At 37.5% G+C, this 93,184-nt stretch carries 88 protein-coding genes (1 of these 88 only partly in view); 61 read left to right on the top strand and 27 right to left on the bottom strand.

Features of this window, described 5'->3' with window-relative positions:
• From A6E03_RS01380 to rfaD, 8 genes are all read right to left on the bottom strand, one after another.
• Positions 1–65: the beginning of a polysaccharide pyruvyl transferase family protein gene (locus A6E03_RS01380; RefSeq protein WP_065600016.1), read on the bottom strand. Its footprint begins 961 nt before the window's first position; 65 of the gene's 1,026 nt are visible here — the first part of the coding sequence; the start codon lies at positions 63–65; the stop codon falls past the left edge of the window.
• Between the two features lie 65 nt (positions 66–130).
• Positions 131–1,402 carry a PIG-L family deacetylase gene (locus A6E03_RS01385; RefSeq protein ID WP_065600017.1) on the bottom strand — a complete coding sequence of 424 codons (1,272 nt, stop codon included), beginning with the start codon at positions 1,400–1,402 and terminating at the stop codon, positions 131–133.
• An 8-nt stretch (positions 1,403–1,410) separates the two neighbouring features.
• The gene (gene waaA, locus A6E03_RS01390) at positions 1,411–2,679 is read right to left on the bottom strand and encodes a lipid IV(A) 3-deoxy-D-manno-octulosonic acid transferase (RefSeq protein WP_065600018.1); all 1,269 of its coding nucleotides are present in this window, start codon (positions 2,677–2,679) and stop codon (positions 1,411–1,413) included.
• Positions 2,679–3,845 (bottom strand): glycosyltransferase, encoded by a 1,167-nt coding sequence (locus A6E03_RS01395; protein ID WP_065600019.1) that lies wholly within the window; start codon positions 3,843–3,845, stop codon positions 2,679–2,681. The genes waaA and A6E03_RS01395 overlap by 1 nt, the downstream gene beginning before the upstream one ends.
• Positions 3,842–5,014 (bottom strand): O-antigen ligase, encoded by a 1,173-nt coding sequence (locus tag A6E03_RS01400; RefSeq protein ID WP_065600020.1) that lies wholly within the window; start codon positions 5,012–5,014, stop codon positions 3,842–3,844. The genes A6E03_RS01395 and A6E03_RS01400 overlap by 4 nt, the downstream gene beginning before the upstream one ends.
• Complete coding sequence (locus tag A6E03_RS01405) at positions 5,011–5,958, bottom strand: stealth family protein (RefSeq protein ID WP_065600021.1); 948 nt, start codon at positions 5,956–5,958, stop codon at positions 5,011–5,013. The genes A6E03_RS01400 and A6E03_RS01405 overlap by 4 nt, the downstream gene beginning before the upstream one ends.
• Positions 5,959–5,969: 11 nt before the next feature.
• Positions 5,970–6,998, bottom strand: coding sequence for a lipopolysaccharide heptosyltransferase II (gene waaF, locus A6E03_RS01410; protein WP_065600022.1), 1,029 nt, complete (start codon positions 6,996–6,998; stop codon positions 5,970–5,972).
• 127 nt (positions 6,999–7,125) lie between these two features.
• A complete protein-coding gene (gene rfaD / locus A6E03_RS01415) occupies positions 7,126–8,067 on the bottom strand; it encodes an ADP-glyceromanno-heptose 6-epimerase (protein ID WP_065600023.1) in 942 nt (313 codons plus the stop codon).
• Positions 8,068–8,447: 380 nt separating this feature from the next.
• On the opposite strand from rfaD, the gene A6E03_RS01420 reads away from it, so the two are divergent.
• From A6E03_RS01420 to A6E03_RS01430, 3 genes are all read left to right on the top strand, one after another.
• Positions 8,448–9,875 (top strand): MBL fold metallo-hydrolase RNA specificity domain-containing protein, encoded by a 1,428-nt coding sequence (locus A6E03_RS01420; protein WP_065600024.1) that lies wholly within the window; start codon positions 8,448–8,450, stop codon positions 9,873–9,875.
• A 79-nt stretch (positions 9,876–9,954) separates the two neighbouring features.
• Complete coding sequence (locus tag A6E03_RS01425) at positions 9,955–10,602, top strand: TetR/AcrR family transcriptional regulator (RefSeq protein WP_065600025.1); 648 nt, start codon at positions 9,955–9,957, stop codon at positions 10,600–10,602.
• A 71-nt stretch (positions 10,603–10,673) separates the two neighbouring features.
• Positions 10,674–11,798: an LPS O-antigen chain length determinant protein WzzB gene (locus tag A6E03_RS01430; RefSeq protein WP_065600026.1), complete on the top strand. Its 1,125-nt coding sequence runs from the start codon at positions 10,674–10,676 to the stop codon at positions 11,796–11,798.
• Between the two features lie 57 nt (positions 11,799–11,855).
• Here the strand turns inward: A6E03_RS01430 and A6E03_RS01435 are convergent, their stop codons facing one another.
• The 4 genes from A6E03_RS01435 to A6E03_RS01450 form a co-directional block, all read right to left on the bottom strand.
• Entirely contained in the window at positions 11,856–14,045 is a 2,190-nt protein-coding gene (locus A6E03_RS01435; protein WP_065600027.1) for a YjbH domain-containing protein, read from the bottom strand.
• A 2-nt stretch (positions 14,046–14,047) separates the two neighbouring features.
• Complete coding sequence (locus A6E03_RS01440) at positions 14,048–14,830, bottom strand: capsule biosynthesis GfcC D2 domain-containing protein (protein WP_065600028.1); 783 nt, start codon at positions 14,828–14,830, stop codon at positions 14,048–14,050.
• Between the two features lie 40 nt (positions 14,831–14,870).
• The gene (locus tag A6E03_RS01445) at positions 14,871–15,572 is read right to left on the bottom strand and encodes a YjbF family lipoprotein (protein ID WP_255310563.1); all 702 of its coding nucleotides are present in this window, start codon (positions 15,570–15,572) and stop codon (positions 14,871–14,873) included.
• A gap of 160 nt (positions 15,573–15,732) precedes the next feature.
• Positions 15,733–15,981, bottom strand: a complete 249-nt coding sequence (locus tag A6E03_RS01450; RefSeq protein WP_065600029.1) for a hypothetical protein — start codon at positions 15,979–15,981, stop codon at positions 15,733–15,735.
• Between the two features lie 502 nt (positions 15,982–16,483).
• Here A6E03_RS01450 and A6E03_RS01460 point away from each other — a divergent pair.
• The 41 genes from A6E03_RS01460 to A6E03_RS01660 all read left to right on the top strand — a co-directional run bounded on the left by A6E03_RS01460 (position 16,484) and on the right by A6E03_RS01660 (position 64,639).
• Entirely contained in the window at positions 16,484–17,635 is a 1,152-nt protein-coding gene (locus A6E03_RS01460) for a polysaccharide export protein (RefSeq protein ID WP_065594418.1), read from the top strand.
• A 200-nt stretch (positions 17,636–17,835) separates the two neighbouring features.
• Positions 17,836–18,276, top strand: coding sequence for a phosphotyrosine protein phosphatase (locus tag A6E03_RS01465; RefSeq protein WP_065600031.1), 441 nt, complete (start codon positions 17,836–17,838; stop codon positions 18,274–18,276).
• Between the two features lie 182 nt (positions 18,277–18,458).
• A complete protein-coding gene (locus A6E03_RS01470; RefSeq protein WP_065600032.1) occupies positions 18,459–20,624 on the top strand; it encodes a polysaccharide biosynthesis tyrosine autokinase in 2,166 nt (721 codons plus the stop codon).
• A gap of 55 nt (positions 20,625–20,679) precedes the next feature.
• The gene (gene wecB, locus A6E03_RS01475) at positions 20,680–21,804 is read left to right on the top strand and encodes a non-hydrolyzing UDP-N-acetylglucosamine 2-epimerase (RefSeq protein ID WP_065600033.1); all 1,125 of its coding nucleotides are present in this window, start codon (positions 20,680–20,682) and stop codon (positions 21,802–21,804) included.
• Between the two features lie 19 nt (positions 21,805–21,823).
• Positions 21,824–23,086: a UDP-N-acetyl-D-mannosamine dehydrogenase gene (gene wecC, locus A6E03_RS01480; RefSeq protein WP_065600034.1), complete on the top strand. Its 1,263-nt coding sequence runs from the start codon at positions 21,824–21,826 to the stop codon at positions 23,084–23,086.
• Between the two features lie 13 nt (positions 23,087–23,099).
• Positions 23,100–24,221, top strand: coding sequence for a glycosyltransferase family 4 protein (locus A6E03_RS01485; RefSeq protein WP_065600035.1), 1,122 nt, complete (start codon positions 23,100–23,102; stop codon positions 24,219–24,221).
• On the top strand, positions 24,218–25,411 hold the full coding sequence (locus tag A6E03_RS01490) for a hypothetical protein (protein WP_065600036.1): 1,194 nt from the start codon (positions 24,218–24,220) through the stop codon (positions 25,409–25,411). The genes A6E03_RS01485 and A6E03_RS01490 overlap by 4 nt, the downstream gene beginning before the upstream one ends.
• The gene (locus A6E03_RS01495; protein ID WP_065600037.1) at positions 25,398–26,702 is read left to right on the top strand and encodes a hypothetical protein; all 1,305 of its coding nucleotides are present in this window, start codon (positions 25,398–25,400) and stop codon (positions 26,700–26,702) included. The genes A6E03_RS01490 and A6E03_RS01495 overlap by 14 nt, the downstream gene beginning before the upstream one ends.
• Positions 26,695–27,831 carry an O-antigen ligase gene (locus A6E03_RS01500; RefSeq protein WP_176703437.1) on the top strand — a complete coding sequence of 379 codons (1,137 nt, stop codon included), beginning with the start codon at positions 26,695–26,697 and terminating at the stop codon, positions 27,829–27,831. The genes A6E03_RS01495 and A6E03_RS01500 overlap by 8 nt, the downstream gene beginning before the upstream one ends.
• Positions 27,832–27,920: 89 nt before the next feature.
• A complete protein-coding gene (locus A6E03_RS01505) occupies positions 27,921–29,606 on the top strand; it encodes a heparinase II/III family protein (RefSeq protein ID WP_065600039.1) in 1,686 nt (561 codons plus the stop codon).
• On the top strand, positions 29,599–30,666 hold the full coding sequence (locus A6E03_RS01510; RefSeq protein ID WP_065600040.1) for a glycosyltransferase family 4 protein: 1,068 nt from the start codon (positions 29,599–29,601) through the stop codon (positions 30,664–30,666). Before A6E03_RS01505 ends, A6E03_RS01510 begins: the two co-directional genes overlap by 8 nt.
• Entirely contained in the window at positions 30,659–31,792 is a 1,134-nt protein-coding gene (locus A6E03_RS01515) for a glycosyltransferase (protein WP_065600041.1), read from the top strand. The genes A6E03_RS01510 and A6E03_RS01515 overlap by 8 nt, the downstream gene beginning before the upstream one ends.
• The gene (locus A6E03_RS01520; protein WP_065600042.1) at positions 31,779–32,564 is read left to right on the top strand and encodes a glycosyltransferase family 2 protein; all 786 of its coding nucleotides are present in this window, start codon (positions 31,779–31,781) and stop codon (positions 32,562–32,564) included. Before A6E03_RS01515 ends, A6E03_RS01520 begins: the two co-directional genes overlap by 14 nt.
• Before the next feature lie 164 nt (positions 32,565–32,728).
• Entirely contained in the window at positions 32,729–33,820 is a 1,092-nt protein-coding gene (gene wecA / locus A6E03_RS01525; protein ID WP_065600043.1) for a UDP-N-acetylglucosamine--undecaprenyl-phosphate N-acetylglucosaminephosphotransferase, read from the top strand.
• A 378-nt stretch (positions 33,821–34,198) separates the two neighbouring features.
• A complete protein-coding gene (rffG, locus tag A6E03_RS01530; protein WP_065600044.1) occupies positions 34,199–35,293 on the top strand; it encodes a dTDP-glucose 4,6-dehydratase in 1,095 nt (364 codons plus the stop codon).
• Positions 35,293–36,180, top strand: coding sequence for a glucose-1-phosphate thymidylyltransferase RfbA (gene rfbA, locus A6E03_RS01535; protein WP_065600045.1), 888 nt, complete (start codon positions 35,293–35,295; stop codon positions 36,178–36,180). Before rffG ends, rfbA begins: the two co-directional genes overlap by 1 nt.
• Positions 36,180–37,061, top strand: coding sequence for a dTDP-4-dehydrorhamnose reductase (rfbD, locus tag A6E03_RS01540; RefSeq protein ID WP_065600046.1), 882 nt, complete (start codon positions 36,180–36,182; stop codon positions 37,059–37,061). The genes rfbA and rfbD overlap by 1 nt, the downstream gene beginning before the upstream one ends.
• A gap of 4 nt (positions 37,062–37,065) precedes the next feature.
• Positions 37,066–37,611 (top strand): dTDP-4-dehydrorhamnose 3,5-epimerase, encoded by a 546-nt coding sequence (rfbC, locus tag A6E03_RS01545; protein ID WP_065600047.1) that lies wholly within the window; start codon positions 37,066–37,068, stop codon positions 37,609–37,611.
• A 12-nt stretch (positions 37,612–37,623) separates the two neighbouring features.
• Positions 37,624–38,637 carry a UDP-N-acetylglucosamine 4,6-dehydratase (inverting) gene (pseB, locus tag A6E03_RS01550; RefSeq protein WP_065600048.1) on the top strand — a complete coding sequence of 338 codons (1,014 nt, stop codon included), beginning with the start codon at positions 37,624–37,626 and terminating at the stop codon, positions 38,635–38,637.
• A gap of 13 nt (positions 38,638–38,650) precedes the next feature.
• Positions 38,651–39,811 (top strand): UDP-4-amino-4,6-dideoxy-N-acetyl-beta-L-altrosamine transaminase, encoded by a 1,161-nt coding sequence (pseC, locus tag A6E03_RS01555; RefSeq protein ID WP_065600049.1) that lies wholly within the window; start codon positions 38,651–38,653, stop codon positions 39,809–39,811.
• 2 nt (positions 39,812–39,813) lie between these two features.
• Positions 39,814–40,503, top strand: coding sequence for a pseudaminic acid cytidylyltransferase (gene pseF, locus A6E03_RS01560; RefSeq protein WP_065600050.1), 690 nt, complete (start codon positions 39,814–39,816; stop codon positions 40,501–40,503).
• A 2-nt stretch (positions 40,504–40,505) separates the two neighbouring features.
• Positions 40,506–41,597: a UDP-2,4-diacetamido-2,4,6-trideoxy-beta-L-altropyranose hydrolase gene (pseG, locus tag A6E03_RS01565; protein ID WP_065600051.1), complete on the top strand. Its 1,092-nt coding sequence runs from the start codon at positions 40,506–40,508 to the stop codon at positions 41,595–41,597.
• 4 nt (positions 41,598–41,601) lie between these two features.
• Positions 41,602–42,282: an SDR family NAD(P)-dependent oxidoreductase gene (locus A6E03_RS01570; protein ID WP_065600052.1), complete on the top strand. Its 681-nt coding sequence runs from the start codon at positions 41,602–41,604 to the stop codon at positions 42,280–42,282.
• Complete coding sequence (locus A6E03_RS01575) at positions 42,279–42,992, top strand: metallophosphoesterase (RefSeq protein ID WP_065600053.1); 714 nt, start codon at positions 42,279–42,281, stop codon at positions 42,990–42,992. The genes A6E03_RS01570 and A6E03_RS01575 overlap by 4 nt, the downstream gene beginning before the upstream one ends.
• Positions 42,985–43,935, top strand: a complete 951-nt coding sequence (locus tag A6E03_RS01580) for an ATP-grasp domain-containing protein (RefSeq protein WP_065600054.1) — start codon at positions 42,985–42,987, stop codon at positions 43,933–43,935. The genes A6E03_RS01575 and A6E03_RS01580 overlap by 8 nt, the downstream gene beginning before the upstream one ends.
• Positions 43,936–43,941: 6 nt before the next feature.
• Positions 43,942–44,991, top strand: coding sequence for a pseudaminic acid synthase (pseI, locus tag A6E03_RS01585; protein ID WP_065600055.1), 1,050 nt, complete (start codon positions 43,942–43,944; stop codon positions 44,989–44,991).
• A gap of 239 nt (positions 44,992–45,230) precedes the next feature.
• Positions 45,231–46,433, top strand: coding sequence for an oligosaccharide flippase family protein (locus A6E03_RS01590; RefSeq protein WP_065600056.1), 1,203 nt, complete (start codon positions 45,231–45,233; stop codon positions 46,431–46,433).
• Entirely contained in the window at positions 46,423–47,574 is a 1,152-nt protein-coding gene (locus tag A6E03_RS01595; protein WP_065600057.1) for a hypothetical protein, read from the top strand. The genes A6E03_RS01590 and A6E03_RS01595 overlap by 11 nt, the downstream gene beginning before the upstream one ends.
• A 9-nt stretch (positions 47,575–47,583) precedes the next feature.
• Positions 47,584–48,819, top strand: a complete 1,236-nt coding sequence (locus A6E03_RS01600) for a hypothetical protein (protein ID WP_065600058.1) — start codon at positions 47,584–47,586, stop codon at positions 48,817–48,819.
• A 16-nt stretch (positions 48,820–48,835) separates the two neighbouring features.
• Positions 48,836–49,912 carry a glycoside hydrolase family 99-like domain-containing protein gene (locus A6E03_RS01605; RefSeq protein WP_065600059.1) on the top strand — a complete coding sequence of 359 codons (1,077 nt, stop codon included), beginning with the start codon at positions 48,836–48,838 and terminating at the stop codon, positions 49,910–49,912.
• A gap of 303 nt (positions 49,913–50,215) precedes the next feature.
• Positions 50,216–51,328 carry a glycosyltransferase gene (locus A6E03_RS01610; protein ID WP_065600060.1) on the top strand — a complete coding sequence of 371 codons (1,113 nt, stop codon included), beginning with the start codon at positions 50,216–50,218 and terminating at the stop codon, positions 51,326–51,328.
• 138 nt (positions 51,329–51,466) lie between these two features.
• Positions 51,467–52,375: a glycosyltransferase gene (locus tag A6E03_RS01615; RefSeq protein ID WP_065600061.1), complete on the top strand. Its 909-nt coding sequence runs from the start codon at positions 51,467–51,469 to the stop codon at positions 52,373–52,375.
• The gene (locus A6E03_RS01620; protein WP_065600062.1) at positions 52,372–53,283 is read left to right on the top strand and encodes an NAD-dependent epimerase/dehydratase family protein; all 912 of its coding nucleotides are present in this window, start codon (positions 52,372–52,374) and stop codon (positions 53,281–53,283) included. The genes A6E03_RS01615 and A6E03_RS01620 overlap by 4 nt, the downstream gene beginning before the upstream one ends.
• A 10-nt stretch (positions 53,284–53,293) precedes the next feature.
• Positions 53,294–53,842 (top strand): sugar transferase, encoded by a 549-nt coding sequence (locus tag A6E03_RS01625; RefSeq protein WP_065600063.1) that lies wholly within the window; start codon positions 53,294–53,296, stop codon positions 53,840–53,842.
• A gap of 15 nt (positions 53,843–53,857) precedes the next feature.
• A complete protein-coding gene (locus tag A6E03_RS01630; RefSeq protein ID WP_065600064.1) occupies positions 53,858–55,789 on the top strand; it encodes a nucleoside-diphosphate sugar epimerase/dehydratase in 1,932 nt (643 codons plus the stop codon).
• Between the two features lie 183 nt (positions 55,790–55,972).
• Positions 55,973–57,139, top strand: coding sequence for a nucleotide sugar dehydrogenase (locus A6E03_RS01635; RefSeq protein WP_065594385.1), 1,167 nt, complete (start codon positions 55,973–55,975; stop codon positions 57,137–57,139).
• Positions 57,140–57,456: 317 nt separating this feature from the next.
• The gene (locus tag A6E03_RS01640; RefSeq protein ID WP_065594384.1) at positions 57,457–58,413 is read left to right on the top strand and encodes an acetyltransferase; all 957 of its coding nucleotides are present in this window, start codon (positions 57,457–57,459) and stop codon (positions 58,411–58,413) included.
• A 73-nt stretch (positions 58,414–58,486) separates the two neighbouring features.
• Complete coding sequence (galE, locus tag A6E03_RS01645) at positions 58,487–59,494, top strand: UDP-glucose 4-epimerase GalE (protein WP_065600065.1); 1,008 nt, start codon at positions 58,487–58,489, stop codon at positions 59,492–59,494.
• Positions 59,495–59,864: 370 nt separating this feature from the next.
• Positions 59,865–63,257, top strand: a complete 3,393-nt coding sequence (locus A6E03_RS01650; RefSeq protein WP_065600066.1) for a DEAD/DEAH box helicase — start codon at positions 59,865–59,867, stop codon at positions 63,255–63,257.
• 571 nt (positions 63,258–63,828) lie between these two features.
• A complete protein-coding gene (locus A6E03_RS01655) occupies positions 63,829–64,218 on the top strand; it encodes a nucleotidyltransferase domain-containing protein (RefSeq protein ID WP_065594381.1) in 390 nt (129 codons plus the stop codon).
• Positions 64,211–64,639, top strand: a complete 429-nt coding sequence (locus tag A6E03_RS01660) for a DUF86 domain-containing protein (RefSeq protein ID WP_065594380.1) — start codon at positions 64,211–64,213, stop codon at positions 64,637–64,639. The genes A6E03_RS01655 and A6E03_RS01660 overlap by 8 nt, the downstream gene beginning before the upstream one ends.
• A 224-nt stretch (positions 64,640–64,863) precedes the next feature.
• Here the strand turns inward: A6E03_RS01660 and gpmM are convergent, their stop codons facing one another.
• The gene (gene gpmM / locus A6E03_RS01665) at positions 64,864–66,396 is read right to left on the bottom strand and encodes a 2,3-bisphosphoglycerate-independent phosphoglycerate mutase (RefSeq protein WP_065594379.1); all 1,533 of its coding nucleotides are present in this window, start codon (positions 66,394–66,396) and stop codon (positions 64,864–64,866) included.
• Positions 66,397–66,779: 383 nt separating this feature from the next.
• Positions 66,780–68,126, bottom strand: coding sequence for an MATE family efflux transporter (locus A6E03_RS01670; RefSeq protein WP_065600067.1), 1,347 nt, complete (start codon positions 68,124–68,126; stop codon positions 66,780–66,782).
• A gap of 466 nt (positions 68,127–68,592) precedes the next feature.
• Between A6E03_RS01670 and A6E03_RS01680 the strand changes: the two genes are divergently transcribed.
• Both A6E03_RS01680 and groL read left to right on the top strand, forming a co-directional pair.
• Positions 68,593–68,880, top strand: coding sequence for a co-chaperone GroES (locus A6E03_RS01680; RefSeq protein ID WP_017022481.1), 288 nt, complete (start codon positions 68,593–68,595; stop codon positions 68,878–68,880).
• Positions 68,881–68,973: 93 nt separating this feature from the next.
• On the top strand, positions 68,974–70,611 hold the full coding sequence (gene groL, locus A6E03_RS01685; RefSeq protein ID WP_065594376.1) for a chaperonin GroEL: 1,638 nt from the start codon (positions 68,974–68,976) through the stop codon (positions 70,609–70,611).
• Positions 70,612–71,003: 392 nt separating this feature from the next.
• On the opposite strand, the gene A6E03_RS01690 is transcribed toward groL, so the two are convergent.
• Both A6E03_RS01690 and tpiA read right to left on the bottom strand, forming a co-directional pair.
• Positions 71,004–71,372: an endonuclease domain-containing protein gene (locus A6E03_RS01690; protein ID WP_060993306.1), complete on the bottom strand. Its 369-nt coding sequence runs from the start codon at positions 71,370–71,372 to the stop codon at positions 71,004–71,006.
• Positions 71,373–71,631: 259 nt separating this feature from the next.
• Positions 71,632–72,402, bottom strand: a complete 771-nt coding sequence (gene tpiA / locus A6E03_RS01695) for a triose-phosphate isomerase (RefSeq protein ID WP_065600068.1) — start codon at positions 72,400–72,402, stop codon at positions 71,632–71,634.
• Positions 72,403–72,672: 270 nt separating this feature from the next.
• Between tpiA and A6E03_RS01700 the strand changes: the two genes are divergently transcribed.
• Positions 72,673–73,017, top strand: a complete 345-nt coding sequence (locus A6E03_RS01700) for a 5-carboxymethyl-2-hydroxymuconate Delta-isomerase (protein WP_065594373.1) — start codon at positions 72,673–72,675, stop codon at positions 73,015–73,017.
• A gap of 25 nt (positions 73,018–73,042) precedes the next feature.
• On the opposite strand, the gene A6E03_RS01705 is transcribed toward A6E03_RS01700, so the two are convergent.
• Both A6E03_RS01705 and glpX read right to left on the bottom strand, forming a co-directional pair.
• The gene (locus tag A6E03_RS01705; protein ID WP_065600069.1) at positions 73,043–73,384 is read right to left on the bottom strand and encodes a DUF3135 domain-containing protein; all 342 of its coding nucleotides are present in this window, start codon (positions 73,382–73,384) and stop codon (positions 73,043–73,045) included.
• A 343-nt stretch (positions 73,385–73,727) separates the two neighbouring features.
• Positions 73,728–74,735, bottom strand: coding sequence for a class II fructose-bisphosphatase (gene glpX / locus A6E03_RS01710; RefSeq protein ID WP_065594371.1), 1,008 nt, complete (start codon positions 74,733–74,735; stop codon positions 73,728–73,730).
• Positions 74,736–75,098: 363 nt separating this feature from the next.
• Between glpX and zapB the strand changes: the two genes are divergently transcribed.
• Positions 75,099–75,341 (top strand): cell division protein ZapB, encoded by a 243-nt coding sequence (zapB, locus tag A6E03_RS01715; protein ID WP_065594370.1) that lies wholly within the window; start codon positions 75,099–75,101, stop codon positions 75,339–75,341.
• A gap of 226 nt (positions 75,342–75,567) precedes the next feature.
• Here zapB and rraA read toward each other — a convergent pair whose 3' ends face one another.
• From rraA to A6E03_RS01750, 7 genes are all read right to left on the bottom strand, one after another.
• Entirely contained in the window at positions 75,568–76,068 is a 501-nt protein-coding gene (gene rraA, locus A6E03_RS01720; protein WP_065594369.1) for a ribonuclease E activity regulator RraA, read from the bottom strand.
• A gap of 146 nt (positions 76,069–76,214) precedes the next feature.
• Positions 76,215–77,123: a 1,4-dihydroxy-2-naphthoate polyprenyltransferase gene (locus tag A6E03_RS01725; RefSeq protein ID WP_065600070.1), complete on the bottom strand. Its 909-nt coding sequence runs from the start codon at positions 77,121–77,123 to the stop codon at positions 76,215–76,217.
• Positions 77,124–77,207: 84 nt separating this feature from the next.
• Positions 77,208–78,077, bottom strand: a complete 870-nt coding sequence (locus A6E03_RS01730) for a phosphoribulokinase (RefSeq protein ID WP_065594367.1) — start codon at positions 78,075–78,077, stop codon at positions 77,208–77,210.
• A gap of 111 nt (positions 78,078–78,188) precedes the next feature.
• Positions 78,189–78,431 carry a YheU family protein gene (locus A6E03_RS01735; protein ID WP_065594366.1) on the bottom strand — a complete coding sequence of 81 codons (243 nt, stop codon included), beginning with the start codon at positions 78,429–78,431 and terminating at the stop codon, positions 78,189–78,191.
• A 55-nt stretch (positions 78,432–78,486) separates the two neighbouring features.
• Positions 78,487–79,455, bottom strand: a complete 969-nt coding sequence (locus A6E03_RS01740) for a hydrolase (protein ID WP_083201827.1) — start codon at positions 79,453–79,455, stop codon at positions 78,487–78,489.
• Between the two features lie 3 nt (positions 79,456–79,458).
• Entirely contained in the window at positions 79,459–79,953 is a 495-nt protein-coding gene (locus A6E03_RS01745; RefSeq protein ID WP_065600071.1) for a TIGR02444 family protein, read from the bottom strand.
• The gene (locus tag A6E03_RS01750; RefSeq protein WP_065600072.1) at positions 79,937–81,868 is read right to left on the bottom strand and encodes an ABC transporter ATP-binding protein; all 1,932 of its coding nucleotides are present in this window, start codon (positions 81,866–81,868) and stop codon (positions 79,937–79,939) included. The genes A6E03_RS01745 and A6E03_RS01750 overlap by 17 nt, the downstream gene beginning before the upstream one ends.
• A gap of 200 nt (positions 81,869–82,068) precedes the next feature.
• On the opposite strand from A6E03_RS01750, the gene kefG reads away from it, so the two are divergent.
• From kefG to slyD, 4 genes are read left to right on the top strand one after another with little or no spacing between them, the layout of a single operon-like run.
• Entirely contained in the window at positions 82,069–82,611 is a 543-nt protein-coding gene (gene kefG / locus A6E03_RS01755; protein WP_065594363.1) for a glutathione-regulated potassium-efflux system ancillary protein KefG, read from the top strand.
• Positions 82,611–84,401, top strand: coding sequence for a glutathione-regulated potassium-efflux system protein KefB (gene kefB, locus A6E03_RS01760; RefSeq protein ID WP_065600073.1), 1,791 nt, complete (start codon positions 82,611–82,613; stop codon positions 84,399–84,401). The genes kefG and kefB overlap by 1 nt, the downstream gene beginning before the upstream one ends.
• A gap of 19 nt (positions 84,402–84,420) precedes the next feature.
• Positions 84,421–84,621: a YheV family putative zinc ribbon protein gene (locus tag A6E03_RS01765; RefSeq protein WP_174213438.1), complete on the top strand. Its 201-nt coding sequence runs from the start codon at positions 84,421–84,423 to the stop codon at positions 84,619–84,621.
• A gap of 56 nt (positions 84,622–84,677) precedes the next feature.
• Entirely contained in the window at positions 84,678–85,274 is a 597-nt protein-coding gene (slyD, locus tag A6E03_RS01770) for a peptidylprolyl isomerase (RefSeq protein WP_065594361.1), read from the top strand.
• Between the two features lie 238 nt (positions 85,275–85,512).
• Here the strand turns inward: slyD and A6E03_RS01775 are convergent, their stop codons facing one another.
• On the bottom strand, positions 85,513–85,737 hold the full coding sequence (locus A6E03_RS01775; RefSeq protein ID WP_065594360.1) for a SlyX family protein: 225 nt from the start codon (positions 85,735–85,737) through the stop codon (positions 85,513–85,515).
• On the bottom strand, positions 85,737–86,750 hold the full coding sequence (locus A6E03_RS01780; protein ID WP_065594359.1) for a WD40 repeat domain-containing protein: 1,014 nt from the start codon (positions 86,748–86,750) through the stop codon (positions 85,737–85,739). Before A6E03_RS01780 ends, A6E03_RS01775 begins: the two co-directional genes overlap by 1 nt.
• 128 nt (positions 86,751–86,878) lie before the next feature.
• Between A6E03_RS01780 and fkpA the strand changes: the two genes are divergently transcribed.
• From fkpA to A6E03_RS19765, 9 genes are all read left to right on the top strand, one after another.
• Entirely contained in the window at positions 86,879–87,673 is a 795-nt protein-coding gene (fkpA, locus tag A6E03_RS01785; RefSeq protein WP_065600074.1) for an FKBP-type peptidyl-prolyl cis-trans isomerase, read from the top strand.
• A 168-nt stretch (positions 87,674–87,841) separates the two neighbouring features.
• The gene (locus tag A6E03_RS01790) at positions 87,842–88,546 is read left to right on the top strand and encodes a transcriptional regulator (protein WP_083190264.1); all 705 of its coding nucleotides are present in this window, start codon (positions 87,842–87,844) and stop codon (positions 88,544–88,546) included.
• Complete coding sequence (gene tusD, locus A6E03_RS01795) at positions 88,543–88,935, top strand: sulfurtransferase complex subunit TusD (protein ID WP_065594356.1); 393 nt, start codon at positions 88,543–88,545, stop codon at positions 88,933–88,935. Before A6E03_RS01790 ends, tusD begins: the two co-directional genes overlap by 4 nt.
• A gap of 29 nt (positions 88,936–88,964) precedes the next feature.
• Positions 88,965–89,321, top strand: a complete 357-nt coding sequence (tusC, locus tag A6E03_RS01800; protein WP_065600075.1) for a sulfurtransferase complex subunit TusC — start codon at positions 88,965–88,967, stop codon at positions 89,319–89,321.
• Positions 89,322–89,324: 3 nt separating this feature from the next.
• The gene (gene tusB, locus A6E03_RS01805) at positions 89,325–89,612 is read left to right on the top strand and encodes a sulfurtransferase complex subunit TusB (protein WP_141676856.1); all 288 of its coding nucleotides are present in this window, start codon (positions 89,325–89,327) and stop codon (positions 89,610–89,612) included.
• A 165-nt stretch (positions 89,613–89,777) separates the two neighbouring features.
• Complete coding sequence (rpsL, locus tag A6E03_RS01810; RefSeq protein WP_005417208.1) at positions 89,778–90,152, top strand: 30S ribosomal protein S12; 375 nt, start codon at positions 89,778–89,780, stop codon at positions 90,150–90,152.
• Between the two features lie 94 nt (positions 90,153–90,246).
• Complete coding sequence (rpsG, locus tag A6E03_RS01815) at positions 90,247–90,717, top strand: 30S ribosomal protein S7 (protein ID WP_065594353.1); 471 nt, start codon at positions 90,247–90,249, stop codon at positions 90,715–90,717.
• A gap of 134 nt (positions 90,718–90,851) precedes the next feature.
• Complete coding sequence (gene fusA, locus A6E03_RS01820) at positions 90,852–92,948, top strand: elongation factor G (RefSeq protein WP_065594352.1); 2,097 nt, start codon at positions 90,852–90,854, stop codon at positions 92,946–92,948.
• Positions 92,949–93,056: 108 nt separating this feature from the next.
• A partial coding sequence (locus A6E03_RS19765) for a GTP-binding protein (protein WP_238933831.1) occupies positions 93,057–93,184 on the top strand: 128 nt, incomplete at its 3' end.

Below are 93,184 nucleotides of genomic sequence, written 5' to 3' on the forward strand. Positions count from 1 at the left end.
GTTTCTTTAAGGAAATATTTGTTTAGAGCGTATTTTTTAATTTTTTTATTTAACTTTTTAGACATTTCTGCGTCCTTATTGCTGAACTATCAAATTATTATAATGCTCAAATTACTTCGTTTGTCAGGTGTTAATAAAACTTTTTATCTTTAAAGATATTTCCATTTATTGAGATAAAGACTTCATCGGCTTTGATGTGTGTTTGAAAATAACTATGGTTACCATAATATTGGTAGCCATTTTTTTTAATTTTTTGATTAATCCAACGTTTAAGCTTTTTCTCTAATCTATCTTTAGAACGTAAATCATGCATCGTATCAAAAGCGAGGACTTTTTCTTGTTGTTTTGAATGGGATAATGAGTGGCTATAACAAGAGCTATCATTTAATAGTGCGCTATTTGAAAACCATGGTGGGAGCGCTGTTCTTGAATGCTCTGGACCATAAGGGAATAGTTTAATCCCTCGTAAATGGTTTACATAAAATAGAATATTTTCAGGAATAAACGTACTTTTTTGCAGAGCTAAGTGTAATGCATTCGCTGAGGCAATATGTTCATCATGTGGGTCAATTTCTGGGTGTGTAACTAAAATTGTTGTTGGTTTAATATGTTCAATTAATTCAATGAAATCTTGAATTAAAGCGGCACCACTATTTATATTATTAGTATCATTAGATAGCTTCACATGGTTCCATTGTCGGAAATCATGAGGTGAGATATCAGAAATTGAAGGGTGGAGTACCTTGTCTTTTGGGGTATTTAGTATAGATGAATTTGAAATGTTAAAGTAACCCAAACACAATAATTGCTGCATAGGAACCTTCGCAAGTAAAGGTGTTGTCATACTGTTCCAACTACGAATATAACCCTTTCTCTTTTCTGCGCTTGAAATCTCAACGTCTAAATTTTGAACATATTGTCGTTCTAAACTTTGTAAGTTTGAGCCAATATTAACTGTCGCAATCCAAATGTTAGGTGCATAGTCACTATATAAACCATATGCTGAGAGATCAGCATCATCAGCATGAGGGGCAATAATTAATATTGGTCCTGACGATAAATCGGGGTTTTTAAAACCAAGTAATTGATTATTAAAAGATATTTTACAGTTTTTACATGTAATTGAGATGTCGTTTAAATTTTTAATCCCCGTAATATTTAAATACCTGATGCCTGTTTGATTTGCTTCAAAATATTGTTGATTAGATATTTTGCAACCATTTACGGATATGATCCCCGGCTTCTTTTTACTTAAAGATGTGTAATCGAAACGTAGTAAAATAGAGTGATTTTCGGTTATGAATGAGCTTTGATCATCACACTTTAAAAAACCGTTTTCTGAAATGTTAGCACTACATTCCCAAGTTGCTTTTAATGGATATTCGTAATCAACTTTTTTCATACCGTGACCTATATTTTATTTATCTGCTGTAATGTTTTTTCTACAGCACCTTTATTTTTTTCTATAAAACTTAACGTATTTTTTTGTAGTTGCTTTCTGTGTAGTTCGTCTTGAAAAATCACAATAAGATTATCTGTTAACTCTGTAGCATTGTGAGAAACTATAGCTGCGTTATTGTTTATAAGTTGTTGTGTTATTTCTTGAAAATTAAAATAACTTGGACCAATTAAAGATGGTTTACCTAGTGCGGCAGGCTCTAATATATTATGTCCACCCACTTTATCACCAAGTAAGCTTCCTCCCATAAAGCAGATGTCAGAGGCACCAATTAGTGTCAACATCTCTCCCATAGTATCCGCTAGATAAACTTGAGTATCTGCTGTTATCGTTTGATTTAGGGTACGTCTGATACAGTTAAAATTGGATTGAAGGCAAAGTTCAAATACGGAATTGAATCGCTCTGGGTGGCGAGGAACTAAAATTAACAGCGCATTAGGGGTTGTTGATAGCAAGCTTCTATGAGCCGTTAATATTTGTTCGTCTTCTCCTTCATGTGTACTCGCTGCAATCCAAGTAGGGCGAGAGGCTCCAATTTTCTTGCGCAGATCCACTCCCAATTCTTGTATTTGTGGAGTAATCACGATATCAAATTTTACAGATCCAGTAACGTGTACTTTTTCACGGTTGATACCAAGTGCAACGAATCGATCTGCATCATCTTGATATTGACAACAAACATGAGTTAAGTGTTTACCAAGTAGATTAAATATCGGTTGTATTTTTTTATAGCCTAAAAACGACTTTTCAGAAAGACGAGCATTTAATACTGAAATAGGAATACCAAATTTTGACACAGTATAGAGAGTATTTGGCCATAACTCCGTTTCCATGATCAGCATTTTTTCAGGCTTTGTTGCTTTTAAAAAACCACGAACCGCAAAGCAAAAGTCAATCGGCATATATCTGTGTTCAACCAAATCACCTAGCTTTTCTATTTGTTCTGCGCCTGTGCTGGTTGTTGTTGTAACAAGAATTGGTTGTTCGGGTTTTTGTTTCTTTAAGGCTTTAATTATTGGTATAGCAGCAATTGCCTCACCAACAGAAACAGCATGGATCCAAATAGGATTGATATTAGATTTTAAGGTAGGTGTAAAACCAAAATGTTCTTTCCAACGCAGGCCAAATAAAGGCTTTCCATCCTTCTTTTTATACAGAGAATAGAGTAAAAAAGGAGCCAATAAAAAAAGAAAAATGGTATAGAAATAGCGAAGTATCATCACGTAAACTCGTTTATATATTTATTTACAATCGTTTTAGCATCAAAATTATGTAATGTTTTTTGGACAGAAATATCAAATGATTCATCCCACTCAGAATTTAAAGCCAAGTGTATTTTTTCGCTAAGAGATTTAGGTGTTTCTTGTGCTAAAAAATGCGCTAAATCACCATTCATAATTTGTCTAATTCCCCCCTTACAGTCTGTAGATACGACTTTTGTTTTACAAGCTAGAGCTTCAATTAACACCATTCCTAACCCTTCTGATTTAGAGCTTAGAATGAATAGTTCTGCTTGTTTATACCAAGGAAAAGGATTGGATTGTTGTCCCTTTAAATAAACGCGCTCAGTAAGGTTAAGCTCTATTATTTTTTTCTTTATCGTATTTAAATCTTTTCCTGCGCCTACGATTAAGAGATCTTGTTTAATATCATAATGTTTAACTGCATGATTATAGGCATCAATAAGCAATGAAAAATTTTTATTCGGAACTAACCGGCCTAAACCTAAAATGTATGAGTTCTGATGGAGCTGTTCATCGGAATGAGATTCTAGCTCGATTTGCTGAAAATCATTTGGATTTGAGATCATCAGGTGCTTTTCTGGAGTGATTGAATGCGTTTTCATTAAATCAGAGAAGCTATCGTAGGCGCCATCAGAAACACAAACTACTTTTCTGTTATCAAATAATTTGGAAAAAATATATTTAGAGAATTTTCCATATCGATACTTAGTTTGTACGCTCTCACAAACATAAACATAACGAGGATCATGTAGAGGCCATAGGTGCTCAAATGTTCCCTGACCTCTAAAAATAACCAAATCAAATGGATGCCCATTTTTTTTCTCTAACGCTTTAAGTTTCTTTTTAAAGAAATAAGATTCAGCGTAAGCGAACCAAAGGGGAAATGTCTTTTTGAATATTATATTTAGAACTTTGCAAATAAAAAACCACATAAATCCAACCCCCGTCGATAACACTGATTTTTTTAAATTAAATAGATGGACGGGTAGATCTTTATTTCTTGGATTTACTTCTTTTTTTCGATTTTTTAAATAAATCAACTCAGAAGAATGACCATCACTATAAAAAGCATCTGCTAAATTTACAGCAACACGTTCCATGCCACCGATTTTTAAACAATTAACAACTACAGCAATGTTCATGCATATTCCTTATTGTTTAAGGTAGAATATTTTAGTATTAAGCTTATAGTAATAATGACTAGTAGATAGTCCCCACCGAGTAACACGGTATCAACTAAAGATATAAGAAGGTTGAAAGAAGAAAGAGATAAACCTAAAACCCAATGTTCACTACCTTTCAATATAAATAGAGGTAGGATAGTTAAAAAGATCGTGGCGATAAATCCTAATATGCCAAGTTTAGCCCAAGTATCGATATATACATTATGTAAAGTACCATAACTGTTAATTTCTTGGTTCTTCTTATCTTCTATTATAATTTTAGTTTTTTCCTGCGTATAGTTACTGCCGTGCCCAATAAGAGGCTTTTCGCTAATCATAGTCAGTCCAACATCGAGCATTTGAACACGAAGTCCAATTGATGAATTTAAATCACCTTCAATGATGCGCTGGTATTCATAAGCACTTTTATTATACAAGTCTTCAATTCTGTTTTTATTCATAAAGCCAGAAAATAAGACAATAGAAATTAGTGATAAAGTGATGATAATTTTGTGTTCATATTTTTTTAATTTATATATGAATAATATACAAAGAGAAAATAGAGAGGCCGCGAGAACTCCACGAGATTGCATTAATATTACACATAGAAGTAAAAATAAGAATAAGAAGCAGCTAGTTATGGTTATGTAATTATGTTGATTAGGTTTAATAAAATAGAATGCTAAAATTGCGAAGCAACCAAATAAAGGTGCGTATATATTAGGGTTCATTATAGCTGTTGGGCGGGGTTGTCCTTCAATATATACGATGTAAAGAACGTATAATATATTTAATATTGCACCAAATATTATTGGTAGACTAATTCTTAAATTATTAGTTTTATGTGAATATATGCAGATAAATAAAATGGAAAAAATAATACAACTTCTCATAAAGCTACCATAAATTCCACCATAATATTCTTTTGTTATAATTACGATTGCTGTAAATAATAAGCTTAAAATGATTAGCTTATTATTCTTTATTCGTAATAATAACTCTTTTGGTGATGTAGTTACTAGGGTGAATACGAGGAATACAATCCCTACGCCTGTAAGTGTTTTTAATCCATCTTCCAATAACCATAATCCAGCAGTGATCCATAAAATAGATATGCTTACTAGCAGATTATGAATATGTTTAATCATAGTTCAAACTCACTTTTTTCAGATAACAATCCATTTGAGAATAAGGGTAGCTTCTCCAGTGGAGTGTTTGTTTCGTTAATGCAAAATACCAATGGCGATAGCTGCTCAAAATTTGATGAAAAATACTCTATGTTATTATTATTTATATATATGAATGTTGAAAAAATATCAAAGAGTAAAGGTTTTTTAAGGTGCTTTTGATAAGTTATTGCTGACCTTTTTTTTGCAATTTCATAGAACGTATATAGATAAAGTAGCGAGAATGGAGTTAACCTAAACTTCTCATTAAAATTAGATTGTAATACGTGATTAAATAAACAAGCTGATTCAGAAAAGTGTGACTTGTTTATTGGTCTAATTCCATGTCTTAATCCATAATTCAAGTTTGCTTTTATAATTTCTTTTACTTTATCTCTGCTATTTTTTATAGAAAGCATATTATAAGTAGGTTTATCTTTTACTTTTTTTCTTGATGGAAATATTGATGATGTGAATACTCTTGGCTTTTCATTTTTAAAAAAGTCTGAAATTTTTGTTACTCTACCAATCATCATATCATCATTAAAATAGATAAAATTATCTGCTAAATTTGGGATTTTATGTAAAAAAGATTCGATAACACTAGAATTGAATGTAGGCAGAAACTCTTCTGGAATAATATCTTTATGATCAATGATGGTTATCTTATCTGTTTTCTTTAACCAATGTGGTGTTTGATTATCAGTAACAATATAAATATGGTTTACCCAAGATGCAAACTTACAAATAGAGCGCAGTGAATATTTTAATTCACAGTGCTCTATGTATCTGTCATCACTTATTTGGCTATTTTGACATTGCAAATATTCTTGTTTCGAATTTAAATGATATTCTTTTTTTTCTTGCCAAATAGGGTCAGTTCCATCGACCCAAGTATAAACAATATCTACTTTTTTAATTGTCATAAAATATACTTCTATAATTCAATTTTAGAGATGACATCTATTGCAGGAAGATCTTTTAGGCACTTTAAATGCCCCAGTGGGCACTCACGCTTAAAACAAGGTCGACATTCAATATCAGTACTTACAATATCGACTTTTTTAGCCAAAGGTGGCGTGTATTTCGGAGAGGTTGAACCATATACACCGACAACATGACAACCAACAGCCGCAGCAACGTGCATTAACCCTGAATCATTACTAACGACAGTCTGGCAAGTGGCTAATAAATCAACAGCTTCAATTAAGCTGGTGCTACCAGCCAGGTTAAATACATTTACTTGGTTCTCTAAATCAACAAGAGATTTAATGGTTTCTGTGGTTTCTTTATCTTTCGTAGAGCCAAATAACCACACTTGATAACCTTGGTTAATCATTTCATTGGCAACTGCCGCATAATGCTCAACTGGCCATTGCTTTGCTGGACCAAATTCGGCTCCTGGACATAAACCAAGAACGGTTTTCTCAAGTGATAAAGAAAATTTCGCTAGAGTATTTTTTTGAATTTCAGCATCAATCGATAAGGCTGGACGAGGTAAATGTTCTAATCCACCTAACGAGCTTGAATCAATCATGTCTGCTTTTGGGTGCGCTAAAGCAACATAACGCTCAACCATGTATTGAAATGATTTTTTATTTAGACGTAAATCGTTTAATAAGCCATAACGCATTTCGCCTTTCCAACCTACGCGTGTAGGTATGTCAGCAAACCAAGGAATTAAAGCCGATTTAGCGGAGTTAGGACAAATATAAGCGTGGGTATAATTATTGGCTTTAAGCTTTTTTCCGATCCGGCGACGGCCAAGTAAATCAATATCGCCATGACCTAGAGGCATCTCGATTGCTTGATTCACTTCTGGCATACGCTCTAGGATTGGCTTACACCAAGCTGGAGCCATAACATCAATAATCGCTTCAGGGTGTTGTTGCTTTAACGTGATATACAGTGATTGAGACATCACCATATCACCAACCCAAGAAGGGCCAATAATTAAAATCTTCATGTCATACCAATGATTAAGAGTTCAGATTAGTCACAAACTATTAAAAGAATGTAGAGATGTATATAGTGAAAAATTGCGGTTCACAAATCGCTCTTAATTCAGCAAGTCACATAATCTGAAATCTGTGTTATTTATTAATAATTGCCATATATTCAGCAACGCCATCGGCGACTGACTTAAATTCAACATCACAACCGGCAGCACGCAATTTTGTTAAATCGGCTTGAGTAAACTCTTGGTAAGCCCCTTTTAGATGATCAGGGAACGGGATAGTTTCCATTTCACCTTTACCATGGTGCTTAATTACGGCATCTGCAACAGCGCGGAACGGTTCCGCTCGGCCAGTACCACAGTTATAAATACCAGATACGCCATTTTCCAAGAACCAAAGATTAACCGCAGCAACATCGCCCACATAAACGAAATCACGCTTAAATTGGTCACTGCCTTCAAATAATTTAGGATCTTCGCCAGCATTCATTTGGTTATTTAAATGAAAAGCAACAGAAGCCATAGAGCCTTTATGTTGTTCACGGGGACCATATACATTGAAGTAGCGGAAACCCGTAATTTGAGAAACGGTTTCACCGTGTGCTTCAGCATCCGCCCATAGACGACGAACATAATTATCAAACTGCTGTTTAGAATACCCATAAACGTTTAATGCGCCTTCGTACTCACGCTCTTCTATGAATGTATCTGTCTCGCCATACGTTGCCGCAGATGATGCGTATAAGAATGGAATTTCACGTTCGATACAAAAATGAAGTACTTCTTTAGAGTATTCATAGTTGTTCATCATCATGTATTTTCCGTCCCATTCTGTCGTTGCAGAGCAAGCGCCTTCATGGAAAATAGCGTCAATAGAACCAAAATTATCACCCGCCATAATTTGCGTAATGAAGTCTTCTTTATCCATGTAATCAGTGATATCAAGATCAACTAGGTTCTTGAATTTTTTACCATCCTTAAGGTTATCAACCACTAAAATATCGTTGAAGCCTTTGTCATTTAAAGATTTAACAATGTTGCTGCCAATCATGCCAGCGCCGCCAGTTACAATGATCATTTTGATACCACGATTTATTAAGATAATTGCTTGAATTGTAGCAAAGAAAAGCCTAAAAGGCAGCGGTAATTTTGCGAAGGGTATTAGTGAGTAGTCGTTACTAGAGACTATATGCTTCGCTAACTAGAAACGATAAGATCATATTGGCGATGAGTAGTTCGTGAGATATCAACCGAAAAGCAAGTTGTAAGTTGAATGAATGAAGCGGATTAATTAAATATCGAATGCGTAATGAATAAAAATTGAGCTATAAAAGTTAATCTCAGGAATGTATGAGTTAGTGATGTGTTTGATTGATTAGTATTACTGGCTTTTATAGTTTCTAGTCACGCAGTGAATATAGTTAGCAAAACGTAAAGCTTATTTAAAAAGGATCACCCATGCCAACATCCCCAAAAAACTTAAATCAAACCAACGTTCTAACCACAACCCTAAAACATCACGGTGGAAAACTTGGCGTTACCGGCTCTTGCCACGAGCTTTGCATTAATAACAACGGCAACAACCAAAGCATACTGATTGATTGTGGTCTATTTCAAGGAAGAGATGCGAAAGATAAGAACGGCAACGACAAAAAACTCGATATTGAATTTCCTATTTCACACCTAAAAGCGCTAATTCTTACTCATACTCACATCGACCATATTGGGCGCTTACCTTGGTTATTAGCAAAAGGGTTCAAGCAACCCATTTACTGTACTCCAGCAACGGCCGAGCTTGTCCCGCTAATGTTAGATGATGGATTAAAGCTGCAATTAGGATTAAACAAAGGCCAAAGAGCAAGAGTATTAGAATTAATAAGAAAACAAATAAAACCCATCCCATACAACCAATGGCACCGAATCCCTCTTTCTTCTAAATCTCGCTCTTTACGCTCTTCCTCGTCCCTAAAAACTAGTCCCTCATACCTGCTCTTAAGATTCCAACCCGCTGGCCATATCCTCGGCTCCGCTTACGTCGAAATCAAACTCCCCAACAGTGAAATCGTTGTATTCTCTGGCGATTTAGGCCCATCTAATACCCCATTATTACCTGATCCAATTCCACCTAAACGTGCCGATTTACTTGTAATAGAAAGTACTTACGGCAATAAACTTCACGACAGCGTAGAAACCAGGTCTAAGCGCTTGCAACAGATCATAGAACGTTCCTTAGACGATGGCGGTGCAATTATCATTCCCGCATTTTCAGTAGGTCGAACTCAAGAGCTGTTGTTTGATATCGAGCACTTAATCCATCACCACAAAATTGACTCAAACATCCCCATTATCTTAGATTCCCCACTCGCTAACAGAGTCACCAAACAATATCGACGGTTCAAAAAATTGTGGAGTAAAGAGGCGAAAAACAAAATCGTTAATCAACGACATCCCTTAAATTTTGAACAATGCATTACCATCGATAGTCATAAAGAACACATGAGCTTGGTGAATCGATTAAAAACAACGGCAGAACCGTGCATTATTGTCGCTGCCAGTGGGATGTGTAATGGCGGGCGGGTGATGAATTACTTAGAAGCCTTACTCCCAGATAAAAGAACCGATATTATTCTGGCTGGTTACCAAGCGCATGGAACGTTAGGTCGAGATATTCAAAATAAACATAAAACGGTATGGATAGATAGCCAACCGATTGAAGTCAACGCACAGATTCATACTATGTCAGGATATTCAGCTCATGCAGATCAGGTCGATTTGATTCGATTCGTCGAGGGAATAAAAGAAGGGAGAAAGGAGATTCATATCGTTCATGGAGAGAAAAACGCACGTGATGAATTAGAGAGAAAGCTCAAGATTATGCAGGATTAGAGTTCAGAGTCGTCAATATTTCCGCTATACTTCAGTGAGTAACGGTATTGATGTCAACCTCAAAAGGCGCTGAAAAGTCATGAAAACAAAAGACCGAATTATTTATGGTGCCTTAGAACTCTTTAATCAAGATGGTGAGCGTAATGTGACGACGAACCATATTGCGGCGCACCTCGAAATCAGCCCAGGTAATTTATATTATCATTTCCGTAATAAAGAAGAGATCATCCATTCTATTTTTAATAATTACGCGCAAGAGTTAAAAACTCGTTTTCAACCGATTCATTTAGATGAACAATCACAGACGCCGAGTCTGCAAGTTATGCTCAACTATTTAGATTCTATTTTTGTGCTGATGTGGAGTTATCGATTCTTTTACGCGAATTTACCGGATATATTAGGCAGAGATCCAAGTTTACAACTGAAATATCTTCAAGCTCAGCAAGATTTAAATGACAATTTGATAGGCATAATGAATAATTTTCGTCATGCCAAGCTAATTGATTTAGATGATGATGAACTTGCCGCATTGACTAAGACATTACACTTAGTGTCATCTTGCTGGATTAATTATCAGACAGTGATGTCGTCTGACGTGAAAATTACAGAAACCGTTATTTATCAAGGAATGATACAAATGCTGAATGTGGTAAGACCGATTGCGACAGAGTTAGGCCGTCAACAGATTTTAGAACTAGAAAAGCATTACAAAGAGCGAATGAAGTAAATTCTCTGTTTGACTAGCTAATTTAAAAAGAAGAATAAGTAACAAAAGACTATTATTTTTTAGGAATATAAATGAATAACCCATCGCCACAATTACAGAATAACGCCCAAACGTCATCATCTCAGGTCGATGAAATTGATTTTAAAGATCTTTTCATTGCACTTTGGAAAGGTAAGATCACGATTATAGTATGTATCTTGATTTTGACTGTCGGTGCGGTGTTTTATGCATTCACAACTCAAGAATGGTGGTCATCTAAAGCAAAAATAATGAGCCCACAAGTATATGATTTTGCGGAATATCAAGAGCAAGTAACGCAATACCAACCAATTTTTGATATTTATCAAGAGGACGGTACTGTTTTGGTAAGCAAAGATTTGAATTCATTAGTAAATAACAAGGCTTTATTTAAACATTTTATTAGTGCATACAATTCATCTAATAATAAAAAGCAATTTTTAGATGGAAGTGCTGAGTTCCAATCTTTTAAAGCTGCACTTGATACAAATAAAAATACAGGTATAGATAAGAAAGAAGTAACTCGTCAATTATACTCAAATTGGTTTCAAAAAATAACCGCCAGTGCTACGGATAAAAAATCTCAAGATTCGTCGTATAGTATAAGTTTGCAGGCAACGACAAAGGAAAGCAGTTATACATTATTGAATGAATACATTACGTCAGTAAAATCTGTTGTGTTTAATGAGTTGCTAAATAACCTTCAAGCGATTGTTAATAGTAAGCGTAATGAATTACGTCAACAAAAAACGATTTTAGAAAGCCAAGCTAAAAATCGCTTAGCGGTTGAAATTGAACGTTCGAAATATGCATTAGAGATAGCGAAAGCGGCGCAAGTGAATCAACCAATTCAAAACATGAATGATAATGAATTGTTTGCCATTGGTTTAGGAGCTAAAGCGTTAAATGCGAAAATTAAAGCACTTAAATCGGTAACGAATTTAAGTGTGATTGAACCAAGACTGCAACAAATAGATGCAAAGCTTGAAATGCTTAAATCAATGAAGATTGACCGAAATATTAAGTTTCAAACCTTTCGTTACCTAGAGAATGTTGAGCCACCTTTTACTCGAGATAAACCTAAAAGAGTATTGATTGCTATGTTGGGTGCATTACTTGGTGGCATGTTAGGGATTGTGATTGTTTTGATTCGATTTGCTCTTAGAAAAGGGAATTAGTTTTCATTGATGTGTGCAAGCTCCTGAAATAATGTTAAGGAGCTTGCTTATTTATTTTTATAACCCCTTTCTCGTAAACCACGGCGATCTCTCATCTGTCAGATCATACAACTCATGCTCTTTATTTAGCATCTGTCCGCCATCGCGAGTCAGAGGTTGCCAGTTAAAGTTCGCACGGTTCTTACTTGGTTTCACCGTCATGATGTCGAACGGGATCGAAATATAGAATCCTTTGGTGTAACTGCCTTCACCAAACTCCTCAGCTGATAAATCCGTAAAGCTTGCATACGCACCGGCGATCACGCCAGAATCAAACTGTTTAGAGAAATCGACACGAGTTCCTTTATCGCCAGCCAAGAATTGACCAACGCCCACTTTAAGTAATGTATTCTTTAAGAAAGTCCATTGTGGGGCATAGTAAGCGGTGGCAAACCCAGTCATACCACTTGAAACAACCGTATAATCTCGACCATATTCCCCACCGTCTTGCTGGTCTTGTTCATAAAAACCAAACCAATCACCCGGTGTACGTTGTTTAATGTAAGTCGCATCGACGCCGAATGCCCAATTTGAATTCAGTGGACGGTACATCACTTCAGAGCCAATACCACCAAACATACTTTCTAAATAACCCGCATACACTTGGCTGTAAAAGCCAGAACCGTATTCTTCAAACCAAGTTAATTGAAGGCTGTTCATGCGTACTGGATTTTCATGGACATAAGCACGGAACATAGTACGAACACGAGGAACAGAAGTCCCATCGGGCGGTGTGATGTAATTAAATTTATCGTAGTTATCAACCAAATTAAAATACACACTGCCAGAAGCTTGCACTTTATCCGTCAACCACACCGAACCTGCGGTATTAATCCCGATAGCATAAAGATAAAAGTTTTCAGCACTGCCAATAGATTGCGATAAGGTTGGTGAAATTGAGTAATCCCAACGTTCAAGATTATTGCTTTTAAGTTCATTGTCTACGGGTGAATAAGTGACTTCATCGGTTTGACTTGCATCGGCAATATCTGCATCGAAGTATTCATTGTTTGCCACTTTCTTATACTGCTTCGCATCTATCAGGGTTTCAGAAACCGGCATGGATTGATTGGTTTCAACAATACGATAGGTTGAAATGGTTGCAGGCACGTTATTCGCCAAAATACGAGAAGCACGATTATGGGCTTCATCGCTATCGCGGTATTTGTTTTGCTCTGCAATAATCGTTACAGAATCATCATTAGCGTAAATTTTACTTTCTTTATAGCCGGCGTTGCCATTCAACTGTTGATTAACACGTTTCCAATCAACCTCATCAATCGAATCATGAGTTGATTCACTATAAGATTCGATAGGCTCATCACGCCAAATCGCCTTCATGCTATTAAAGTTAGTACTTAAATTAACCCCAAGCGTAAGCGTATCTCCACGCTCGTAACTCACCTTAATATCACCCCAATCACCTAACCCATACAAAACCCCAAAGTTCCACGGGGTGTGTTGAGTCATGTCTATATTACCGCGAGTGACAGGGAAATCTTGACTGTAGTCATTACTGTCATATTCCACTTTTAAACGCAGTGGCTGATAAGGTGTTTGATATTCTAAACCCCCATAAATAGCCGCCGGGCCTTTAAACCAACGTTCAAAAGAGACACTACCACCGCTATCTTTTGTTTCAGTTGAGCGAGAACAAAATTTATCCGAGGCTTTACAGAAAGGATTGGTGATATTGCCACTTTGGCCTAAGTAGCCCCAGCCCATACCGACAGTCACATCAAGATTGCCGAATCGTTTGGTTGCGGCAACAAACTCACCATCAAATAACCCTGTGCCACCAAAATCTCGAACGCCGATTGATGTTTCAGGCAGCCATTGGCTTTCTTCTAGTAAGCGGATTTTAAAATCAATGCCTTTATCGGTGTATTTAGTGCTGCCACTAAAGCTTTCATCACCGCTATACAGTAAATCTTGCACCAAGGTGTAACGAATGGTGGTTTCTAACCATGGCATGACCTGTAAAGACACATTGTAGTGGTGGTATTCATTATTAAGTGTTGCGCCAATATTGAACTCACCTTCAGGAGCCATACGACCAGAAGGCATTTGGATTAAGCCCACGCCACCAAAATCCGTTTGCGAAGTAGATAATGTAACGGGTTCAAATTCATTAGCAAAAACAGAATAAGGAAGAGAAGAGGCAATAACCCCCGCAATAAGGGAGAGAGAAAACGTAGGAGCCATCATAATTAAAATGCCTTATTACGAAGCAGTTGAACAATAGAATCATTTAAAGAGGAATAATCAGCAGGAAGATCCGCAAAAGGGACAAACACAATTGCCCCGGGCGCTAAATACACCGGTTTGTTTTGCCATACTGAAAATTCAGTGTGTTGAACCTCACCATTAGGTTGAATGACATAAATAATGGAAGTATCTGCAACAGAAGAAAGGGGCAGATTTTCAAGATAGTCATCAATAATAGCGTGTTCAATTAATGGCAATTCAAGACTTTTTTCAGAATTAATGGCCCCAAAAAAAGAAACGCCAATAGGGCGAGGCCCTAAAAATAATTGGTAGTTACCAGATAAAAGAGGGTTTGCTTTATCATTAATTCGCAGTAAATCAGCATCAAATGGCGCAAAAATACGAGTTACAAACGACGTTTTCTCTAATTGTAAAGAGAGTTGCGTCGCAGATTTTGCATATTTGTTTTTAGACGAAAAGAGTGATGTCTCTCGAGAAAGTGAAGATAGCGAGTTAATCACTTCATTTCGACGATCTTCACTGTTTTTTTGTTTGTTTTTATCGCCTAATACCACGCCTAAATTATAAAAATCAGCATGAGTATTTGCATCAACAGCCACTTGAGACAACCGAATTGGCTGGCTGTAATTAAGCTCTAAATCTTGTTTAGGTAAGGTTACGGTTAACGTATTTTTAACTTCAGATGTGGGGTCATAAGTAGCGGCAACACCGTAGGCCGAAACCGACAGTGAAAAAATAATAAATAAAGAAGAAAGGAAACGCATAATCACTCCATGTTTATCTAACATATTGATTGAATGTAATTTATAAAGAGAAAGGTTTTAGGATTGTCATTTCAATATTGCCCATATTAGGGCCTAGATATTGATGAGATTTAACCACGTTGTCTTTACTGTCAATCCAATATTGATTGGTAAATGAAGCTTCCAAAGAAGGGATAGAGACCACCTCTACAATCTCTGTGACTTCTTTCTCCCACACCGTCGTTTTTAATTGTGATTTATTTCTTAGTATTGGAGTAATCGTTGCTTGGTAATTGAATAAATAACGGTTATCCGTCTTCCAATCATAATGAGCAGACCAAATCGTTTGTTTTTTGTTTATCGAAGCAAATGAAGGTAACGATGGAAGGTTGATGGGAGTGATAGCAACAAGGTTTTTTTGTGCTAAACCAAGGGTTTTTACTATGCGACCATTTTCAGTAACAACCATGGCTTTATCTGCAGAAAGCCACTTTAGCTGCATCACTCCTGTCTTAGGGTTTTGCTCTGCAAACGCTAATACCATAAAGAGTTTTGCGCCATCATTAATGCGTACAAAACTGCTTGCATAAGGTAATTCCATGATTTCTTGCTGAGATAGCGCGACATCGTCCGCACCAAAAATGGCTTCATCAAGGGTAGCATTAACATCATTGAATTTTTGGGTACAAGCAGAGAGTACCGCTGTAATAAGTAAGATAGAGATTGTTTTAAATATAAGTAGAGGATTTATCGAGGAAAACATGATCCTGAGGCCCTGCCGTATGTGTTGTAAAAATAAATAAATTAAAAGGTTAGTTGACGTCAAACCTAGGATAAAAAACCGTAGATCCGCAAGTTATAAATACACAAAAACCATCAACCGAAGTTGATGGTTTTAATATATTCACAACAGAATCTGTGGATTAGTTTGTTGTTACAGATGTAGTCGTTGAGTCAGAACCTGAATCAGCAACAGCAACAACAGCAACTGCAGCAGCAACGCCGACAGCGACAGCAGTAACAGTAGCAGTACCAGCAGCAGCACCTGCAGCGCCAGCAGTACCAGCAGCAGTACCTGAAGTTGAAGTAGCAGCAGTTGTTGTTGCTTCAGCGGCTGCAAATGCAGAACCAGCAGTCATAGCTAGCATAAGAGCGATAGCAGTCTTTTTCATAAGAATAACCTTATCTATTTTATATTAGGTGATGAATATTTACTCAGTTTATGAGCAAACTTCGAGCAAAGTACCATATCAAGTTCTATATGGTAAATATAAAAATCATATCGATTATAAAAATAAAACAAAATTACTGCCATTTAATCTCAAAAATGAGGCGCAAAGTCTCGTTATTGATAGTTTTGTATATTGTATTTTGGTGAAATTTATGTTCGCAAATGGAGGGGCTGCTATGTATAATGCCGCGCTTATAAATTGAATATTTATTTAAGTATAGATTAAGCATTAACGTATTAATAAGTGCGTTGTAAAATTAAGATTTAATGACTTTTTTATCATTAAATCGGTGGGTTGAATATATTCTTATTTATAAATATTTAAATACATAAATAGATTTAATAGCTTTTTTATTAAAACATATCATCGCGCTGAGAGGGAATGTGCCTAACTACCTCTGGGCGGTAGCGTCTTTAAATTTTGTTACCTTTAAGTTGAAATCATGCCCATTAGTAAAACACATCAATCGTTAACCGCTGGCGTATTCCTGTTGCTGTTAAGTGGCTGTACTGTATTTCCCGGCTCACACATGTCGACATCCGATAAAAATAAAGTAGAAGAAGAGCAAAGCGAAGACGCGAAAGAAAACTATTCTACCGATGTTAATATCTACGAGTTAACGCCTCAAAAAGTGGCGCAATACCAAACGACACAAGCATCAGCACAAGCAAACATTGAACTTGAAAAGAAAGTGGCAAGTTACGAATACCGTGTAGGCCCTGGTGATATTTTAAATGTGACTATTTGGGACCACCCTGAATTAACCATCCCTGCGGGTTCATACCGTAGCTCAAGTGAATCGGGTAACTGGGTTCATGCTGATGGTACTATTTTTTACCCTTACATTGGTACCGTGCAAGTTGCAGGGAAAACCGTAAGAGAAATCAGAACTATTCTTGCGAAGAAACTGAGCAAGTTTATTGAAAGCCCGCAAGTAGATGTCAATGTTGCAGCATTTCGTGCTCAAAAAGCCTATGTAACGGGTGAAGTTGATAAACCAGGACAACAAGCGATTACTAATATCCCATTAACGTTACTCGATGCGATTAACCGCGCGGGTGGGTTAGCAGAAGATGCAGATTGGCGTAATGTCACGTTGACGCGTAATGGCAAAGAAGAGACCTTGTCTTTATACGCGCTAATGCAACGTGGTGATTTAAAGCAAAACCGATTATTAGAATCTGGCGATATTATTCACGTTCCTCGTAATGACACTCAAAAAGTGTTTGTAATGGGTGAAGTGAAAGATCCAAAATTACTTAAAATAGATCGTTCAGGCATGAGCCTAACCGAAGCACTAAGCAGTGTTGGTGGTATTAATGAATTATCAGCCGATGCAACCGGCGTGTTTGTTATTCGTTCATCAAGCCCTGAAGATAAAGCAACCAGCATGGCTGACATTTATCAATTAAATATTAAAGATGCATCTGCACTTATCATCGGTACTGAGTTTGATTTAAAACCTTACGATATCGTTTATGTTACCGCAGCACCAATCACCCGTTGGAACCGTCTAATCATGCAATTAATGCCAACCATCTCAGGCTTTAATGAGCTAACAGAAGGCGCATTACGAGTTAAGAATTGGCCTTAAAAACGAAGTTTTTAAATAGCAGGCGCTAGAAAGATCAGGGACTAGGGACGAGTAAAAGCAATTTAGCTCTTACTGGTCCCTAAACCCTAAACCCTCGAAACTCATTAAAATCTCAAACAAAGACGGATAGGTCGGAAATTGTGTAAGTTGCTTTAAGCTCTTACTGGTCCCTAAAACCTAGTCCCTCGAATCTAAAACCCATGTTCAATAAAATCTTAGTCGTCTGCGTTGGCAACATCTGCCGCTCTCCTACTGGCGAACACATATTAAAACAGTTACTTCCAAACAAAACCGTTGATTCAGCCGGTGTCGGGGTTGAAAAAAGTCGATTAACCGGTAAGCCTGCCGATGCCATGGCAACAGAGGTGGCGGCAGAGCATGGCGTGATTATTGATTCACACCAAGCGCGTCAATTAACCAGTGATGTTTGCCGAGATTACGATTTAATTCTTGTAATGGAAGCAGGACATAAAGAAGCGGTAACCAGTTTAGCCCCAGAAGCCAGAAGCAAAACCATGCTGTTTGGACAGTGGATAGGGCAACAAGACATTCCCGATCCATACCGCCAAAGCCGTGAAGCGTTTGATCACGCTTATGCACTAATAGAAAAAGCAGCCCAAGAGTGGGCGAAGAAGTTATAGATTAAGTTTCTAGGTGCTAGGAACGAGAATTTAGGGAAGAGTAAAAAACGATTATTTTTACTCTTTTATCTTCGAGTTCTTACTAGTCCCTAAAAACTAGCCCCTTACTCTTATTAATCTTTTACTAGCCCCTAGTCCCTAAAAACTAGTCTCTAATTAAAGTTACAACTATTGGAATGTTCATGTCACAAGCTACCAACGCCAACCGAGAGTCATCCTCCTCTTCCGACGAAATCGATTTAGCTAAGTTGTTCGGTCAACTTATTGATGGTCGTTGGTTAATTATCTCTATTACGACTGTGTTCGCTATTGCAGGTATTGCGTTTGCTCTTTTATCTACCCCAATTTATAAAGCCGATGCCCTTGTTCAAGTAGAACAAAAAACTGGCGGAGGCATGTCAGCGCTTGTTGGTGATATGGGCGATATGTTCGCTTCTGAATCATCATCAACCACAGAGATCGAGATCATCAAGTCTCGTATGATCTTGGGTGACACGGTTGATAAGCTGAACTTAACCACAATTACAGCACCTCAATACATGCCAATCATTGGTAAAGGGTTATCTCGTTTAATGGGAGAAGGAAAAGCAATTAACGTAAGCCGCTTTGATATTCCAAAATATGTTGTACAACCAAATTTTACCTTGGTGTTAGATGATGCAGAAAAAGGAACCTACACCCTATTTGATGCCGAAGAACGCAAAGTATTAACAGGCAAAGTGGGAGAGTTAGCGGATAATAACGATTACCACTTATTTGTGATGCAGCTAACGGGTGAAACGGGTGATGTATTTAGTGTGTCTAAAGTGTCTCGTTTTGATGCCATTCTAACATTACAACAAACCTTATCGATCAGTGAAAAAGGCAAGCAATCGGGCGTGTTACAGTTTTCTCTTGAAGGTGAAAATAAAGCAAAGATTGAAGCCATCATTAATGATGTAAGCCAAAACTATTTTTTACAAAATATCGCACGAGACAGCGCAGAAGCAGAGAACAGCTTAACGTTTTTGAATGCACAAATCCCAGCAATAAAAGAGAAATTAACCCTTTCTGAAAACGTGTTAAATGACTTTCGATTAGAACGTAAATCGGTTGATTTAAGCTTAGAAGCGCGCTCGGCATTAGATGTATTGGTTAAATTAGAAACCCAATTAAATGAATTGACCTTTAAAGAAAGTGAAATTAGCCAACGTTTCACTAAAGACCACCCTGCCTATAAATCGTTACTGGATAAACGCAGAGTGTTATTGGGTGAAAAAGACCGCTTAGATGGGCAAGTACAAAAATTACCAAAGACCCAGCGCGAAGTATTGCGTATGCAGCGTGACGTTGAGTTAAACCAACAAATATACATTCAACTGTTAAATAAAAGCCAAGAACTCAGCATTATTAAGGCGGGTACCGTTGGTAACGTCCGTATTTTAGATACCGCGCAAGCCTATTCTCGCGCAGTAAAACCAAAGAAACCGCTGATTGTAGTATTAGCGACGTTATTAGGTGGCATGCTTAGTGTCGCTATTGTATTGCTGAAAGCGGCCTTCCACCGCGGGGTTGAAAACCCGGATGAGATTGAAGCATTAGGTATTCCGGTTTATGCCAGTATTCCTAAATCAAAATGGCAAGAAAAGCTTGATATCCGTTATAGCAAAAAGAAGGTAAGGCATTTAGAAACCTTATTAGCCGAATCTAACCCTGCTGATTTGTCTATAGAGGCATTACGTGGCTTACGCACTAGTATGCATTTTGCCATGATGGAAGCGAAAAACAACGTTGTGATGATAACGGGCCCTGCGCCAAACATTGGTAAATCCTTTGTGGCAGTAAACTTTGCTGCGGTTATCGCAAAAACAGGCCAAAAAGTATTAGTGGTTGATGCCGATATGCGTAAAGGCTATATGCAGCGTTACTTTGGTATGAAGTGGGATAACGGCTTATCGGATTACCTATCAGGCAAACTGCCACTAGAGCAATCAATCCAAAAATCAGAAGTTGAAAATTTAGACGTAATCACGCGTGGACAGATCCCACCAAACCCATCTGAATTATTAATGACAAAACGCTTTAGTGATTTAATTGATTGGGCATCTGCCAATTACGATTTAGTGCTTATCGATACACCACCGGTACTTGCGGTAACCGACCCAAGCATTGTGGGTGCATTAGCCGGTACGACATTAATGGTGGGGCGTTTTGACCAAACCTCAATTAAAGAGATTGATGTGGCAAGACACAGATTCGAGCAAGCAGGAATAGAAGTGAAAGGCTTTATCTTGAATGCTGTGGAGAAGAAAGCAAGTAACACGTATGGCTATGGGTATTATAACTACAGTTATGATAGTGATAAGTAAGTTATAGATATAAGAATAATTATTTTTAATTTAATCAGTTAGTTTGGAATTAATAATGGCTAAGAAAAAAGTACTCACCGTTTTTGGAACTCGTCCAGAGGCAATTAAAATGGCACCTTTAGTTCATGCGCTTGCTGGGGATGAGCGTTTTGAGGCTAAATGTTGTGTAACAGCCCAGCACCGTGAAATGCTTGATCAAGTGTTAGAACTTTTTGAAATAAAGCCAGATTATGATCTGAACTTAATGAAAAATGGTCAAACCTTAAATGATGTGTCCGCTCGAATTATTCAAGAGCTTAAACCGGTTTTACAAGAATTTAAGCCTGATGTGGTTTTAGTTCATGGCGATACAGCAACAACATTTGCAGCAAGTTTAGCTACATACTATGAACAAATTGAAGTTGGTCATGTAGAAGCTGGGCTTCGTACTGGTAATATTTATTCCCCTTGGCCAGAAGAGGCTAATCGTCGTTTAACTGGGGTGCTAACTAAGTACCACTTTGCTCCAACAGAAACATCGAGAGAAAACCTTATTCGTGAAAATTTTAATCCTGAAGATATTACGGTTACAGGTAATACTGTTATTGATGCTCTTTTGATGGTTAAGGATAAGATCGAAACAGATAAAAAGTTAAACTCAAGTCTTGCGGGACAATTTCCTTTTTTAGATGAAAATAAAAAACTAATTTTAGTCACTGGTCATCGTAGAGAGAGTTTTGGTGGTGGATTTGAACGTATTTGTGAAGCATTAGCTCAAACTGCAAAAAGTCATCCTAATTGTCAAATATTATACCCAATGCATTTGAATCCAAATGTACGTGAGCCTGTGAATCGAATTTTAAATGATATTGATAATATCTATCTAATTGAGCCTCAACAATACCTTCCATTTATTTATTTAATGAGCCGTGCATACATTATTTTAACCGATTCTGGTGGCATTCAAGAAGAAGCGCCTTCACTTGGAAAGCCAGTGCTCGTTATGCGCGACACAACAGAACGTCCTGAAGCTGTTGAAGCAGGTACAGTGAAGCTTGTAGGAACGGATGTAGACAAAATAGTATCCAATATCGATGTTTTACTTACAGATAGCGGAGAGTACGAAAAAATGAGTTTCGCACACAATCCATACGGTGATGGTCAAGCTTGTCAAAAAATTCTAGATAAATTAGCTAAATAAAAATTATAGGAAATAAATAATGTCATTTGAAACAATTTCAGTTATTGGTTTAGGTTATATCGGTTTACCAACTGCGGCGATGTTTGCATCACGTAAGATTAAAGTAATTGGTGTTGATGTTAATCAGCATGCTGTAGATACGATTAACCGTGGTGAAATTCATATTGTAGAACCTGATTTAGATATGTTAGTGAGTGCGGCTGTCCAGCAAGAGTATTTAAAAGCAGTAACACAACCAGAACCGGCAGATGCCTTTCTAATTGCAGTACCAACACCATTTAAAGCCTGTAAAGAAGGCGAAATTCCTGAACCTGACTTGCGTTATATTCAGGCCGCTTCTGAGTCTATTGCTCCTGTACTAAAAAAGGGTGATTTAGTTATTCTTGAATCGACTTCACCAGTTGGTGCTACAGAACAAATGGCAGCTTGGTTAGCTCAATATCGTGAGGATTTAACTTTTCCACAACAAGTAGGCGAAGCGGCTGATGTAAACATAGCACACTGTCCTGAGCGTGTATTACCAGGCAAGGTAGTTACCGAACTTGTTCAAAACGATCGCGTGATTGGAGGCATGACTAAGCGTTGTTCAGAGCGTTCTGTTGAATTATATAAGACCTTTGTAATGGGGGAGTGTGTTATTACAAATGCACGCACAGCTGAAATGGCAAAATTGACAGAGAATTCATCTCGTGACGTTCAAATTGCATTTGCTAATGAATTGTCAATTATTTGTGATGAGCTTGATATTGATGTATGGGAGTTAATTTCTTTAGCAAACCGCCACCCAAGGGTAAGTATTCTCCAGCCAGGTCCTGGTGTTGGTGGACATTGCATTGCTGTCGACCCATGGTTTATTGTTTCAAAAACACCAGAACAAGCACAATTAATCCATACTGCACGAAAGGTTAACGATGGAAAGCCTACTTGGGTTGTAGATAAAGTTAAAATTGCGGTTGCAGATTTTTTAAATGCTAACCCAACAAAAACAGCGAAAGATGTAACGATTGCTTGCTATGGTTTAGCTTTTAAACCTGACATTGATGACTTACGTGAAAGTCCAGCATTAGATATAGCTAAAACTATTGCAAAAGAACATGTAGGTGAAGTTTTAGTAATTGAACCAAATGTTGACTCAATTAATTTTGAGAATATGCGCCTTGTAACAATTGATGAATCTTTAACTAAAACAGATATACATGTAATGTTAGTTGATCATAAACAGTTTAAAAAAATTAGATTGAATAACAGTATTGTCATTGATACAAAAGGTATATGGGGATAGTTTTAAATAAACCATGAAAATAATACAGATAGGGCCTGTCACCCCTGAATATGGTGGTAGTTATGTTGGGGGGATTGCAACCCACTTAATTCAATTAGTTAAGGCTTTGGCTCAAAAGAATGTCAAGAGTTTAATATTATCTACAAACCAAATTTATCATTTAGAGGGAGATGTTAATGTTGTTGGAATGGCTAATAAAATACGCCTAATTAACCTATTTATTAAAAGCCCTATTTGTTTTTTTTACTCTGCATTAAGAGGAGGGAAATCTGAAGTTATAAATACTGCATATGAGCATTATATAAAATCTAAATTTTCATCTTCTGAAATTATAATTCATGTTCATTCATTGCATTGTACATTTGCTGATAATTTACTAAGTGAATACAAGGTAATATACACGGATCATGGTTTTTGGCAAAAAAAAAGTAATGAAGAATTAATAAAAAATAGAATTGAAAAATCATCCCATATTATATCGGTATCTAATTATGCTAAAAAAATATTAATTGAAAGTTTCCCTATGGCAAGTTCAAAAACGTCTGTTATATATAATCCAATTAACAAGCCGACATGTGAAGAGTTGTCTTTTTCTAATAAAATGGACGAAAAAGGGAAAATAATTTTTTTCAATGGATATTCAGAGAGCATTAAGAGAAAGGGATTGGATCTTCTTGTTCAAACAACGATCCCTGATTTAAATAGAGAACAATTTGAGATAATTGCTGATGATGAAGGTAAAAAATATATCGAAGTCAAAAACTTTCAAAATGTTAATGTTTATGGTAAGCAACCCTATAAAACAATTGCTAATCTATACCAAAAATCAAAACTGATGGTGTTGCCAAGTAGAAGTGAAAGTTTTGGTATTGTATATATAGAATCAGCAAGTTATGGGGTTCCAGTTATCGGTTTTAAGCCAATGATCGAAGAGTTTAATGAGTATTTAGGACTTGATATTGGTTTTGGATTTGATCCAGAGCAGCAGAGTACAGTTGATTTAAAGGTTTTGGTTAGTCGTACGCTGGATACCAATTGGGATAAGAAAAGAATGCAAAAGGTTGTAGCTAGAAAATTTTCGTGGGAATATTTATCAGAAAACTTTATAACAATTTATACAAACAACTATAAATGATATTATCTAATATAACTAAATATGTTGGTTCAAACTTATTAATAAAAGCTTTTGTTTTTTTTAGTCAGATATTCGTCGCTTTTTTTATTTCAGTACAAGAACTAGGTGAAATAAAAACGACATTAGCTATGGTGGAGATATTTAGCTTATTAGTTTGCTTAGGTATGAATGCGTCAGTTCTAGCTACAGCGCCTAAAATATTTGAGAAAGATAAAAGGGAAGAATTATACTCACAAATAATGACATTTAATTTATTCAGTTCATTATCTGTAGTTTTAATCTTGATGATAGGATTGTTAATCTTTCATTCAATTGGTTGGGAGATTCCCGTATCTACGTATCAATTGATGCCGCTTATTATCATGATGAGTATGAGTACATTATTAGTTAGCTTTATACAGTCGGAAAAAGCTTTTGGGAAACTTGCAAAAGGACAATTGTGGGCAAAAATAATTGCTATACCAGTGATTATTTTTTCTTGTTTTATGTATGGAGTATCGGGTTATATCGTTGCTTTATATTTTTCAGCTGTGGTGACTATTCTTTTTCTTATACAAGCATTTGACTTAAAGATTTCTTTATTGTGGAATGGCCCTAAAAAGCTAAAAGAGCAATGGAAAATAGCTAAAGGAGCGCTTCTTTCTAATGTGTTAGGAACGCTGGGTTTTTATGCGGGGCTCTTTGTCACCAACATAGTAATTGAAGACCAAAAATTAGTTGGTAGTTATGCATTTGCTCTAATTTTAATTTCGGGCTTTGAAGTGATTAGTAGAAGTGTCCAGCAATATTATATCCCTTATTTTTCCTCAGAATTTACCCATGAGAAGCTAATAGGTATTGAACATAAATTTTTATCTCTTTCTAGTTTATTGATTGTACCAACATTAATGCTATTTTGTTTATATTCCATATTAAGCTTTGAATTTAAATATGAAGATGCGATAGTTCCATTTCTTATATTATTTATGTCTTGGATTATATCATTTAAATATAATTTAAAAGCAGGCTATTTCATCTCTTGTGGTAAAACGATGTTAAACTTTAAGGCTTCCATTGTTAATGTTTTTTTAACTGTGATGCTCTCTTTAATATTGGGTTATACGCTTGGTCTGGTTGGTATTGCTGCTGCGAGATTTATTACAGTAATAGTGTTAATTTTTGTTTATAGGAAGCTGTATGAGCTTGATTAATGTAAAGTCGCATATTGGTCCATATATTCCAAATTGGATTAAATATGGGAAATATTATCATGATGTTCTTAGTGGTATTTATAAATACCATGCATTAAATAACGAAGAAAAAAAAATCTATATTCAAAGTCGAGTCCTGAAAAAAGTTTGTCAAGCCTATGATAATACATTGTTTTATAATAGATTGTATAAAGAAAATAATATAAACCCTCATTCTTTTAAAGAAGCAGGTGATTTAAAGTATCTGCCTATTATAAGTAAGGCGGATATAATTACTAATATTGATGAATTGATTATAGAAGGCTTTAATAAAAAGAAGTTACTATGTGCAAATACTGGTGGTTCAACAGGAAATCCCTTGCCGCTATACAGATCAAAGCATGAGATGATACATGAGTTTGCATATTTAGATTTTCATTTATCAAAGTTATTTGGTGGATATAGTTGGGTAAATAAAAAGAAATTAATATTACGCGGAAATACTTATAAGGGAGAGGTTATAAAACAGTTGGGTTGTAATTTGATTGTTTCATCGCAGTTGATTAGTGAAGATAATATTGAATATGTAGTAGAAAAAATCACTGAATTTAAACCATCATTAATACATGCGTATCCTTCATCATTAATGAAGCTGATTGATTTACTTTTTACCAATGATTTAAAATTAAATATCCCTTACGTACTTACTAGCTCTGAGGTTATAACTCAACAACAAATTAATCTAGCAAGTAGGGTGCTTAATTCAAAACATCTCGATTTATATGGTAACAGTGAGCATTCTGTGCTTGCTCTTAATTATTCTGGAAGCTATGAATTTGATATGAACTATGCTTATACCGAATTTAATCATGGTAAAATAATCTCTACTAAGTTACTTAATTCTCCTATGCCATTAATAAGATATGATTGTGGTGATATATATTTAGAGACTAAAGTTTTGATTAATAGAGAAGATGAACGAAAGCTATTAAGTATTGGTGGAAGAATTACAGAATATATTTATGATTTAGACAATAACAAGTTACCAATAGTTAGCCTAATATATGGTCAGCATTATGAATTTTTTGACGCGGTGAGTGACTTCTCTTTAGTTCATAATATATGTGGAAGTTTAATCGTGGAATATATATCTAGTGAGGTGTTAAGCGATAGTTGTATATTAAATGCGCAAATAATCGTAAATGAAATAACAAATAATAAACTTTCTATATCATTTATCAAAGTTGATAGTATGAGAATTAAAACTAATGGTAAAAAAGCATCTTTAGTAAGTGTTTATGATTATGATTGACAGAATAGTTTACTTTTTATATTCATCATTATTGGTTTCTGGGATATTAACAGGTTGGCTTTCACAATTAGGAATGGAATATTTATTTGTTATTATTCTATTAAGTATGTTTATGTATAGTACATATACTTATTCGTTTAAAAAAGAAGACCTCTTGTGGTTGTCTTTTATTTTATTTTCACTTTCATTTGTAATTTTCATGAATATAGGAAGTGATAGTACTATTGGTGCGAAAGAAAAATTCTTTCAATTGATCGTAACTGTGCTTTATTTTTTTTGTGGGGTTAATTGTTTAAATAATCGTAATCTAGAGCGGTTTTGTAATGCTTCGACTATATATATATCGATTATTGTAGCTATTTATGCTTATGTTTTTGTTTTTGTGGCTGGTAGTGACTTGAGTCTATTTAAAGTTTTGTCAATTCAAGATGGTAATCGAGTTATTTCTGATTATCTTTTATTAGCTACTATTACATATCCTATTTTTTTTATTAAGCTGTTTCTTGGAAAAAAAGACATTTATTTTATATTAATACTATTGTCATCTTTATTCTGCCTTTCTTTAGGAGGAAGAGGTCCTTTTGTTTTTTTAATTGTTATTATTTCTATTGCTGTTATTAAGGATTTTAAAAAACATTTTAATTCTATAATTGCAAGTGTTTTTTTTATTGTAATTTTAATTTTTTATTCTGGTATTTTTGATGTATTTATTGCTAGGTTTAACTCTATTTCTAATGGGGATATCTCACTTCAAATTAGATTTAAAGAGTATTTTTTAGCATTGGAGTCTATTTCAAATCATGTGATTTTTGGTTCTGGTGTTGGTATGTCAGGAATTATTCTTGGTTATGGTGATGTATATGCATATCCACATAATATAATATTGGAATCTTGGTTGGAACTTGGGATTATAGGTGCTTTTATTGTTTTTTTAGCTTATATTTTCTTTTCTACACATTGGTTGCTTTGTTCTAAATTTAAACTAGAATTTTGGGTTGGGCTAATATGTTTATTTTATTTAATAAATGCTTTAAAAAGTGGTTCAATATACGAACAAAGGTACTTAGCATTTTACATGGGTATCTTTGTATATTTTCGCGTTCATAAAAAAACTCTAAAAGATAAGTAACAATATTTTTAGTAAGGTAAGAGCTTTTGAGAGTATGGAATAAAATATTTAAAATTATAATTATCATATATCAAATTGGTTTTTTTTCCATGATAAATCCAAAGAAGTATAAGTATAAGTATAAGTATAAAGATCTATTTTTATCACATGGGAAAGAGAAATGCCGTAATAATTATAAAGTTCAAGTTTTTTCTAATGAAAAATATCTATCTCAAGAAGATATAATATTAATTTTAAATTCTGAAAATATTAAAGTATTTCATTCTTTTTTTAAAATAGATATAAATTCCGGTTATGATGTGAAATTCGATTGGGAAATAGGAAGGCTTAATTTTTTGATTGCTTATGCTATTAATGATTCAAATATGGATAAGCAGTTAGTATTAGAACTGTTAAAAACAGAAGCGCTTAAATCTACAGGGTTTGGAGTTCAATGGAAATGCGCAATGGATGTTGCTTTGCGTGTAATTAATGTATCTTTAATTAATGATTTCTATAGTGATAAATATACAAGAAATATTATTTATAATAAATTTATTGTTAATTCAATTGATTATATAGTTTTAAACCTAGAGAAATATGGTTCATGGAGAGGGAATCATTATTTAACGAACTTAGTTGGTATCTTAGTTGTTTGTGCTCATATTGATAATAATAAATATAATAAAATTTTTGACTTTTCACTGGCTGAATTATCAATTGAACTAGATCGGCAGTTCTTATCTGATGGGGCTAACTTTGAAGGTTCTACGGCTTATCACCATTTCGGTTTGGAATTACTATCTGTTGTACATACTGTATTGATGAAAATAGATTATAGTGGTCGGAAACAGCATTATAAAAACCCATATTTATTGACTAATCTTGGTATTAAAACATGTGTATATGACATATCACTTTTTACTAATACCATTGCAAAACTTAAATCTAAAATACTAAAAGGTCTTGAATTTTCTATTGCTAGTTTAGATAGCAGCGGAAGGCTGATTCAAATTGGAGATAATGACTCAGGTAAGGTGTTTAGAACCTGTTACACTGAATGTCATAACCCTGAGTTTTATGCTGATATCGTTTATCAAATTAATGAGTCTTTGAGAACCGGCAAGTTTCCATGCCGTGTTGAAAGTGAGCAATTTTATATTGATTATGTTGAGGCGCTACAAAAAAACAAACCTACCAATCAAGAAAACCTCAAAGAAACTGGATTTGAAACCGCGTATTTAAAAGCCAATAAAGTATCTAAACGTTTATATACATTCGAGATTAAGGATATTAATTTCCCCACTTCGTTGGAATATTTTGAGAGTTTTGGGTTAGTGGTTGCACGTAGTAAGGATTCAGTTTTTACATTCCGTTGTGGGGCAATAGGGCAGTTAGGTAAAGGTGGACATGATCATTATGATCAACTGTCTATAACACTAAATGATTCAGGTGAAAGAGTTATTGCCGATCCTGGGGTAGGTTGCTATACCAGAGACACTTCAATCAGAAATCGTTATCGATCATCAAAAGCACACTTTGGCCTTATTTCAAAAGGAGAAGTAGATGATTATAGTAACGTGTTTAGTATCAACTCTACTCCTTCAGCATTGCTGGCTATTCACGATAATAAAATATTAGGAAAGCAAGTTGTCAATAATGTAGAAAAATATCGCTCTATTGAGTTTGAGAAAGGTCGAATCATAATTAAGGATTTAATCATTAATGGTGAAATATTAGATCAATATGAAAAAATACCTTATTCACCTGGTTATGGAATAATTGAAAATGAGTAAAATAGTTTTACACATCCACCAGAAGTTTTTACCTTACCAAGGTGGGTCTACACAGAGGTTACTAAATTTAATTCAAGATGCAACTGATGAGTTTGAACATATCGTTGTCTGTGAAAACTCTGAGAAGGTTGAGCTTTACTCTGAAGTGGGAAGAATAAGGATCTATCGATATGATAAGTACTATCAGATCCCTTCAATCTTATTTGAGATTAAAAAAACAATAAAAGTAGATGTCGTTCATTACCACAATTACCGTCCTGCTTTCTGGGGGAGTATCACCAAGCTTATTTTTCCGCGAGCAAAAACTCTTTTTGAATTGCATTCTGTCTATGTTCCAACCACGTTATTGGGTCGCTTTTTAACAAAGTTTGTTCATAAAATTTGTGACCAAGGTCTGGTATTGTCTGAATCATCGGTAATAGCACTTGAAGAACGTGGTTTTACCAAGCCAATATCGGTTATTTATAATGGTGTTAATATTACGAAGTTTCGTAATGCACCCGCAGATCATTGCATTTTTAAAGATGATGCTATCATTGTTGGTTACATTGGTTCAATTGAAGCATTTCAAGGTGTAGATTCATTTTGTGAAATAGCAAAGCAGGTAAAACATAAACGAAGTGATATTACTTTTGTCGTCGTTGGGGGAAATAAAGCTAAGCATAATATCCTCAAGAAAATTTCTGGGGGTACTGTAGATTTTTACGAATTTTTCCCTCCGGAGTTGGTACCATCAATATATAAACGATTTGACTGCTTATTGATGACTAGGCCATCATTACCTGAGACTGAAAGTGCTGTTCCATTAAAGCCAATAGAGGCGTTAGGAAGTCATGTTCCTGTTATTTCAACTAAAGTAGGTGGTATGGTTGAATTGAAAAAAGTACTTGATTCAACAAATATTCATCTATTTGATACGCTAGAAGAAATTGAAAGTTATTTATTAAATTTAGATTTTGGAAATATGCTGTTTCATGAAGAGAAAAACTTAGCAATGTTTGATGTGACTAAGCAAGCGAGTCGATTAGAAGATGTTTATGAGGTTTTAATTAATGAATAAAGTTTTGCTGATAAGAAGTTCTGCATTTAAGACTACGCGAGTTATACGCCAAGCTAAAGAGTTGGCTAACTCTGGCTATAATGTATCGATACTTCATTGGGAAAGAATGGTAGATAAAGATCACAACGATAATGTTATATCTGCATTAGACTTTGACTGTCAAGTACTTGCATTTAACAAAAGATGTGAATACGGAAAAGGAGTATATAGCTTATTTTCTCGTTTAGGATGGTTCTTCTTTATTATTAAAAGCATTTTTAAAATTAGTCCAAATATTGTTCATTCAGTTGATTTTGATTCGGCATTTCCTGCATATATATCATCTAAGATTAAACGATTTAAATTAGTTTATGATATTGCTGACTTTATTGAAACATTTGACTCAAATATTCCAACTGTTGTTCGGAAATTAGTTAGGAATCTTTCGGAAAAGATTGTTAAGTCTGCATCTTTAATTGTTTTACCTGATAAGAATAGAAAACTCAATATTAAGCCGTGTCATTATAATAAGATTTGCCTAGTTAATAATGCACCTAATATTAATCTATCTTCACTTAAGGAATATCAACTATCTTCTGAATTAGTAAAGATATTTAATAGTTCAACTTTAAATTTGTTTTATTATGGTGCATTTAATGAAGATAGAGCGATTCGCCTATTTTTAGATGCATCAAAAGATGCTCGCCTTTCAAATGTGACCTTTTGGTTTGCGGGATGGGGGGCATTGGAAGGTGACGTTAGTGGTTTTCAGGCTAATAATGTTCATTATGTAGGCCGATTAAAGCAGGTTGAAGCAATATCACTACTGCAGAGAATGGATTGTTCACTCATATATTATGATCCTTCATATGAGCATAATAGACTGGCAAGCCCGAATAAAATTTTTGAAGCTATGGCCGTCGGTGTTCCTGTACTTGTTTCTGTTGATACATCTATCGATAAGTTAGTGCTTAAAGAAAATATAGGCTATGTGTGTGATTACAATATTGATTCACTAATAGATACTATTATATCTATTGATCCTGAAGAAAATGCTGTCAAATCAAGAAATATTTCGGAATTATACAGTGAAAATTCATGGGAAAACTCAGCAATTACCTTAAGGGAGTCTTATGCAAAGCTATAACACCTTAGTTTCTATTGTTATGCCTGCATATAATGCTGAAGAAACAATTCAAGAATCAATAAACAGTGTTATGGCACAAACATACAAGGAGTGGGAGTTACTTGTAGTTGATGATGGCTCTACTGATAACACCGGGATTATTGTTGAATCTTATAAATCATCTAATATCAAGCTATTAAGTAATTTATATTGCAAGGGAGCTGCGGGGGCTAGAAGAACTGCTATCGAGCATGCCAATGGACGCTATATTGCATTTCTTGATAGTGACGATATTTGGCAAATGACTAAGTTAAAAACACAGTTAGAGTTTATGAGCACCAATGCTGTTTCTTTTGTATATAGTGATTACTCAACTTTCCAAGATAAGATATCAAATATTAAGTCTGTCGTTTTAGCTCCTACAAAATTATCTTATAATGATTTAATTAAAAACTGCATGATTGGTTGTTTAACGGTAATGCTTGATAAAACTGCGTTTAAAGAATTTGATTTTCCATTTACACCAAAAGAGGATTACGCCTTTTGGTTAAAACTGCTTAAGCAAATAGATTTTGCTCATAAAGTTCCAAATACGACATCATTTTATAGGCTAGCAAGCAAATCATTATCGGGCAATAAGCTAAAAGAAATAAAGAAACAATGGGTTGTTGTTCGTGAGGTGGAAAAAACAAGCTTCTTGAGATCATTATATTGCATATGCTACTACGCATGTTATGGAGCGATTAAGCATTATCTCTTACCGATAAAGAATAGAATAATAAGTAAACAATAATACCGTTAATTTTAACCTCATTCCACTCGTATTTTATTTGTATGCTTACATGGGCAAACAGAAAAAGTGCGACTAAATATACTGCTTAGAAATTATGTAGTATCACGCAATATCCATTTATATATACTTATTAAAATAATTACATTCCAATAGGAAGTCTATCTATGATTAACGCATATTTATTTGTGTTTCTCGTTTCATTCGTCAGTTTATTTATCATGCGCAAAGTGGCTAAGCGCGTAGGATTGGTTGATAAACCCAATGAACGTAAGCACCATAAAGGAGTTATCCCATTAATTGGCGGTATCTCTATTTTTACTACATTATGTATTGGTCTTCTGCTGTTTTTTCCAGTAGATGACAATTTGATAATGTACTTAAGTTGTGCCGCGGTGCTTGTCGTATTAGGTGCATTTGATGATTTTTACGATATCAGTTTTAAGATCCGTTTAATTGTTCAAGTTATTATTTCACTTATTATTATTTTTGTTGGTAACCATAGCTTACATAACTTAGGTTACTTAATGGGCAGTGACACCATTATGTTATCGTCGGCAGCAAGTGGGGCCATCACGATTTTAGGCGTGATAGGCGCGATTAATGCGTTTAACATGGTTGATGGCATTGATGGTTTACTTGGTGGTTTAGCATCAGTAACGTTTGCTGCGTTGGCTACGGTGTTCCATTATAGTGGTAATGACTATTTAGCTCATGTATGTACTTTAATTGTTGTCGCCATCGTGCCGTATATCATGCTTAATCTTGGCTTCCCGTTAGGACGTCGTTTTAAAGTGTTCATGGGTGATGCTGGCAGCATGTTTATTGGTTTTACGGTGGTATGGATGCTAATCCGCGGTTCACAAGAGCCTTCGATTATTGCGTTTAAACCCGTGACTGCATTATGGCTAATTGCGGTTCCTCTTATGGATATGGCAACGATTATGATCCGCCGTGTACGTAAAGGCCAATCTCCATTCAAACCAGACCGTGAGCATTTACATCATATTTGCCAGCGTTTAGGCTTATCTTCATTCATGACGTTATTCCTTATTTGTACGGTTGCTTTGCTTTGTGCTTCTTTTGGTATTTGGGCTGATTTAAACGGTGTAAGTGAATCGACGATGTTCTTTAGTTTCTTAGTATTATTTGCTATCTACTTTATGACCATCTCATACATTTGGCGCATTACTACATGGGTACATAAACTGTTTGGTAAGCGAATGTCGGTACGACTGCAAGCTGAAGTAGGTAAGTAACTCTCGTTAAGTGTCATTACAATGTGAATATATAAAAGCGGAGATAACTGGCTAGGTTATCTCCGCTTTTTTTTGCTTACTTTTCTGTGATATAGGTATTTATTTTTTACTATCTAAGTTTACTCACTAATGAATAATACGTATTTGAGTTTTCGATATGGGTTTTTATCGTTAAATCGTTTTATGATCGAATTAATTTTAGGTAGGTCTTGCCTTTGAGCTCGGAGTGAAGATGCTAACTGAGTACGCTTATGATAAAATTAAAAAATATGTAAAAAATTTAAATAATTTAAATAATTTACGCCTTGGGTATGCGTTACAACCTATGGGCGGTAGCATGTCTGAATCATAATCAAAAACGTTTTTGGAATAATACTTATGAAAATCCTTATTACTGGCGGTGCAGGTTTTATCGGCTCTGCTGTTGTTCGACATATTATAAAAAATACCAATGATAACGTGATTAATCTCGATAAGCTGACTTACGCAGGGAACCTAGAATCACTGTCTGAGGTTGATTCTCATGAGCGTTATGTTTTTGAATTAGTTGATATTTGTGACAGCGCTGAGTTAGACCGAGTATTTTCAGAGCATAAACCAGATGCAGTAATGCACTTGGCGGCAGAGTCACACGTTGACCGCTCTATTGATGGCCCTGCAGCCTTTATCGAAACCAACATTGTTGGAACGTATACTTTGCTTGAAGCAACTCGTGCTTATTGGAATACGTTAGCAGATGATAAAAAACAGGCGTTCCGTTTTCATCACATCTCAACCGATGAAGTGTATGGTGATTTAGAAGGTACGGATGACTTGTTTACTGAAACAACATCTTATGAACCATCTAGTCCATATTCTGCGTCAAAAGCGGCTTCTGATCACTTAGTTCGTGCTTGGTTACGTACGTATGGTTTGCCAACGGTTGTAACGAACTGCTCAAATAACTATGGCCCTTACCATTTTCCTGAAAAACTCATCCCACTAATGATTTTAAATGCCTTAGAGGGCAAGCCATTACCGGTTTATGGTAACGGTATGCAAATTCGTGATTGGCTGTTTGTTGAAGACCATGCACGCGCTTTATATAAAGTGGTGACGGAAGGAGAGGTAGGTGAAACCTATAATATTGGCGGTCATAATGAAAAAGCCAATATTGATGTGGTAAAAACCATTTGTTCATTACTTGAAAAATTAGTGCCAAATAAGCCTGAAGGTGTAAATCAATATCTTGATTTAATTACCTATGTGACAGACCGCCCAGGGCATGATGTCCGCTATGCTATTGATGCCTCAAAGATTGAGCGTGAGTTAGGTTGGAAACCAGAAGAAACGTTTGAATCTGGTATTCGTAAGACGGTTGAATGGTATTTAGATAATAAACAATGGTGGTCACGCGTGTTAGATGGTTCTTATGCGGGTGAGCGTTTAGGTGTGTCTTCTGAGTCTGTTGCAATTGAAAAGGTAGTTAAGTAATGAAAGGGATTGTTCTCGCTGGTGGTTCAGGCTCGCGCCTGTACCCATTAACTCGTGGTGTTTCTAAACAACTGTTGCCTATTTACGATAAGCCAATGGTGTTTTATCCTATTTCTACCTTAATGCTTGCGGGCATTAAAGACATTTTAATCATTACTACGCCTGAAGATAACGCGGGTTTTAAGCGCCTACTTGGTGATGGTTCTTATTTTGGTATTAATATTGAATATGCAATTCAACCAACGCCTGATGGTTTAGCGCAAGCCTTTATTATCGGTGAAGAGTTTATTGGTAATGACAGTGTGTGCTTGGTGTTGGGTGACAATATTTTTTACGGCCAGTCTTTCTCTCAAACGTTAAAAAATGCGGCTTCTCGTAAGTCTGGCGCGACCGTATTTGGTTATCAAGTAAAAGACCCTGAGCGTTTTGGTGTGGTTGAATTTGACGATAACATGAAAGCGATTTCGATTGAAGAAAAGCCAGATGCCCCAAAATCAAATTATGCCGTAACCGGGCTTTACTTCTACGATAACGATGTGATTGAGATGGCAAAGAAAGTAATGCCTTCACACCGAGGTGAGCTTGAAATTACCACACTGAATGAAATGTACCTTAATAATGGTTCATTAAATGTTGAGTTATTAGGTCGTGGCTTTGCGTGGCTTGATACCGGAACTCACGAAAGTCTTCATGAAGCGTCGTCATTTGTACAAACTATTGAGAATGTACAAGGATTAAAAGTGGCGTGTTTAGAAGAAATATCATGGCGTAATGGGTGGTTGAGTGACGAGCAAGTGCTAACACTTGCGAAGCCGATGATGAAGAATGAGTATGGTCAATACTTAACTCGGTTAGTAAATGAAAGTCAAAAAAGGGCCATGAACTGATGCGCGTATTAATTACAGGTTGTTACGGTCAAGTCGGTCACTGCCTGACTCAACAATTAGAGGGTAAAGAAAGCACAACGGTGCTGGCTTTAGACCGAGACCAGTTAGACATCACCAATCAAAACGCGGTAAATGCCATTGTCGATGAGTTTCAGCCAACGATTATTATCAATGCGGCGGCACATACTGCCGTAGATAGAGCGGAAGACGAAGTGGATTTGTCATACGCAATTAATCGTGATGGACCTAGTTATTTAGCGCAAGCTGCACAACGAGTTGGTGCGGCTATATTGCATATATCAACCGATTACGTCTTTGAAGGTAATAAGGTTGGTGAGTATGACGAGTGTGATGTTACGCATCCACAAGGTGTTTATGGTGAAAGTAAATTAGCGGGTGAGATTGCTGTTGCCGATGCATGTGATAAACACATTATTCTTCGTACCGCTTGGGTGTTTGGTGAGAATGGCAATAACTTTGTAAAAACGATGCTTCGTTTGGGGGCGACTCGAGATGAATTAAGCATTGTTGGAGACCAGTTTGGTGGACCAACGTATGCAGGTGATATTGCTAACACATTGATTACTATTGCTGAGTGTATTAATCAAGGTAATACGGTTGATTTCGGTGTTTATCATTATTCTGGTTTACCTCATGTGAGTTGGTGTGAGTTTGCTGATGCTATTTTTGATACCGCAAAAGAGCAGGGTGTTATTACGACAAAGCCACGCTTAACAAGCATCACAACAGAGCAATACCCAACCCCAGCGAAACGTCCAAGTAACTCTTGCCTAAATACCAATAAAATCACAACCGCATTTTCCATAGAAGCGAGTGATTGGCATGAGGCCCTAAAAAACATACAAGCGTATACAGGATAAGAGCATGAAAGTGATTGATACTCGCATTCCCGATGTGAAAATTATCGAGCCATCGGTTTTTGGTGATGAGCGTGGCTTCTTTATGGAAACGTGGAATCAAGCCAAATTTGAAGAGTTAGTGACGGGTGAGCCTACGACTTTTGTGCAAGATAACCATTCAAAATCCAAAAAAGGGATTTTGCGTGGCTTGCATTATCAGACTGAAAACACGCAAGGGAAATTAGTTCGCGTAGTTTCTGGTGAAGTGTTTGATGTTGCTGTTGATATCCGCAAAGACTCACCAACGTTTGGTCAATGGGTTGGTGAATATCTATCTGCTGAAAACAAGCGTCAACTGTGGATCCCAGAAGGTTTTGCGCATGGTTTTTATGTGACAAGTGATGAAGCAGAGTTTGTTTATAAGTGTACGGATTATTATAATCCGAGCGCAGAAGTCTCTATTCTTTGGGATGATAAAGAGATTGGCATTGAGTGGCCTATAGCGGTCCTTCCATTACTATCTGATAAAGATAAAAATGCCACCTTACTATCTCAAATTAAAATATATTAATAAGGAATCACAATGTTAAACAATAAAACAGTTCTTATCACGGGTGGCACTGGCTCGTTTGGTAAACAGTTCATCAAAACTATTCTTGAGCGTTACCAAGACGTAAAAAAAATCATTATTTATTCTCGTGATGAGCTGAAGCAATTTGAGATTAAACAAAACTACCCACATAAAGACTTCCCACAGTTACGCTTCTTTATTGGTGATGTTCGTGATCAGCAACGTATGATCCAAGCTTGTGAAGGCGTAGACGTCATTATTCATGCAGCAGCAATTAAACAAGTAGATACCGCGGAATACAATCCAACAGAATGCATTAAAACGAATATCACAGGTGCTGAAAATGTTATTCATGCTGCTTTACAGTGTGGGGTTAAGAATGTTGTTGCGTTATCTACAGATAAAGCATGTGCACCAATTAATTTATATGGTGCGACAAAGCTAGCATCTGATAAATTATTTGCAGCGGCAAATAATATTAAGGGATCTAAAGATATCCGTTTTAGTGTTGTTCGCTACGGTAATGTTATGGGCTCTCGCGGTTCGGTTATTCCATTCTTTATGCAGAAAAAAGAAGAAGGATTATTACCTATTACTCATGAAGAGATGACACGTTTTAATATCTCCCTTCAGGATGGCGTAAACATGGTGATGTATGCGTTAGATAATCATTTAGGTGGTGAAATTTTCATACCTAAAATCCCATCATATAAAATTTTAGACATTGCTCAAGCTATTGCTCCAGGATGCCCAACGAAAGTTGTTGGTATTCGCCCAGGTGAAAAACTTCATGAAGAGATGATCACGGATACCGACTCGTTGAACACGATCGATTTGGGTAAGTATTATGCAATCTTACCATCGGTGTCGTTTACCTATACAGAAGCTGAGTACATGGATCACCATAAAGCAGAAAAAGTGCCGTTTGGTTTTAAATACAATTCAGGTACGAATACTGAATGGGAAACGATCGCAGGTTTACGTGAGTTAATTGTTGAGCATGTAGATCCTAACTTCACAGTTTAGTTGAGAATAAAATATGATCCCTTATGGTAAGCAAGAAATTACTCAACAAGATATTGATGCCGTTGTTGATGTACTAAAGTCTGATTTTTTGACACAAGGTCCGCAAGTTCCAGCATTTGAAGAAGCACTTAAGGCTCATACTGGTGCACAATATTCATTAGCAGTAAACAGTGCGACATCCGCATTACATATTGCATGTTTGGCACTTGGTTTAGGTAAAGGCGACAAATTATGGACAACGCCAGTGACATTTGTGGCGTCTGCAAATTGTGGTTTATATTGTGGTGCAGATGTTGATTTTGTGGATATTGATCCACAAACTTACAATATGAGTACAAGTGCTTTAGAAGCGAAGTTAATTAAAGCCAAAGCAAGTAATACGCTACCTAAGGTGATTGTACCTGTCCATTTGTGCGGACAATCTTGTGATATGAAAACAATACATTCATTATCAAAAGAGTATGGATTTAAAATTATTGAAGATGCATCGCATGCTATTGGTGGGCGTTATTTTGATGAACCTATCGGTAATTGTGCGTATTCAGATATTACGGTTTTTAGCTTTCATCCTGTAAAAATCGTGACCACCGCTGAAGGTGGCGCTGTGATGACTAATGACCAAGAGCTGGCGGATAAGATGGCTTTATATCGAAGTCATGGTATTACTCGTGATGTTACGCAAATGAAAAATGAGTCTCACGGTGGTTGGTATTACGAGCAAATTGATCTAGGTTTTAATTATCGTATGACTGAGTTGCAAGCGGCATTAGGGGTAACTCAAATGTCTCGCTTAGATGATTTTGTGTCAGCTCGTCATAAATTAGCAACACGTTATAATCAATTACTTAAAGGATTAGCAATTACGCTTCCTTATCAGCTTGAAGAGACGTATTCAGGTTTACATTTATATGTGATCCGTTTGAAACTAGATCTTATAGCGAAAACGCATAAAGAAGTCTTTGATGAATTAAGAGAGCAAGGGATTGGCGTAAACTTGCATTATATTCCAGTGCATACTCAACCTTACTATCAAAATATGGGCTTCAAATTGGGCGATTTCCCAGAGTCTGAGCGTTATTATCAAGAAGCGATATCGTTACCAATATTCCATATCATGACAGAAGAGCAACAAGATACCGTTGTCCGTATTTTATCTGAAATATTAGAGAATTAATCATGAATATAGCAATCATTCCCGCTCGTGGCGGAAGTAAACGAATTCCGAAAAAAAATATTAAGTTATTCCATGGTAAACCAATGATTGCTTACTCAATTGAAGCGGCTATTCAGTCCGGTTGTTTTGATAAAGTTATAGTGTCGACGGATGATCAGGATATTGCGGATATTGCCATTGAATATGGTGCTGATGTTCCTTTTTTCCGTCCATCTAATATATCTGATGATTATGCGACCACAATGGATGTTATGCAGCACGCCATAAATTGGTGTATGGAGCAACAATGGAATGTTGAAACCGTATGTTGTCTTTATGCAACAGCCCCTTTTATTACGTCTGATTATTTAATTCAAGGTTATGAAAAGCTTATAAAAAATGAAGCCGATTTTGTATTTAGTGCTGCGACCTTTTCTTTTCCAATTCAAAGAGCGATTAAATTAACGGAAAAAGGCGAAGTTTCAATGTTTTCTCCAGAATATGAGCAAACACGCTCTCAAGATCTGGAGGAGGCTTATCATGATGCAGGCCAATTTTACTGGGGTAAAGCGGACTCTTTTTTAGATAGGAAAGCCATGTTTGCTAAGCACTCAACGGTTATTTTATTACCTAGAAGCCGAGTTCAAGATATTGATACGGAAGAAGATTGGAGTTTTGCTGAGCTTCTGTACTCTGCTTTGGAAAGTGAATAAACATGATGAATATTGTTTTTAGAGTTGATGCTGCTCCTCATATGGGCGGGGGGCATTTAAGTCGTTGCCTCACTCTCGCTAATGGGCTTAAAAAGAAAGGTTTTACGAGTTTATTTATTTTAAGAAACCATCCTAACTGTCCTAGTCATCAGGTGACACATGCCGGACATTCCTTGGTTCTATTGCCATTTCAAAATGAAAATACGGTTGATGTTAATTCGTATAGTAGTTGGGTTGGCGCCTCGTGGGATTTTGATGCTGAACAAACTCTAAAAGCAATGACAGAACAATTCGACCATGATGTTGATTGGTTGATAGTAGACCATTATGGTCTCGATGCCTGTTGGGAAGAATATTTTTTGTCGAAAGGCATAAAGGTTGGCGTTATCGATGATTTGGTTAATAGAACACATTCGTCTCTTTTTTTGCTAGACCAAACATGTGGCCGTGTAGAGGAAGAATACAAGGGATTGGTTTCTCCAGGAACGATGCTTTTTGTTGGTGAAAGTTATTGTTTGCTGAGAGATGAATTTTTTCAACTAAGAAATAGTGCGATTTCCAGACGGAAACAACTTAAAACCGTACGTAAGTTACTTATTAATTTTGGAAGTACTGATCCTACTGGCCATACGCTCAAAGCCCTAAAAGGCTTGAAACGGTATGCGGTTGAGACGGATGTGGAAGTATTGATTGTTGTTGGTAGTGCTTGTCCTTTTATTGATGAAATAAAAGAGGCTTCTGAATCCTTAGCTTATAAGGTAAAGCTATATATTGATTCGACTTCGATGGCTGAATTAATTAAAGATTCAGATTTAGCAATAGGTGCTGCGGGTGTTAGTACTTGGGAGCGTTGCTTTCTTGGTCTACCTACTTTATTAGTAAAGACAGCTGAAAATCAAACTGATGTTGTTCAAAGGGTTATTAGATCTGGTGCCGCAATAGGGTATTTTGAAGACTTAGAATGTGAGAATTCATTGTTACTTGCTTTAAAAAATATAGAAAAAGATTATAGCAATGTCTCTGAGTCAGCACTTAATATGGACATTGGTGGTGGTTTGGATAAGGTAATTACTTTAATTACAGAGGATATGTAATTTTATGAGTAGCGTTATTATTACGGGGTGTACTAGTGGTGTCGGGTTGGCCTTTCATGATCTTGTGACTCGTTCTTCTTCTCCAGTTTTTCAATATATTTTTATTGGAAGAGGGTTAGGGCGTTTGAATCAGCAAGTAGAGCAAACCTATTATGAATTGGATTTATCTAAAAGTGGTCATATAGATTGGACTTCAGTCTACGGAAAGAAACCGCCTAAAAAAATTACGTTTATCTCCAATGCAGGCACGATCGATCCAATCGGAAGAATTACAGTTAACAATGCTGATATATTAAGAAAAGCGGTAAACATAAATTTAATTTCACCTATAGAAATGATTTCAAGTCTGATTCTTTGGGCTGAAAACCATTCTGTATCAATCCGAGTGATTAATATTTCTAGCGGTGCAGCAAATAATCCGATAGCTGGATGGGGAAGTTATTGCATGTCTAAAGCAGGAATAAAAATGTTTTTTGACGTAATTTCAAAAGAAAATGATTTTGTTGAAGTCGAGCATTTTGATCCCGGTGTAATTGATACCGCTATGCAAGAAAAAATAAGAAGTTCAGGTAAGGATATGATGCCAGATGTTGATAATTTCAAAAAAATTCAACAAGAGGGGCAATTAAAAAAACCAGAAGATGTAGCGGCTCAACTCATGTTAATGTGTGAGTGTGATCTGTGAAAATTGCGGTAATCTCAGATATTCACTCAAATAAGCCAGCTCTTGACGCTGTAATTCTAGATATTAAGAATAATAAATGTACTCATATTTTCGTTCTCGGAGATTTAATCGGCTATTATCATTGGCCTAAATATGTCGTTGAAGAATTAATGACGCTTGATAATTGTACTGTTATTCGTGGTAATCATGAAGATTTGTTAATTAAAGCTAGAATTAACAAAGAGTTTAATACGGAATGTTATAAAAAATATGGCAGTGGCTTAAATATTTGTATTGAAAGCTTATCAACTGAACAAATGGCATGGTTAGATTCATTACCTGTTTCAGCAGAATTATGTATAGAGAATTTAAAAATAGGACTTTTTCATGGTAGCGAAAGAGAAACGGATGAATATCTTTATCCTGATGTTTCTAAGTTCCGAATAAAAGAGATTCCCGATAACCAGTTTGATTTTATTTTTTTTGGCCATACACATTACCCGGTTGTTTTTAATAAAGGATGTACCGTGATTGCTAACCCAGGCTCTGTTGGGCAACCGAGAGATGTTGGATCTTTAGCTAGTTATCTTATTTTAAACACAAGAAATCGTGCGATTAGTTTTAAAAGAGTCCCTTTTGATAGTCATGAAGTGAGAAATAAAGCACTTGAATATGATCCTGATTACCATTATTTAACTGATATATTAAAGAGAAATAACCCATATGCATAACATCAATAAATTATTAGACGCAGTATTGGTCAGTGGCGGTGGAGGGGATATTGGTGTCGCCATTGGTCGTATTCTTCAAGAGCTTAATATCTCTAATGTTATTGGGTGCGATGTAAAGAGAGAACATGCAGGGGAATGTGTGTTTGACTTTTTTTCTGAAGCTCCGCTAGCGAATGATGATAATTATTTTGAGTTTTTAAAAAATGCCTTTGAGCAATATAAAGTAGGACTCTTTATTCCGACCAGTGAAGCAGAGATTAAAGCTATTTTTGATTTTGGTCTCGTGAACGGTGAGTTGTTTGGTGTTCCTGTTTTGATAACGACTGAAAAAACAGCACGTATTGCATTGGACAAATTAGAGACAGCTAACGCATTAAAAGTGATGGGAGTTAATGCGCCTTGGACTGAACTTGCCACATCGCAGCCTAGAGCGCTTCCTTGTATCTTTAAACCAAGAAGTGGACAGGGAAGTAAAGGTTTAAAAGTTGTCCATACACTTTCAGAAGCTCAAAGTCTATCTGGCTCTGAGGGGTATATTTGGCAAGAACTGTTGTTACCGGATGATCAAGAATTTACTTGCGGAGTTTACCGACACGCTACAGGTGAATGTCGTAGTATTTTGATGAGAAGAACACTTAGCGGTGGCTTTACCGATAAAGGTGAAGTGGTTAAAGATTCTATCATTGAGCATTATATTTTAACCATAGCTGAAGAACTTGATGTTCAAGGTGCCATTAATTTTCAACTACGTTTAACGAATAAAGGTCCGGTGTTATTTGAGATTAACCCTCGATTGTCGAGTACTGTTATGTTTAGGCATAAACTCGGCTTTACCGATTTAGTTTGGGCTATCGAAGGGATATTAGACTTGCCTTTAAGCCAATATCAAGAGCCAAAAGCGGGAACTAAATTTTATCGTGGAATTCAAGAGTATATAAAGTAGAGTCTTATGAAGAATTATATTGAAATAGCGGGCCGAAAAATAGGACCTGACTACCCTCCATACATCATCGCAGAATTATCAGCCAATCATAACGGTGATATAAATCGTGCATATCAGATTATGGAAGAAGCAAAAAAATCGGGTGCTGATGCTGTTAAGTTGCAGAGTTATACACACGAAACCATAACCATGGACAGTAATACAGAAGAATTTCAAATTCATGGTGGTTTGTGGGATGGTCAAACGTTATATGAACTCTATAAAGGTGCCCATATGCCATGGGAATGGCACAAACCTCTTTTTGAAAAAGCCAAAGAGTTAGGTATTACTATTTTTAGCTCTCCATTTGATTTCACCGCGGTGGATTTACTGGAAGAATTAAACGCCCCAGCTTATAAAATCGCATCATTTGAACTGGTGGATCTACCTTTAATCAAGCGTGTTGCTCAAACGGGTAAACCAATGATTATGTCAACTGGTATGGCAAATCAAGAAGAGATCAAAGAAGCGATTGATACCGCTAGAAATAATGGCTGTAAGGAGCTTCTTGTGCTTCATTGTGTAAGTGGTTATCCTGCGCCTGCAGATCAATATAATTTAAAAACTATTGCGGATATTTCTGAGCGCTTTGGTGTGTTGTCCGGTTTATCAGATCACACTATTGATAATGCAACTGCTGTTGCTTCTGTTGCTTTAGGTGCTTGCTTAATAGAAAAACACGTAACAATGGACCGTAAAGGTGGAGGGCCTGATGATAGTTTTTCATTAGAGCCTCATGAATTAGCTCAGTTATGTAAAGATTCTAAAACAGCTTGGGCTGCTATGGGACAAGTAAATTACGAACGAACAGAAGCAGAAAAAGGCAATGTTAAATTCCGTCGCTCTTTATATGTAGTAAAAGATATTAAGGCAGGAGAGAAGCTTACGTCTAAGAATGTAAGAAGTATTCGCCCTGGATTTGGTATTGCGCCAAAACATTATGAAGATATCATCGGAAATATTGCAACTGTAGATATTGCTAGAGGCACTGCTTTGTCTTTTGATTTAATCAAGTAAAACCAATATAAATATGTACAGGTTCTAGATAAAAATTAAATTATTTAACCACTTATAATTTTTTAGAGCAAAGGTGAGACATATTTTTATTCAGAACCCTATTTATTGTGTGAGTGATACCTAGTTAAGGCATAAATATTGAGGTATAAGCAGTATAGATAGGGTATGCAAAGGAAATACAACCATGAAATAACTATGGTCTAATTCATGGATTGTTAATATAAATAATATGGTAATAAATGAAGATTTTTAATGACAGTGCTATATATGTAGGGGGGGAACTTTTTTCAAAAGTAATCCCTTTTTTATTATTACCATATTTAACTAGAACTCTTGGTATTGAAGGGTATGGGGAGCTAGCATATTATCAAACCTATATTGCTTTATTATTAGTATTTATATGCTTAAGCCAAGAAGGTGCTATAGCAAGATATTATTATTTTTATGGAAAGAGATCTATTGGTGTTGCTATTGTACCTGCGTTGGTATATTCGTGTTTAGTAACAGTAATAGTAAGCTTATTTGCACTATATTTTAATCTTGACATTTTATTATTCATTACTATTAGTGCTCTAACACAAAGTTTACTTAATGTTCAATTGTCTTTAAGGCAATGTCAGCGGCAAGTGTGGTCATATGTTATCATTCAAATAATGTACTCTGTTATATCAGTTATTATTACTATTTATATCTTTGAATACATAAAAGCCAGTGCGGAAGGGCGAATTATTGCTGTCGCTCTTTCTGGTATGATAATTGTTTTTTTCACTATCTTATTTTTTATAAAAAACAACAATGTAAAACTTGTTTTTGCATGGAATAAATATAGGTTAGGATTAGATTATATATTATCATTCGGCCTGCCATTAATCTTTCATCAACTTAACTTCTTCTTAAAAGGTCAAGCTGATAGGATATTTATTTATAATTTTTTTGATAAAGAATCACTTGGTATATATGCTGCTAGTTTTCAAATATCATTAGTATTATCTGTAATTATACATGCCATAAATAAAGCAATGGTTCCATATTTTTTTAAATCATTAAAAAGTGGGATGATAAATAAAGAATCTGTTCTTTCATGGTTTAAAAAAAGCTTTATTCTTATACCTATACCGGTATGTGCGTCTCTCCTCATGCCAACTGAAGTATATTCTTATATATTAGGTAATGAATATTTAAATGTTAAGTATTTTGTATCTCTTTTTCTTTTTGGTATAGCTCTTACTATCCCATACTTAATATTGGTTAATTTTTTGTTTTATTATGCACAGAATAAATCAATAGCAAAGACAACAATGTTAAGTGCAATCATATATATATCTTTAGTACCTATATTATCATTCTTTGGTATTTTATATGTCCCATTAGGTTTGGTTATCTCAAATTTAATTATGTTATCTATACTGTATGTAAAAGTGGTTAATTATAATGAAACGTAAAGTAAAATTAGATAATTTAAGTTTCCTAAATAAAATGAAGATTTCTTATGTCGAATATTATATTAATGTAATTAATAAGTCATTAGGGAAGGGTCACGCTCTAAAATATATAATTAGTGAGTTAGCCTTTAGTTTTCTTTGGTTTATACGTATTTTATTTCCATTGAAGGCGGCTCCAAAATATATATTTGATGGAATTAAATATACTGATTTAATTTTAGGATTAAAGAAAAATGAAGTCGGTGTTTTTTGTTGTAATATAGGCGAATTTGTCTTTTGCATTAGAAATAGAATTACTATTCTACCTCTTAGAAAAGTTAATAAGTTAATTAGCTTATCGAAAGGTGATATAGATAGTATTGATATGGAATTGATAGCATCGGTTGTTAATAAGAATTTTGATAAAATTAGCGTAATCGACACTAAAGCAATAATAATACAAAATACATCATGGATTAGAGAAAGAGAGCTTGTTAATTTTTGTACTCGAAAAGAGATGTACAGTATTGGTATTCAACATGGATTAATTCAGTCCTCTATGATCTTAGCTGATAATGAATGTGATAAATTACTTGTATATGATAATTACCAAAGAGATGTTTATTTAGGAAAAGGCGCTGATGTCGGAAATATTGATGTATTTCAATTCTATAGTAATATGGAAAAATACCCGATTAAACAAAATAAAGTCGTGGTATGGTTAGGGCAACCTTTTTATCATTACTCACAGGATTATCATCTTGATTATATCAATAAATTTAATCAGTTCTTTAATTATTTTAAATTAATAAATATAGAAGTATTATATTTACCTCATCCAGCAGAGTTTAATGCGCCGTATTTAAAAGATATCGATTGTGTCGTATTTAAATCATTTAAATCGTATTTGAAAGAAATAGATTATTTTTTCTCTGTTAATTCAACAGCACTCTATGAAGTTACATTATCAGGGAAAGTTGCTTTTCAAGTGATGAGTAGTGTTATACCTTGTGATGATTACGCTATTCCTAAATATGCTCATTCAATACATGTAGATATAGATCTTAATGATGAATTTAATTTGGATAGATATAAATGTGCATCAAATATTTCGTTAGAAAATGTATCTCAACATTTTGAACGCTATATTGAAGAATTGTGAGTATGTTATATGAAATGTTGTAATTTACAAATTGAATATAATGATGTCTTTGAAGGGATTCTGTTGTATTTTATTATTCCTTTGCTATTTTTTTATTTTCCAATATTTACTTCTGGGGTTATATTTCTATTACTATTTTTTTCTAGTGAGAGATATTTTAAAGTAAGCACTATTTTTCTATCTTTATTTGTTGCTTTCATAGCTATTAATATAAAAGGTGAAGGTGATTTATCTACATATTTTCAAATATATTTAGATGGCGATAACCAAGTAAATTTATATAATCTAAAACTATATAGGTATATATCGTTTGAATTTATAGGTTTTTTAGATTTAAGTGTACAAGTATATTCATTTATAAGTATGTTTCTCTTATCAATGCTGTCTTGTTTAGTTATTATTGAATCCGCATCTTTACTTAAGATTAACCAATTCAATCTTGTTTTTAAATTTGTATTTTTAATAATGTTTCTAAAGCAAATTCCATTTGGTATTTTTAGTAACTATGAAAATACGCTGGCATTTACTGTTTTTTGCTATGGATTCCTTCGATATTGTAAAGGAAATATTTTTCTTGGTTTCTTTTTAGCATTTATAGCTTGTCTTATTCATGCTTCTTTATTTTTATTTTTTGTTTTTATGGTTGGGGTGTATGTCTTAAAAAGAATACCAATAATAATAACAATTATGATTGGATGTATAATCCCAATATTCTTAATATTATTAACATCATTTGGTGATATATTAGGTAGCGGTATTGTGAATGTTATTATTTCTAAGTGGACTGTTTATACTGAAGGTGCTTGGAGTCAATATATAAGGTCTGAAAAATTACTTTATTACTTCTATATAATTAACCTTTTAATATTAATCCCATTTATTGTTAAGTTTTATCATACAAATGACATGAAAATCAGGAAGTTAATAATATTTTTTATTCTTTCAATTCCAACCTTAATATACTTACTTAATTTCAAAACAATAGCAGGAAGATATATTTTTAATGGTGGTTGGTTTTTTATATTATGTACAATGTCTTTCTTTTATAGTCGATATAGTACTAAGTATTTATATTTAGGCGTCATCTTAGTGATTGTTTTAAATCCTTTGAATTTATTGTCTTCTATTACATTAATAAATAGCATAGATACAAATATCTTAGAAAAAAATATTACAGATATGTTTTTGGAAAATGTATTTATAAATAATACTGAAAGAGACCAAACTGGCGAATCTCGAATCTAATATATTAAGGAACACAATGAGCGTTGTAAATATCAGGACATCTTTTGCATATTATCTTCCACAGTTTCATGCATTTCCAGAAAATAATGAATGGTGGGGAGATGATTTTACTGAGTGGACACATGTTAAATCGGCTAAAAGTTATTCTCGAGACCATCAAATATATCAACCACATGATGATTTAGGTTATTATCGTTTAGAAGATATATCCATCATGGAAAAGCAATATGAATTGGCCAAAAATAATGGTATTGATTGTTTTTGTTTTTGGAATTATTGGTTTGGTCATGGTGAAAAATTAATGGAGGCGCCACTAGAAAAATTATTATTATCTGACATTGACATAAAATATTGTGTTTCTTGGGCTAACCACAGTTGGTTTAACAAAACTAAAGGTTTATTGTTAAAGGAACAAAAATATCCAGGTGAAGAGGATATATATAAGCATTTTGAGTATTTATCTAGGTTCTTTTTAGATAAAAGATACAAAGTTATTGATAATAAGCCTGTTCTTTTTGTATTTCAGCCTTCAGATATTCCATACTTTTCATTGTTTAAAAAGATTTTTGACGACAAATGTAAAGAACTTGGTTTCTCTGGGATATTCTTAATCTCTGAAAATTCTAACGCAAGCGTGCTAGGAGAGGGTATATCTGATTGCTATATAGACTCTAGAAATATAATTACATTTAGTCCATTGGTTAGGATCTTTCGGTTATTTAGACGGAATTTAGCAAAAATACGCAAGTTGAAACCGATTACATATAATTATGCAAAAAGGTTTAAATACTTTAATAATGTAGAAAATACTAAACAAATACCAGTAATTATTCCTGGTTGGGATTCGACTATTAGACATGGTGAGCGTGGTTGGTATTTCAATAATGCTTCGATTGAACAATTTTCTAATCATGTTCGTAATGTTAAAGATATTCTAGAAAATAGAAATTGGGAAGACAGGATATTTTTAGTTAAATCTTGGAATGAGTGGGCGGAAGGTAACTTTATTGAACCAGATTCCACGCGAGGTTATGCACTTTTAGATGTGGTTAGAAGTAATTTCAAAATAAAATGTGGAAAAAATGACAATTAGATTTAACATCCAGTTAAAGTTTTAATAATAGTATATAGATTTTTAAGTTCTGCTTTTGGTGTTGAATTTAGAAAGTAATATATGGGAAATAACGTAACTGTTTGAAAAACTGTAAATAATAATGATACTACTATGTAGTGATGAATCTTAATGCTGTAATTACTTACCAAAAGGTTTAATTGGAGAGTTAGGGTTCATTGATACTGGAAGTATTAAAGAGTATCGGTTTTTTAGTTATAGATTAGTCATTCAACTAAAATTGTTAGATAGTTTGATGTTGAAACGGAATTTGGGTAAAAGTAAATGAAGATAGTTATTTCTGGTGTGAACTTAGTTGAAGCTGGACCTTTAAAAGTATTTAAAGATGCAATTAATGCTTTTTCTAATGATAGTCAGTGTGAGGTTATTTGTTTAGTTAATAATGAATTGTTATTTTCTGATTGTAAAAAAGAAAATGTTACATTTTTTGAATATCCATTAGTTAAGAAAAGTTGGTTAAAACGTCTTTGGTTTGAATACAAAACATCAGATGAAATAAGTAAAATATTATTACCGGATATTTGGTTGGCAATGCATGATATGTCTCCAAGAGTCAGTACACCTTTACAGTTTGTCTATTGTCATAATCCGTCTCCTTTTTATAAAGCTTCTATAAAAGAATTGAAATATGAAAGAAAGCTTTTCCTTTTTTCTTTATTTTATAAATGGCTTTATAAAATAAATATAAAATCGAATAAAGCCGTAATTGCTCAACAAGAATGGATAGGAAAATATCTTGTTAATGATTTAGGCGCAAATGATTATATTGTCTCAAAGCCGGTAGCTTCTTTACCTCAAAATAACTTGATTAAAAATACATTTTCAGATCAAGATTCGGTAACATTTTTTTTCCCCGCATTAGCAAGAACCTTTAAAAATTTTGAAGTTATATTAAATGCAATGAGTCATTTGAAAATACATGATCAAAGCACATATGAGAAAATAAAAGTCATATTGACGATAAATGAAAAATCTGGCTTATACGCAAAAAAATTAATGGAAAAATACGATGGAATTGAAAATGTTAATTTTATTGGTACGATAAGCTATGATGAAGTCGTAACGCAGTATAAATCTTGTGATGTTGTATTATTCCCATCAAAATTAGAAACATGGGGGTTACCGATCTCTGAATCCAAGGAATTCGCAAAACCAATTATTTTAGCTGATTTACCTTATGCATACGAAACGTTAGGTACTTATTCTTCAGCATTATTTATTGAACCTGATAACCATATAGAACTTGCTCGAATAATGAAAGATATCGTTAAAGGGGAATCTGTATTTAAGAGTGTTGATTATAAAGATAGCGATTCTGTTTTGACTTCGTGGGACTTACTTGTCAATAAAATAAAAACGATGGCACTTAATAATTAAGGTGTTTAAATAATTGGGTTATTTTAATGTTAATCATCGATAAAATGATTGCTGGTGTGACTATTGACTAATTATGTTACTGTCATTACTAAATAACAATACATATATAGTATATTTGAATGAAAGTTTGTATTTATTATGATGCCTCATGTTTGTGTTTTATTAGCTGCTTATAATGGAGCTAAATATATAGAAGAACAGCTCGATTCTATTTTGAATCAAGAAGGTGTTCTTGTTGATATCTACATTAGTCTGGACCTTTCTGATGATAACTCGTTTGATATTGTATCTAAATATGAAATGAGTCATCAAAATGTTTATTTTATGAACTATGGTGAGCGATTTGGAAGTGCGGGACAGAATTTTTTCCATTTATTGAAAAATGTAGATTTTTCAAATTATGAATTTATTAGCTTCTCTGACCAAGACGATATCTGGCTACCTTACAAGTTAGAAAAATCTATTGATCAGATAATGAATCATGATGCAGACGCATACTCTGGAAATGTGACTGCATTTTGGAATAATGGAAAGGAAAAATTAATAAAGAAAGATAGTAAACAGGTTAAATATGACTATTTATTTGAGTCAGCAGGACCAGGTTGTACTTTTGTATTAAGGCATAAATTAGCACTTAGGCTAAAAGAAGTATTACAGAATAAATCATCTGAGTTAAATTCTTTGTGGCTACATGATTGGTTTTGTTATAGCTTTTCTCGTTCAAATAACTTTAGTTGGATTATTGGTTCAGAGCCTTTAATGCTATATCGTCAGCATGATGATAATGAAGTTGGTGCAAGTAGTGGGCTGCAAGCTCTTTGGTCTCGAGCTAAAGTTATTTTATCTGGTGATGGTTTAGATAGGGTAATTCAACAATCAACTTATTTGAATCAAGATGAAAGACCACTTAAACTGATAAAGAATGATAGTGCCCTAAGTTTATTTAAACTAGCATTTTTAGGTTACGAGTGTAGAAGAAAAAAAACAGAGAAGGTGTTTTTTTCTATAGCAGTATTCATTTTAGCGATAAAAAAGGCATTTAAATGAAGACAATACTTTTAACGGGTGCTACTGGCTTTGTCGGCTCAAATTTATTAAAGATTGATAACTCTTTTCATTGTGTCGTTCGCAAAAGTGAACCTCATACTGAACAATCTATTTTTACAATAACTGCTCTCGATGGGAATACAGACTGGGGTGGCGCTTTTAATGGTATAAAGAGTATTATCCATTTGGCTGGTTTAGCACATTCTCATTCTTATACGGAAGAGAATTATAGAACCGTTAATGTAGATGGAACACTCCGCCTGGCGTCAGAAGCTGCTATTGCTGGTGTTAAAAGGTTTGTATTTGTTAGTTCTATTGGTGTAAATGGTACAGCTACGTATGAAACCCCTTTTACTGAGGTATCAAAGGCGTCCCCACACAATGCTTATGCACAATCAAAATATGATGCTGAAATTGGATTACAGAAAATAGCTGAAAAAACTGGACTTGAGGTCGTAATTGTTAGGCCAACATTAGTTTATGGGATTAATGCTCCTGGTAATTTTGGGCTGTTAACTCGTTTAGTAAACCGAGTTCCTTTCTTGCCATTTGGTTCTGCTAAAAATAAACGTGATTTTATTTCAGTTAACAATTTAGCCGATTTATTGATAACCTGTGCAAAACATCCTGATGCTAGTGGCCATACATTTTTAGCTTCTGAAAATGAAACGGTATCGATTAAAGAATTTACTAACGCGATTGCTGAAGGGCTTGATAGTGGTTTAATTCAGTTGCCTTTTCCTATGATCTTTATACGCTTGGTTGGTAAATTAACGGGTAAGCTGGCAATGGTTGAGCAGCTTGTTGGTAATCTTGAAGTTGACTCTTCTAATTTAAAAGAAGTATTGGGTTGGACCCCTCCCTATACTATGGAAGAGTCGATGGCTTTTCTTAAAGAACAAAAATAAGAGATATTATATGATCCGCATTATAGATTTCCTTGCCGCTTTTTTTGGTTTGTTGTTTTTATGGCCTATTTTATTAATTGTTACAGTGATCGGGCTATTTGATACTGGGTCTCCAATTTTTGTACAAGAAAGAGTAGGTCGTAATAAAACGCCATTTAAGTTGATTAAATTCCGTACGATGTCTATTGAAACAAAATCAGTAGCAAGTCATTTAGCTAATAACGCATCAATTACAAGGTTAGGTGCTTTTTTACGTAAAACAAAAATTGATGAATTACCTCAATTGATTAATGTTGTTAAAGGTGAAATGAGTTTGGTTGGGCCAAGGCCAAACCTTTTTAATCAAGTTGAATTAATTAAAGAAAGGGATGCATTAGGGGTATATGATGTATTACCTGGAGTTACGGGTCTTGCTCAAGTGCAGAATATTGATATGTCGACACCTGAATTGTTAGCGAAAACAGATAAAAATATGATCGATTCGCTTACAATCAAGCTTTATTTTAAGTATATAATAATGACGGCTACAGGAAGTGGCTCGGGTGATGCCGTTAAATAATAAAAGAGAACAACCATGCATTTTTTACAACCGATTTGGGGTATGCCAAGGTCAATGAAGCGCCTTGTTAGTATTGTTGTTGATATTTTATTTATCATCCTTGCTTTTTGGGCTGCTTTTGCCACTCGTTTAGATTCTATTGAAAGTTATTTTTTCCAAGAGTCTTATTGGAAGTTACTTGCTATTTTAATCCCATGCACTTTACTTGTGTTTACTAAAAGTGGTTTATATCGAGCTATTCTCCGTTATCTAAGCCTACACGCCGTATTAAGTATTTGTATATCAGCTGTTCTTTCTTCTGCTTTTATCGTATTTTTTTCTTATTTTAATTATTTATATATGCCGCGTTCCGTGCCTATTATTTATGCTACCTATTTGGTCGTGTTATGTGGCGGCTCTCGTTTGCTTGTTCGCTTATTGCTGTCTGATGTATTAGGAAAACAAAAAAAGAAAATTATTATTTATGGCGCGGGCTCCGCAGGATTACAGTTGGCGAATATGTTGCGCCAAGGAAAGGAATTTCATCCTGTTGCTTTTATTGATGATGATAGAAAAAAACATAAAACCACGATGCAAGGTATTACTATTTATAGGCATAAATATCTTGAAAGATTAATAAAAAAACACTGTGTATCAACCATATTATTGGCCGTTCCTTCGGCTTCTATAGTGCAGAAAAAAGTAATTATTGAGTCTTTAGCTAAATTGCATGTCGAGGTTTTGACCATTCCTAATTTAGATGATTTAGTGAATGGGAAATTGTCTATTGGGCAGCTTAAAGAAGTATCTATTGATGATTTATTGGGGCGTGTTGCAGTAACACCTCAAGCAGAATTAATGGAAGCGAATATTAAAGATAAAGTGGTCATGGTTACAGGGGCTGGTGGTTCTATTGGGTCTGAACTTTGTCGACAAATTATTAGAAATAGACCGAATACCTTGGTGTTATTTGAACTTTCTGAATTTAGTTTGTATCAGATCGAGCATGAGTTATCACAAATAATTGCGAATGAACAATTGTCGATAAATGTTGTTCCTTTACTTGGTTCTGTTCAGCGACTAAATAGACTCGCTGCAACGATGAAGGCGTTTAAGGTACAGACTGTTTATCATGCAGCCGCTTATAAACACGTTCCGTTGGTTGAATATAATGTAGTTGAAGGTGTTCGTAATAATATTTTTGGAACAAACTATACTGCCCAAGCTGCGATTGAAGCTCAGGTTGAATCGTTTGTTTTGATTTCAACAGATAAAGCTGTGCGACCGACAAACGTAATGGGCGCAACTAAGCGAATGGCGGAGCTTGGTTTGCAAGCTTTAGCTCAAGTTGAAAATGAAAAAATGAATGGTACGCGTTTCTGTATGGTGCGTTTTGGAAATGTACTAGGCTCATCTGGCTCTGTTATTCCTTTGTTTAAAAAGCAAATTGCACAAGGTGGTCCAATTACATTAACTCATCAAGATATAACTCGTTACTTTATGACGATTCCTGAAGCGGCTCAATTAGTTATTCAAGCGGGAGCTATGGGGAAAGGCGGAGATGTCTTTGTTTTGGATATGGGGGAGTCAGTGAAGATCGCCGATCTTGCTCGTAATCTTATTCATTTATCTGGCCTTCAAGTACAAAGTGATGATAATCCTGATGGTGATATTGAAATTCGATGTACTGGTCTTCGTCCAGGTGAAAAACTGTATGAAGAGTTATTGATTGGAGACAACGTAGGTAAAACAGCTCATGAGCGTATTATGACGGCTAATGAAGAGTTTTTACCTTTAGGTGAGTACAACCAACTACTAAATAATTTAGATTCTGCTTGTCATATATTTGATCATGCAACTATTCGACAATTATTAATTGATGCACCGACAGGCTTTGCTCCTGTAGATGGTATAGGTGATTTAGTTTGGAAGGTGGAGCACGAGTCGAGTACTTCGTTGCAAGACTAGAAATTATACGCTGCGCTGGCTAGAGACTATAAGATCAAAAGCGAGTACTGCACCTGCTTTGATCTTATAGGAGCGAAGCTGTCTAGTTTCTAGTTAGTAAAGGGTATAGTTTCTAGTACTCTCGCACCTCGTTACTTTTTCTCTTATAATCAAATCAGTTAAATTCCTACAGGATAAATAATAATGAAAATTGCCATTGCTGGTACAGGTTACGTTGGCCTTTCAAATGCGGTGCTATTAGCTCAACACAATGAAGTGATTGCCGTTGATATCATGGCTGAAAAGGTTGAGTTGATTAATAATAAACAATCACCGATATCAGACGTTGAAATTGAAGATTTTCTTATTAATAAAGAACTAAACTTGATTGCAACACTCGATAAAGAATGCGCTTACAAAGATGCTGAATACGTGGTGATCGCAACACCAACTGATTATGACCCAGCAACAAACTACTTTAATACAGGTTCTGTTGAGGCGGTGATTAAAGAAGTGATGGCAATTAATCCAAATGCGATTATGGTGATTAAGTCTACGGTTCCTGTAGGGTATACCGAACGTATTAAGCAGGAATTAGGCTGCGATAATATTATCTTCTCGCCTGAGTTCTTACGTGAAGGCCGAGCGTTGTTTGATAATCTTCATCCATCTCGTATTATCGTTGGTGAACAATCTGAGCGCGCTCAAGTCTTTGCTAATTTATTGGTACAAGGTGCAATTAAAGAAAACATTGAAGTATTACTAACGCACTCTACAGAAGCAGAAGCTGTGAAGTTGTTCTCTAACACGTATCTTGCTTTACGTGTTGCGTATTTTAATGAGTTGGATTCTTACGCTGAAGCTCATGGATTGAATGCCCGTCAGATTATCGAAGGGGTGGGTTTAGACCCTCGTATTGGTAATCACTACAATAATCCATCGTTTGGTTATGGCGGCTACTGCCTACCAAAAGACACTAAGCAGTTATTAGCGAATTACCAAGAAGTGCCGAATAATATTATTGGTGCGATTGTTGATGCTAACCGTACGCGTAAGGATTTTATCGCTGAATCTATCATGAAGCGCAACCCTAAAGTGGTGGGTATTTATCGTTTAATCATGAAAGCGGGTTCCGATAACTTCCGAGCGTCTTCGATTCAAGGCATCATGAAACGCTTGAAAGCCAAAGGCATTGAAGTCGTGGTGTATGAACCTGTACTTAAAGAAGCGGATTTCTTTAATTCTCGTGTGATTGAAGATTTGAATGAATTTAAGCAAGTGTCTGATGTGATCGTATCCAATCGCATGATGGAAGAATTAGCTGATGTTGAGGGTAAAGTGTATACCCGTGATTTGTTTGGTAGTGATTAAAAGCAGGGCGCTTCGCTGCTAGATACGAGGAAGGACTTCGTCCTAGAGGGGCGAGTAAGAGCTTAGAGAGCGGATATGACTGGTTTGGTTGTGTCCGCTTTTTTGTTTTTGGCTATATACAGTGCTAGCTAGAAGCTATACGCTGCACTAACTAGAGACTATAAGATCAAAAACGAGTACCGCGTTTGCTTTTGATTTTATAGGAGCGAAGCAGTCTAGCTTCTAGTTAGCAAAGCGTATAGGCTCAAATTATTTATAACCTTGACTCCTAATCAGGACCATAGAACCGCTCTTCCCGTTCTTAAAAAAGGATTTTCATGAACTACGACATATTCAACGGTGACGCTGACGGCATCATCGCACTTCTTCAGCTTCGTCTTGCTTCCCCTTTAGAATCTCAACTCATTACGGGCGTTAAACGTGACATTAATTTAGTGACTAAAATCGATGTTAAACCAGAAGATAAATTGACTGTTCTTGATATCTCGATGGAAAAGAACATGGTAGCCCTAAAGCTCGCTTTAGAATCTGGTGCAGAGGTGTTTTATGCCGATCACCATCGGTCTGGTGAAATTCCTGTCCACAAGAATTTATCTGCGCATATCGATTTGGATGCGAATACGTGTACCGCTTTAATTATAGATAATTTATTAGGTGGTCAGTTTCATGAGTGGGCGATTACGGCGGCTTATGGGGACAACTTAATTGCGAAAGCGGATGAGTTGGCGAAAGCGGCAGGTTTATCTTTCGTTCAGAAAGAACAGCTAAAAGAACTGGGTACCTTAATCAATTATAATGGGTATGGGGCGACAGTAGAGGATTTACATTTTGATCCTGTGGATTTATATCGAACGCTGTTAAAATACCCATCACCATTTGATGTTATTACTGATAAAGCGTCGCTTTTTTATCAACTTCAAGCGGCGTATAAGTCTGATATGGACAATGTATTAACGATTAAGCCGCAACACAAAAGTGAGAACTTGAGTTTATTTGAATTGCCAAATGAAGCATGGGCTCGTCGTGTTAGTGGAGTATATGGTAATATTTTGGCTAATTTATTACCAAACTCCGCACATGCCGTATTAATTGAAAATGCAGAGGCGGCTACATACATGGTATCTCTTCGTGCTCCATTAAATAATAAGCAAGGAGCGGGAGAGATCTGTAGTTCGTTTGAAACGGGTGGTGGACGTGAAGCGGCGGCGGGAATTAATGCGCTGCCAAAAGCGTTGGTTGCTGAGTTTATTGAAGTGGTTGAGAATAAATACTAGAGCGGAGCGTTCTAGTTAGCACAGCGTATAGGCTCTTCTTTCTATCATTAAAAAATTATAAATAGAGAACAAAATGAAAATATTAGTCACTGGCGGAATGGGTTACATCGGTAGCCATACATGTGTACAAATGATTGAAGCGGGCTTAACGCCGATCATTCTAGATAACTTATACAACAGTAAAGAAGTGGTGCTTGATCGCATTGAAGCTTTGGTTGGTGTAAAACCTAAATTTTATGAGGGTGATATTCGTGATCCTCAAATTCTAGCGACTATCTTCGCTGAAAACCAAATCGATAGCGTGATCCACTTTGCGGGTTTAAAAGCGGTGGGTGAGTCGGTTGAAAAGCCAATCATGTATTACGATAACAATGTATCGGGTACCTTGGTGTTAGTTGAAGCGATGCGTAAAGCGGGCGTGAACAGCATTGTATTTAGTTCATCTGCGACTGTATATGGTGACCCTGCATCTGTACCTATTAATGAAAATTTTCCAACATCAGCAACGAACCCGTATGGTCGTAGTAAGCTGATTGTTGAAGAGTGCTTAACTGATATTCAAAAAGCGCATCCTGAAATGAGCGTGACATTATTGCGTTACTTTAATCCTGTTGGTTCTCATAAATCAGGCACCATGGGTGAAGATCCTCAAGGTATTCCAAACAACTTGATGCCGTTTATCTCTCAAGTTGCTGTTGGTCGTCGTGAGTTCTTATCTGTCTTTGGTGATGATTACCCAACCGTAGATGGTACTGGCGTTCGTGATTATATTCACGTTGTCGACTTAGCCGATGGTCACTTAGCTGCCCTGAAATACAAAGGTAAAGAAGCGGGTCTTCATATCTATAATTTAGGTACGGGTAAGGGCTACAGTGTTTTACAGATGGCAGAAGCCTTCTCTAAAACGGCTGGCGTTCCTGTTCCTCATAAAATTGCGCCACGTCGTCCGGGTGACATTGCTGAATGTTGGGCTGACCCTGCTAAAGCTCGTGAAGAGTTGAAGTGGGAAGCGAAGTTGTCTCTTGATGATATGACAGAAGATACGTGGCGCTGGCAGTCAAATAATCCGAAGGGGTATTAAGCAAGAGCAGGGTTCAGATCGGTCGCAGGCTCCCTTGAAGGGTTCAGGGGTGATCGTTGTGATTGCAGCGAATTGCACATAGTTCCCTCCCCTTAATAAGGGGAGGGTTAGGGAGGGGTTATTGCGATACAGGTAGAATTGAATACAAATCTAACTTGATTATACGCTGTTAGCCCTTGACCCCCTCCCAGCCTCCCCCTTAGTAAGGGGGAGGAGCTAAGAGCAACAACGCATACCCCTGAAACCTGCAAGCGTAGCGATCTGAATTCTAAGCCCTTGCTCTCCACTATTCCTCCCTAATCAAATTGCATTCCCCTTACACTTCTTTTACTCTCACAGAGTCATAAACCATTTATCTGTGAGCTTACCAATGCTTTCTCATCCACCTTCTGACTACCTTGAACTCTATGCGACTTTGCTTTGTGGGCCTAATATGCAGGCCGGAAGCGATCGTCATGCTGAATTTACCGCGGCGTTAGCAGAGAGTGAGAATTGGTCTGTCAATTACCTTAAGGTTAACGTTGCGCTTGATAAATGGTGTTTTTCTCAAGAGGTAGATAAAGATCACTTATTGGCAGCACCGCAGTTTGATAGTAGTTATCTTCGTCATCGAGAAAGCGTTAGTGAGCTTGAATATCAAAAAATCTCTTTTACTCAACTGTGCGACCTCGCCTTATTGAGTGTGCTAGACCCTTCTTTATTAAACAAAACAAAAGAGAATTTAAATTTAGCTCTTGAACAAGCAGGTCAAGACTTACCTCAATATTGGCAACGCTCGGTAGATTTTATTACGGCGAGTGATGCGGTGTTAGCTCGGTATTTTGACAACCCTGATCGTTGGCTTGCTTCTCTAGTTCAGAAGAACGGTAAAGTAGCATGGGGCCGCATGTTAATTGAATCAATTGTCGCTTATCGTGTGCGTGATAATGCCGGGGTGTGGGTTGGCTTAATGACATCGGCTAATAACCCTGTGGTAACCACCTTACTTGAACTTCCTGATGATTTTTCGCTGGCTAAAATAGCAAAATACGCCTTGGCTCGCTTGGTGGACCAAAGCAATCCGTTACTGCTTGTCTCTTCTCCTTGGCAGCAGTGGCTAACGCGCATTGATGGGGTATTAAATACCGAAGTCGCCAATAAAGAGCGTTTGATTTGGCAGTTAGATCCGTTGGCCATGAAGGTGAATGCCAAAATACAGGCGAAGAATAAACGTGGTTGGACTCAGGGACGCAAAGTAGCTCTGGATAAGTTTAATCATAAACACAAAGAGATACTCAGCCCAAGTGATACCGCGATCCTTTCTGCTGCCGCCTATGATGGTATGGATTGGGGAGATAGCAGCTCAAGAGTCACCCGAACTGTCGCTCATGCGTTATGTGATGCCGATAATGTGTATGATCATCATGGCGAACAAGTGTCGTTTTATCGTGAGACGCCGTTGCTAGTATGGCGCTCGGTGGGGGATGAATTGGCGTTTGATGCTTATCCTTATTATCACCAACACACTTGTGCTCAGCCTTGGTTGTATCACTCTGGCGATGGTATCTACTCTTTCATTGATGCGTCTGAACCGCTCACGGATTTTTTAGAAGAGTTAAGAGTTCGAGACCCGCATTTTCCAGTAACCCAAACGGCAGAGTTAATAGCGGTACTGGGCGATCAAGTGCATTGGTTTGATATGGATAAACAACAAGGAACAGTGACTCGGGGTGACAGTGTGGCTGAACCTCAGTTGTGGCTTGCTTGGAATGGCGCGTCTTTGGATGTGGCGATTGAGTTTGGTTCTAGTGATAACAATGTGAGCTGGTCACCAGGAAAAGGCAGTGAATGGGAAAGTGGTTTTGATGGTGTGTGGTATCAACGTGATCTTGTTAATGAAAAGCGTCAAGCTAACGCGTTGGTTGATGAATTAGGGTTAGTAAAAAACAAGAATTTTATTTGGCAGATTGAAGGTGAAGCGGCGCTAACGTTCATCACTAAAATTGATGGTGAGTTGGGTGCAAACCTGCACTGGAAAGCAGACAGTCAACAAGTGAAAGTGATTGGGGTTGAAGATTTTTCAATGTCGATTAACCAAAAGCAGAATTGGTTTGAAGTCGATGGACGAGTTCATATTGATAGCAGTTTAGAAATGGATTTACGTCAGTTGTTGGCGCATCACCGTACGGGTTTTGTCAGTGCTGATAACTCGTCGTTGACGCTATTAATCTCAGAGCAGCTACGTCGTCAATTAAGCTTAATCGACAGTCTGGTAGATGATGATCAATTGGTCGATCAACGCATGGCGTATCCGTTGCAAAAATTGGTGGAGTCGATGTCGGCCAACAGTGATGATGCGTGGGATAACTTGGTGGAAGAGTGGCGAGTGAAGCCAGATCTGGATGCCGATTTATTATTGCCATTGCGTGATTATCAAAAAGAGAGTGTGGAGTGGGCGGCGCATCTTTCTCAGCATGGTTTTGGTGCTTGCCTTGCGGACGACATGGGGTTGGGTAAGACGCTGCAAGGTTTAACGTTGTTGAGCCATTATCGTCAGCAAGGACCAAGTATGGTGGTGTGTCCTAAATCGGTATTAACCAATTGGGTGCAAGAAGCCGAGCGTTTTACGCCACAGTTAACCATGATTGATTTAGAGACGAGCAGTGATCGTATTGCGACTATTAATGCCGCAGGTGCCAATGATGTGATCGTGATGAGTTATGGCATGGTGACGCGATTGGCTGAAACCTTAAATGAGATTGATTGGAATTGTGCGGTATTGGATGAGGCGCAGCAAATCAAGAACCCTCAAGCGAAACGCTCGAAAGTGGTGTTTGGTTTGCAAGCCGCGCATCGATTTGCGTTATCGGGAACCCCAGTAGAGAATCATTTGGTTGAGTTATGGAGTTTGTTCTCTTTCTTGAATCCTGGCTTACTTGGCGATCTTAAATCGTTCCGTTCTAAATACGCACAAGCAGCGAAGCAAGAACAAGATATGCTGCGATTAAAGACCCTAGTGAGTCCGTTTATTATGCGTCGTACTAAAGCAGAAGTTCTAACGGAATTACCAGCGAAGACAGAAGTCGTTCATCATATTGAACTCTCTAATAAAGAGCGAACCGCGTATGAAGCGGTACGAAAAGAATCATTAGCGAATTTAAAAAGTGAATCAAGTCGCGGTGTGGTTGAGGTGTTTGCGGCATTAACAAAACTACGTCAGATCTGTTGTGATGTTAGCTTGGTGTTTGATTCAATGAAAGGAGAAGACAGTACCAAGTTATCTGAAGCGCAGAGTTTGATTGAAGAGGCGTTAGATGGCGACCATAAAGTGTTGGTGTTCAGCCAATTTGTTGGTGTGCTGAAACGTTTTTCTGCTCAATTAGCAGAGTCAAATATCGGTTTTAGTTATTTGGATGGCAAGTTAACCACTAAGCAACGTCAGGCGGCGATTGATTCGTTTAAAGATGGCACAAACTCTGTCTTTTTGATCAGCTTGAAAGCCGGTGGCACAGGATTAAACTTAACCGAAGCAGATACGGTGATTCATATTGATCCGTGGTGGAACCCGGCGGTAGAAGATCAAGCCAGCGATCGCGCCTATCGTATGGGCCAACAAAAGCCAGTGACGGTTTATCGCTTGGTAACAAAAAATACCATTGAAGAAAAGATCATCGCTCTGCATCATGATAAACGTGACTTGGCCGATCAGGTGTTGTCAGCAAGCTCAACCAGTAAGACGTTGGATCCGGTAATGTTGTTGAGTTTGTTGGAAGGGGAGAACTAGATACTATACGCTGCGCTAACTAGAGACTATAAGATCAAAAGTAAAAGCGAGTACATAATTAACTTGATTTATGCGTTGTTAGCTCTTGCTCTTATAGGAGCGAAGCGTTCTAGCCTCTAGTTAACGAAGCGTATAGTCCAGTGCAACCTCTGAATTATTTTCGACCAAAACAAAAAATGCCCACAGACTATAAAGCCTGTGGGCATTTTACTATTTTCAGAGATTAGAAACGATACGCTGCGCTAACTAGAGACTATAAGAAGAAAGTGAACACAGTGCTGCTTTTGATTTTATAGAAGCGAAGCGGTCTAGTTAGCGCAGCGTATAGTTTCTAGTTATATATAACCAATCCCTCCCAGCCTCCCCTTATATTGATATTTTTAGCCAAGTGACTATATCGATAAAGGGGAGGAGCTATATTGTGATCACAGTTATTTCAACAACAACCTCTGAATTCTGCCAGCGTAGCGATCTGAACTCTGCACTTGCTCTTCCTGAATCCTGAAACCGTTAAGCGCAGCGCCCTTAACCCTGCTATAGTATCCAAATAGACAGCAGTAATGGATTGAGTATGATTGATTCTATCGTTAGTTTGGCCAAAATGGATGAGAGTATTGAACTGGTATGGTTATACGGTTCACGGGCTCAAGGTACTCATCATCAAGAAAGTGATTTTGATTTAGCTGTGGCATTTAATGATCATTCGTTATCTGCTTTTGCTTTGCGAACTCGGCCGGAGTGTTTGGCTATGGAATGGGCGGAGCATTTGGAGCTACCTTTAGATAAAGTTAGTATCGTTGATATCAATCATATACCGATAGCTCTTGCATTTAATGTTATAGAGTACGGGAAGCTTATTTATAACAATAATCCTCTTCTGTTTTATAAAGAGCAGAATCGTATTAACTCAATGTTTGAGTATCAATTGATTGAAAGCAAAAGAAGTGCATCGTATGAATAAAGGTCTTGAATTATATCTAGCGGAAGTTGAGTCCCATAAAGCGAAATATCTCAAAGAGTTAAATGAACTTCGTTTTGACCTAAATCAGTCGAGTTTAAAAAGTCGTGACTATTTAGCTGCCGAGCGTTTATTGCAAGTATTTACTGAGATGTGTATTGGGTTATCTAAGCATATGGTAAAGAAAATCCAAAATAAAAGTCCAACGGAAGCCTATCAATCATTCTCTTTGTTAAAAGAGCATGGTCTGATTTCTAGCAATGAGTTGCGTACATGGAAACAGATTATTGGTATGCGAAATGGTCTAGTGCATGATTATTTAAATATTGATTTACTTATTGTTGAAGATATTTTACGTGAAGGTCATTATCAAGCTCTTGCTGATTTTACGGAGAAGGCGGTCACTTTTTTATTGTCAGAGTAGAGATGTAAGAGCTGAATTCTGCCAGTGAAGCGATCTGAACTCTTTTTCGACCAAAACAAAAAATGCCCACAGACTATAAAGCCTGTGGGCATTTTACTATTTTCAGAGATTAGAAACGATACGCTGCGCTAACTAGAGACTATAAGAACAAAGTGAACACAATGCTGCTTTTGATTTTATAGAAGCGAAGCGGTCTAGTTTCTAGTCAGCAAAGCGTATAGTTCTTATTTAAAAAGAACTTCACCAGACATTTCAGCAGGAATCGCTGTGCCAGTTAGCGCTAGCATAGTTGGTGCTAGATCAGACAGTTTACCGCCTTCTTTAAATTCAATCTCTTTACTACCAACGTAGATAAGAGGAACAGGAAGGTTAGTGTGAGCTGTGTGAACGCCACCTGTTTCAGGGTTGATCATCATTTCAGCATTACCGTGATCGGCAGTGATAAGCATTTGACCATCAACTTCTTTGATAGCGGCAACTACTTTACCGATACACTCATCTAGAGCTTCCATTGCTTTAACAGCAGCTTCGTATACGCCAGTGTGGCCAACCATGTCACAGTTAGGGAAGTTACAAACGATAGCGTCGTACTTACCAGATTTGATAGCAGCAACTAATTTTTCTGTTAGCTCAGGTGCGCTCATTTCAGGTTGTAGGTCGTAAGTTGCTACTTTTGGAGAAGCAACAAGTTGACGTTCTTCGCCTTCAAACTCGTCTTCTTTACCACCGTTGAAGAAGAAAGTAACGTGTGCGTATTTTTCAGTTTCAGAAATACGTAGTTGAGTTTTACCTTCTTTAGATAACCACTCGCCGTAGGTATTTTCTAGAGACGCAGGAGAGAACGCACAAAGAAGAGGGATGTTTGCTGCATATTGAGTCAACATCACAAAATCGATTGCTGGGAATGCGTTACGAGCAAAACCATCGAAATCAGGAACGAATGCACGTGTAATTTCACGAGCACGGTCAGCACGGTAGTTCATGAAGATGACAGCATCGCCATCAACGATTGCTGCTGATTCTTCGCCTTCTGCTTTGATTTCAGTTGCTTGTACAAACTCATCGTTTTCTTCACGAGCGTAAGCCGCTTCAAGACCTTCAACCGCTGAATCAAAAGTGAATACTGCTTTTGCTTCTGTCATTAGATCGTAAGATTTTTGTACGCGATCCCAGTTGTTGTCACGGTCCATTGCGTAGTAACGACCAATTAGAGAAGCAACACGGCCTTTGCCTAGTTTAGCAAATAGCTCTTGGAAGTTTTTCAAAGAATTTTCAGCTGAACGAGGTGGAGTGTCACGTCCGTCTAGGAAGCAGTGTAGGTAGATTTTTTCTGCGCCACGTGCTGCTGCCATTTCTACTGCTGCGTAGATGTGGTCTTCATGAGAGTGAACGCCACCTGGAGACATAAGACCCATGATGTGTACCGCTTTGTCTGCTTTAACGGCTTTGTCGATAGCGTTAACTAGCGTTTCATTTTCTTGGAACTCACCATCAGAGATTGCTTTAGTGATGCGAGTAAGATCTTGATATACAACACGACCAGCGCCGATGTTAGTGTGACCAACTTCTGAGTTACCCATTTGACCATCAGGTAGACCAACGTCCATACCAGATGCAGAAATTAGTGTGTTTGGTTGAGTAGCCATTAGGCCATCAAGAACTGGAGTGTTTGCGTTTGTGATTGCGTTATCTGCTTGAGCTTCACGGTGACCGTAACCATCAAGAATAACTAGCGCCATAGGCTTTTTAGCTGACATAAAGGTGTTCCTCGTCAATAACTTAATAAATTCGAATAAATAACTTTGTGTAATTTTACTACAAAGTGAGTAAAGGAGCCAGAGACTATACGCTGCGCTAACTAGAGACTAGACCGCTTCGTTTCTATAAAAGCAAAAGCTAAGAGCAAAGAGTTCAGATCGCTTCGCTTGCAGATTTCAGAGGTGATCGTTGTGGTAACAGCATTCGCAATACTGTTCCTCCCCTTGATAGATGTACTGTTGAGATTGGAAGTGTTGATATAAGGGGAGGTTAGGAGGGGTTGGTAAGTATAGAACTAGAAACTATACGCTGCGCTAACGAGAGACTATAAGATCAAAAGCGAGTATGGTGCTGTTCTTATAGGAGCGAAGCGCTCTAGATTCTAGTTAGCGAAGCGTATAGTCTCCAATAACTTACTATGCTTCACAAACACCCATGCACTTATTCCACCCATCACATTCCCTATCGCAATCCCTATAAACAAGCCTTCCATTCCATAAAAGTGACTGCCAATCCATGCTGTCGGCAAAGTAAACACAAACAATCTCATGAAACTCCAACTGAAAGAATGTAACGGTTTTTGCATCGCATTTAAACTGCTTACAAGCACCATCACAATACCTTGGAATCCATAACTGAATGGCACACAAATCAAGTACATCCATAGGCCATGTTGTACGGCATCATCTTGGCTAAATAGATGAGATAGCGGAATGCTGAGTGGCACAATCAAAATATAAAGAAACAGTTGGAATAACACAGAGAATTTCATCGCCAAGAAGATGGCCTCCTTCACTCGCTCTGGCTGTTTAGCTCCGAGATTTTGCGCTACAAAAGGACTTAACGAAGAGGTGAGTGCCATCATCACCAATAACATTAATGACTCTACTCGTTGTGCTGCACCATAAGAGGCAACGGCAACCGTACCTTGGCTGGCAAGCATCATCATTAAAATGGCTCCGGATATCGGGTTTAATGCGTTTGATAGTGCTGCGGGAGAACCGATTTTTAAGATCTGATGCCAATCTTGTTTTATCTCTGATGGCTTTGGTGGAGCAAGCAATTTTACTTTTCGAGTTAATACATAGAAAGAAGCACATAACGCCCCAAACCAACTGATGCCACTGGCAATGGCTGCACCTTGGATCCCTAGCTCAGGAAAAGGCCCATACCCAAAGATAAGTAAAGGATCGAGTACGCCATTGATCAACCCTGCCAGCATCATGATTTTCGCTGGCGTGGTGGTATCACCTGTTGCTCGAATCGCGCTGTTGCTCGACATTGGAATAACAAGAAGCGGAATGGTGAGATACCAAATGGACATATATTCATGGATAAGAGGTAACAGTTTGTCTTCTGCACCTAATAATCGAAATAGGGGTTCAATGGTGAAAAAGCCAATGCTGCAAGCGATAAGAATAAGAATGACCGCTAAGATTAATCCGTGTGTTGTTAATTGAGCCGCGTGTTTACTGTTGCCTTGTCCGAGCAAACGCCCAATAGAAGCAGATAAACCAACCCCAATCCCCATGGTAATGCAGTTAACGGCAAAGGTAACCGGGAAGGTAAAACTCACGGCTGCAAGGGCGTCAGTACCAAGCAATGAGATAAAGAAGGTGTCCACCAAGTTGAATAGAAGAATCGCGACCATGCCAAACACCATTGGGGTGGTGAGTTTTTGTAATACGTCGGCGATAGGTTGGGTTAGCAAACCGTGTTTATCTAGCATGGTTTTCTCTAGTGGTGGTGGGATGGATAGTGTAGCGGAAATAGGGACGAGATTCGAGGAAAGGCTAAGAGCTAAGAAGAGCAGAGTTCAGATCGCTACGTTTGCAGATTTCAGATGTGAATGCTTTTGATTTTAGCTCTTCCCCCTTACTAAGGGGGAGGCTGGGAGGGGTCAAGAACTTGCAGCGTATAAATTAAGTTAACTATGTATTCGATTTTACCTTCAGCGCAATAACCCCTCCCTAACCCTCCCCTTAGTAAAGGGAGGGGACAGTGCATCATTCGCTGTAACCACAACGATCACCTCTGAATTCTGCAAGGGAGCTTGCGACCGATCTGAACTCTGTGCTTTCTTCAAAAATTTAGCCATAAACCCTTGCAATCCCTCCCTAAAAACCCCATTAATAAACCAAAGCCAAATCATGGCACTTTATTCTTTAATGGAACATTATCAGGAGATACGAGCAATGAATATCCGTCCTTTACATGACCGAGTGATCGTTGAACGCCAAGAAGCTGAATCAAAATCTGCAGGCGGCATTGTATTAACAGGTTCAGCGGCTGAGAAATCAACTCGCGGTATTATTCTAGCTGTTGGCAATGGCCGCATCTTAGAGAATGGTTCTGTACAGCCATTAGACGTAAAAGTAGGCGATTCAGTGATCTTCGCAGAAGGTAACATCAAAGCAGAGAAGATCGACGGTAAAGAAGTGTTGATCATGTCTGAATACAACATTCTGGCTATTGTTGAATAATAAGCACTCGTTGAGTAATTCGATTTTCGAACTTTGCTATTTTCGATACTAAGTAAGCGATATTAAGAAAAGAATTTAAAAAGGAAATTAAAGATGGCTGCTAAAGACGTAAAATTTGGTAATGACGCACGAATCAAAATGCTAGAAGGTGTAAACGTTCTGGCTGACGCGGTTAAAGTAACGTTAGGTCCTAAAGGCCGTAATGTTGTTTTAGATAAATCATTTGGCGCACCAACGATCACTAAAGATGGTGTTTCTGTTGCACGTGAGATTGAGCTTGAAGACAAGTTCCAAAACATGGGCGCACAAATGGTTAAAGAAGTGGCTTCGCAAGCGAATGACGCAGCGGGCGACGGAACAACAACGGCAACCGTTCTTGCTCAAGCTATCATTGCTGAAGGCCTAAAAGCCGTTGCTGCTGGCATGAACCCAATGGATCTTAAACGTGGTATCGACAAAGCAGTTGTTGCTGCAGTTGAAGCTCTTAAAGAACTGTCTGTACCATGTGCTGATACAAAAGCTATCGCGCAAGTGGGTACAATCTCTGCAAACTCTGATTCTACTGTTGGTAATCTTATTGCTGAAGCAATGGAAAAAGTAGGTCGTGACGGTGTTATTACTGTTGAAGAAGGTCAAGCACTTCAAGACGAATTAGACGTTGTTGAAGGTATGCAGTTCGATCGCGGTTACCTATCCCCATATTTCGTCAACAATCAAGAAGCCGGTTCTGTTGATTTAGACAGCCCATTCATCTTGCTTGTTGATAAAAAAGTATCAAACATCCGTGAATTGCTTCCAACTCTAGAAGCAGTAGCGAAAGCATCTCGTCCTCTTCTTATCATCGCTGAAGACGTTGAAGGCGAAGCGCTTGCTACTCTAGTTGTGAACAACATGCGCGGTATCGTTAAAGTTGCAGCGGTTAAAGCGCCTGGTTTTGGTGACCGTCGTAAAGCAATGTTACAAGATATCGCGGCATTAACTGCGGGCTCTGTAATTTCAGAAGAGATCGGTCTAGACCTTGAAAAAGTAGTTCTTGAAGATCTTGGTCAAGCAAAGCGTGTAACGATCACGAAAGAAACAACAACTATCATTGATGGTGCTGGTGAAGAGACTATTATCTCTGGCCGTGTTTCTCAAATTCGTCAACAAATCGAAGATGCGACATCTGACTACGATAAAGAAAAACTTCAAGAGCGTGTAGCTAAATTAGCTGGCGGTGTTGCAGTAATCAAAGTGGGTGCGGCAACTGAAGTTGAGATGAAAGAGAAGAAAGACCGTGTTGAAGATGCACTTCACGCAACTCGCGCTGCCGTTGAAGAAGGTGTTGTTGCTGGTGGTGGTGTTGCACTTATCCGCGCTGCATCTAAAGTTGTTGGCCTTGAAGGTGACAATGAAGAGCAAACTGTGGGTATCCGTTTAGCACTTCGTGCAATGGAAGCACCACTTCGTCAAATCGTTAAAAACGCAGGTGAAGAAGATTCAGTGGTTGCTAACAATGTTCGCGCTGGTGAAGATAACTACGGTTACAACGCAGCTACAGGCGTTTACGGTGACATGATCGAGATGGGTATTCTTGACCCAACTAAAGTAACGCGTTCTGCACTTCAATTCGCTGCATCTGTTGCTGGTCTTATGATCACAACTGAAGCAATGATCACTGATAAGCCACAAGATTCAGGTTCTTCTATGCCAGATATGGGTGGCATGGGTGGAATGGGCGGCATGATGTAATCATCCCCATAAACTGATTCGCTTTATAGTGTAATTTGTTTTAAAAGCCGAGGCAGAGATGTCTCGGCTTTTTTGTGCGTAGGAAAGAGCACCCCCTCCCAGCCTCCCCCTTACCAAGGGGGAGGAGCCGATTGTAGTTGTTGTAATTTCAGCGATCACAATACAGTTCCTCCCTTTACTAAGGGGGGGTTAGGGGGGCTGCTGCGATGATGGTGGAATTAAATTCATAGTGAGCTTGGTCATGTTTTGTTGGTTATTTACCTCCTCCCAGCCGCCTCCTTATTAAGGGGGAGGTGCTGATTGTAGTTGTTGTAATTTCAGCGTTCACAATACAGTCCCCTCCCTTTACTAAGGGGAGGGTTAGGGAGGGGTTATTGCGATGATGGTAGAAGTTATTCTGATTTTAATTGTTCTATATGCATTAAAATAAATTCGAGGACACCATCAATATTGCTCATGACATCCTGGTTTGTGAAGCGCAATACTGACATACCAAGATTGTGCATATATTCATTTCGAATAGCATCGTAGTTTTCAGCTTCCGGATTAAAGTGACTATCACCATCGAGTTCAATGACTAATTTATATTCAGCATTATAAAAATCACAAACATACCGACCAATACCATATTGGCGTCGAAATTTCACATTGAGTTGATTTCGTCGAAGTTTATTCCACAATATACGTTCTGCAGTTGGTACATCAGATCTCAGCTTTTGCCTGAGTGTTTTGTGTTTTGATTTATTATAAATAAGCGTCATTAGAATTCAGGTTTACTTAGTAAATGCTATAAACCATAGAAGTTCTAAATGGTAAAAGATAATGAAGAGTAAAGAGTTTCGATAGAGTTCAAAATTAACGTTTTTGCTTTTATAGTCTCCAATAATCATCCTCAACTCCGCTCTAAAAACAAAAAAAGACCACAGGCTAATTAAATCCTGTGGTCTTTTTATTCTCAAGGACGAAGTCCGTCTAAAGCGAAGCGCTCTTAAGCAACTTGCTTGCGTCTTCGTTCTTTAATTAAGCTTTTGCTTCAGCTGCTGCTTTAGCGATAGCTGCAAAGCTTTTCGCATCAAGAGCTGCGCCGCCAACTAGAGCACCATCGATGTCTGGTTGTGCGAAGTATGCTGCTGCGTTTTCAGGTTTAACAGAACCGCCGTATTGGATAACAACGTTCTTAGCAACTTCTTCTGATTTCTCAGCAATGTGAGCACGGATTTGAGCGTGGATGCGTTGTGCATCTTCAGCTGTAGCCGCTTTACCAGTACCGATAGCCCAGATTGGTTCGTAAGCGATGATAGCGCCTTCAAGAGCTTCAACGCCTTGAGTGTTGATAACAGCGTCAAGTTGACGAGCACAAACAGCCATCGTTTCGCCAGCTTCGTTTTGTGCATCAGATTCACCGATACAAAGAACAGGAGTTAGGCCATTTTCTTTTAGGAATGCAAATTTCTTAGCAACAAACTCGTCTGATTCGTTGTGGTATTCACGACGCTCAGAGTGACCGATGATGATGTGAGTAGCACCAAATTCTTTAAGCATAGCTGGAGACATGTCGCCAGTGAATGCACCGCTGTTGTTTAGGTCAGAGTTTTGAGCACCTAGGATGATTGCGCTGCCTGCTTCAGTAAGCGTACGCTCAGCAAGGTCAACGAAAAGTGCTGGTGGAGCAACTGCAACGTCTACGCCTGTTACGCCTTCAAGTTCAGCGTTAAGACCGTTTAGTAGATCAACAACCATTTCTTTGCTGCCGTTTAGTTTCCAGTTACCCATAACTACAGGATGACGCATAGGATTCTCTCCAATTCAAATTAATGTAAAAAACTTGCGTAAAAATATAACAGATTTTACGACAGATTTAGTGTCTAAAATCATTTTTATGCATAATTTTAATGCTTTTATTTCGAAGTGCGAAAGATTATTAACTGAATAAGAGGTATTTATGACTATTGTTAAGTGTGATTCATTAGGCACTTTTCTATTGAGGATATTGTAACTTATTCCTTTTACCTTAATGATGGAAAAGTAATCACTTAATCAGCCGTATAAAAGGAGGTAACGATGCCGCATTTAGTCATGGAATATTCAAATTCAGCCGAAGAACGTTTAAATATGCAAGGGTTGCTGGAAGACTTGCACCAGGTGGCGATTGATTCTGAATTGTTCTCAACGAAAGATGTGAAATCCAGAGCAATTAGAGTTCATTCTTGGTTAGTAGGAGATAAGGGAAACAGTGTTGATTTTATTCATCTGACTTTGGAATTATTATCAGGGCGAAGCTCAGAGCAAAAAAGAGAGTTAAGCCGTGCCTTGATGGACGTTTTAGCAGAACAAGCGAGTCACATTGACAGTTTAACTATCAATGTGCGAGATATGGAACAAGAGAGCTTTCAGAAGATAGGGTAGTTCCTGATTTATTTATGTCATATGACTAATGTTTTGTGTGTTTATTGGCGCTCGGAAATTGTATGACCTCTGCTGCTTGGTGTTCATTGATTGGCTTGTTCAATGAGTTGGCAAAACGCACAAATTGCTTTCCTAGTTCATGGCCTAATAATATGTTGATGTGATTAGGGTTGTTTCCTCGTTCAATAATTCGGTCAATATGACTCTGTTGTGCTAGCAATGGGCCTTGATGATCTTTAGGCACACTCTCAATAAATTCCATGCTGAGTTGATGACGCAATGCTTCTAATTGTTCAGGATCTTTTTCTGCTAATACTTTGAGTTCGTCAAATGAAGGTAAAGCGGTGTGATGATATGAGTGTGGCATTGGCTGACTCCTTGTCTTTTATAACAATAGATTCAGCTTAGTTGGCATTTTCAGGTTTTGAGAAAGTGGAATGGGGATATTGAAGGTTTATCTCGTTTGTGAAACATCTATGTGCTAACTAGAACGCTTCGCTCTAGAAACTATAAAATCAAAAGCACTTACGTTTTAATATATTCGATCTCAAGTCAATTATATATGCACTTATAGTCTCTAGTTAGCGCAGCGTATAGTTTTTAGTATAAAAAAACCGCAGATGCTTTTACACCTACGGCTTAAAATTATTAACAACATTCAGCTCTTCCTCGCTCCTCGAGCGAAGCGTCCTCGCCTCTCGTTCCTGCTCTTAAAGAATAATATCTCTAACTTCTTTGTCTTTACGCTCTAGGTAGTGAATAGACTTAATGCGACGAATGGTGCGACAGCGTCCACGGATAAGAAGTGTTTCCGTTGTTGCGATATTGCCTTGGCGAGTAATGCCTTCTAGCAAATCACCTTTAGTGATCCCAGTTGCTGCAAATACAACATCATCGCTACGAGCCATGTCAGTCATTTTTAAGATAACGTTCGCTTCTACGCCCATTTCTTTACAACGTTTCAGCTCATCTTCACCGTAAGCACGGTTTTCTGGCGTATCGCCTTTCACTTCGTGACGAGGAAGAAGACGCGCTTGCATGTCGCCATCTAGTGCGCGGATAGCGGCAGCAGAAATTACCCCTTCAGGAGCTCCGCCGATGCAGTACATTACGTCAACTTCGCTATCAGGCATACATGTTAAGATTGAAGCCGCAACATCACCATCAGGCACTGCGAATACACGAACACCCATTTTTTGCATATTAGCAATCATGTCATCATGGCGTGGTTTAGCCAGAGTCGTTACCACTAATGTATCTAGAGTTTTGCCTAGTGCTTTAGCAACGTTTTCTAAGTTTTCTTCTAGAGAAAGGTTAAGGTCGATTGCGCCTTTTGCGCCAGGACCAACAACCAATTTTTCCATGTACATATCAGGCGCTTTTAGGAAGCTTCCTTTTTCACCAGCAGCAAGAACAGCAAGTGCATTTGATTGACCCATAGCCGTCATGCGCGTGCCTTCAATTGGGTCAACCGCGATATCAACAGCATCACCGCCAGAACCTACGTGCTCACCAATATAAAGCATAGGTGCATCATCGATTTCACCTTCACCAATAACAATCTCACCACTGATGTCAGTTTTGTTCAGCAGTGTACGCATTACTTCTACAGCAGCGCCATCAGCAGCGATCTTATCGCCACGACCAAGCCATTTGTAACCAGCCAGTGCGGCACCTTCAGTAACTCGAGAAAAAGCCATTGCCAAATCGCGTTTCATATTTGCTCCGAATAAATCGATGAATTTAAAAATCGCAAGGATTTTATCACAACAGAAAGGGAAACGTTTGCTTTTTGGATCGGTAATCTTATATTTTCAAATTTATTAGGTTACGTTATAGAAGGTAGCTCATGCTCTAATTCAAATAATGCATTGAAATCTCTAGTTTTGGTATGAAGTTCGTTTTAATCTTAAGAAAGTAAGTCAGATGTTGGTAAAAATTGTTGTTTTTTTGTCCATGTGATGCATTTTAATGAAGAACACTATGGCAGAATTACAATTGCTGAGTAGAATAGAAAATAAGTCAGCAGAGAAAAATACACTCTCTGCATCTCAATGAAGATTACAGTTAAGGTGGCAGGAATGTCTTTAGAAATATTAGAACAACTAGAAGCTAAAGTTCAGATGGCAGTAGATACAATCGCACTGCTACAAATGGAAGTTGAAGAATTAAAAGAAACGAACGCTGAGCTAACTCAAAATCTTGAGCAAGCAAATAACGGTCGTTCTGAAGTTGAGCAAGAAGCTCAAAAAGCACGTGATGAGCAAGCTCAATTTGAAGCTCGCATCCGTGGTTTACTAGGTAAGATGGAAGAAGTAGAGTAATTCTACTTTTGTCGTCATAGCTTCCATTATTTCTGCGTTGTCGATGCTTACTTACTATCGTAAGCTCCGCGTCTCCGCCTTGAACTAATGGAATCTATTTAGCCAAAATTTAGAATTGGTTAACGAATAAATTTGAAACCGTAGGTGTGAAAGCACCTGCGGTTTTTTTTGGATGCTAGAAACTATACGCTTCGCTAACTAGAAACTGTAAGAGCGGGTATAGCTCTTAAATCTCTTCTTCACCCATCTCTTCTAACGGCTCTTGAGAAATGATAATTCCTGTTGAATCAGCATAAAGATAGTCTTCAGGTAAAAAGGTTACGCTACCAAAGTTCACTGCAACATCAATTTCACCAATGTTCTTTTTCGCAGCACCAACAGGGATAGAAGCAAGGGCTTGAATACCAATATTGATTTCCTCTAGGTAATCGACCTCACGAATACAACCATAAATAACCAATCCTTCCCAGCCATTATGAGCGGCTTTAGCTGCTAAGTCTGCATCAATTAATGCGCGGCGTAATGAACCACCGCCGTCAACTAATAGCACTCGGCCTTCGCCTTTTTCATCAAGTAGTCGACTGATCTGCCCATTATCTTCAAAGCATTTTATGGTTGTAATTTGTCCAGAAAATGAGGTTTTAGCACCATAGGAGCTGAACATTGGCTCAACAACATCAACGAGGTCTAAATAGATGTCACAAAGTGCAGAAGTATTGTATTCCATGATGATGTTTACCTTTTTTGTTTATATCAATTTGCCTTGAGTGCTTATTAATATACTGGCTTATTAAGTCATTACTATGATGAATAACAAGTTATACCGAGCTTGCTACACAATTATGTAATCGATTACGGATTAAATGGAGTGAATTAAATTGATAGATATAGACCAATTGAAAATAAAATATTAGTAAATAAAGCACACTGAACCACCGTCCCCATCATTGGCCGAATCGCTTCACCGTTTGGTGCTCGCATAACAGAGAGTACGTGATTAAAAACAAACGGACCAATAGCTAAGAATAACCAACCGGTTAATGAGTGAATTTGAGTGGCACTGAAGATAGCAAGGCTAATAAAACTGACTGCCATAATGATGGCATGATATTTACGCCCCCAAGTCGCACCCATGCGGACAACGAGTGTCATTTTTCCACACGCTTCGTCGTTTTCAATGTCTCGTAAATTATTAATATTTAAAACAGCAACGGCTAATAACCCACAGGCAATAGCGGGTAAAAATAACGCCGAAGATAAATGTCCAGTGTGTAGATAATACGTTCCGGCAACACCAAGTAAGCCAAAGAAGATAAAGACTGAAATATCACCTAAACCACGGTAGCCATAAGGTTTATCTCCCATGGTATAAGCAATAGCTGCACCAATCGCTAATAAACCAAGAATGATAAAACCAATAATATCCATGGTTTGATGAAGTGAAATGAAGACCAGTGTTAAACCACTAATAATGGTCAAAACGATATTAATACCAATGGCTTTTTTCATGGTCTCTTGAGTGACCAATCCTGACTGCATAGCACGTTGTGGCCCAAGACGTTCATCGTTGTCTGTGCCTTTTACCGCATCCCCATAATCATTTGCGAGATTAGATAAAATTTGTAATAGAGTTGCAGTAACAAATGCCATGAGAGTAATAGTAGCTGAGGCATGATTGTTCCAATACGCCAATGCAGAGCCTGTCATAATCGATGCAAGCGCAAGAGGAAGTGTTTTGGGACGAGCAGCACTGAGCCAAATAGCAAAAGGAGAAGTTTTCATAGCATCGCAAAAATAGTGAATAGACTCTCTATTATTCACTATTTTTGGAAGAACCCCAAATTTGAAAGCAAAAGAAGGGCGAAATTAGCCTATTTTTCCGGTATCAATCAATTGTTGAAGTAATGGACGAATGATTAATTCCATCGCAAAACTCATCTTCCCTCCGGGAACAACAAGGGTATTGTGACGAGACATAAATGATCCATCAATCATGGCTAGCAGATAAGGAAAATCAACATTACGTATGCCTCGGAAGCGGATCACCACAAAGCTTTCGTCTAAGCTTGGAATACCTTTAGCATTGAGTGGATTTGAAGTATCTACGGTGGGCACGCGTTGAAAGTTAATGTGAGTACGTGAAAACTGCGGTGTAATGTAATTTAGATAATCATCCATTGAACGAACAATCGAATCCATTACGGCCTCGCGTGAATGACCACGATCACGCGTGTCTCGTACGAACTTTTGTATCCATTCAAGATTTACGATTGGCACCATGCCTATCAATAAATCAACATGCTGAGAAACATCAATCTCGCCATCCATTACACCGCCGTGCAGTCCTTCATAAAAAAGAACATCGGTATTATCAGGAAGTTCTTGCCACGGAGTAAAGGTGCCTGGCATTTGGTTGAATGGAACCGCCTCATCAAAAGTGTGTAGATAGCGACGATATTGCCCTGTGCCATCAATACCGTATTGATGGAAGAATTGCTCGAGAGCGGGAAAATCGTTCGCTTGAGGACCAAAGTAACTGATGTGTTTCCCTTGCTCTTTCGCTTTACGGATTTCGACATCCATCTCAGGACGCGTAAATCGATGAAAGCTATCACCTTCAAGCCATGATGCTTTGATGTCCATCATATTGAACATCTTACGGAAGGCTTCAGAGGTGGTGGTGGTACCTGCACCAGAGGATCCGGTAACGGCAATAATTGGATGTTTAGCGGACATGACAAACCCTGTCTGTTATTCTTGGCATCAAGCCTTGATAGCAAAGATGTTATAACAGGGCTGTTGTAAATGATACGTTATCGTTTGAAATTTGTGAGTGATTGAAAGTGATTATTCAAATTCATGATTGGTTAGATTAGGGTTAAAGCGTGCTTTAGTTTGAATATCAACGGTTTCATGTAGTTCAGAGAAAACCACCATCGCTTCACCATTTTTTAATAACAAGGCAATCTGCTCTATTTTATCCTGATGGCTGCATTCCATTTCACCGTAATCGGTGCCTTCACGAAGAACAAATTCTGAAATCAAGTTTTCTAGGGTTTCTGGTGCGATATCTTGCCAAGGAATGATCATACTGCTTACTGCACTCGTAATTCGGCAATTGTTCAAATAAGACAATCGCTTTAATTTAGATAATAGTTTGAAACCACTGATTTACAGTTGTCTCTAACCAAAAATTTGGTTTGATGAATGACCCATTAATAAAGCCAACATGACCGCCATTTTCTGTTAGCTGATAGTGTACACAGTTAGGCAAAGGATGAGTAGGTATCACCGCCGCTGTCATGAAAGGATCGTCTTTAGAATGAAGGATCCGTGTTGGTATGTCGATGCTGTCTAAAAACTGTAAACCGCTGCATTGTTTATAATAATCGTGTGCGTTTTCATAACCGTGCATAGGGGCGGTGAGTAAATTATCAAATTGTAGTAAATCAGGAATAGCTGCAATCATTGCCTTATCTAAACCGACAATCGCTTTTCTGTTGTTATTGATTTTTTGGATACTACTGGCTTTCAATGACCGTAATAAATACGTCTGATAAACACGAGAAAACCCTTGTTGAATACGTTCAGAACAAGCCCCTAAATCTAAGGGGGCAGAAATAACGGTTGTCGCCTTTAATAATGTATTTGTACGGTATTTAGCGAGATAATTGACTAACATATTGCCACCGAGGGAGATCCCTGTAGCGACTTTAATTCGATTTGGAAAGCGGTTATCGAGCATTTCAATAAAGAAACGAGCGTCTTCGGTTTCACCTGAATGATACGCTCTGGCTAGGCGGTTTGGTACATCGCTACAACCACGGAAATGCATCATGACCCCAAGCCAACCTTGTTCTTTGGCTGCGGCGAGTAGTCCATTTGCATATGGACTTTCAAAACTGCCTTCTAATCCATGAAATAAAATAAAGATCGGTTTGTCCCCGGCCTTATTTGGGCTTTCACTCCATGTTAAATCGACAAAATCCCCATCAGCTAATTCAAGCCGCTGCCAATACCCATTAAATAAAGGGTTTCTACGCAGTAAGCGCGGCAATAACGTTTGAATATGTGCGTTTGATAATCCTGAGGCAGGAATAAATGAGTCCATCATGAATTAGGATCCCTTTTTTATTTGTAGAGAAAAGAGTAATGATTCGGCATTGAGCGAGCAGCAGTAAGAGTATAATAAGCCATCGATATTATTAGCGACTGATAATAATTCAATACGTGATAGTGTATCAATAAGATCAGCTTGCTGTTGTTTTTCTAATTGGAGCTCAAAATTAAGAGCGTGTTGATAAAGAGATCGATCATTCGTTAGTTTGATTTTTTTTCTTAGTGCTCGGTAAGAAAATAGTAAGGTATCAGTCGGTGATAGGGCGAGCTTAAGAGCGTGAAGGTGTAGTTGAGAGAATTGAATCTCGAGAGAATCAAGCCAAATTAACAGCAGGGCAAGATTAACGTTACCATTATGCTTATCTTGTAAGATGAGAGCAGCTTGTTGTACTTCCGATTTTTTGTAGTGTTCTAGCGAGAAGGACCAAAAGGCTTCGCAAGTCAGCAAAGCCTTTTGTTGTTGATTAAGAGGAGCGTTACAGTTGAGCGGCATTCTCTTTTTCTTCAATCTGTTCTTGCAGATCCATCCATTCCATCTCAACGTCTTCTAGTTCTGATTTAGAAGAGGCTTGAATGGCCAAGACTTCAGTTAAACGTTTTTTGTTTTCTGCCTCATATAAAGAAACGTCACCAAGTTGTTCTTCTGATTGGCTTAGTGCTTCATTGAGCTTATCCATTTTCTTTTCAAGCTTCGTTACTTCTTTACGCAGTGGTGCTATTTGTTTTCTGAATTCTGCTTCTTTACGTTTCTGCTCTTTTTTATCAGCGGCACTTAAACTGGTAGAGGTGCTTGGGCTGTCTTGTTTATCTTGTTGCAGTTGTTCTTTTCGTTCGTTCTTGTTTTGTTCTGTTAGCCATTTGTAGTAATCCGTTAAGTCACCATCAAAAGGAACCACTTGGCGATCATGAACTAGGTACAGATCATCTGTGGTAGCACGAAGTAAGTATCTATCGTGACTGACAATAACCATTGCGCCTTCAAAAGTTTGCAGTGCCATGGTTAAGGCTTGGCGCATATCCAAATCAAGGTGGTTGGTTGGTTCATCGAGTAGCAACATGTTTGGTTTTTGCCACACAACAAGTGCTAATACTAAACGGGCTTTTTCACCACCCGAGAATGGGCCTACTTTGTCTAAGGCTTTTTCACCTTGGAAACCAAAGCTGCCTAAGTAATCTCGCAGTTGTTGTTCTGTGTGATTAGGGGCAATTTGCATTAGATGCTGTAGTGGCGTTTCTTCTATGTGCAGCGTTTCTAATTGATGTTGTGCAAAATAACCAATTTTCACACCTTGAGAGTAGTTGAACACGCCACTTTGTGGTGCTAATTCGCCGGATAGTAATTTGATTAAGGTTGATTTACCCGCACCATTTCGACCTAATAGACCAATACGACTTCCAGGAACCAAATTTAAACGGATTTGCTCAAGGATCGTATTATTTTCGTAACCGGCACTTACTTCATCCATCATTAGAATTGGATTTGGTAATGCGTCTGGTTCTCTAAAATTAAAGCTGAATGGGTTATCTAATTGTGCAGGTAGCACTTTCTCCATCTTCTCTAACGCTTTAATACGGCTTTGTGCTTGACGTGCTTTTGATGCTTTGTAACGGAAGCGGTCAATGTATGACTGCATGTGCGACATGTTCTTTTGCTGCTTTTGGTATTTCGCTTGTTGCAGCACTAATTTCTCAGAACGTTGCACTTCAAATGATGAGTAGTTACCGGTGTATTCGTTTAATTTCTGATTTTCTACATGAATGATGCGATTAATTACTGGATCCAAAAAATCACGGTCATGAGAGATAAGCATTAAAGTGCCAGGGTAGTTTTGTAACCAACGTTCTAGCCACATTACCGCATCTAAATCTAAGTGGTTGGTAGGTTCATCGAGTAATAATAGGTCTGAGCGACAAAGTAATGCTTGTGCTAAGTTTAAACGCATACGCCAACCACCAGAGAATTGGGTTAAGTTCCAATCCATCTGTTGTTGTGAAAAGCCTAAACCATTTAATAATTCAGCCGCGCGGGAGTTAATGGTGTAGCCGCCTACGATGTCGATCTTACTGTGTAATTCAGCCACTAACGTGCCGTTATCTGCTTTTTCGGCTTCGATAAGTTGAGCTTCTAAGTTGCGGTATTCACGGTCACCATCAATAACATAATCGAGAGCTTTACGCTCTAACGCTGGGGTCTCTTGTGCGACCCACGCCATTTCCCAGTTGTGGGGAACGCGGTTTGAACCGGCATCAACACTTAACTCACCTTTAATTAAGGCAAAAAGAGTGGATTTACCACAGCCATTTTTTCCTACCAAGCCGACTTTATCACCAGGATGTATAGTGGCAGAGGCTTGTTCCAGTAATGGCTTTCCGCCACGAAGTAATTGAATGTCTGAAAACGTAATCATGCTGTGGTGTTCTTCTCTTGTTGGCAAAATGTAGAATACGGGGAGCATAGTAGGCGGAAGAGCGAAGATTGTCGATATAGAAATAGTCTGTATGATGAGAGGATAGTAGGGTGTGTTGATATTTTGTGATGATTTTTAATTATGAAAGGCCGATCCTCCCTAATCTAAGAGAATAAGAAGAGAAGTCTAGAAAGGAATTTATGACTCAGTTGCCTAAAATATTAGTAATCCTCACTCATCCTGACCCTGAGAGTTCTATTGCCAATAAGGCGATATTATCTGCCTATCAAGGGTTATCTCATGTCACTGTGCATGATCTTTATGCTCAATATCCTGAATTTTTTATTGATGTTATTTATGAGCATGAACTGCTTGCTCAGCATGACATTATTGTTTTTCAGCATCCTCTTTATCTTTATTCGTGCCCTTCGTTATTAAAAGAATGGATGGATTGTGTACTAGGAAAGGGCTTTGCCTATGGTGAAGGCAATGCTCTAAAAGGTAAAAAATGGCGTAGTGTTATTACTGCGGGAGGTATTGAAGAAGCCTTTTCAGTAAACGGATATAACCAACATTCGATGGATGAAATATTAGTCCCATTTAAGATCACGGCGGCCTTATGTCAGATGGAATGGCTTACGCCATCGGTGCAATATTGGGCTAGAAAAATCACGTTAGAAAAGCGTCAGCAGTTTATTGATGACTATAAAGAATGGTTATTAAATCCTAGAGGAGAGATCTAATGGCGGGTGATTGGCTACATACCAGTTCGATATTTTTAGCGGCTGCTGTTGTGACGGTTCCTTTAGCTCAGCGATTTGGATTAGGTGCAGTACTTGGGTATTTATTAGCAGGAATCGCGATCGGGCCATGGGGATTGAAATTGATTTCTGATGTTGATGCTATTTTACACTTTTCAGAATTTGGAGTGGTGCTACTGTTATTTCTCATCGGTTTAGAATTAAACCCGAATAAATTATGGAAGATGAGAAAACCAATAATAGGATTAGGCGGCAGCCAAGTTGTATTTACATCATGTGTTATTACTGCGGCTATGATGTTTTATGGCTTAACGTGGCAAGTGAGCGTTGTTATTGGTATGGGATTAGCGTTGTCATCTACTGCGATAGCATTACGAGTGATTGAAGAACGTAAATTGTCGGGTTCAGAAAGCGGGCAGTCTGGTTTCGCAGTATTGCTGTTTCAAGATATCGCGGTTATTCCTATGCTTGCGATATTGCCAGTACTGGCTGGTGGGGCAAGTGGTCATTGGCTTGATGGGTTATGGATATTGGTTGGTGTGGTAGGCATTTTCACGTTAGGCCATTTTTTACTTCGTCCATTATTTAGCTATGTAGTGAAGAGTGGGGCGCGAGAGCTATTTACTGTGGCTGCCCTTCTTTTGGTTATTGGTGTTTCTGCTGCGATGAAACAGTTGGGATTATCAATGGCACTAGGTGCTTTTCTGGCTGGAGTCTTGCTGGCGGAGAGTGAATTTCGCCATGAATTAGAGGTGGCAATAGAACCCTTTAAAGGATTATTACTGGGTCTGTTTTTTATTGCGGTAGGAATGTCGGTCAACCTAGGTTTGTTATTGCAATATCCATTAGAGATATTAGCCGCCGTTACTTTATTAGTGAGTTCAAAAGGGTTTCTACTTTATGGTCTGGCTCGCTTATTTGGAACAAGAGCAAAAGCTCGCAGCCAGATGGCAATGATATTAAGCCAAGGTGGTGAGTTTGCGTTTGTATTATTTACAGCCGCACAAATGGAAGGATTGTTGAGTCGAGAATTAACGGCATTCTTATTGGTTGTGGTCAGTTTATCAATGATGACAACTCCTTTACTCTTGATTGCTCAAGATTGGTGGTTTGGTAGAACGCTGAACAGCGAAGAAGAAATGCCACAATCAGATTTTACTCATGCCACTCAACCACAGGTGATCATCGCAGGTTTTGGTCGATTTGGTCAGATTGTTGGGCGTTTATTGTTTGCGAATAAGATTAAGCTAACTATTTTAGAGAGTGATCCAAGCCAAATTCGTTTATTAAGAAAATTTGGTTATAAAGTGTATTACGGCGATGCAACTCAAGTTGAATTATTGCGAGCTGCTGGTGCAGAGAAGGCAGAGGCAATAGTGGTTTGCAAGACGGACCCTCAAAAAGTCATGGATGTGGTGGCATTGTGTAAGCAGCATTTTCCTCATTTGAAAATATTAGCTCGTGCTCGTAGCCGAGTAGAAGCGTATGAGTTGTTAAGTGAGGGCGTTGATCATTTTTCACGAGAAACTTTTTATGGGGCCCTTGATTTAGGCCGACAAACCCTTACATCTTTAGGTATGCACCCGTACCAAGCCAAGCGTGCAGAATCTCATTTTAAAAAGTTAGATGTTGCTATGCTCAAAGAATTGTTACCATTGCACTCAGATGACAAAGCATTAGCTTCAAAAGCGAAAGCGGCTCGCATTGAGTTAGAAGAGATCTTTGGCTTAGAGATGGAAAACGAACGATCAACCCAACACCATTGGGATTAGTATCATTAGCACAAGGATAATAACCGTGAAAAAACGATTTATTGCAGGTGCGGTTTGCCCATCGTGTAGCACAACCGATACGCTACGCTGGTGGGAAGAAAGTAATATTGAACATGTCGAATGCGTGGAATGTGGTCATACAGACCGTAAAACACCAAAATCGATAGAAAAAACCAAACATGCGCAAGATGATGTTATTGGTGTTTTTAAGCCTGAATAGTATTATGTTGCAATACTGAATACCATCCACTAATGCTAAGTGCATCCGGAGTTAAAATGAAAATTGAAAAGAATGTTGTTGTAAGTCTTGCTTACCAAGTGAAAACAGAAGAAGGCGTAGTTGTTGACCAATCAACAGTAGAAGCTCCTCTTGATTACCTACACGGTAACGATAATCTAATCGTAGGTCTTGAAAAAGCACTTGAAGGCAAAATTGCTGGCGATAAATTCAGCATCACAGTTACTCCTGAAGATGCATACGGCGAGCACATGGATGAGATGGTTCAACGTGTTCCTGCAAACGTATTCCAAGGTGTTGAGCAAATTGAAGTTGGTATGCGTTTTCTTGCTGATACAGACCAAGGTCCAATCCCTGTAGAAGTAACAGAAGTTGATGGCGACGAAGTTGTTGTTGATGGTAACCACATGCTTGCTGGCCAAACTCTAGGTTTTGACGTTGAAGTTGTTGCTGTTCGTGCTGCAACTGAAGAAGAGCTAGCACACGGTCATGTACATCAAGAAGGCGGCTGTGGTCACGACCACGGACACGACCATGATCATGAAGGCGGTTGTTGTGGTGGCGAAGGCCATTCTCACGATCACGAGCATGAAGAAGAGCATGTATGTTGTGGTAAAGGCAACTGTTCTAAGTAATCTTTTAAGATCAGGAACGAAGACGCTTCGCTCGAGAGTTTAGGGGCGAGGACGAGCTTGAGTTCTATGATAAATTTGAAACCGCAGGTGTGAAAGCATCTGCGGTTTTTTTAACTAGAAACTATACGCTGCGCTAGCTAGAGTCTATAAAAGCAAAAGTATTAGGAATTGGCAGTTCTATTTACTTCATCAGTGATACACGCTCTTACTAGTCTCTAGTTAGCGAAGTGTATAGCCTCTAGTAATGCGGTGGTGGTGTCTCTTCTGACGGATCAGCCATGCTCGACGTATCCATGGTTTTCACTTTACCCACCATGAACTTTATTTGAACTTGCATATTAGTGATCAGTAATTGTTGCTGAGATAACGCATCGTTTAACTCTTCAATTGTTTGTTCTTGGAACGCCATTTGGCACTCTAAATCACTAATTTTATCTTCTAATCTTTTAATTTCTGTTGTCATTATTCTATCAACCAAGCTTGAGCTATTCCGGCTGAGGTGGCTGAAATGACTCGTTGTTTTTTATCAATGGCAACATCATACACTACCGCTGTTGGTGGGCGTGCATCTTTTAATGGCTCGGCGCGCCATTGTTCTTTTTTCTTACCTGAGAGCGTATCCCACAACATAATAGTACCTGATGGAGAACCAGTCATAAGATAAGAACCGTCATCACTAAAGCGAGCACTAGAGAAAACTTGCTGACGAGCGAAAGTGCTTAACTCTGTAATTTTATCACCCGTTTTTAAATCCCAGATAAAAGCTTCATTACCACCGTCGGCAGTTAATGCGTATTTGCCATCTCGTTGCAGTGCAATGCGACTTACGCGCTTCTCATGTTCAAAGGTGTGTAATATTTGTCCTGTCTGTGTGTCCCAAAAATAAGCAAAGTGATCATTACCACCAGAGAGTGCAAACTTTCCATTAGCTGATAGGGCAACTGAATTTACTTTTTCTCGATGAGCGAGAAATTCAAGCCTGCGTCCTGTTGCTAAATTAATATAAATAGCCTTACCATTAGATAAGCCAAGCAAGACTTGTTGACCATTACTTGATATATCGACACCACGAATAATGCCATCAGAAATAGACCATAATCCTTCAGAGATACCCATACCTAAATCCCACACGGCGAAATTGGTTTTGGTAGCAGTAATGGCAAAGCGTGAATTATCAGAAATGGTTATATGCGAAACCGTTGAGTCATGCTGATCTTGAGCACCAAAATAGGTTAATTCTTTATTGTCGACTAAATCCCAAAAATGCAATCCGCTTTTTATTTTGCTATTAGTATTTACAGCATTGGATCCCTCTTTAACAAAAAAAAGACCAAAACGAGCATCACGACTTAAAGCAAAACTGGTTGTTCCTTGTGTGGCAATTTCCCATCGTTGAACGTCAGAGTTATTCAAGAAACAACCTACTAATGTCAACGTAATGACAAAAATTACAATGTATTGAGAGATAAGGCGCATCAAATTGAACTACTCGTTTGTAATGTGTCTATAAGTACTAGTATATTGTGATGAACAGTATTTCACATCTTTATCTAAAAAATTGAATAAGAAATTGAGGCAAGACCTCAAATAACCGGAGTTTTGAAATGAAATCTATCTTTAAAGTGTCGTTACTTGCTGCAACTGTTGCATTTGTTGTTGGTTGTCAAAAAGAAGAAGCACCAAAAACAGAAGCTACAACGTTGCCAGCTAAGATTGAAGCATCTGCAGAAAATGCTACGGCAGTAACATTTGCATCTGAAGATGAAAAAGCAGGTTATGCAATCGGCGCATCATTGGCTAAATACCTAAACTCAAATCTAGAGAAACAGACAGAGCTTGGCTTAGACCTGAAAAAAACCGATGTGCTGGCTGGTGTTACAGATGTATTTAACGGTAAAGAGCGTCTAACTGACGAAGAAATTCAAGGTGCTTTACAAGCTCTGGATCAACGTGTTGCTGAAATTGCAAAACAAAAAGCAGCGGCTGAATCAGAAGCAAATATCAAAGCGGGTGCTGATTATCGTGCAGAGTTTGAAAAACAAGACGGTGTAATGAAGACTGAATCAGGTCTTTTATACAAAGTAATTACTCCTGCTGATGGCCCTAAGCCTAAAGACACAGATACAGTAGTTGTTCATTACTCAGGTACACTAATTGATGGTACTAAGTTTGATAGCTCTTATGATCGCAACCAACCTGCAACGTTCCCATTAAATGCAGTCATTCCTGGTTGGACTGAAGGTGTTCAACTTATGAACGTAGGTTCTAAGTACAAGTTCGTTATTCCTGCAGAATTAGGTTACGGTGCTCAAGGTAACCAAGCGATCCCTGCAAACTCAACATTAGTATTCGATGTTGAATTGCTTGAAATCAAAGATGCAGCAAAACCTGCAAAATAATCTTAACGAAGATTAAATAATCTAAACTTTGTTTTAGATCACTGAATTAGCCCCGGCACTTGCTGGGGTTTTTTATTTTCATGCAAATATTCTGATAAACTTGATGGAATTATTTTAAGCAACTGGCTTTTGCTGCTCGTTGGATAAATGGATATTGAGTTGGTGTATATGAATATTGAAAATGCCGCAGAAGAAAGCTTATCTGAGGTAGTGCCATTTACTGAATTTGATCATCACATCTTACGTTCTTATGAAGCGGTAGTTGATGGGATTGCGAGTTTAATTGGTAGCTATTGTGAAATTGTTCTGCATTCATTAGAAGACATTAATAAATCGGCAATCCGAATTGCTAATGGTGAAAATACCGGGCGTAAAGTGGGGTCGCCTATTACGGATTTAGCTCTGCAAATGTTGAAAGATATTCAGCGATCAGAGCGTAACTTTTCACGTTCATATTTCACTCGAGCTAAGGGTGGGGTATTAATGAAGTCGATTACTGTCGCAATTCGTAATGGAAATGAAAGAATTATTGGTTTGTTATGTATTAACATCAATCTAGATGCGCCTTTTTCTCAAGTATTACATTCATTTATGCCAAGTGAAGAAGCAAATGAAGCGGCATCAAGCGTTAACTTTGCTAGCGATGTTGATGAATTAGTTGATCAAACAGTAAAGCGTACTATTGATGAAGTGAATGCAGATAAAGAAGTAGGCAATAATGCTAAGAATAAACAGATAGTAATGGATTTATACGACAAAGGTATCTTTGATATTAAAGACGCAATTAATCGTGTAGCTGATCAGTTAAATATTTCAAAACATACAGTGTATCTTTATATTCGCCAGAGAAAAATTGAGGATGGTGAAAAGTGAGTTTATGTTATGGGCTTGTCGTTAATGGGCCAGCTTACGGAACTCAAGCATCGAGACAGGCATTTCAATTTGCCCAAGCACTGATAGAGCAAGGTCATACGCTCAAAAAAGTATTTTTCTATCAAGATGGAGTACTTAACGCCTCGTCATTAATCTTACCTGCGAATGATGAATTTGATATAACAAAAGCATGGCAAGAATTTGCAAAAGCACATGATGTTGAATTAGAAACGTGCGTGGCTGCAGCATTACGTCGTGGCGTTATAGGGAAAGAGGAAGCGGAACAAAATAAGCGGAACCAACATAATCTGGCTTCCGAATTTCAGCAAGCAGGTTTAGGTGGTTTAGCTACTGCATTATTAACATTTGACCGAGTAATCCAGTTTTAATAAATTGATTTTTAATTAAAAGGTAAGTTATGAATCGAATTGGATTTGTATTTCAAAGTTCACCTCATTCTACGACAAAAGGTAGAGAAGGATTAGATGCGATTCTTGCAGCTTCTGCGTACAGTGAAGACATTCATATATTCTTTATTGGCGATGGGGTATTACAGTTATTGGAAAATCAACAGCCTGAGAAAGTATTATCACGTGATTATATTGCAGGATTTAAAATGTTAGCACTGTATGATCTTGAAGAAATCTTTGTGTGCAATACAGCTTTATTAAATCGTGGTATCAAGAAAAGTCATTTATTAATTGATGTTGATGTTATCTCTAATCAACAAATTAATGAGCAGTTATCGCAATGTGATCAGGTGATGGTGTTTTAAATTATGCTGCATGTCTTAACTAAAACAGATAGCCTTCAAGCACTCCGTAATCAAGAATTACCAGTCAATGTTGAGAAAGATGTCCTTTTACTCACGCAAGATTGCGTTTATGCAGCTATATCGGATCATAAGGATCATTTATTGATCCTTCCATTTAAACAATGCTATATCCTACAAGAAGATGTAGAAGCTAGGGGGGTTAAATTATTAATTGATAATAAAATTCAACTGGTTAGCTATGACTTATTTGTAACTCTAACCCAAGTTAACTCACCTATAGTTACTTGGTAATCGTGTGTTATGTTCGAGAAACTTAAATTATTTTTAAATTGTTTATTAATAGTGCTGTATATTTCTTGACACATATCACGTTCAGCCTTAGAATTTCGCGTCCCTATTTCCATAGGGATATAGATTTTTCAAAAGTTTTCGAACCTCTAATCAGGAGCTATTTTAATGGCAACTATTAATCAGTTGGTACGCAAGCCACGTGCAAAGCAAGTTGTTAAAAGCAACGTGCCTGCGCTAGAAGCGTGTCCACAAAAACGTGGTGTATGTACTCGCGTATATACTACTACTCCAAAAAAACCGAACTCAGCGTTACGTAAAGTATGTCGTGTTCGTTTAACTAACGGCTTTGAAGTTACTTCATACATCGGCGGCGAAGGTCACAACCTTCAGGAGCACTCAGTTGTTCTTATCCGTGGTGGTCGTGTTAAAGATTTACCAGGTGTGCGTTACCACACTGTTCGTGGTGCACTTGACTGTGCAGGCGTAAACGATCGTAAGAAAGGTCGTTCTAAGTACGGTGTGAAACGTCCTAAGTCTTAATGGAATCCGTTAAGTAAGGCCAAACACTATATATTTGTAATTTGAAGAAACTGAAAAGTTTTGGATAACCTGAAGACAACAACGGAGATATTCCATGCCACGTCGTCGCGTAATAGGCCAACGTAAGATCCTTCCAGATCCTAAGTTCAAATCTGAGCTGTTGGCAAAATTTGTAAACATCGTAATGGTTGACGGTAAGAAATCAACTGCTGAAAAAATCGTTTACGGTGCACTAGAATTAATGGCTGAGAAATCTGGTAAAGATCACTTAGCTGTATTCGAAGAAGCTCTTGAAAACATTCGTCCATCGGTAGAAGTTAAATCTCGCCGTGTGGGTGGTTCTACTTACCAAGTTCCTGTAGAAGTACGTCCGGTTCGCCGTAACGCACTTGCTATGCGTTGGTTAGTTGAAGCTGCGCGTAAGCGTGGTGAAAAATCTATGGCTCAACGTCTTGCTAACGAAATGTTAGACGCGTCTGAGAACAAAGGTACTGCGGTTAAGAAACGTGAAGACGTTCACCGTATGGCTGATGCTAACAAAGCATTCGCTCATTACCGCTGGTAATACCGAAGGTGCAGCAGTCCTTGCTGCACCTTACTTCTTTCTTTCCCATTTAGTAAAACACTTAGCCATTATCGCTATTTCAATGCATTTGCGTTGGGAAATAGCAATAATCCCTAAGATAAGAGGATACAACCGTGGCTCGAAATACACCTATTGAGCGCTACCGTAATATCGGTATCTGTGCTCACGTAGATGCAGGTAAAACTACTACTACTGAGCGTATTCTATTCTATACTGGCCTTTCTCATAAAATCGGTGAAGTTCACGATGGTGCTGCTACCATGGACTGGATGGAACAAGAGCAAGAGCGCGGTATTACCATTACCTCTGCGGCAACTACGACTTTTTGGCGTGGTATGGATGCACAATTTGATGATCATCGTATTAATATCATTGATACCCCTGGACACGTTGACTTTACTATCGAAGTAGAACGTTCTTTGCGTGTACTTGATGGTGCGGTTGTTGTTTTCTGTGGTTCATCTGGTGTAGAACCTCAATCTGAAACTGTATGGCGTCAAGCGAATAAGTACGGCGTTCCTCGTATTGTCTTCGTAAATAAGATGGACCGTGCAGGTGCTGATTTCTTACGTGTTGTAGAACAAATTAAAAATCGTCTTGGTGCAAATCCTGTTCCTATCCAACTAAATATTGGTGCAGAAGAAGATTTTAGAGGTGTTATCGACCTTATTAAGATGAAGACAATCAATTGGAATGAAGCCGATCAAGGCATGACCTTCACGTATGAAGATATTCCAGCTGATATGCAAGAGCTTGCAGACGAATGGCGCCTAAACTTAGTTGAAGCGGCAGCGGAAGCGTCAGAAGAACTGATGGATAAATATCTTGAAGGTGAAGAACTGACAGAAGCTGAAATTAAAAACGCATTACGCACACGAACTATCAATAATGAGATTGTTCTTGCGACATGTGGCTCTGCATTTAAGAATAAAGGGGTTCAAGCGGTACTTGATGCTGTTGTTGAGTTCCTACCTGCGCCTATCGATGTTCCTGCAATTAAGGGCGTTGATGAAAACGACAATGAAGTTGAACGTCATGCAGACGACAACGAACCATTTGCAGCGTTAGCGTTTAAAATTGCAACAGACCCATTCGTAGGTACGTTGACTTTCATGCGTGTTTATTCAGGTGTTGTTAATACTGGTGACGGTGTTTATAACTCAGTAAAACAAAAGCGTGAACGTTTTGGTCGTATTGTTCAGCTTCATGCTAATAAGCGTGAAGAAGTGAAAGAAATACGTGCCGGTGATATCGCAGCGGCGATTGGCCTTAAAGATGTAACTACAGGTGATACACTGTGTGATCAAAACGCGAAAGTAATTCTTGAGCGTATGGAATTTCCTGAACCGGTTATTCAGATAGCAGTTGAACCAAGAACATTAGCAGATCAAGAAAAAATGGGCGTCGCGCTAGGTAAACTAGCTGCTGAAGATCCATCTTTTAAAGTTGAAACCGATAAAGAATCAGGACAAACACTGATTTCTGGTATGGGTGAACTACACTTAGATATTATCGTTGATCGAATGAAGCGTGAATTCAGTGTTGAATGTAACGTTGGTAAGCCTCAAGTGGCATATCGTGAAACTATTCGTGGTAGCGCGGAAGTGGAAGGTAAATTCATTCGTCAATCTGGTGGTCGTGGTCAATACGGTCATGTATGGCTAAGAATTGAACCCGCTGAACATGATGCAGGTTTCGTTTTTGTCGACGAAATTGTAGGTGGTGCAGTTCCTCGTGAATTCATCAGCTCAGTAGCAAAAGGTATCGAAGAGCAAATGAATAACGGCGTGCTGGCAGGTTATCCTGTACTCGACGTTAAAGCGACGCTGTTTGATGGCTCATACCACGATGTGGACTCCAATGAAATGGCGTTCAGAATCGCGGGTTCAATGGCTTTCAAGAAAGGTGCACTAGAAGCGCAACCTGTTATTCTTGAACCAATGATGAAAGTTGAAGTAACCACTCCAGAAGACTGGATGGGTGATGTTGTTGGTGATTTAAACCGTCGCCGCGGCATGATTGAAGGTATGGACGATGGCATCGCTGGTTTGAAAATAATCCGTGCTCAAGTTCCACTTTCCGAAATGTTTGGTTATGCAACATCTCTACGTTCTGCGACTCAAGGTCGAGCATCTTACTCTATGGAATTTTCCGAATACGGTGAAGTTTCGAAGAATGTTGCTGATAGAATCATCGCTGAACGCGGATAAAACACTCAATATCCTTGCGTCAAGAGCAATTGACGCATAAAATAGCAAATTCTGGCGCGCCTTATCACTGTTCGATAAGGCGAATCATAACTAGGAAGGAACACGATCGTGTCTAAAGAAAAATTTGAACGTACGAAACCGCACGTAAACGTTGGTACTATCGGCCACGTTGACCACGGTAAAACAACTCTAACTGCTGCTATCTGTACTACACTTGCTAAAATTTACGGTGGCGT

Origin of the sequence: Aliivibrio sp. 1S128 (assembly GCF_001691065.1) — a bacterium.
GTDB lineage: Bacteria > Pseudomonadota > Gammaproteobacteria > Enterobacterales > Vibrionaceae > Aliivibrio.

Coding starts and splice junctions, on each gene's coding strand:
- A6E03_RS01420 (WP_065600024.1), top strand. CDS start 8,448: ATGCCAACATCCCCAAAAAACTTAAATCAAACCAACGTTCTAACCACA.
- A6E03_RS01660 (WP_065594380.1), top strand. CDS start 64,211: ATGAATAAAGGTCTTGAATTATATCTAGCGGAAGTTGAGTCCCATAAA.
- A6E03_RS01395 (WP_065600019.1), bottom strand. CDS start 3,845: ATGAACATTGCTGTAGTTGTTAATTGTTTAAAAATCGGTGGCATGGAA.
- wecA (WP_065600043.1), top strand. CDS start 32,729: ATGATTAACGCATATTTATTTGTGTTTCTCGTTTCATTCGTCAGTTTA.
- A6E03_RS01790 (WP_083190264.1), top strand. CDS start 87,842: ATGAATATTGAAAATGCCGCAGAAGAAAGCTTATCTGAGGTAGTGCCA.
- A6E03_RS01680 (WP_017022481.1), top strand. CDS start 68,593: ATGAATATCCGTCCTTTACATGACCGAGTGATCGTTGAACGCCAAGAA.
- pseC (WP_065600049.1), top strand. CDS start 38,651: ATGATCCCTTATGGTAAGCAAGAAATTACTCAACAAGATATTGATGCC.
- A6E03_RS01465 (WP_065600031.1), top strand. CDS start 17,836: ATGTTCAATAAAATCTTAGTCGTCTGCGTTGGCAACATCTGCCGCTCT.
- tpiA (WP_065600068.1), bottom strand. CDS start 72,402: ATGCGTCATCCTGTAGTTATGGGTAACTGGAAACTAAACGGCAGCAAA.
- A6E03_RS01775 (WP_065594360.1), bottom strand. CDS start 85,737: ATGACAACAGAAATTAAAAGATTAGAAGATAAAATTAGTGATTTAGAG.
- rpsG (WP_065594353.1), top strand. CDS start 90,247: ATGCCACGTCGTCGCGTAATAGGCCAACGTAAGATCCTTCCAGATCCT.
- A6E03_RS01570 (WP_065600052.1), top strand. CDS start 41,602: ATGAGTAGCGTTATTATTACGGGGTGTACTAGTGGTGTCGGGTTGGCC.
- rfbD (WP_065600046.1), top strand. CDS start 36,180: ATGCGCGTATTAATTACAGGTTGTTACGGTCAAGTCGGTCACTGCCTG.
- A6E03_RS01470 (WP_065600032.1), top strand. CDS start 18,459: ATGTCACAAGCTACCAACGCCAACCGAGAGTCATCCTCCTCTTCCGAC.
- A6E03_RS01705 (WP_065600069.1), bottom strand. CDS start 73,384: ATGCCACACTCATATCATCACACCGCTTTACCTTCATTTGACGAACTC.
- slyD (WP_065594361.1), top strand. CDS start 84,678: ATGAAAATTGAAAAGAATGTTGTTGTAAGTCTTGCTTACCAAGTGAAA.
- A6E03_RS01690 (WP_060993306.1), bottom strand. CDS start 71,372: ATGACGCTTATTTATAATAAATCAAAACACAAAACACTCAGGCAAAAG.
- A6E03_RS01425 (WP_065600025.1), top strand. CDS start 9,955: ATGAAAACAAAAGACCGAATTATTTATGGTGCCTTAGAACTCTTTAAT.
- rfbA (WP_065600045.1), top strand. CDS start 35,293: ATGAAAGGGATTGTTCTCGCTGGTGGTTCAGGCTCGCGCCTGTACCCA.
- tusB (WP_141676856.1), top strand. CDS start 89,325: ATGCTGCATGTCTTAACTAAAACAGATAGCCTTCAAGCACTCCGTAAT.
- A6E03_RS01670 (WP_065600067.1), bottom strand. CDS start 68,126: ATGCTAGATAAACACGGTTTGCTAACCCAACCTATCGCCGACGTATTA.
- A6E03_RS01495 (WP_065600037.1), top strand. CDS start 25,398: ATGAGCTTGATTAATGTAAAGTCGCATATTGGTCCATATATTCCAAAT.
- A6E03_RS01615 (WP_065600061.1), top strand. CDS start 51,467: ATGATGCCTCATGTTTGTGTTTTATTAGCTGCTTATAATGGAGCTAAA.
- wecB (WP_065600033.1), top strand. CDS start 20,680: ATGGCTAAGAAAAAAGTACTCACCGTTTTTGGAACTCGTCCAGAGGCA.
- A6E03_RS01405 (WP_065600021.1), bottom strand. CDS start 5,958: ATGACAATTAAAAAAGTAGATATTGTTTATACTTGGGTCGATGGAACT.
- A6E03_RS01600 (WP_065600058.1), top strand. CDS start 47,584: ATGAAATGTTGTAATTTACAAATTGAATATAATGATGTCTTTGAAGGG.
- A6E03_RS01505 (WP_065600039.1), top strand. CDS start 27,921: ATGATAAATCCAAAGAAGTATAAGTATAAGTATAAGTATAAAGATCTA.
- A6E03_RS01400 (WP_065600020.1), bottom strand. CDS start 5,014: ATGATTAAACATATTCATAATCTGCTAGTAAGCATATCTATTTTATGG.
- A6E03_RS01500 (WP_176703437.1), top strand. CDS start 26,695: ATGATTGACAGAATAGTTTACTTTTTATATTCATCATTATTGGTTTCT.
- rffG (WP_065600044.1), top strand. CDS start 34,199: ATGAAAATCCTTATTACTGGCGGTGCAGGTTTTATCGGCTCTGCTGTT.
- rraA (WP_065594369.1), bottom strand. CDS start 76,068: ATGGAATACAATACTTCTGCACTTTGTGACATCTATTTAGACCTCGTT.
- A6E03_RS01730 (WP_065594367.1), bottom strand. CDS start 78,077: ATGTCCGCTAAACATCCAATTATTGCCGTTACCGGATCCTCTGGTGCA.
- rfaD (WP_065600023.1), bottom strand. CDS start 8,067: ATGATCATTGTAACTGGCGGCGCTGGCATGATTGGCAGCAACATTGTT.
- A6E03_RS01750 (WP_065600072.1), bottom strand. CDS start 81,868: ATGATTACGTTTTCAGACATTCAATTACTTCGTGGCGGAAAGCCATTA.
- A6E03_RS01745 (WP_065600071.1), bottom strand. CDS start 79,953: ATGCCGCTCAACTGTAACGCTCCTCTTAATCAACAACAAAAGGCTTTG.
- A6E03_RS01515 (WP_065600041.1), top strand. CDS start 30,659: ATGAATAAAGTTTTGCTGATAAGAAGTTCTGCATTTAAGACTACGCGA.
- groL (WP_065594376.1), top strand. CDS start 68,974: ATGGCTGCTAAAGACGTAAAATTTGGTAATGACGCACGAATCAAAATG.
- A6E03_RS01700 (WP_065594373.1), top strand. CDS start 72,673: ATGCCGCATTTAGTCATGGAATATTCAAATTCAGCCGAAGAACGTTTA.
- A6E03_RS01590 (WP_065600056.1), top strand. CDS start 45,231: ATGAAGATTTTTAATGACAGTGCTATATATGTAGGGGGGGAACTTTTT.
- tusC (WP_065600075.1), top strand. CDS start 88,965: ATGAATCGAATTGGATTTGTATTTCAAAGTTCACCTCATTCTACGACA.
- A6E03_RS01630 (WP_065600064.1), top strand. CDS start 53,858: ATGCATTTTTTACAACCGATTTGGGGTATGCCAAGGTCAATGAAGCGC.
- A6E03_RS01740 (WP_083201827.1), bottom strand. CDS start 79,455: ATGATGGACTCATTTATTCCTGCCTCAGGATTATCAAACGCACATATT.
- A6E03_RS01780 (WP_065594359.1), bottom strand. CDS start 86,750: ATGCGCCTTATCTCTCAATACATTGTAATTTTTGTCATTACGTTGACA.
- gpmM (WP_065594379.1), bottom strand. CDS start 66,396: ATGTCAGCTAAAAAGCCTATGGCGCTAGTTATTCTTGATGGTTACGGT.
- zapB (WP_065594370.1), top strand. CDS start 75,099: ATGTCTTTAGAAATATTAGAACAACTAGAAGCTAAAGTTCAGATGGCA.
- wecC (WP_065600034.1), top strand. CDS start 21,824: ATGTCATTTGAAACAATTTCAGTTATTGGTTTAGGTTATATCGGTTTA.
- A6E03_RS01460 (WP_065594418.1), top strand. CDS start 16,484: ATGCCCATTAGTAAAACACATCAATCGTTAACCGCTGGCGTATTCCTG.
- pseF (WP_065600050.1), top strand. CDS start 39,814: ATGAATATAGCAATCATTCCCGCTCGTGGCGGAAGTAAACGAATTCCG.
- kefB (WP_065600073.1), top strand. CDS start 82,611: ATGGCGGGTGATTGGCTACATACCAGTTCGATATTTTTAGCGGCTGCT.
- A6E03_RS01620 (WP_065600062.1), top strand. CDS start 52,372: ATGAAGACAATACTTTTAACGGGTGCTACTGGCTTTGTCGGCTCAAAT.
- A6E03_RS01640 (WP_065594384.1), top strand. CDS start 57,457: ATGAACTACGACATATTCAACGGTGACGCTGACGGCATCATCGCACTT.
- waaF (WP_065600022.1), bottom strand. CDS start 6,998: ATGAAGATTTTAATTATTGGCCCTTCTTGGGTTGGTGATATGGTGATG.
- A6E03_RS01650 (WP_065600066.1), top strand. CDS start 59,865: ATGCTTTCTCATCCACCTTCTGACTACCTTGAACTCTATGCGACTTTG.
- A6E03_RS01605 (WP_065600059.1), top strand. CDS start 48,836: ATGAGCGTTGTAAATATCAGGACATCTTTTGCATATTATCTTCCACAG.
- fkpA (WP_065600074.1), top strand. CDS start 86,879: ATGAAATCTATCTTTAAAGTGTCGTTACTTGCTGCAACTGTTGCATTT.
- A6E03_RS01385 (WP_065600017.1), bottom strand. CDS start 1,402: ATGAAAAAAGTTGATTACGAATATCCATTAAAAGCAACTTGGGAATGT.
- A6E03_RS01655 (WP_065594381.1), top strand. CDS start 63,829: ATGATTGATTCTATCGTTAGTTTGGCCAAAATGGATGAGAGTATTGAA.
- A6E03_RS01520 (WP_065600042.1), top strand. CDS start 31,779: ATGCAAAGCTATAACACCTTAGTTTCTATTGTTATGCCTGCATATAAT.
- waaA (WP_065600018.1), bottom strand. CDS start 2,679: ATGATACTTCGCTATTTCTATACCATTTTTCTTTTTTTATTGGCTCCT.
- A6E03_RS01490 (WP_065600036.1), top strand. CDS start 24,218: ATGATATTATCTAATATAACTAAATATGTTGGTTCAAACTTATTAATA.
- A6E03_RS01440 (WP_065600028.1), bottom strand. CDS start 14,830: ATGCGTTTCCTTTCTTCTTTATTTATTATTTTTTCACTGTCGGTTTCG.
- A6E03_RS01430 (WP_065600026.1), top strand. CDS start 10,674: ATGAATAACCCATCGCCACAATTACAGAATAACGCCCAAACGTCATCA.
- rfbC (WP_065600047.1), top strand. CDS start 37,066: ATGAAAGTGATTGATACTCGCATTCCCGATGTGAAAATTATCGAGCCA.
- A6E03_RS01510 (WP_065600040.1), top strand. CDS start 29,599: ATGAGTAAAATAGTTTTACACATCCACCAGAAGTTTTTACCTTACCAA.
- A6E03_RS01595 (WP_065600057.1), top strand. CDS start 46,423: ATGAAACGTAAAGTAAAATTAGATAATTTAAGTTTCCTAAATAAAATG.
- kefG (WP_065594363.1), top strand. CDS start 82,069: ATGACTCAGTTGCCTAAAATATTAGTAATCCTCACTCATCCTGACCCT.
- glpX (WP_065594371.1), bottom strand. CDS start 74,735: ATGAAACGCGATTTGGCAATGGCTTTTTCTCGAGTTACTGAAGGTGCC.
- A6E03_RS01635 (WP_065594385.1), top strand. CDS start 55,973: ATGAAAATTGCCATTGCTGGTACAGGTTACGTTGGCCTTTCAAATGCG.
- A6E03_RS01580 (WP_065600054.1), top strand. CDS start 42,985: ATGCATAACATCAATAAATTATTAGACGCAGTATTGGTCAGTGGCGGT.
- A6E03_RS01735 (WP_065594366.1), bottom strand. CDS start 78,431: ATGATCATTCCTTGGCAAGATATCGCACCAGAAACCCTAGAAAACTTG.
- A6E03_RS01625 (WP_065600063.1), top strand. CDS start 53,294: ATGATCCGCATTATAGATTTCCTTGCCGCTTTTTTTGGTTTGTTGTTT.
- A6E03_RS01485 (WP_065600035.1), top strand. CDS start 23,100: ATGAAAATAATACAGATAGGGCCTGTCACCCCTGAATATGGTGGTAGT.
- A6E03_RS01610 (WP_065600060.1), top strand. CDS start 50,216: ATGAAGATAGTTATTTCTGGTGTGAACTTAGTTGAAGCTGGACCTTTA.
- galE (WP_065600065.1), top strand. CDS start 58,487: ATGAAAATATTAGTCACTGGCGGAATGGGTTACATCGGTAGCCATACA.
- A6E03_RS01450 (WP_065600029.1), bottom strand. CDS start 15,981: ATGAAAAAGACTGCTATCGCTCTTATGCTAGCTATGACTGCTGGTTCT.
- A6E03_RS01445 (WP_255310563.1), bottom strand. CDS start 15,572: ATGTTTTCCTCGATAAATCCTCTACTTATATTTAAAACAATCTCTATC.
- A6E03_RS01435 (WP_065600027.1), bottom strand. CDS start 14,045: ATGATGGCTCCTACGTTTTCTCTCTCCCTTATTGCGGGGGTTATTGCC.
- pseB (WP_065600048.1), top strand. CDS start 37,624: ATGTTAAACAATAAAACAGTTCTTATCACGGGTGGCACTGGCTCGTTT.
- pseG (WP_065600051.1), top strand. CDS start 40,506: ATGATGAATATTGTTTTTAGAGTTGATGCTGCTCCTCATATGGGCGGG.
- A6E03_RS01725 (WP_065600070.1), bottom strand. CDS start 77,123: ATGAAAACTTCTCCTTTTGCTATTTGGCTCAGTGCTGCTCGTCCCAAA.
- rpsL (WP_005417208.1), top strand. CDS start 89,778: ATGGCAACTATTAATCAGTTGGTACGCAAGCCACGTGCAAAGCAAGTT.
- pseI (WP_065600055.1), top strand. CDS start 43,942: ATGAAGAATTATATTGAAATAGCGGGCCGAAAAATAGGACCTGACTAC.